Source organism: Nocardia asteroides, assembly GCF_021183625.1.
In the GTDB taxonomy this organism is placed as follows: domain Bacteria; phylum Actinomycetota; class Actinomycetes; order Mycobacteriales; family Mycobacteriaceae; genus Nocardia; species Nocardia asteroides_A.
On record NZ_CP089214.1, the window covers coordinates 3,104,681 to 3,220,023 of the forward strand.

Annotated in this window: 55 protein-coding genes (1 of these 55 cut by a window edge); 31 read left to right on the plus strand and 24 right to left on the minus strand. The window is 72.6% G+C overall.

Annotated features, from left to right (window positions below; genetic code table 11):
• Positions 1-116: 116 nt before the first annotated feature.
• Positions 117-1,469, plus strand: a complete 1,353-nt coding sequence (locus LTT61_RS15035; protein WP_233020578.1) for a cytochrome P450 — start codon at positions 117-119, stop codon at positions 1,467-1,469.
• A 62-nt stretch (positions 1,470-1,531) separates the two neighbouring features.
• Here the strand turns inward: LTT61_RS15035 and LTT61_RS15040 are convergent, their stop codons facing one another.
• From LTT61_RS15040 to LTT61_RS15075, 8 genes are read right to left on the minus strand one after another with little or no spacing between them, the layout of a single operon-like run.
• Positions 1,532-2,758, minus strand: coding sequence for a cytochrome P450 (locus LTT61_RS15040; RefSeq protein WP_233020579.1), 1,227 nt, complete (start codon positions 2,756-2,758; stop codon positions 1,532-1,534).
• A 26-nt stretch (positions 2,759-2,784) separates the two neighbouring features.
• Entirely contained in the window at positions 2,785-3,870 is a 1,086-nt protein-coding gene (locus LTT61_RS15045) for a dihydrodipicolinate reductase (protein WP_233020580.1), read from the minus strand.
• Positions 3,867-5,609, minus strand: a complete 1,743-nt coding sequence (locus LTT61_RS15050; RefSeq protein WP_233020581.1) for an acyl-CoA synthetase — start codon at positions 5,607-5,609, stop codon at positions 3,867-3,869. Before LTT61_RS15050 ends, LTT61_RS15045 begins: the two co-directional genes overlap by 4 nt.
• Positions 5,610-5,640: 31 nt before the next feature.
• Positions 5,641-6,888 (minus strand): hypothetical protein, encoded by a 1,248-nt coding sequence (locus LTT61_RS15055; RefSeq protein WP_233020582.1) that lies wholly within the window; start codon positions 6,886-6,888, stop codon positions 5,641-5,643.
• Between the two features lie 4 nt (positions 6,889-6,892).
• Positions 6,893-7,444, minus strand: coding sequence for a nuclear transport factor 2 family protein (locus LTT61_RS15060; protein ID WP_233020583.1), 552 nt, complete (start codon positions 7,442-7,444; stop codon positions 6,893-6,895).
• A complete protein-coding gene (locus LTT61_RS15065; protein ID WP_233020584.1) occupies positions 7,441-7,641 on the minus strand; it encodes a ferredoxin in 201 nt (66 codons plus the stop codon). Before LTT61_RS15065 ends, LTT61_RS15060 begins: the two co-directional genes overlap by 4 nt.
• On the minus strand, positions 7,638-8,438 hold the full coding sequence (locus LTT61_RS15070) for an SDR family oxidoreductase (protein ID WP_233020585.1): 801 nt from the start codon (positions 8,436-8,438) through the stop codon (positions 7,638-7,640). Before LTT61_RS15070 ends, LTT61_RS15065 begins: the two co-directional genes overlap by 4 nt.
• Positions 8,438-9,646 carry a cytochrome P450 gene (locus tag LTT61_RS15075; RefSeq protein WP_233020586.1) on the minus strand — a complete coding sequence of 403 codons (1,209 nt, stop codon included), beginning with the start codon at positions 9,644-9,646 and terminating at the stop codon, positions 8,438-8,440. The genes LTT61_RS15070 and LTT61_RS15075 overlap by 1 nt, the downstream gene beginning before the upstream one ends.
• A 280-nt stretch (positions 9,647-9,926) precedes the next feature.
• Between LTT61_RS15075 and LTT61_RS15080 the strand changes: the two genes are divergently transcribed.
• The 13 genes from LTT61_RS15080 (at position 9,927) to LTT61_RS15140 (ending at position 22,789) form a co-directional block, all read left to right on the plus strand.
• Complete coding sequence (locus LTT61_RS15080) at positions 9,927-11,393, plus strand: aldehyde dehydrogenase (protein ID WP_233020587.1); 1,467 nt, start codon at positions 9,927-9,929, stop codon at positions 11,391-11,393.
• A 32-nt stretch (positions 11,394-11,425) separates the two neighbouring features.
• The gene (locus LTT61_RS15085) at positions 11,426-12,178 is read left to right on the plus strand and encodes an SDR family oxidoreductase (RefSeq protein ID WP_233020588.1); all 753 of its coding nucleotides are present in this window, start codon (positions 11,426-11,428) and stop codon (positions 12,176-12,178) included.
• On the plus strand, positions 12,175-13,062 hold the full coding sequence (locus tag LTT61_RS15090) for an NAD(P)-dependent oxidoreductase (RefSeq protein ID WP_233020589.1): 888 nt from the start codon (positions 12,175-12,177) through the stop codon (positions 13,060-13,062). The genes LTT61_RS15085 and LTT61_RS15090 overlap by 4 nt, the downstream gene beginning before the upstream one ends.
• Positions 13,063-13,087: 25 nt before the next feature.
• Entirely contained in the window at positions 13,088-13,414 is a 327-nt protein-coding gene (locus LTT61_RS15095; RefSeq protein WP_233021024.1) for a carboxymuconolactone decarboxylase family protein, read from the plus strand.
• Positions 13,411-14,880, plus strand: a complete 1,470-nt coding sequence (locus LTT61_RS15100; RefSeq protein WP_233020590.1) for an FAD-dependent oxidoreductase — start codon at positions 13,411-13,413, stop codon at positions 14,878-14,880. The genes LTT61_RS15095 and LTT61_RS15100 overlap by 4 nt, the downstream gene beginning before the upstream one ends.
• A gap of 83 nt (positions 14,881-14,963) precedes the next feature.
• Positions 14,964-15,830, plus strand: a complete 867-nt coding sequence (locus LTT61_RS15105) for an LLM class F420-dependent oxidoreductase (protein WP_233020591.1) — start codon at positions 14,964-14,966, stop codon at positions 15,828-15,830.
• A complete protein-coding gene (locus tag LTT61_RS15110) occupies positions 15,830-17,095 on the plus strand; it encodes a glycosyltransferase family 4 protein (protein WP_233020592.1) in 1,266 nt (421 codons plus the stop codon). Before LTT61_RS15105 ends, LTT61_RS15110 begins: the two co-directional genes overlap by 1 nt.
• The gene (locus LTT61_RS15115; protein ID WP_233020593.1) at positions 17,082-17,813 is read left to right on the plus strand and encodes a class I SAM-dependent methyltransferase; all 732 of its coding nucleotides are present in this window, start codon (positions 17,082-17,084) and stop codon (positions 17,811-17,813) included. Before LTT61_RS15110 ends, LTT61_RS15115 begins: the two co-directional genes overlap by 14 nt.
• On the plus strand, positions 17,800-18,831 hold the full coding sequence (locus LTT61_RS15120) for a prenyltransferase (protein ID WP_233020594.1): 1,032 nt from the start codon (positions 17,800-17,802) through the stop codon (positions 18,829-18,831). The genes LTT61_RS15115 and LTT61_RS15120 overlap by 14 nt, the downstream gene beginning before the upstream one ends.
• Positions 18,832-18,970: 139 nt before the next feature.
• Positions 18,971-19,282, plus strand: a complete 312-nt coding sequence (locus tag LTT61_RS15125) for a WXG100 family type VII secretion target (RefSeq protein ID WP_233020595.1) — start codon at positions 18,971-18,973, stop codon at positions 19,280-19,282.
• A gap of 11 nt (positions 19,283-19,293) precedes the next feature.
• Entirely contained in the window at positions 19,294-20,940 is a 1,647-nt protein-coding gene (locus tag LTT61_RS15130; RefSeq protein WP_233020596.1) for a hypothetical protein, read from the plus strand.
• A 68-nt stretch (positions 20,941-21,008) separates the two neighbouring features.
• Positions 21,009-21,428 carry a hypothetical protein gene (locus LTT61_RS15135; RefSeq protein WP_233020597.1) on the plus strand — a complete coding sequence of 140 codons (420 nt, stop codon included), beginning with the start codon at positions 21,009-21,011 and terminating at the stop codon, positions 21,426-21,428.
• A 203-nt stretch (positions 21,429-21,631) separates the two neighbouring features.
• Positions 21,632-22,789: an FAD-dependent monooxygenase gene (locus LTT61_RS15140; protein ID WP_233020598.1), complete on the plus strand. Its 1,158-nt coding sequence runs from the start codon at positions 21,632-21,634 to the stop codon at positions 22,787-22,789.
• 126 nt (positions 22,790-22,915) lie between these two features.
• Here the strand turns inward: LTT61_RS15140 and LTT61_RS15145 are convergent, their stop codons facing one another.
• Entirely contained in the window at positions 22,916-24,571 is a 1,656-nt protein-coding gene (locus LTT61_RS15145; RefSeq protein WP_233020599.1) for an RNA-binding domain-containing protein, read from the minus strand.
• A gap of 54 nt (positions 24,572-24,625) precedes the next feature.
• Positions 24,626-25,285, minus strand: a complete 660-nt coding sequence (locus LTT61_RS15150; RefSeq protein ID WP_233020600.1) for a class I SAM-dependent methyltransferase — start codon at positions 25,283-25,285, stop codon at positions 24,626-24,628.
• Between the two features lie 87 nt (positions 25,286-25,372).
• Here LTT61_RS15150 and LTT61_RS15155 point away from each other — a divergent pair, with 87 nt between their 5' ends.
• The 6 genes from LTT61_RS15155 to LTT61_RS15180 all read left to right on the plus strand — a co-directional run bounded on the left by LTT61_RS15155 (position 25,373) and on the right by LTT61_RS15180 (position 28,683).
• Positions 25,373-25,951, plus strand: coding sequence for a TetR/AcrR family transcriptional regulator (locus LTT61_RS15155; protein WP_233020601.1), 579 nt, complete (start codon positions 25,373-25,375; stop codon positions 25,949-25,951).
• Positions 25,952-25,962: 11 nt separating this feature from the next.
• Positions 25,963-26,433 (plus strand): nitroreductase family deazaflavin-dependent oxidoreductase, encoded by a 471-nt coding sequence (locus LTT61_RS15160; protein ID WP_233020602.1) that lies wholly within the window; start codon positions 25,963-25,965, stop codon positions 26,431-26,433.
• Between the two features lie 60 nt (positions 26,434-26,493).
• Positions 26,494-27,474 carry an isopenicillin N synthase family dioxygenase gene (locus LTT61_RS15165; protein ID WP_233020603.1) on the plus strand — a complete coding sequence of 327 codons (981 nt, stop codon included), beginning with the start codon at positions 26,494-26,496 and terminating at the stop codon, positions 27,472-27,474.
• Positions 27,475-27,543: 69 nt separating this feature from the next.
• Positions 27,544-27,780, plus strand: a complete 237-nt coding sequence (locus tag LTT61_RS15170; RefSeq protein ID WP_233020604.1) for a hypothetical protein — start codon at positions 27,544-27,546, stop codon at positions 27,778-27,780.
• A 1-nt stretch (position 27,781) separates the two neighbouring features.
• Complete coding sequence (locus LTT61_RS15175; protein WP_233020605.1) at positions 27,782-28,120, plus strand: type II toxin-antitoxin system HicB family antitoxin; 339 nt, start codon at positions 27,782-27,784, stop codon at positions 28,118-28,120.
• A 56-nt stretch (positions 28,121-28,176) separates the two neighbouring features.
• Positions 28,177-28,683 (plus strand): MSMEG_6728 family protein, encoded by a 507-nt coding sequence (locus tag LTT61_RS15180; protein WP_233020606.1) that lies wholly within the window; start codon positions 28,177-28,179, stop codon positions 28,681-28,683.
• 141 nt (positions 28,684-28,824) lie between these two features.
• On the opposite strand, the gene LTT61_RS15185 is transcribed toward LTT61_RS15180, so the two are convergent.
• From LTT61_RS15185 to LTT61_RS15210, 6 genes are all read right to left on the minus strand, one after another.
• Positions 28,825-65,874 carry a non-ribosomal peptide synthase/polyketide synthase gene (locus LTT61_RS15185; protein WP_233020607.1) on the minus strand — a complete coding sequence of 12,350 codons (37,050 nt, stop codon included), beginning with the start codon at positions 65,872-65,874 and terminating at the stop codon, positions 28,825-28,827.
• A 382-nt stretch (positions 65,875-66,256) separates the two neighbouring features.
• Complete coding sequence (gene cobM / locus LTT61_RS15190; protein ID WP_233020608.1) at positions 66,257-67,003, minus strand: precorrin-4 C(11)-methyltransferase; 747 nt, start codon at positions 67,001-67,003, stop codon at positions 66,257-66,259.
• Positions 67,004-67,028: 25 nt separating this feature from the next.
• A complete protein-coding gene (locus tag LTT61_RS15195; RefSeq protein ID WP_233020609.1) occupies positions 67,029-67,193 on the minus strand; it encodes a hypothetical protein in 165 nt (54 codons plus the stop codon).
• On the minus strand, positions 67,190-68,020 hold the full coding sequence (locus LTT61_RS15200; protein WP_233020610.1) for a hypothetical protein: 831 nt from the start codon (positions 68,018-68,020) through the stop codon (positions 67,190-67,192). Before LTT61_RS15200 ends, LTT61_RS15195 begins: the two co-directional genes overlap by 4 nt.
• A 27-nt stretch (positions 68,021-68,047) precedes the next feature.
• Positions 68,048-68,473, minus strand: a complete 426-nt coding sequence (locus tag LTT61_RS15205; RefSeq protein ID WP_233020611.1) for a PPOX class F420-dependent oxidoreductase — start codon at positions 68,471-68,473, stop codon at positions 68,048-68,050.
• Positions 68,474-68,482: 9 nt separating this feature from the next.
• On the minus strand, positions 68,483-69,403 hold the full coding sequence (locus tag LTT61_RS15210) for a LysR family transcriptional regulator (protein ID WP_233020612.1): 921 nt from the start codon (positions 69,401-69,403) through the stop codon (positions 68,483-68,485).
• Between the two features lie 133 nt (positions 69,404-69,536).
• Here LTT61_RS15210 and LTT61_RS15215 point away from each other — a divergent pair, with 133 nt between their 5' ends.
• Together LTT61_RS15215 and LTT61_RS15220 are read left to right on the plus strand one after the other, a co-directional pair.
• A complete protein-coding gene (locus tag LTT61_RS15215; protein ID WP_233020613.1) occupies positions 69,537-70,919 on the plus strand; it encodes an MFS transporter in 1,383 nt (460 codons plus the stop codon).
• Between the two features lie 32 nt (positions 70,920-70,951).
• The gene (locus LTT61_RS15220; protein ID WP_233021025.1) at positions 70,952-71,698 is read left to right on the plus strand and encodes a 3-hydroxybutyrate dehydrogenase; all 747 of its coding nucleotides are present in this window, start codon (positions 70,952-70,954) and stop codon (positions 71,696-71,698) included.
• Positions 71,699-71,787: 89 nt separating this feature from the next.
• On the opposite strand, the gene LTT61_RS15225 is transcribed toward LTT61_RS15220, so the two are convergent.
• On the minus strand, positions 71,788-72,384 hold the full coding sequence (locus LTT61_RS15225) for a TetR/AcrR family transcriptional regulator (protein ID WP_233020614.1): 597 nt from the start codon (positions 72,382-72,384) through the stop codon (positions 71,788-71,790).
• An 85-nt stretch (positions 72,385-72,469) separates the two neighbouring features.
• On the opposite strand from LTT61_RS15225, the gene LTT61_RS15230 reads away from it, so the two are divergent.
• The 7 genes from LTT61_RS15230 (at position 72,470) to LTT61_RS15260 (ending at position 82,058) form a co-directional block, all read left to right on the plus strand.
• Complete coding sequence (locus tag LTT61_RS15230; protein ID WP_233020615.1) at positions 72,470-74,077, plus strand: carboxyl transferase domain-containing protein; 1,608 nt, start codon at positions 72,470-72,472, stop codon at positions 74,075-74,077.
• Between the two features lie 5 nt (positions 74,078-74,082).
• A complete protein-coding gene (locus tag LTT61_RS15235; protein ID WP_233020616.1) occupies positions 74,083-76,332 on the plus strand; it encodes an acetyl/propionyl/methylcrotonyl-CoA carboxylase subunit alpha in 2,250 nt (749 codons plus the stop codon).
• Positions 76,329-77,507 (plus strand): acyl-CoA dehydrogenase family protein, encoded by a 1,179-nt coding sequence (locus LTT61_RS15240; protein ID WP_233020617.1) that lies wholly within the window; start codon positions 76,329-76,331, stop codon positions 77,505-77,507. The genes LTT61_RS15235 and LTT61_RS15240 overlap by 4 nt, the downstream gene beginning before the upstream one ends.
• On the plus strand, positions 77,504-77,989 hold the full coding sequence (locus LTT61_RS15245) for a MaoC family dehydratase (RefSeq protein WP_233020618.1): 486 nt from the start codon (positions 77,504-77,506) through the stop codon (positions 77,987-77,989). The genes LTT61_RS15240 and LTT61_RS15245 overlap by 4 nt, the downstream gene beginning before the upstream one ends.
• A complete protein-coding gene (locus LTT61_RS15250; RefSeq protein ID WP_233020619.1) occupies positions 77,986-78,801 on the plus strand; it encodes an HpcH/HpaI aldolase/citrate lyase family protein in 816 nt (271 codons plus the stop codon). The genes LTT61_RS15245 and LTT61_RS15250 overlap by 4 nt, the downstream gene beginning before the upstream one ends.
• Positions 78,802-78,811: 10 nt before the next feature.
• Positions 78,812-80,758, plus strand: a complete 1,947-nt coding sequence (locus LTT61_RS15255; RefSeq protein ID WP_233020620.1) for an acetoacetate--CoA ligase — start codon at positions 78,812-78,814, stop codon at positions 80,756-80,758.
• A gap of 67 nt (positions 80,759-80,825) precedes the next feature.
• The gene (locus LTT61_RS15260) at positions 80,826-82,058 is read left to right on the plus strand and encodes a TetR/AcrR family transcriptional regulator (protein WP_233020621.1); all 1,233 of its coding nucleotides are present in this window, start codon (positions 80,826-80,828) and stop codon (positions 82,056-82,058) included.
• A gap of 1 nt (position 82,059) precedes the next feature.
• Here the strand turns inward: LTT61_RS15260 and LTT61_RS15265 are convergent, their stop codons facing one another.
• Positions 82,060-82,452: a YybH family protein gene (locus LTT61_RS15265; RefSeq protein WP_233020622.1), complete on the minus strand. Its 393-nt coding sequence runs from the start codon at positions 82,450-82,452 to the stop codon at positions 82,060-82,062.
• Between the two features lie 124 nt (positions 82,453-82,576).
• Between LTT61_RS15265 and LTT61_RS15270 the strand changes: the two genes are divergently transcribed.
• Positions 82,577-83,449: an aldo/keto reductase gene (locus LTT61_RS15270; RefSeq protein WP_233020623.1), complete on the plus strand. Its 873-nt coding sequence runs from the start codon at positions 82,577-82,579 to the stop codon at positions 83,447-83,449.
• 91 nt (positions 83,450-83,540) lie between these two features.
• Here LTT61_RS15270 and LTT61_RS15275 read toward each other — a convergent pair whose 3' ends face one another.
• Entirely contained in the window at positions 83,541-83,738 is a 198-nt protein-coding gene (locus tag LTT61_RS15275; protein WP_233020624.1) for a hypothetical protein, read from the minus strand.
• A gap of 251 nt (positions 83,739-83,989) precedes the next feature.
• Here LTT61_RS15275 and LTT61_RS15280 point away from each other — a divergent pair, with 251 nt between their 5' ends.
• The gene (locus LTT61_RS15280) at positions 83,990-85,273 is read left to right on the plus strand and encodes a helix-turn-helix domain-containing protein (protein WP_233020625.1); all 1,284 of its coding nucleotides are present in this window, start codon (positions 83,990-83,992) and stop codon (positions 85,271-85,273) included.
• 87 nt (positions 85,274-85,360) lie between these two features.
• On the opposite strand, the gene LTT61_RS15285 is transcribed toward LTT61_RS15280, so the two are convergent.
• The 5 genes from LTT61_RS15285 to LTT61_RS15305 all read right to left on the minus strand — a co-directional run.
• Positions 85,361-86,353 carry a YncE family protein gene (locus tag LTT61_RS15285; protein WP_233020626.1) on the minus strand — a complete coding sequence of 331 codons (993 nt, stop codon included), beginning with the start codon at positions 86,351-86,353 and terminating at the stop codon, positions 85,361-85,363.
• Positions 86,354-86,429: 76 nt separating this feature from the next.
• Entirely contained in the window at positions 86,430-86,834 is a 405-nt protein-coding gene (locus tag LTT61_RS15290; protein ID WP_233020627.1) for a hypothetical protein, read from the minus strand.
• Positions 86,835-87,464: 630 nt separating this feature from the next.
• On the minus strand, positions 87,465-87,677 hold the full coding sequence (locus LTT61_RS15295) for an MbtH family protein (protein ID WP_233020628.1): 213 nt from the start codon (positions 87,675-87,677) through the stop codon (positions 87,465-87,467).
• A 41-nt stretch (positions 87,678-87,718) separates the two neighbouring features.
• Positions 87,719-113,176 carry a non-ribosomal peptide synthase/polyketide synthase gene (locus tag LTT61_RS15300; RefSeq protein WP_233020629.1) on the minus strand — a complete coding sequence of 8,486 codons (25,458 nt, stop codon included), beginning with the start codon at positions 113,174-113,176 and terminating at the stop codon, positions 87,719-87,721.
• Positions 113,173-115,343, minus strand: partial view of a non-ribosomal peptide synthase/polyketide synthase gene (locus LTT61_RS15305; RefSeq protein ID WP_233020630.1) — the 3' portion only. 15,619 nt of this gene lie beyond the right edge of the window; the window shows 2,171 of its 17,790 coding nt (coding positions 15,620-17,790); its start codon lies off the right edge, out of view; the stop codon is at positions 113,173-113,175. Before LTT61_RS15305 ends, LTT61_RS15300 begins: the two co-directional genes overlap by 4 nt.

The following is a 115,343-nucleotide window of genomic DNA, read 5'->3' on the forward strand; positions in this document are numbered from 1 at the left end:
ACGGTTCACCTCTCGCCGGACGAGCGCTTTCTTCCTTGCTTGGCCAGGTCGGTCGTAGTACTGTCCAGACAGGTGTCCATCATATGTCTGGACAGCAACCTGGGGAAGGATTTCCGATGAGTCCGGTGAAACCGCGACGGGTCTCCGGTGGCGAGCACGAGCACGGCCATCTCGAGGAGTTCCGCACCGACCCGATCGCCCTGATGAAGCGCATCCGCTCCGAGTGCGGCGACGTCGGCTCGTTCCGGCTGGCGGACAAGAAGGTGCTGCTGCTCACCGGCGCGGAGGCCAACGAGTTCTTCTTCCGCGCCGCCGACGAGGACCTGGACCAGGCCGCGGCCTACCCGTTCATGAAGCCGATCTTCGGCGAGGGCGTGGTCTTCGACGCCAGCCCGGAGCGGCGCAAGGAGATGCTGCACAACTCCGCGCTGCGCGCCGACCAGATGCGCGGCCACGCCGCGACCATCGAGCGCGAGGTCGAGCGGATGCTGGCGAGCTGGGGCGACGAGGGCGAGATCGACCTGCTCGAGTTCTTCGCCGAGCTGACCATCTACACCTCGTCGGCCTGTCTGATCGGCACCAAGTTCCGCGAGGAGCTGGATATCCGGTTCGCCAAGCTCTACCACGAGCTGGAGCGCGGCACCGACGCGCTGGCCTACGTCGACCCGTACCTGCCGATCGAGAGCTTCCGCATCCGCGACGAGTCGCGCGCCGCGCTGGTCGACCTGGTGCAGGGGATCATGGATCAGCGGCGGGCGAACCCGGCGGCGGGCAAGGAGGACCGGGACCTGCTCGACGTGCTGATCTCGGTCCCGGATGACGACGGCACCCCGCGCTTCGACGCCGGCGTGATCACCGGCATCTTCATCTCGATGATGTTCGCCGGGCACCACACCACCTCGGGGACAGCGGCCTGGTCGGTGATCGAGCTGCTCCGGCACCCGGAGGTGCTCTCCGGCGTGGTGAAGGAGCTGGACGAGCTGTATGCCGACGGGTCGGCGGTGAGCTTCAACGCGCTGCGCCAGATCCCGAACCTGGAGGCGGTGCTCAAGGAGACGCTGCGGCTGCACCCGCCGCTGATCATCCTGATGCGGGTCGCGCGCGACGCCTTCGAGGTCTGCGGCACCGAGATCACCGCGGGCGACCTGGTGGCGGCCTCCCCGGCCATCTCGAACCGGCTGCCGGAGGACTTCCCGAACCCGGACTCCTTCGACCCCGGCCGCTACATCGACCCGAACCAGGAGGACCTGGTCAATCGCTGGACCTGGATCCCGTTCGGCGCGGGCAGGCACCGCTGCGTGGGAGCGGCGTTCGCGCTCATGCAGCTCAAGGCGATCTTCTCGGTACTGCTGCGGGACTGGGAGTTCGAGATGACGCAGCCCTCGGAGAGCTACCGCAACGACCACAGCAAGATGGTGGTGCAGCTGGCCCAGCCGTGCCGGGTGCGCTACCGGCGCAGGCAGCGCTGAGAACAGGCGGGGCCCGCCGCGCGCGTGACGCGTGGCGGGCCCCGTCTCGTTCCGGTTCGAGTTCACTCGAAGGCGACCTGCCAGCTCTTGATGCCGTTGATCCAGCCGTTGCGCAGCCGCACCGGCTCGCTCACCTCGCGCACGTGCGGCATGACGTCCGCGATCGCATTGAACATCAGATCGATCTCCAGCCGGGCCAGATTGGCGCCGACGCAATAGTGCGTTCCGGTGCCGCCGAAGCCGACGTGCGGATTGGGGTCGCGGCCCACGTCGAAGGTGAACGGCTCGTCGAAGCCGTCCTCGTCGAAGTTGGCCGAGCCGTAGAAGAGCCCGATCCGCTCCCCCTCCTTGATCTGCTGGCCGCCGAGCTCCAGGTCCTGGGTGGCGGTGCGCTGGAAGACGGTGACCGGGGTGGCCCAGCGGACGATCTCGTCCGGCGCGGTCTTGGGCCGCTCGGCCTTGTACCGCTCCCACTGCTCCGGGTGGTCGACGAAAGCCTTCATGCCGTGCGTGATGGCGTTGCGGGTGGTCTCGTTGCCCGCGACGGCGAGCAGGATGACGAAGAAGCCGAATTCGTCCGAGGCCAGCCCCTCGCCGTCGATATCGGCCTGAATCAGCTCGGAGACGATGTCCTGCGCCGGGCTGGCGCGGCGCTGCTCGGCCATGTTCCAGGCGTAGCCGAGGATCTCGGCGGAGGCGACGGTCGGGTCGCCGTACTCCGGGTCGTCGTAGTTGAGCATGGCGTTGGACCAGTCGAAGACCTTCCTGCGGTCCTCCTGCGGCACGCCGAGCAGCTCGGCGATGGCCTGTAGCGGCAGCTCCACCGCGACCTGCTCGACGAAGTCGCCGCCGCCGCTCTTCTTGGCGGCGTGCACGATCCGATCGGCGCGCTCGGCCAGCGCCGCGCGCAGGCTCTCCACCGCGCGCGGGGTGAAGCCCTTGGAGATGATCCGGCGGATCTTGGAGTGCTTGGGCGGGTCCATGTTCACCAGCAGCGCGCTGGTCAGCTCCATCTGGTCGATGGTGATGTCGCCGGGGAGCCGGATGATCGAGCCCTTGCGCTGCGAGGAGTACAGCTCGGGGTGGCGCGAGATCTCCTTGATGTCGGCCAGCTTGCTGACCACCCAGTAGCCGCCGTCGAAGAAGCCGCCCGAGTTCTCGTCGGCCTGCGGGTTCCACCACACCGGCGCGGTGCGCCGCAGCATCGCGAACTCCTCGACCGGGCGGCGGCTCTCCCACAGCGCGGGATCGGTGAAGTCGAAGCCGGTGGGCAACGAGGGTGCGGACATCTCTACCTCCTGGGGATACGTGGAGCTCACCGGGCCGGGGATCGGTCGCTCCGGTGGGCGCGATGCAAATGTGGGGCGGCGCGGCCCGCCGTGAGCGGCAGGTCGAGGTACGTGCGCACGCCGGGGTCGGCGGCGACGACGTACGGGATGCTGTTCACGCAGTGCGCGGCGGTCGCGACGATGCCGGGGTGCCGTTCGACCGGGGCACCGGCGCCGTGCGAGTGCATGCCCGCGATCGTGGTGAAGGAGCCGGGGTCGCCTGCGATCTCGATCTCGTAGCGCTCGCCCGCGGCGCCGAACTCCCACGGCGGGTCGAGTGCGGCCTCGCCCATGAACCAGTTCACCGCGGCGGTGATCACCGGCTCGTCGGCGACGGTGCCCTGCCAGCGCAGGCGTTGCGCGGCGACCTGTCCGGGCTCGAGCACCCCGATCGGGGACTCGATGGGCGCGGTCGCCACCGCGGCCTCGTGCGTGACCCGCAGCTCGGGGTCGAGGTCGAAGCCGAGCGCGTCGGCGATCAGCCGGACCGACTGGCGGTAGCCGGAGCCCAGCGCGTCGGCGGTGCCGGACGCGATCGCCTCCTCCGGCGTGCCGCCGAACTTCATCCAGTACCTGACCACGTCGGGGGCGGCGTAGGTGCGGATGTCGGAGAACTCCTCCGCGCGCACCGAGGTCACCGAGCCGGAGAGCGCGGTGAGCGCGAGCGGGATCTTCTCGGTGATGCCGCCGGGGTGGATGCCGGTGCCGTGCAGGGTGACGCCGTGCTCTCGGCAGAGCGCGTCGTAGCGGTCGCGCTGCTTCGCGTCGGGGTAGAACCAGCCGAGCGGGGTGACCACGTTCTTGCCCGCGGCGAGGATGCCGCGCAGCGTCTTGCCGTCGGCCATGAGCGGGCTGTAGAGGACGCAGTCGGCGTCGGTGGCGAGGAGGGCCTCGGCGTCGGTGGTCGCGGTGACGCCGATGGGGTCGCGGCCGACCAGGGTGCCGAGGTCGGTGCCGTCCTTCTCCGCGCTGTGCACCCAGGCGCCGGCGAGTTCCAGGTCGGGGTGGTCGAGGATGGTCTCGATCGCGGCCCGGCCGACGCCGCCGGTCGCCCACTGGATCACCCGAATCACGGGCGGGCCCCGCCGTCCGCCGGGTCCGCCTGCGCTTGCGCGGCCACCGAGCTGTCCGGCCCGGTCACCGACCGCGGGGCGCCGACCTCGGCGAGCCGGGCGTCGCTCGAAACGGTCGCTGCCCCGGACTCCGGCACCCGGTGATCCGGCTCCCGCTCGGCGACGTGGTCGCGGGCCCACCCGTAGTCCGGCTTGCCGCTCGGCGCCCGGACCACGCGCTCCGCGATCCACAGCGAGCGCGGGATCTTGTACCCGGCCAGGTGCTGCCTGGTGTGCGCGCAGAACTCGGTGAAGTCGAGTTCGGCGCCGTCGGTGAGCGCGACCACCGCGGCGACCGTGTTCCCCCAGCGCTCGTGCGGCACCGCGACCACGGTGGCGTCGAAGACCGCGGGGTGCGCCTTGACCACGCTCTCCACCTCTTCGGCGAAGACCTTCTCGCCGCCGGTGTTGATCACCATGTTGCCGCGGCCGATCAGCGTGATCGAGCCGTCCTGCTCGCGCCGCGCCCGGTCGTCGGTGATCACGATGCGCTCACCGGCGACGGTCTTGAAGAGCTTGTCCGATTTCACCGGGTCCTTGTAGTAGCCGAGCGGCACCTGGCCGGTCTTGGCCAGCCAGCCCTCCGCGCCGGGCGGCACCGGAGCGCCGTCGTCGTCCACGATCACCGCGCCGCGCCCGGTGTTCACCCGCGGCCCGCGCGCCGGGTCGTCGTCGCGCTGCGCGAAGCCGATGCCGCCGAAGCCGGTCTCCGAGGAGCCGATGGAGTCCGAGATGACTGCGCCGGGGAAGAGCTCGAGCAGCGCGTTCTTGGTGGATTGGGAGAGCAGCGCCGCGCCGGAGGCGATGGCGATCACCGAGGAGACGTCGACCGGGTGCTGCCGGTAGGCGTCGATCAGCGGCCGCGCCATGGCATCACCGGTGATCACGATGACATTGGGCTGCTCGCGCTCGACCTGCCGCCAGACCCGCTCCGGGTCGAAGCGGCGCTCGAAGATCACCGCGTGCCCGCACCACAGCGCCAGGAAGGTCGGCATCATGGCGGCGGCGTGGATGAGCGGCGGCAGGATGTAGTAGATCGCCTGGCCGCCCGCCGCGCCGGTGCGGGACTGCTGGTACTCGTCGGTGACGTACTCGTTGGTGTAGAAGTCGATGCCGCCGCCGAGCACCCGCCACATGTCCTCCTGGCGCCACATGACGCCCTTGGGCAGGCCGGTGGTGCCGCCGGTGTACATCATGAACAGGTCGTCACCGCTGCGGTCGGCGAACGGCCGCCAGGGCGCGCCCGCCTTCATGACCGTCTCGTAGCGCAACGCGTCGATGCCGAACTCCCAGCTCGCCACATCGTCGTCGACGCAGATCACGTGCCGCAGCCCCGGCACCGCCTCCCGCGCCGCGCGCACCTGCTCGCCGTAACAGGCGTGGTAGAGCAGCACCTCCAGGTCGGCGTTGTCGTAGAGGTAGGTCAGCTCGGCCGGGCCGTACCGGAAGTTGACGTTGATCGGGACCGCGGAGAGCTTGAAGCAGGCGATCAGCACCTCCATGGTCTCGATGCTGTTGTGCATCTGGAAGCCGACGTGGGTGCCGGTGCCGACCCCGAGCGTGGCCAGGTAGTGCGCCAGCTGGTTCGCCCTGGTGTCCAGGTCGCGGAAGCGGAGCCTGCGGTCACCGAGGATCAGCGCGGTGCGCTCCGGCATCGCGTCGACGGCGTGTTCGAAGAGGTCGGCGAAGTTGTTGGCCATGTCGCATCCGTCTCGTACTGGTTTCCGGAGCTCACACCACGGTGAGCGGAAGGGGGATCCCCCGGTCGGTGAAGGTCCAGTCGGCGCCGGTGCTGAACCGGGTCACCGCCACCTCGGGCGCCTCTTTGTGCGGCTCGTCGGTCAGCTCGACCTCGACACTCCAGCCGTCCGCCGCGCTCTCGGCGCGGCAGCTGAACCGCGGGTTCACCCCGCGGACCAGCGCGTCCAGCGGGCCGAGGTGCTCGGGGTCGAGCAGGGCGGGCCAGGCGCCGTCGGCCTGCGCGCCGGACTCGGCCGGGAACCACATGGCCAGCCCACCCGCCCGCTGCCGGATCTCGATCCCGGTGTAGGACACCGGGTTCAGCACCGGGTGCGCGCGCAGTACGGTGGCCAGCCCGGCGTAGTCGTGACCGGCCCCGAGCGCCGCGCGCAGCCGCTCGGAGGCGACGCCCGCGATCCCGGCCAGCGCCTTGCGGGCGATCTCGGAGGCCGCCGCAAGGTCGGTGCGCTCGTTGATCGCCACCAGGAAGCCGAGCGTCAGCAGGTGCTGCTGCAGGCAGACCTCGTCGGCGATCCGGACCAGCGCGGAGCGGGAGAAGTCCGGGAACCGGACGTCGCTGAGCAGCGGGCCGGAGTAATCGGCCGCGCCCTCGTCGGCCGGGTCGATCGGGGCCAGCTCCAGCCCGGCGGCGACGGTCTCCGCGACCAGCGCCGCGTTGCGCGGCACCGGGGGCGGCTCGTGCGCCGGATCGATGACGACGGTCCAGGCGCACATGGGTTTCCGGTCCGCGGGCTTGCGCGGCGGGCGGTGGATCGGCCGCACCTGGGCGTGCGGGTTGGTGGCGAGCGCGGTGGCGTCGAAGGTGGGGTCCTCGATGTCGTGGCACATGGAGACGACGTACTTGTCCCCCATCGGCTCGACGTCGATCAGCGCGCCGCAGTGGTCGAGCCAGAACTCGCCGTGGTCGCGGTCGGTGACCTCGAACCGGAAGTCCATGAACTGCGGCGGCGCGCCGATGTCGAGCTGCAGCCCCTTGAAGATGGTGACCACGTCGTCGCCGGTGTAGCGCAGCGCGCGCTGCATGCGCCGGGTGTAGACCGGGCTGGCGAGCTGCCACTCCTCGATCGCCACCTCGGTCATCCCCTCGCGGCCGAAGGCGCCGATCACGTGCGCCATGCCGGAGCGGTCGATGAGCTGGCCGCAGAGCAGCAGCTCGGGCACGATCGCCGCGAGCTGTGCGCGGGTGAATTCCTGGAATCCGCTGACGGGCTGAGTCATCGGACTACCAGATCGGAACCGGCGACGTGCCGATCTTGTACCAGCCGGGCAGCGGCTCCTTGGCGGTGGAGCGCTCGATCCGCTTCAGCATCCCCGGCGAGAGCGCGTTCGCGGTGATCATCTCGAGGAACAGCGCGGAGACATTGCCGAAGTCGAAGAAGTCGCGCTGCCAGGACCACTGGAAGTCACCGCCGTACTTGAACCAGCTGCCGCCGATCCCGTCCACGGTGTACTTGCCGCCGTCCGGGCGGGTGGCGTCGGCCACCTGCTTCCACAGCCCGATCACGTTGCCGGAGCGCTCGTCCACCACGAAGTCCTGGTAGGGGTAGGTCCACCCCTCCAACCCCTCCATCTCCTGGCCGAGCGCCAGCTCCCGGATCTCCTCCCGGCCGACCGCCATGAACTCCTGCTTGGGGCCGTAGTTCCAGCCGTAGGTGGCGTCCGTGGTGTAGAGCTCGGCGAGCGGGCGCCAGTCGCCCTTCTCCTCGGCGCGCTCGTTCTCCGCGATCCAGCGGGCGATCATCTCGTCCAGCTCGGCGCGATCGAATCCGGTCATAGCTCTTCGCCTTTCACAAAAAGGGCCTGGGTCGGGCAGTAGCGGACGGCATTGCGCACGTCCTCGAAGTGTTCGGGGGCGGGTTCGGCGTCGAGGATCTCGACCTGGCCGCGCTTGGGCACGGTGAAGACGTCGGGCGCCTCGGCCGCGCAGACGGCGTGGCCCTGGCACAGATCCAGGTCGACCTGGACTCTCATGGCCGCGCATCTCCGTCTGTGCGGGGCTTCAGCGGGGCTTCGGGCTGCACCTCGACCAGCACCATGTGCGCGCCGCGCGGCACCGAGACCACGGTCGCGACGGCGTCGGCCAGGTGTTCCGGCTTGAGCATGTACGGGTGCCTGGCGAAGCCCCAGGCCATCCAGCTCTCCAGCAGCGGTCCGACCGACTCGGGCGAGGCGTTCATGCCCATTCCGGTGACGGTCGGGCCCGGACGCACCAGCGAGGCGCGGATGCCGGTGCCCTCCAGCTCCATCCGCAACTGGTGGCCGAAGGCCTCCAGCCCGGTCTTGGCGGCGTTGTAGGCGCCGTTGTGCGGGCGCGGGATGTCGGCGCAGTCCGAGGAGATCAGCACCAGGTCGCCGCGCTGCCGCTCCAGCATGCCGGGCAGCACCGTGTGCACCAGCCGGTGCGCGCCGACCAGGTGCACCTGCACCTGGGCCAGGAACCGGTCCGGCGCCATGTCCTGGATCCGGCCGAACTCGATATCGCCGGCGCCGGAGACCAGGATCTCGGCCGGGCCGTGCTCGCGCTCCGCGGTGGCGACGAACTCCTCCACCGAGTCCTGGTCGGTGACGTCGAGCCGGATCGCGGTGGCGGTGCCGCCGTCGGCCCTGATCTTCTCGGCCAGCTCCTGGCACTGCGCCACCCGGCGGGCGCCGAGCGCCACCGGGTGCCCGAGCCCGGCCAGCCGCACCGCGGTGGCCGCGCCGATGCCGGACGAGGCACCAGCGACCAGCACCGGCCTGCGCTCGGGATGGGGTTCGAAACGGGGCATCAGCGCACCTCCACCGAGATCGGGAGCTTGGCGAAACCGCGGACGTTGGTCGAGTGCACGCGCTCGATCCCGTCCTCGTGAACGTGGTACTCACGCACCCGCTTGGCGAATTCGGCCAGCGCGACGTTGGCCTCCAGCCGCGCCAGGTGCGCGCCGAGGCAGAAGTGCACGCCCGCGCCGAAGCTGGCGAGCGCGGTGGAGTCGGTGCGGTCGATCCGGTAGCTATCGGCGTCGTCGAACGCCTCGGAGTCCCGGTTCGCCGAGCCGATCAGCAGCAGCACCTTGGAGCCCTGCGGAATCGTGCCGCCGTGGTACTCCAGGTCGGCGGTGGCGGTGCGGGCCACGATCTGGCTGGAGGTGTCGTAGCGCAGCGTCTCCTCGACCCAGTCGCTGACGTGCTCCTGGTCGCCTGCGACCTTCGCGTACTCGGCCGGGTTGTGGCCGCCCCAGTAGAGCGCGTTGCCGAGCAGCTTGGTGGTGGTCTCGTTGCCCGCGACCACCATGAGGAACATGAAGCCGATGATCTCGTCGTCGGTCAGCACGTCGCCGTCGATCTCGGCGTCGAGCAGCGCCGAGGTCAGGTCGTCGGTGGGGTTCTTCCTGCGGGCGGCCACCATGTCGGCGTAGTAGCCGACCAGGCCGAGCGAGGCGTCGATGGCCTCCGGCGGGACGTCGAGGACGCCGTCCGCGCGGTGCACGACCAGGTCGGCCTGTCTGCGGATCTCCGCGCGGTCGCTGACCGGGACGCCCATCAGCTCGCTGATCACGTCCATCGGCAGCTTGCCCGCGACCTCGTCGATCCAGTCGAAGCGGCCGCTCGCCAGCGCGGGCTCCAGGTACTCGAGGGTGAGCTCCCGGATCCGGTCCTCCATCTCGGCCACCCGCTTGGGGGTGAAGCCCTTGTAGACCAGCCTGCGCATGCGCATGTGCCGCGGGTCGTCCATGGCGAGGAAGGACATGGTGCGGTGCGCGTGCGGGCCCCAGGCGGCGGGGTCGAGCGAGACGCCGTTGGCACTGGAGAGCTTGGTGCTGTCCCGGAACCCGGCGGTGACGTCGGCGTACCGGCTCAGCGCCCAGAACCCGATCTCCGGGTTGTGGTAGAGCGGCGCCTCGGCGCGCAGCCGCCGGTAGGTCGGGTACGGGTCTTCGTGGAAGCCGTAGTCGTACGGATCGAACGCCAGGGGTTCAAGGGCGGTGGAACCGGTCATCGCGAGCACCCCGATTTCGATAACGAGTTCTCTGCGCCGCGCGGCGGTACCGCGTGCCGGGCAGACAGACAGCTGGACATGTGTCTGGACGGTACCACCGACACCTGTGGAGGACAATGGAATCTGCGCGGACATCCGTGCACACCTCCGAGGATGCGACACTCGCGGCGGCGCTGCGGCGGAATCGCCACGACCAGGTGAATGAGAACGTGTTCTTGCGCCATCACGGCTGATCGGAATATATTCCGAACACTTGTCCAGACACTTGGGAGAGATCGCGATGAGCCTGCTGCCAACGGACAGCTCACGGTTGTTGATCGACGGAAAGCTCGTCAGCGGCGGCGGTGGCGAGTTCGACACCGTCAACCCGGCGACCGAGGAGGTGCTCGGCGCGGCCGCCGACGCGAACGGTGCCGACATGGACGCGGCCATCGGCGCCGCGCGCACCGCCTTCGACAGCACCACCTGGTCCCGCGACCACGCCTTCCGCGCCCGCTGCGTCGCACAGCTGCGGGACGCGCTGAAGGCCGACGTGGAGCGGCTGCGCGCCGTCACCGTCGCCGAGGCGGGCGCACCGGTCATGCTGACCTCGGGCCCGCAGCTGGAGGCTCCGATCGACGACCTGACCTTCGCGGCCGAGTTGGCCGCGAACTACACCTGGGAGACCGACCACGGCGAGGCCGCCCCGATGGGGATGCGCAGCCACCGCACGGTGCGCCGCGAGGCGATCGGGGTGGTCGGCGCGATCACGCCGTGGAACTTCCCGCACCAGATCAACTTCGCCAAGCTCGGCCCCGCGCTCGCCGCGGGCAACACGGTGGTGCTCAAGCCGGCGCCGGACACCCCGTGGTGCGCCGCCGAGGTCGGCCGGATCATCGCCGAGCAGACCGATATCCCGCCGGGCGTCGTCAATATCGTGACCTCGTCCGACCACGGCCTCGGCACACAGCTGACCACCGATCCGCGGGTGGACATGGTGACCTTCACCGGGTCGACGGCCACCGGCAAGTCGGTCATGACCGCGGCCGCGGGCACGCTCAAGAAGACCTTCCTCGAGCTCGGCGGCAAGTCCGCCAGCATCGTCCTGGACGACGCCGACCTGGGCGGCGCCGTCGGCATGACCGCCTTCGCGGTGGCCATCCACGCCGGTCAGGGCTGCGCGCTCTACACCAGGCTGGTGGTGCCGCGGGCCAAGTACGCCGAGGCGGTCGAGATCGCCGCCGGCACGCTCGGCGGGATCAGGGCGGGCGACCCGACCGACTCGCGCACCGTCTGCGGCCCGCTCATCTCCGAGCGGCAGCGCGCCCGGGTGGAGCGCTACCTCGAGATCGCGAAGGCCGAGGGCGGCCGGATCGTGGTCGGCGGCAAGCGCCCGGAGTACCAGGAACGCGGCTGGTTCCTCGAGCCGACGCTGATCGCCGACGTGGACAACAGCCACACCGTCGCCCGCGAGGAGATCTTCGGCCCGGTGCTCGTCGTCATCCCGCACGACGGCGACGACGACGCGATCGCCATCGCCAACGACTCCCCCTACGGCCTCTCCGGGCAGATCTGGGGCTCCGACCCCGGGCGCATCCGCCGGGTCACCGACGCCGTGCGCAGCGGCACGCTCTCGGTGAACGGCGGCGTCTGGTACTCGGGCGACGTGCCGTTCGGCGGCTACAAGCAGTCCGGCATCGGCCGCGAGATGGGCGTGCTCGGGTTCGAGGAGTACCTGGAAGCCAAGCTCGTCGCGACCGGGCTCTGAACCCCTTTTTCCGAAAAAGAATGGAGCAGAACGTGTCCCGTTTCGCAGGACGATCCGCCATCGTCACCGGTGCCGCACAGGGCATCGGCGCCGCCTACGCGCAGGCGCTGGCCGCCGAGGGCGCCAAGGTGGTCGTCGCCGACCGCAATGCCGAGGCCGGGAAGGCCGTCGCGGAGAAGATCGTCGCCGACGGCGGCACCGCCGTCTTCGGCGAGGTCGACGTGGCCGACCCGGACTCCGCCGCCGCGCTGGCCGCCTTCACGCTGGAGCAGTTCGGCGCCATCAACCACCTGGTGAACAATGCCGCCATCTACGGCGACATGAAGCTCGACCTGCTGCTCACCGTGCCGTGGGACTACTACAAGAAGTTCATGAGCGTGAACATGGACGGCGCGCTGAACGTCACCCGCGCGGTCTGGGAGCACATGGCCAAGGCGGGCGGCGGCTCGATCGTCAACCAGTCCTCCACCGCGGCCTGGCTGTACTCCGGCTTCTACGGCCTGGCCAAGGTCGGGGTGAACGGCCTGACCCAGCAGCTCGCCACCGAGCTGGGCGGCTCGAACATCAGGATCAACGCCATCGCGCCCGGCCCGATCGACACCGAGGCCACCAAGAACGTCACCCCGGGCAACATGGTCAGGGACATGGTGAACCGGCTCCCGCTCAAGCGCATGGGCACCCCCGACGATCTCGTCGGCGCCTGCCTGTTCCTGCTCTCCGACGACGCGAACTGGGTGACCGGCCAGATCGTCAACGTCGACGGCGGACAGATCATCCGCTCATGAGCGAGCGGGTCGCCTTCATCGGGCTCGGCAACATGGGCGCGCCCATGGCGAAGCGGCTGCTCGCCTGGCCGGGCGGGCTCACGGTCTGCGACGTGCGCGCCGAGGCGCTCGAGCCGTTCACGGCGAAGGGCGCGGTCGCGGCGGCCACGCCTGCCGAGGCCGCCGACGGGGCGCGGGTCGTCTCGATCACCGTGCTGGACGACGCCCAGGTGCGCGAGGTGGTCGCGGGCGAGAACGGGGTGCTGCGCACCGCCGCGCCCGGCACCGTGATCGCGGTGCACTCCACCATCGCCGACCGGACCGCCGAGGAGCTGGCCGAGCAGTGCGCCGCGCAGGGGGTCGACCTGGTCGACGCCCCGGTGAGCGGCGGCGCGGGCGGGGCGAAGGACGGGCGGCTCGCGGTCATGGTCGGCGGCAGCGACGCCGCCTTCGCGGCGGTCGAGGAGCCGTTCGGGCTCTTCTCCGACCTCGTGGTGCACGCGGGGCCGGTCGGCGCTGGGACCAGGATGAAGCTGGCCCGCAACCTGCTGCACTTCGTCGCCTTCACCGCCGCGACCGAGGGGCAGCGGCTGGCCGAGGCGGCGGGGCTGGACATCACCGCGCTCGGCAAGGTGGTGCGGCACTCGGACGCCGTGACCGGCGGGGCGGGGTCGATCATGCTGCGCGACACCACCGCGCCGATCCCCGACGGCGACTTCTGGCTGCCGATCCTCACCCACGTGCGCGGGCTCGGCGAGAAGGATCTGAGCCTGGCGCTGGAGCTCGGCGCGCGGCTTGACGTGCCGCTGCCGCTGGCCAGGCAGGCGCTGCGCGATTTCGGTATCGGGCTCGGCGTCGGGCGCGGCCCCCTCGCCGAAAAAGCTGAGGAGAACCCCAGTGAATGAACGCAGGGAGAAGGGCCTCGCCAAGATGAGCGAGGTGTACGGCTGGGAGTTCAAGGACGGCCCGGGCGACCACTTCGCCGCGACCGCCGACCACCTCTTCGCCGACATCTGGTCCCGCGAGGCGCTGAGCATCCGGGATCGCAGGCTGCTGCTGATCGGGCTGCTCACCGCGCAGAACCTCTTCGACGTGGCCGAGATCCAGATCGGCGCGGCGCTCGGCAACGGCGAGTTCACCCCGGAGCAGCTGCGCGACGCGGCGCTCTTCCTGTGTCATTACGCGGGCTGGCCGCTCGGCACCAAGCTGGATTCCGTGGTCGGCAAGGTCATCGCCCAGCAGGAGAAGAAGAAGTGAGCGATCAGGAAACCCCGCTGCGGCCGGTCGCGGCCGAGTCGATCACCGAGTGGCACGAGACCGCGGACGTGGTGATCGCCGGGTACGGCATCGCAGGCGTCTGCGCCGCCATCGAGGCGGCGCGGGCGGGCGCGAACGTGCTCATCCTGGAGCGCACCAGCGGCTGGGGCGGCGCCGCCTCGCTGGCGGGCGGCTGGGTGTACCTGGGTGGCGGGACCCCGCTGCAGCAGGCGCTCGGCTTCGAGGACTCGCCGGAGAACATGGAGAAGTTCCTGCTCGCGGCGGTCGGGCCGGGGGCGGACAGGGCGAAGATCGGCGACTACAGCCGGGGCAGCGTCGAGCACTACAACTGGCTGGTCGGCAACGGGGTGCCCTTCAAGGAGGAATTCTGGGGCGAGCCCGGCTGGGAGGCGCCGCACGACGAGGGCCTCGGCTACACCGGCGGCGAGAACGCCGCACCCTTCAACACGATCGCCACCCCGGCGCCGCGCGGGCACGTGCCGCAGATGTCGAACAAGCGCACCGGCTCCAAGGGCGGCGGCTACATGCTGATGAAGCCGCTGGCCGAGACGGCTGAGGCGCTCGGCGTCCGGGTCGAGTACGACATCCGGCTGGCCCGGCTGATCACCGACGGCGAGCGGGTGGTCGGGGTGCTGGCCAAGCGGTACGGCAAGGACGTCGCGGTCCGCGCGGAACGCGGGGTCGTGCTGGCCACCGGCAGCTTCGCCTACGCCGAGCAGATGATCGCCGACCACGCGCCGCAGCTGATCGGCCGCCCCGCCGCGGCCATCGAGGAGCACGACGGCATCGGCATCAAGGTGGCCGTCGCGCTCGGCGCCGCCACCTCGCACCTGGACGCCACCGAGGTCGCGTTCATGGCCGACCCGCAGCTGATGGCGCGCGGCATCATGGTGAACGGCCGAGGCCAGCGCTACGTCCCGGAGGACACCTACCCGGGCCGGATCGGGCAGATGACGCTGTTCCACCAGGAGAACCAGGCCTACCTGGTGATCGACGAGCGGGCGCACGAGGAGGCGCTGGCCACCGAGACCTCGACGCCGTTCTTCCGGGTGCCGCCCACCTGGGCCGCGGAGACCGTGGCCGAGCTGGAGAGCGACATGGGGCTCCCGGAGCAGGCGTTGCAGAGCACGGTCGAGGTCTACAACCGCTACGCCGCCGAAGGCACCGACCCGCTGTTCGGCAAGAAGGAGCAGTGGCTGCGGCCGCTCACCGGCGCGGTGGCCGCCTTCGACATGCGCAACTTCACCGCGGGCTTCACCCTCGGCGGGCTGCGCACCGATCTCGATGCCAGGGTGCTGCATGTTTCCGGGGAGCCGATCCCCGGCCTCTACGCCGCCGGACGCTGCACTTCAGGCATCTGTACCGGCGGTTATGTCAGCGGCGCATCACTCGGAGACGGTAGCTTCTACGGTCGGAGGGCCGGTCTCGCCGCGGCGAAGAACTGACGCCGAATCGGCAAGATTCCCGGCGGCGCACTACCGTGCAAGATCAAGCCGCCTGATCACCTGAGCGAAAGACGAGGCAGGCAATGCGTTTCGGCATCGTGCTGTTCACCAGTGACCGCGGTATCACCCCCGCGGCGGCGGCCAAGGCCGCCGAGGAGACCGGCTTCCACTCCTTCTACGTGCCCGAGCACACCCACATCCCGGTGAAGCGCGAGGCCGCCCATCCGCAGACCGGCGACGCGTCGCTGCCGGACGACCGCTACATGCGCACCCTCGACCCGTGGGTCGCGCTCGGCACCGCCGCCGCGGTGACCTCGCGGATAGAGCTGGCGACCGCGGTCGCGCTGCCGGTCGAGCACGACCCGATCACCCTGGCCAAGACCATCGCCACGCTGGACCACCTCTCCGGTGGCCGGGTGGTGCTCGGCGCCGGCTTCGGCTGGAACACCGACGAGCTGAGCGACCACGGCGTCCCGCCGGGCAAGCGGCGCACGGTGCTGCGCGAGTACCTGGAGGCCATGCGCGCGCTGTGGACCCAGGAGGAGGCGTCCTACCAGGGCGACTACGTCAGCTTCGGCCCCAGCTGGGCCTACCCCAAGCCGGCCCGCGACGTGCCGGTGCTGATCGGCGCGGCGGGAACCGAGAAGACCTTCGGCTGGATCGCCAAGTCCGCCGACGGCTGGATCACCACCCCCGGCGAGACCGACGTGACCGACCGGCTGGCGCTGCTGCACCGGATCTGGGACGAGGCGGGCCGGGAAGGCAGACCGCGGGTCGTCGCGCTGGACTTCAAGCCGGACGCCGACCGGCTCACCGACTGGGCCGCCGCGGGCGTCACCGACGTGCTCTACGGGCTGCCGGACAAACCGGAGCCCGAGGTCAGGGCCTACCTGGAACGGCTGGCCGGCAAGCTCGCCGCACTGCCCGCCGCCGTCGAAGCGGGGCGCTGATGCGGGTCGCCCTGCTCTCCTACCGCAGCAAGACGCACTGCGGCGGGCAGGGCGTCTACGTCCGGCTGCTCAGCTCCGGGCTGGTCGAGCTGGGCCACGAGGTCGAGGTCTTCTCCGGGCAGCCGTACCCGGAGGAGCTCGACCCGCGGGTCCGGCTGACCGAGGTGCCGAGCCTCGATCTCTACTGCGACGAGAATCCGTTCCGCACCCCGCACCCGCGGGAGATCAGGGACCGGCTCGACGTGCTCGAGGTCGCCACCATGTGGACCGCGGGCTTCCCCGAGCCGCGCACCTTCAGCCTGCGCGCGGCCCGGCTGCTGCGCGAGCGGCTCGCCGACTTCGACGTGGTGCACGACAACCAGTGCCTCGGCACCGGGCTGCTCGACATCGCGAAGCACCTGCCGGTGGTCGCCACCGTGCACCACCCGATCACCAGGGACCGCGCGGTCGACCTGGCCGCCGCGAAGTGGTGGCGCAAGCCGCTCGTGCACCGCTGGTACGGCTTCCTCGGCATGCAGCAGCGGGTGGCGCGGCAACTTCCCGAGCTGGTCACCGTCTCCTCCACCTCGGCGACCGACATCGCCACCGACTTCGGCGTCGACCCGGCGCAGCTGCACGTGGTGCCGCTCGGCGTCGACACCGAGCTCTTCGCCCCGCGCCCCGCGCCGCGGGTACCCGGCCGGATCGTCGCGGTGGCGAGCGCGGACAAGCCGCTCAAGGGCGTCGCGCACCTGCTGCGCGCCTGCGCCAGGATGCGCTCGCTGCGCTCGATCGAGCTGCACCTGGTGGCCAAGCTGGAGCCGAACGGCCCGACCGAGAAGATGATCGCCGAGCTCGGCCTCAGCGACATCGTGACGGTGCGCTCCGGCGTCACCGACCTGGAGCTGGCCGAGCTGCTCGCCTCCGCCGAGGTCGCCTGCATCCCGTCGCTGTACGAGGGGTTCTCGCTGCCCGCCGTCGAGGCCATGGCCAGCGGGACCCCGCTGGTGGTGAGCCGGGCGGGCGCGCTGCCCGAGGTGGTCGGCGAGCCCGGCGTCTGCGCCGAGCTGACCACCCCCGGCGACCACGCCGCGCTGGCGACCGTAATCGGCGGGCTGCTCGACGACCCCGCCCGCCGGGCCCGCATGCAGCTCGCCTGCCGGGAGCGCGCGGTCTCGGTGTTCAGCTGGGAGTCGGTGGCTGCACAGACCGTTGAGGTGTACCGGCGCGCGATCGAGCGGCACGCCGGTTCGGAGCAGGAGGAGGGCGCGCGTGCTGACCGTTGATTTCGACCGGATCGGTGTCGGACCGGGGGTGCGGGTCATCGACGTCGGCTGCGGCGCGGGCAGGCACTCGTTCGAGGCCTACCGCCGCGGCGCCGAGGTGATCGCCTTCGACCAGGACGCCCCCGAACTCGACAAGGTCGAGACCATGTTCGGCGCCATGGCCGCCGCGGGCGAGGCGCCCCCCGGCGCCTCGGCCAAGACCGTCCAGGGCGACGCCCTGGCGCTCCCCTACGGCGACGACACCTTCGACGTGGTGCTCGCCTCGGAGATCCTGGAGCACGTCCCCGCCGACGAGGCCGCCATCGCGGAGCTGGTGCGGGTACTGCGCCCCGGCGGGCAGCTGGTGGTCACCGTGCCGCGCTGGCTGCCGGAGCGGATCTGCTGGGCGCTGTCGGACGAGTACCACGCCAACGAGGGCGGCCACGTCCGCATCTACAAGGCCGGTGAGCTGCGCGAGAAGGTGGCGAAGCTCGGCATGCGGTTCGTCCGCGACACCCACGTGCACGCGCTGCACTCGCCGTACTGGTGGATCAAGTGCGCGGTCGGGGTGCGCAACGACGAGCACCCGCTGGCCCGCGCCTACCACCGGTTGCTGGTGTGGGACATGATGAAGGCCCCCCGCGTCACCCGCACCGCCGAGCGGCTGCTCGACCCGCTGATCGGCAAGAGCGTGGCCCTGTACTTCGTCAAGCCGGCGGTGCAGCGTGCCGCCCTCTGAACTCCCCTCCGTCGCGGGGGTGTTCAGCAGGCGGCAGTGCCTGAAGACCGCGGAGTCGATCGCGACCGCGCAGGAGTCCACGGGCGCCATCCCGTGGTTCACCGGCGGGCACACCGACCCGTGGGACCACGTGGAGTCGGCCATGGCGCTGTCCGTGGCCGGGCTCTACGACGAGGCGGTGGTCGCCTACCGCTGGTCGGCGTCGACGCAGAACGCCGACGGCTCCTGGCCGCGGCAGTTCCGCTCCGGGGTCGTGGAATCCACGGATATCGACGTCAATTTCTGTGCCTACCTTGCGGTCGGCGTCTGGCACCACCTGCTGCGCAGCGGCGACCTCGCGTTCGCCCGCGAACTGTGGCCGAGCGTGCGCGCCGGGCTCGATTTCGTGGTCGCGCTGCAGCTGCCGCGCGGGGTGATCCCGTGGACCCTCGGCACGGACGAGGCGCTGGTCACCGGCAATTCGAGCATGTACCAGAGCCTCGGCTGCGGGCTCGCGCTCGCCGAGCGGCTCGGCGACCCGCAGCCCCTCTGGGCCGCGGCGCGGCACCGGCTCGGTGTCGCTTTGCGCGACGATCCCGGCGCCTGCACGCCAAAGGATCGCTACTCCATGGATTGGTACTACCCGATCCTCGGCGGTGCCCTGCGCGGGCCGGGGGCGCACGCGCGCATCGACGCCTCGTGGTCGCGGTTCGTGGTGGGCAATATCGGGATTCGCTGCGTCGACGATCGGCCGTGGGTCACCGGCGCGGAGACCTGTGAGCTCGTCCTCGCGCTGGACGCCATGGGCGAGCACTCACGCGCCCGGACGCTGTTCGCCGCCATGCAGCACCTGCGGGAATTGGACGGGTCGTACTGGACCGGGCTGGTGTTCGCCGACGGGAAGCGGTGGCCAGAGGAGCGCACCACCTGGACCGGGGCCGCGGTTGTCCTGGCGGCCGACGCTTTGTCCCGCGCTACCCCCGCCAACGGCGTCTTCCGCGACCTGCTCCCCGACGCGGTCCCCGTCACCTCCGGCTAGCGCGAGCGCCGCCCAGAACCACGTCACCCACCGGCTGCGGTGAGCTGCCCTCCTCCCTCAGCGGGTAGATTTGTTTCGAGCACGGGCGGGCAGGGGGCGGCACGATGGCATCGGAGCGTTCTTTTCCAGGCGGACAGCGGTGACCGCCGGGAACACGCCGTTCTCCGTGGACCTCGACGAGGTGGAACAGGTCGTCTCGAGGCTGACCGGGCTCGCCGGATTCCTCGCCGATCACATCGACCAGATCGACGCGAAGGTATCGACGCTATTGGGCGGTGCAGCATGGGAGGGCGCCGCCGCACAGGCCTACGGGACAACACAGCAGCAGTGGTCGGCCGGCGCCCGCCAGTTCGTCGATGGCGTCCGCGGGATGAGCACAGCGGCCCGGGCCGCGCACGATTCCTACACCGAAGCCGGCACCGTCAATACCCGGCTGTTCCGCGGCAGGTAGGGGGTTCGACATTGTCGCCGATCACCGTCGACCCCGCTGTCTACTACGCTGCCGCGCAGGCGATTCGTAGCGAGTACGCGGGGGTGCTCGACTCGGTCCACAACTCGCTGAACCCGGGACTCGCGACCAGCGCGGGAATGGCCGGAAACTATCCGGCCGCCGCTCCGTGGGTGAGCAGATACTCCTCGGTCGCCGCCGATCTGGAAGGCGTGCTCGTCGCTTACGGCAACGCGGTTCAGACCATGGGCGACATGCTCGAGCTCGCCGGCTACACCTGGGCGAAGGCCGAACACGACGCGAACCCGGCCACGAACAAGGGCGGCGGGCCGGTGTCGCCACCACCCCGAGTCGGCCAGACCTGGGACGACAGGAATATCGACATTCCCGACCCCATGCCCGCGCCGTACACCACCTCCGATCGCGGCCTGCGGTCCAACTCGGACACCTTCCGGGATACGTTCGCCGCCGCCCTCCGGCACGGCAATGCGCAGGTACCGACCGGGGACACCGACGCACTCGACGCGGCGAGCACCGCGTGGCGCAGCTTCGGCGACCATGACACGTGGCGCGCAGGCCCCGCCCGCATCCAGGCGATAGCCGCCTCCTTCGACACGGCCGAAGCGCCGGAAAAGGCAGACATCCTCGCCATGCTCGGCATTCTCGCCGCAGCGCCCACCACCGTCACCGAAGTCGCCGCGGGGTTCGCCACGACCACCGCGGCGCATGCCGCCGCGCTCGCAGACCTACGATCGCGACTGGTGGCGAATGCGGCCGGAGCTTTCCCGGGCAGCACCGTCACAGCGGCAGGCTCGAACACCGCGGTCACCATCTCCTTCGCGGAAGCACCGGAGGGCGCGGCCCTGGTGGACGGGGCCGCGGCGCTCGCGACCGCGATCACGGGCCATACGCTCTACAGTCTGCTCGCCGCCGCCGAGTTCGCCGCCGCCGAGAATCTTTCGCAACTGAAGGCGAGGCTGGAGGAAATCATGTCCTCACCCGTCGATGAACTCGTCAACCGAGCCACCTGGAAATCTCCCGCGCCCAAATGCGAGCTCAACCCCGACGGCCTGCGTGACTACCACGGGGCCAACGACATCGTGCGCGGATGGATCGATGACGCGGTCCGCTACGGCAACGAAGCCGGAGTCGACCCCAAGCAGGTACTCGCCGTCATCTTCAATGAAGGCGGGGACCGGGCAGATACCCAGCTCGAGCAGATCGGGAGCGGATTCTGGGATGCGACCAGAGATATCCTCAATCCGTTCCGCGAGGCCACCAGTCCCACCGGTATGGGCATGTCACTCGGCTTGACCAATATCAAAGAGAAGACCTACCAGGAACTTCAGGAGCAATTCCCGGATCAATTCGGACACATTCCCTGGGAGCGCGTTCAGTACGATGATTCGTTTGCGATCATGGCAGCCACCTTTACCATGGCAAGAATAAAGGACCAATATGGCCCGACACTCCCCGACGAAATCAGGGAACGGTACAGCAGCAATGATTTCATGGCGGCGGGGTACAATTCGGAAGGCGCCATGGACGACTACTACAGACGGAAGGACCTGGGACCGCAGGTCAAGCAGTATGTCGCTATGAACGACGCTTCGTATGCCAGAGCTTCCGAAATAATAGACGGAGCATACACATGCCGATAGCTCGCCGAGCACAGAAGGCTTCGAAGTACCTGTTGATTGCGCTTCTGGTAGCCGTAGGAATCTCGCCGGTGATCTTCGTCGGCGTAATCGCATGGGGACGAATTCGCGCCGAAGTCGATCCGCCGGCAGAAATGCGACATGCCACGTCCACCGAGGTGGATGGCTTCGAGGAAGTCTCTCTCAGCAGTGCGAATATCGATCGCCTGATGGTCACCAAGACCTTCATCGGCCCTGTGGTCGACAGGCCACAGGATGGAATCAACTCGCCAGGTGCGGCGTTCACGCCGATGGACAGGGCGAACGCTTCGTACGGCACGATATTTCTCGTACACGGATCCTATCGAGATGGTTGCTTCGTAGGCGTCCACCAGATCGGCGACGGGCGAGCGCTGAGGGGCGTCGAGGGGTTGTCGGATACCCAACGCGGCGAGGTGGCCCGGGGCGAAAAGATAGTCTTGGAAATGAAGTTCGCGTGCGGGCAAGGGTGATTTCCCGTTCGACGTAACACGGTCTCGGAAATGCGGAGGCTCACGTCAACCATGTTCCGGCACCTGGCGAGGACCTGCTGGCCGTTCGCCGAACAGTCGTAATCAGGTACCTCGTGCGGTAGTGGCCTTCACGCCTACCGATGATTTCCGCGCGGGTGTGCCGTCCTACCTTCGACTAGCCGGAGAGCGCAGGAGGAACGGACATGCCGAACAGGGTTCTGATCGCGGGAGCGAGTATCGCGGGGCCCGCGCTGGCGCACTGGCTGAAACGGTGGGGCGCGGAGGTCACCGTGGTCGAGCGGGCGCCCGAGCTACGGCCCGGCGGCCAGGCTGTCGACGCGCGCGGAGTGACGAAGGAGGTCATCCGGCGGATGGGGCTGGACGCGGCGGTGCGCGCGGCCCGGACCAAGACCGCGGGTGCGCACACCGTCGACGCGGACGGGAACGTGCTGGAGACCTTCAGCGCGGAGGACGACGGCGGCGATGGGTACATCGCGGACATCGAGATCCTGCGGGGGGACTTCTCCCGCGTGCTCTACGACGCCACCCGCGCCGACGTCGAGTACCGCTTCGGCGACCGCATCGCCGAACTCACCCAGGACGCCGACGGGGTCGAGGTGACCTTCGCGAGCGGTGACCGGCGGCGCTTCGAGCTGGTGATCGGCGCGGACGGGCTGCACTCGTCGCTGCGCGCCCTGGTCTTCGGCCCGCACGAGCGGTTCGTCCACCACCTCGGGCACATGCTCGCCTTCTACAGCGTGCCCAACGAGTTCGGCCTGGACCGCTGGCTCCTCGACCACCAGGAGCCGGGCCGCTCGGCCGGGCTCCGGCCCATCCGGGACGCCGAGCAGGCCATGGCGATCTTCACCTTCGCGGCGTCCGGCGTGGCGGTCGACCACCGCGACATCTCCGCGCAGAAGGCGCTGTTGCGGGAGCGGATGGCCGGGCTCGGCTGGGAAACCGAGCGCATCCTCGCGCACCTCGACGACACGCCGGACTTCTACCTGGACCAGGTCGCCCAGGTGAAGATGGAGCACTGGTCCAGCGGCCGGGTCGCGCTGCTCGGGGACGCGGCGTTCAGCTCGTCCCCGCTCTCCGGACAGGGCACCGGACTGGCCCTGGTCGGCGCATACCTGCTCGCCGGGGAGCTGGCCGCGGCCGGCTGGGACCCGGAAGCCGGCTTCCCGGCCTACGAGCGGCGGATGCGCCCGTTCGTCGAGGCGAACCAGGAGATGGGCCGGCTGCACGCCCGGAGCAAGGACATCCCGCCCCCGCCGGAGCCGGAGTGGGACTTCGAGCTCATCAACCGTGCGATCAACGGCATCGAGCTGCCTGACTACGCACCGGTCAGAGCGCGATAAGTACCATGCGCTGCAGCGCCTTTCTGCGCTGGATCGACTGCAGAAAGAAGCAGAAACAAGTTCACCCGCCCTGCTCCCCACATAGGGCCCTGACCAGTGCTGATGTACGAGCGTTCCTTTCTGCATTCAAGTAACGAGTCGCCACCGGGAATCCCGCCGAGAACCGGCGTTCTCGATGCGCCCCGCTCGTCGCAGCCGGGTCAGCAGCGTGCTCACCTTCCGGTACTTCTCCTCCGGATCGAGCGCGTCGCTGAACTTGCCGAGGAGAAATGCGTCGATCTCGGTCCTGGTGGCCTCCCCGAACTGCGCCAGATACTCGGTGAGCAGCCTTTCGTAGTGTTCGTTGTCCAAAGCCCGGGTTCGGATGTAGTCGGCTTTGGCGTCGGTCGCTGTGGCTACGGCCGCACTCACGTGCAGGTGCGGTCGGCGCCCTTCGATCAGCTTCTGCTTTCGGAGGCGTTTGGCCGCTTCGTCAGGAATCGGCAGATTCTTCTGCACACGATCGAGAGCCAGAATGTCGTCCAGACGCAGATCGGTACGAACCATGAGCAGTCGTGAGTATCCCTCGTCGATGACCGCCCCGGGGATCGACAATTTCACCTCACCGGGGTCGGCCAGGTCATAGTCCGGCAAGGGCAGAAAGCGGCGGACCTGATCCTGCACCATGCGGTGGATGCCGTAGCCCATCTGATCTATGAGGTTCAGCTGGGTCATCGCCTCTACCAGAAAAGGGTTGCGGTAGCTGCGAGGCATCCTGCCGTGCAGGACGTACTCGTCGGGTGCGCCGTCGAAAAACTCTCCGACGCTGATGAATTCGAGCCGATCGACGCGTTCGACGACAATGATCCGAGAGTTTCGGCGGTAGTCCTGGTGAGCGATGCAGTTGTAGAAGGCTTCGAGAATACTGCGCTCGTCATACTTGCTGATCTCGCGGTAGATCAACTCGTCCGGGGGAAGCAATCTGATCTGCACATTCCGAATCCGCTTGGACAGAGCCGTCGCGGTGAGCAAGAAAGGCAGATGAAAATGCTCGTATGCCTGCTCCGGACCAACGAGACTCCAGGTGAGTTGCGCGGGATGGGGGCTCAGCAGATGGCGAGCACGATCAGCGCCGAGGAGGAGCAGGCATGCACGGGTGATACGGCCGTTCCGAGTCAACTTTGCGCGGTCCAGGAAGGTCGTGTCATCCCACGATTCGACCTCACGCGCCGGGATGCGAGCATCCCGCCGTTCCGCGAATCCCTGTCGAGCGCGGGCGAGGGCTACCGGATCGAGATCGCCGAGCGTTGCCTCCGGGACAACACCAGCAGTCCAGTCCGTCTCGGCCGACTGTGCGCGGATCGCATCGAGCTTGGTGTCGGAGAGAGGTTCGAGGCTCTCGCCGGCTCGTGCCCAGCAGTGCCCCTTCCAAGGAATCGGGATGCTGCGGGGCGCTGCCGGGATCTCGAGCAGGACCACCATGCGGCCGTCGCGATCGAGCTGATGTATCTGCCGCAAGCTGAGGCGGTGCCCGGTCGACTGCTGAATCTCCCGCTTCAATGCCTGCTGCTGCCCCAGGGAGGACAAGTGGCGCGTGCCGACGATCTGACCGTCGTCGGCGACTCCGAACACCAACCATCCCGCATCGACGCCACGCAGATTCGCTTCATTGCTCAGCGCAGAGACGTACTTGCCGGTCTTGTTCGTGTCGAACTGATCGCGAGCGGTCTTGAATTCGACAACTTCGCTCTCACGTCCGGCGATGAGCCGATCGAGTAGGTCCGCGAGCTCATCGGGCGCCATGAGGACCAGAGCTTAGCCGTGACCCCGGAAATCCCCATGGGGCACGAACCCATCTCACCCGGTCGGCGCCACCCGCTGCAGGACCCGCAGCGAGCCGGTGTGCCCGATCTCGCGGAACTCTCCGCTCTCCAGCGCCCGGCAGTAGATCTCGTACGGCGGGCGCCCGCCGTCGGCCGGGTCGGGGAAGACGTCGTGGATCGCCAGCACCCCGCCATCGGCGACCCACGGCGCCCAGCCGTCGTAGTCGCGGTGCGCCGCCTCGCTGGAGTGCCCGCCGTCGATGAAGAGGAAGGCGATGGGGGTGCGCCAGGTGGCGGCGACGGTGGGCGAATCGCCGACGATCGCGAGCACGCGGTCGGTGAGCCCGGCCTTGACCACGGCCCGGCGGAAAGTCGGCAACGTGTCGAAACGGCCGGTCTCGGGATCGACCAGGGAGCTGTCGTGGTATTCCCAGCCGGGCTGGTGCTCTTCCGAACCCTGGTGGTGATCGATGGTGTACAGCACCGCGTCGATTTCCCGGGCGGCGGCACCGAGCAGAATTGCGGATTTCCCGCAATAGGTTCCGATCTCCACCATCACGGCACCCGCGGCGAATTGTTTCGCGGCGTCGAAGAGCGCGCGCCCCTCGTGTTCCGGAAGAAAGCCGGGAACCTTCTCCGCGAAAGCGAACAACTCCTCGGTCGTTGCTACTCCCAGGGTGTTGACCGGTGCCATTGTGACCTGTCTCTCCACTCGTTGACCTGCGGTGACGCCACTCGGGCGAGTTGATCCCACCCGGTGTTCAGAGTATCATCCAGACACATGTCCGATGGCGATTCCAAGATCCTCGAAGCGACCCGCAGGCGCCTCACCGGGAAGCAAGCCGAAACGGTCGAGAAGCTCACGACATCGGCCATGACGGTACTCGCGCGCGAGGGTTTCGCCGGGATGACCATCCGTATGGTAGCGGCAGGCGCGGGGGTCGGGACGGCCACCGCCTACACCTATTTCTCCTCCAAGGAGCACCTGGTCGCCGAGATATTCTGGCGCCGCCTGCGCAGTTCGCCCTCGCCGGTGAGCGACGACGCCGACCCCGTGGTGCGGGTGCTCGCCGAACTCCGCAATATCGCCCTGCTGGTCGCGGACGAGCCGGAATTCTCCGGCGCGGTCACCAGCGCGCTGCTCGGGCGCGACCCGGACGTGCAGCACCTGCGGCTCCGCATCGGCGTCGAGATCCGCAACCGGCTCACCGGCGCGCTCGCCCCGAACGCGGACACCGGGATCGTGGAATCGCTGGAGCTGCTCTATGCCGGTGCCCTGGTGCGCGCCGGAATGGGGTACGAATCGTATTCCGAGATCGCCGAGCGCATCGAGCGCTCCGCCAAGCTCATCCTGCGCTGAAAAGGACGTCCATGGACAAGCCCCGCCTGCTCGACTCCGCCCTGGTCGGGACGATCATGAAGTACGGATCGCGGGCCAATACCTGGATCTACCGCCGCACCAACGGCAAGGTCGGCGGCAGCTGGCGGGTCGGGGCCGGCTTCCGCAAGCCGGTGCCGACGCTGCTGCTCGAGCACACCGGGCGGAAGTCGGGCAAGACGTTCACCGCGCCGCTGCTCTACATCACCGACGGCGCCGACATCGTGGTGGTCGGGTCGCAGGGCGGGAAGGCGGACCACCCGCAGTGGTACCTGAACCTGCTCGCGCACCCGCAGGCGCACGTGCAGATCGGCGGTGAGCACAGGGCCGTCGTCGCGCGCGAGGCCGACGATGCCGAGCGGGAGCGGCTGTGGCCGCGGCTGGTCGAGGCGTATGCGGATTTCGACACGTACCAGTCCTGGACGCAGCGGCGGATTCCGGTCGTGCTGCTCAGCCCGGCCTGATTTGGCTCGAGCCGAGCCGAGGGGTTGGCCGGGGGCGCGGGCAGGCGGCACGGTGGAGTGATGCTGCCCGTGCTGGATCTCGCCGCCGACCCGGCCACGCTGCGCCCCGCCCTGCGCGAGGCCGCGCATTCGGCGGGGTTCTTCTACCTGGTCGGGCACGGGGTGCCGGAGGCCGAGATCAGCGGGATCCTCGCGCTTGCCCGCGAGTTCTTCGCGCTGCCCGCTGCGGCGAAGGCCGAGATCAGCCAGTTGGAGAGCCCGCAGTTCCGCGGGTATTCGCGGCTCGGAGGTGAGCTCACCAACGGCTCCGTGGACTGGCGGGAGCAGGTCGATATCGGCCCCGAGCGGCCGGTGATTCCCGGCGTCGACGGGTACCTGCGGTTGCAGGGGCCGAACCTGTGGCCGTCCGCGCTGCCCGCCTTCCGGCCCGCGTTCGAGCGGTGGGATGCGCTGCTCTCCGCGGTCGGGCTGCGGTTGCTGCGGCACTGGTCGGTGTCGCTCGGCGCCGCCGCATCGCACTTCGACGCCGCGTTCGCCCGCGATCCGGCTACCCTGATCAAGGTGGTGCGCTACCCGGGCAGCGCGGAAAATCCGCAGGGTGTCGGGGCGCACAAGGACTCCGGCGTCCTGACGCTCCTGCTGGTCGAGCCCGGTTCGCGCGGTTTGCAGGTCGAGGGCGAGGACGGGAGCTGGATCGACGCCGACCCGCTCCCCGGCGCCTTCATCGTCAATATCGGCGAACTGCTCGAAGTCGCCACCGGCGGATACCTGCGCGCCACCCGCCACCGCGCGCTCGCCCCCGCCCCCGGCACCGACCGCATCTCCATCCCGTACTTCCTGAACCCGGTGCTCGACGCGCGGATTCCGGTGATCACGCTGCCACCTGAACTCGCCGCGCGCTCCCGCGGGGTGGAGGCCGATCCGGCGAATCCGATCTTCGATACGTATGGGGCGAACGCTTGGAAGTCGCGGACACGTGCGCATCCTGATGTTGCGCTGCGGCATCACGGGATCAGGCCCCCTGGGCCCGGAAGCAAATAGGTTTCCATCTACCAGTATCGCCGGTGATACTATCGACGCATTGCCAAGGCCGAGAAGGTTCTCGCGAGAATGCGTGAATCACCCACCAACATCAGCTATTCGGAGCTCTATCTCGTGTGCTGCGCGTACTTCGGGGCGCCGCGGCGGAAGGGAACCAGTCATGCGGTGTTCCGGATGCCGTGGCCGGGCGATCCGCGCGTCGATATCCAGCGGGGCCCGGATGGTGGCGCCAAGGTCTACCAGGTGAAACAAGCTGTCGCGGCGATCGACCAACTGCTGCGGCTGGGATCGGAAGACGGTGACTGACATGGCTGACCTGCCCGACCACACCCACTACGCCTACCGCGTGCTGTGGTCCGCCGACGACGCTGAGTTCGTCGGCCTGTGCGCGGAGCTGCCCTCGCTCTCATGGCTCGCCGCCACTCAGGAGGAGGCGCTCGCCGGCATCCGCGACCTGGTGCTGGACACCGTGGCGGACCTCGCTTCGAACGGTGAACCGGTGCCGCACCCGCTGGCGGAGCGGAAGTACAGCGGGAAGTTCATGGTCCGCGTCTCGGCCGAACTGCACGCGCGGCTGGTGCGCGAAGCGGCCGAGATGAACGTCTCGCTCAATCAGCTGGCGGGCCAGCGGCTCGCGGCGAGCTGACTCACCGTCGTTGTCATGGCGCGAGTGAGCGTGCGGAGAACGGGTAGGTGCTGGTGGTGCAGACCTTTCTGCCCTACGCCGACTTCACCGCGACCGCCCGCGTGCTGGATCTGAAGCGGCTGGGGAAGCAGCGGGTGGAGGGGATTCAGGTGGTGCGGGCGCTGACGGTGCCCGGCTACGGGTGGCGGCATCATCCGGCGGCGGCGATGTGGGCGGGGTACGAGGAGGCGCTGGTCCGGTACGGGCTGGAGGTGTGCGCGGCGTGGGTGGAGCTGGGGCACGCGGACAGTTGTGCGGCGACGATGGTGCGAGATCTGGCGGCGGGGACCGGGATTGCTGTGCCGCGGACGCAGGGGGAGCTGGCGGTGGCGGGCGAGTTGCCGCCGTGGCTCGGGGATGCGGCGTTTCATCGGAGTCATCAGGCGGCGCTGGTGCACAAGGATCCGGAGTTCTACCGGGTGCACTTTCCAGAGGTGCCGGAGGACCTGCCCTACGTGTGGCCGGGGTCGGATCGGCCGCGCAGGGTGCCGGTGAGCGCATCCGCGGCCGACGCGAAGGCTTAGTCGCTGTGTGGCGGCCCCGCCCGAGGCCGCCGGGGGGCACACGCCGCTGCCGCGCGCGAGAGCGAAGAGAGATCCGGGCCGCGATCCGCGATCCGGGCGTGCGGGCCCTGCGGCCCCGTGCGAGACGGGGCCGCAGGCGGATCACTCCACCGTGACGATCGTGACCCCGTCGCCCGCGGCGGACGTATCCGCCCCCGGCGCGACGAACCAGTGCGACACCTCACCGTCGGCGAGATCGTCCCCGACCGCGCCGGTGGGCAGCACCGAGAGGGCACCCGCCGTGGCGGCGGCGAGGAACTCGACGACCGCGACCAGCCCGCCGGTGGCGGTGGTGTAGGTCGTCGACTCGTAGTCGACGCCGTGCTCGTCGCGCGCCCGGAGCGCGAGATCGAGCGCCGCCACCTGGCTGAAGACCGTGCCGTCGGCGAGGACGAACGCCGGGCTCTCCTCGCCGAGCGGGCGGACCCGGTCGGCGTAGGAGACCGGGTGCGCGGGCGCATCGGCGACGGCCGAGCGGACCGCGTCGTCGGCCGGGTCGATCCACTCGAGATCGCCTGCTCCGGAGCCGATTCCGTAGCGCGCGCCGGAGGTGGCGTCGAGCAGCGCGGCGGCTCCCGCCTTCTGCACCGCCCAGATCGCGACGATCGAGCCGACCGAGCGCGGTAGCGCGACGGCGACCACGTCGTCCGGGCCGATCCCGCGGCCGATCAGCACCCGGGCCAGCTGCGAGGAGCGGCGGTCGAGCACGTGGTACGGCAGCTCGTCCTCGCCGGCGAGCAGCGCGGGCGCCTCCGGATCGGCCTCGACCACCTCGCCGAGCACCTTCGACACGGTCCGCGCGCCGACCCGGTTCACCGGCTCGGGCGCGGCGGCCGCGACCCCGGATTCGGTGAGCAGCCTGCTGCGCTCCTCGGCGTCCAGGATGTCGATGTCGCCGACGAGGCCGTCCGGGTCGCCGAGCAGCCCCTCCAGCACCCGCATGAGCCGCGCGGCGAGGGTGCGCACCTCGTCGTCGGTGAAGCGGCTGGTGAGGTACTCGAAGACGAACTCGATGGTCGACTCGGCGGTGACCTGCAGCGTCATCGGGTAGTGCGTGTTGCTGAGCACGCCGACGCCGTTCACCGACATGCCGTCGATGGAGCTGGCGGCGGCGATCGCCTCCCGGTCGATCGGGTACGACTCGAAGACAAGCAGGGTGTCGAAGAGCGAGCCGGCGCCCGCGCTCCGCTGGATCTCGGCGAGCCCGACGTAGTGGTGGTCGAGCAGGTCGGCCTGCTCGCGCTGCAACCGCACCAGCTGGTCGGCGATCGGGCCGTGGTCGTCGATCCGCACCCGCACCGGCAGCGTGTTGATGAAGAGCCCGACCATGGACTCGACGCCTGGCAGCTCGGCGGGGCGGCCGGAGACGGTGGCGCCGAACACCACGTCGGTGCGGCCGGTGAGCCGCCCGAGCAGGATCCCCCACGCCGCCTGGACCAGCGTGTTCACCGTGACGCCGAGGTCGGCGCAGTGCTTGGTGAGCCTGCGGGCCCGCTCCTGGTCGATCGAGGTGATCAGCTTGCCGGTCTCGTACCGCTCGGGGCCGCGGGCGGCCGAGGCCAGCTCGGTCGGCTCGGCGGCGCCGTCCAGCGCCTCCGCCCAGGTGCGCAGCGAGGCGTTCAGGTCGCGCTCGCCGAGCCAGCCGAGGAAGTCCCGGTACGGGGTCACGGCGGGCAGCTGGGAGCGGTTGCCGTGCACCGCGTAGAGCACGAGCAGGTCCTGCATGAGCAGCGGCATGGACCAGCCGTCGATCAGCACGTGGTGCGTGGTGATCGAGAGGTGGTACTGCTCGGCGGCGGTGCGGTACAGGGTGAACCGGACCAGCGGCGGGGCCGCCATGTCGAACCGGGTGGCCTGGTCGGCCGCGAGCAGTTCACGCAGCGCGGCGGCGGGATCGTCGCGGTCGGTCAGGTCGACCTCGCGCCACGGTACCTCGGCGCGCTCCGGCACCACCTGGACGGCCTGGCCGTCGGAGTCGGTGACGAAGCCGGCCCGCAGGTTCGGGTAGCGGTCCAGGATGCCCTTGGCCGCGGTGTGCAGCCGGTCCGCGTCCACCGTGCCGAGCAGGTCGACCGTGGCCTGCATGACGTAGATGTCGGTGCCCGTTGTGGTCATCAGGGCGTGGAAGAGCAGCCCGGACTGCAGCGGGGTGAGCGGCCAGACCTCGGCGAGGCCGGGGTAGCCGCGCTCCCACTCCTCCAGGTCGCCCTGGCGCACCCGGACCAGCGGCATGTCGGACGGGGTGAAGCCGCCCGCGCCAGGGGTCGCCGCGTGCTCGGCGAGGCCGGTGAGCGCGGCCGTCCAGAACTCGGCCAGCTCGGCCAGCCGCTCGGCCGGGCCGGTGAAGTCGGTGACCAGCTCGCCACCGGCGGTGACGGAGGCCAGAACCTCGACCCCGGCGGCGGCCGGAACCTCGCCCGCGGCGGTGGCGACGGCCCGCGAGCCGCTGCCCGAGGTGCCTGCGGTCGGCGCCCCGACACCCGCGGAGACCGCCGCGGGCAGCAGATATTCGTCGAAGCCCTCGACCGGGGCACCCGCGAAGCGGAAGGTGATTCCGCCCGGCTCCCCGGCCGCGAAGAGCGACGGATAACCGCGCTCCGGCACCGCGAGCACCTGCTCCTTGACGAGCTTGAGCGCCGCACCCGCGCCGATCCCGGCCGCACCGAGGTCGAGCCGCAGCGGATGCGTGACGGTGAAGTCACCGACCGTGCGGGTGAGCTCGGCACCGCGCTCGGCCGCGACCGGGCGCAGGTCGTTCACGTACCGCACGGTGGCGGCGGCGTTCCCGGTCCAGCGCGCGGTGGCCAGCGCCAGCGCGGTGAGCAGCGCGTCGGTGGCGACCCCGTGGTAGAGGCCGGGGACCACGCGCAGCACCGCGTCGCTCTCGGCCGCGGGGAGCACGGTCCGCACGTGCCGCACGGGTGCGTCCGCCGCGCCGAAGGCGTCCACCTCGGCCGGTTCCGCGACGGTCTCCCGATCCTGCGCGACCTCGTGCAGCCAGCGGCGCAGCGAGGTGCCCGCCGCGGGCAGCTCGACGGTCTCGCCCGCGGTGGCCTGCGCCAGCGCCCGGCCCAGGTCGCCGGTGATGATCCGCCAGGAGGCGGGGTCGACCGCGAGCCGGTGCGCGACCAGCAGCAGCACATCCGCGCCGCCGTCGACCGCGAACCGCACCGCGCGGAACACCTTCCCCGCGGCCGGGTCGAGCGCCGCCGCCTCGGTCGCCAGTGCGCGGGCCAGCGCGGCGTCCAGCTCGGCCGCCGCGTTCGACGACGCGTCGGCCACGGCGGAATCCGGCTCGGTCGCGGTGACCCACTCGTTCCGCAGCACATCGGCGACGGCGACCGCGCCACGTTCGCGCAGCTCCAGCACCGCCTCGGTGCGCCGCAGCCGCAGCGCCTCGTGCCGGTCGAGCACGGCCGCGAGCGCCGCCCGCAGCTCCTGCTCGCCGGTGCCGGTCGGCAGCCGCAGCGCGACCGCGTCGGCGCCGTCCAGGTCGAGCAGCGCCTGCGGCAGCGCGACCTCGCCGACACCGCCGCCGGAGAGCTCGGCCAGCCGCTGCCGCCCGGTCACCGCTCCGGCGACCGCGGCAAGCCCGGCCACGCTGCGCTGGTCGAAGACGTCGCGCACGGAGAAGACCGCGCCGAGCGTCTTGGCCCTGGAGACCAGCTGGATGGAGAGGATGCTGTTGCCGCCGAGCGCGAAGAAGTCGTCGTCGGCGCCGATCTGCTCGGCCCCGAGGACGTCGGCGAAGACCCGCGCCACCAGCTTCTCGGCCGGGGTGGATGGCGCGCGGAAGACGGCCTTCTCGAACTCCGGATCGGGCAGCGCGTTGCGGTCCAGCTTGCCGTTGGCGTTCAGCGGCAGCGCCGCCAGCTCGACGAAGGCGCTCGGCACCATGTACGAGGGCAGCTCGCCGGCGAGCGCGTGCGCCAGCGCGCGCTTGTCGAGCTCGGCGGCGGGCACCACGTAGGCCACCAGCCGGTCGCCGAGCCCGGGATCGGTCCTGGCCAGCACCGCGGCGGCGGCGATCCCGGGCTGCCTGAGCAGCGCGGCCTCGATCTCGCCGAGCTCGATGCGGAAGCCGCGGATCTTCACCTGGAAGTCGGTGCGGCCCCGGTACTCCAGTTCGCCGCCGGCGTTCCAGGCCACCAGGTCGCCGGTGCGGTACATCCGCGCGCCCGGCTCGAAGGGGCTGGCCACGAAGCGGTCGGCGGTCAGCTCAGGCCGCGCGAAGTAGCCGCGGGCCAGCTGCGCACCGGCCAGGTAGAGCTCGCCGGAGACCCCGACCGGAACCGGCCGCAGCCGCGCATCCAGCACGTAGACCCGGGAGTTCCACTCCGGCACGCCGATCGGCACCGAGACGACGTCGCCCGCCGTGACCTCGTGCGCGGTGATCGACACCGCGGCCTCGGTGGGGCCGTACAGGTTGAACAGCCCGGCGGCGTTGCCGCGCCGGAACTTCTGCGCGGTCGCCGCGGGCAGCGCCTCGCCGATGGCGAGCACCCGGCGCAGCGAGCCGGGCAGCGTGCCGTCGCCCTCGGTGAGCAGCGCGTCCAGCATGGATGGCACCACGTGCAGCGTGGTCACCCCGGTCTCGGCCATGAGCGTGCGCAGGTAGGCCGGGTCGCGGTGGCCGTCGGCGGCGGCGATCACCAGCGTGCCGCCTGCGGCCGCGGCGGACCAGAACTCCCAGACCGAGAGGTCGAAGGTGGCCGCGGTCTTGAGCAGCACCGCGTCGTCGGCGCCGAGGCCGTACTCGGCGGTCTTCCACTGCAGCTGGTTGGCGATGGCGACGTGCGGCACCGCGACGCCCTTGGGCTGGCCGGTGGAGCCGGAGGTGAAGATGACGTACGCGGTGTTCGCGGGGGTGAGCACCGCGCGGCGCTCGGCCGGGCGCACCGGTGCGCCGTCCAGCCCGGCCAGATCCAGCTCGTCCAGCACGACCACCTCGGCCGCGGTGGTCGCGAAGGCGTCCCCGGCCGTGGTGAGCACGCAGGTCGGGGCGGCGGTGCCGAGGATGTACTCGACCCGCTCGGCGGGCTGGTCCGGGTCGACCGGCACGTAGGCCGCGCCCGCCACGGCGACCGCGTACATGGCGATCACCAGGTCGGCGGAGCGCCGGATGGCGAGCGCCACCCGATCCTCCGGGCCGACCCCGCGCTCGATCAGGTAGCGGGCGAGGCGGTTCACCCGGACGCCGAGCGCGGCGTAGCTCAGCTCACCGTCGGGGCTGATCAGGGCGGTGTTCTCGGGCTGCGCCGCGACGGTCGCGTCGAGCAGCGAGACCAGCGTGGCCCCGGTGTCGACCGGGTGCGCGGTGGCGTTCCAGGTGTCGAGGATGCGCTCGCTCTCGTCGGCGGCGAGCAGCTCGATCGCGCCGACGGCGACGGCCGGGTCGGCGACGACCGCGTCCAGCACCCGGAGGAACCGGTCGGCGAAGCCCTGCACCGTTGCCTCGTCGAAGAGGTCGGTGGCGTAGCCGAATTCGGTGACGATCTCGGCGGGGGTGCCGTCCTCGGCGTACCGGTCGTAGAGCGTGACGTGCAGGTCGGTCTTGGCCAGCTGGGAGTCGAAGTCGACCGCGCTCACCGTCAGCCCGGGCAGGGTGATGGTGGTCTCGGCCAGGTTCTGGAACGACAGCCCGATCTGGAAGAGCGGGTTGCGGGCGGTGGAGCGCTCCGGGTTGAGCACCTCGACCAGCCGCTCGAACGGGACGTCGGCGTTGGCGAAGGCCTCGAGGTCGCGCTCGCGTACCTCGGCGAGCAGGTCGGTGAAGCCCGCGTCCGGCCGCACCCTGGTGCGGAAGACGAGGGTGTTGACGAACATGCCGATCAGGTCGTCGAGTTCGCGCTCGCCGCGACCGGCGATCGGGGTGCCGACCGCGATGTCGTCGGTGCCGGAGAGCCGGGCGAGCAGCACCGCGAGCGCGGCGTGCACGACCATGAACAGCGACGACTGGTTGGCGCGCGCCAGCTCGGCCAGCGCCTGGTGCCGCTCGGGGGCGATCTCGAAGCGGATCGCCTTGCCGTGGAAGGACTGCGCGGGCGGCCGCGGGCGGTCGGCGGGCAGCTCGAGCTGGTCGGGGAGCCCGTCCAGCGCGGCCTTCCAGTAGGCGACCTGGCGGGCCGCGGGCGACTCCGGGTCGTCCTCGGCGCCGAGCACCTCGCGCTGCCACAGCGCGTAGTCGGCGTACTGCACCGGGAGCGGGGTCCAGGACGGCGCCTCGCCGCCGACCCGCGCGATGTAAGCGGCCATGAGGTCGCGGGCCAGCGGGCCCATCGACGCGCCGTCCGCGGCCACGTGGTGCACCACGAAGGCGACGACGTGCTCCGGCACGCCGGAGGCCGCCGCGCCGGCGGCGAGTTCGGCGCCGACGAGGTCCGCGGAGCGGTTGCCGTCGGCGACGGCGCCGTGATCGGCGGTAGTGCCGGTTCCGGTGATCCGGAAGAGCGCCACCTTCAGCGGCACCTCGACGGTGACGTCGAAGGTGGTCATGGCGAACCGGATCACCGTCGGCACCAGCTCCGCCTCGGTGACGTCGGTGATCGCCAGCGTCGGCGCGGTGCGCCCGGCGGGCAGGATCACCTGCCGCGGCCCGTCGTCGGCGCTCGGGTACGTGGTGCGCAGCACCTCGTGCCTGGCGAAGACGTCGCCGATGGCCTGCTCCAGCGCGCGCACGTCGAGCGCGCCGGAGAGCCGTACCGCGAGCGGGATGTTGTCCACGGCCGAGGTGGTGGTGTCGAACTGGTTCAGGAACCAGTACCTGGCCTGCGCCGGGGAGAGCGGGATCTGCTCCGGCCGCTCCCCCGCCACCAGCACCGGGCGGGTCCGGCCGGAGCCGGCCGCGCGCTCGACCCTGGTCGCGAGCGCGGACACCGTGGACGCCTCGAACAGGTCGCGCACCGCGAGCTGGGTGTCGAGCGCCGCGCCGATCCGCGCGGTCACCTGGGTGGCGAGCAGCGAGTTGCCGCCGAGCTCGAAGAAGTCGTCGTCCACGCCGACCCGGCCGACGCCGAGCACGTCGGCGAAGGTGTTGGCGACGATCTCCTCGATCGGGGTGGACGGCGCCCGGAACACCTTGGCCTCGAAGACCGGCGCGGGCAGCGCCCTACGGTCCAGCTTGCCGGACGGATTCAGCGGGAAGGCGTCGAGCAACACGAACGCGTTCGGCACCATGTAGCCGGGCAGCTCGCCGCCGAGTTCGGCGCGCACCGCCTCGATGTCGACGGTCGCGCCCGCGGCGGGGATCACGTAGGCGACCAGCTGGTCGCCGAGGCGGTCGTCCGAGCGGACCAGGACCACCGACTGCGCGATGCTCGGCAGCGCGGTGAGCGCCGACTCGATCTCGCCCAGCTCGATCCGCAGCCCGCGCAGCTTCACCTGGAAGTCGGTGCGGCCCAGGTACTCCAGCTCACCGTTGGCCCGCCAGGTGACCAGGTCGCCGGTGCGGTACATGCGCGCGCCCGGCTCGCCGTACGGGCTCGCCACGAAGCGGTCCGCGGTCAGCTCCGGCCGCGCGACGTAGCCGCGCGCCAGCTGGGTGCCGGCCAGGTACAGCTCACCCGGGACCCCGGCCGGAACCGGCCGCAGCCGCGAATCCAGCACGTAGACCTGGGTGTTGAAGACCGGCGCGCCGATCGGCACGGTGACCGTGTCGGCTTCGGTGACCTCGTGGAAGGTCACGTCGACCGCGGCCTCGGTGGGGCCGTACAGGTTGTGCAGCCGAGCGCCGGTCAGCTCGACGAGCCGCTGCGCGGTCGCCGCGGGCAGCGCCTCGCCGGAGGCGAAGACCGCGCGCAGCGAGGTGCACTCGTCGGCCCGCTCCTCGGCCACGAAGACCGACATCATCGACGGAACGAAGTGCGCGACCGTGACCCGCTGCTCGGTGATGATCCGCACCAGGTAGCCGGGGTCGCGGTGGCCGTCCGGCCGCGCGACCACCAGCCGGGCGCCGAGCTGCAGCGGCCAGAAGAACTCCCACACCGAGACGTCGAAGGTGGCCGGGGTCTTCTGCAGCACGGTGTCGGTCTCGTCCAGCCCGTACTCGGCCTGCATCCAGACCAGCCGGTTGACGATCGCGGCGTGCGTGACCGCGACGCCCTTGGGGCGGCCGGTGGAGCCGGAGGTGAAGATGACGTACGCGGTGTTCGACGGCCGCAGCGGCGCCCGCCGCTCCGCGTCGGCGATCGGCGCGCCGGAGAGCTCGGCGAGGTCGAGGCCGTCGATCGCGACGGTCCGGTAACCGGCGGCCGCGAAGCCGTCCCGCTCGGTGGTGAGCACCGCGACCGGGCGCGCGGTCTCCAGCACGTAGGCGACGCGCTCGGCCGGGTGGTCCGGGTCGAGCGGCACGTAGGCGCCGCCCGCCGCGCTCACCGCGTACATGCCGATCACCAGCTCGAAGGAGCGGCGCATGCCGAGCGCGACGAGCGTGTCCGGCCCGACCCCGAGGTCGATGAGGTGCCTGGCCAGCCGGTGCACCCGGTCGGCGAACTCGGCGTAGCTCAGCGTCTCGCCCTCGAAGGTGAGCGCGGGGGCGTCCGGGGTCAGGGCGGCCCGCGCCTCGAACAGCGAGACCAGGGTGGCGGCGGCGTCGACCGGGTGCGCGGTGGCGTTCCAGGTCTCCAGCACCCGGGTGCGCTCGGCGGCGTCGAGCAGCTCGATCTCGCCGACCGGGGTGGCCGGCGCGGCGACGGCCGCGGTCAGCAGCCGGACCAGCCGCAGCGCGAAGCCGTTGACGGTGGCCGGGTCGAAGAGATCGGTGGCGTAGGCGAATTCGGCCGCCATGCCCTCGTGCTCGCCGGCGCTGGTCAGGTTGAGGTGCAGGTCGAACTTGGCGGTCACCACGTCCAGCGGCACCCCGGCGACCTCGAGCCCTGGCAGCGCGAAGGAGGCGTCGCCGGTGTTCTGGAAGGAGAGCATGACCTGGAACAGCGGGTGCCGCGCCTGCGAGCGGGCCGGGTTCAGGATCTCCACCAGCCGCTCGAAGGGCAGGTCGGCGTGGCCGAAGGCGGCCAGGTCGGTCTCCCTGGTCCTGGTCAGCAGCTCGGCGAAGGGCTCGGCCGGGTCGACCGCGCTGCGCAGGACGAGGGTGTTCACGAACATGCCGATGGCGTCGTCCAGCGCGGCCTCGCCGCGGCCGGCGACCGCGGTGCCGACGGCGATGTCGTCGCTGTTCGAGAGCCGGGCCAGCAGCGCGGCCAGCGCGGCGTGCACCACCATGAAGAGGCTGGCGCCGTGCGCGCGGGCCATCGAGTTCAGCCCGTGCACCAGGTCGGCGTCGAGCCAGAAGGCGTGCACGCCACCGCGGTTGGAGGCCACCGCGGGGCGGGAGCGGTCGGCGGGCAGGTCGAGCTGGTCCGGCAGCCCGGCCAGGTTCGCCGACCAGTACCGCACCTGCTGGGCGATGAGCGAGTCCGGCTCGTCCTCGGAGCCGAGCGTCTCGCGCTGCCAGAGCGCGTAGTCGGCGTACTGCACCGGCAGCGGCGCCCAGCCGGGCGCCTCGCCACGCGAGCGCGCGGCGTAGGCGATCATCACGTCCTTGGCCAGCGGCTGCACCGACCAGCCGTCGCCGGAGATGTGGTGCACCACGAAGACGAGCACGTGGTTCTCCGGCTGCGAGCCGTCCATCGAGCCGGCGATGCGCAGCAGCGCGGCGCGCACCGGCACCGCGGTGGTGACGTCGAAGCCGGTCAGCACCAGTTCGCTGATCCGCTCCTCGAGCTCGGTCTCGGTGACGCTGATCGGGGTGAGGTCGATGCCGACCTGGCTCGCGGGCAGCACCACCTGCACGCCGTGGCCGTCCGCGGTCTCCGGGTAGACCGTGCGCAGCACCTCGTGCCGCTCGATCACGTCGGCGACCGCGCGGCGCAGCGCGTCGGCGTCGAGCGTGCCGGTGAGCCGGACCGCCATCGGGATGTTGTTCACCGCGGTGGCGCTGTCGAAGCGGTTCAGGAACCACATGCGCTGCTGGGCCAGCGAGAGCGGGATCGTCGCCGGACGCGCGCCCGCCACCAGCTCCCGGCCGCGGCCGCTGCCGGCACCGGTCTCGACCCTGGCCGCGAGCGCGGCGACGGTCGGCGCCTCGAAGAGCGTGCGCACCTGGACCCTGGTGTTGAGCGCGGCGCCGAGCCGGGCCACCACCTGGGTCGCGATCAGCGAGTTGCCACCGAGGTCGAAGAAGTCGTCGTCCTGGCCGATCGGCCGGTCGCCGTCGACCTCGATGCCGAGCACGCGGGCGAAGGTGTCGGCCACCAGCTCCTGCACCGGCGTCGCGGGCGCACGGAAGACCACTGCTTCGAATTCGGGCTCCGGCAGCGCGCGCCGGTCCAGCTTGCCGTTCGGGTTCAGCGGCAGCTCGTCCAGCACCACCAGCGCCGCCGGGACCATGTACGAGGGCAGCTGCGCCGCGACGTGCTCGCGCAGCGCCGCGACGCCGACCGGGGCGGAGCCGGGCACGACGTAGCCGACCAGGCGGTCGCCGAGCCGGTCGTCGGAGCGCACCACCGCGACGGCCTGCGCCACCGCCGGGTGCCCGGCCAGCGCGGTCTCGATCTCGCCGAGCTCGATCCGCAGGCCGCGCAGCTTCACCTGGAAGTCGGTGCGGCCCAGGTACTCCAGCTCGCCGCGGTCGCTCCAGACCACGAGGTCGCCGGTGCGGTACATGCGGGCGCCGCGCGGGCCGAACGGGTCGGCCACGAAGCGGTCGGCGGTCAGATCCGGCCGCGCGACGTAGCCGCGGGCCAGCTGCGCGCCTGCCAGGTACAGCTCGCCCGGCACCCCGGCGGGCACCGGCCGCAGCCGCGAATCCAGCACGTAGAGCTGGGTGTTGAAGACCGGGGCGCCGATCGGCACGGTGACCGTATCGGCCTCGGTGACCTCGTGGTAGCTGACGTCGACCGCGGCCTCGGTCGGTCCGTACAGGTTGTGCAGCCAGGCGCCGGTGGCGCTCAGCAGCCGCTGCGCCACCCCGGCGGGCAGCGCCTCGCCGGAGGCGAAGACATTGCGCAGCCCGGTGTAGGCGGCCGGGTCGGCCTCGTCCACGAAGACGGCGAGCATGGACGGCACGAAGTGCACCGTCGTCACCTGCTCGGCGGCGATGACCTCGGCCAGGTACTGCGGGTCGCGGTGCCCGTCCGGCTTCGCGACCACCAGCCGCGCGCCGGTCTGTAGCGGCCAGAAGAACTCCCACACCGACACGTCGAAGGTGGCGGGCGTCTTCTGCAGCACCACGTCGAAGCGGTCCAGCCCGTACTCCTCCTGCATCCACACCAGGCGGTTCACGATCGCGGCATGCGAGACCGCGACGCCCTTCGGACGGCCGGTGGAGCCGGAGGTGAAGATGACGTAGGCGGTGTTCGCCGGGCGCAGCCCGGTATCGGTGAGCGGCTCCGGCGCGTAGGCGGAGAGGTCGAGCGCGTCGATGGCGACGGCGTCGCCCGCGGCGAACCCGTCGCCGGTGGTGGTCAGCGTGAGCACCGGCCGCGCCGTCTCCAGCACGTGGCCGATCCGCTCGGCGGGCTGGTCCGGGTCGAGCGGCACGTAGCCGCCGCCCGCGGCGAGCACCGCGTACATGCCGATCACCAGGTCGAGCGAGCGGCGCATGCCGAGCGCGACCAGGGTGTCCGGGCCGACGCCCGCGCCGGCCAGGTACCCGGCCAACCGGTGCACCCGCGCGGCGAACTCGGCGTAGCTCAGCGTCTCGCCATCGAAGGTGAGCGCGGGAGCGTCCGGAGTGGCCGCCGCCTGCTCGGTGAACATCGAGACCAGCGTGGCGTCCGGGTCGACCCGGTACTCGGTGTTGTTCCAGGTGCGCAGCACCTGCTCGGTCTCGCGGGCGTCGATCAGCGGCAGATCGCCGACCGGGCGCTCCGGCTCGGCGGTGAGCGCCTTCAGCAGCCGGGTGAAGCGGCGGCCGAACGCGGCGATCGTGCGCCGGTCGAAGAGGTCGGTGGCGTAGATCAGCTCGGCGGTGATGCCGGAGAGCGGCGCGGCCTTCTCGGTGAGCACCAGCTGCAGGTCGAACTTGGCGACGTCGAGCGCCATGTCCACGCCACTGACGGTGAGCCCGGGCAGCTCCAGGCTGTTCTGCCCGACGTTCTGGAACGAGAGCATGACCTGGAAGAGCGGGTGCCGCGCCTGCGAGCGGGCCGGGTCGATAATCTCGACCAGCCGCTCGAAGGGCAGGTCGGCGTGGCCGAAGGCGGCGATATCGGTGCTGCGCACCTTCGCGAGCAGCTCGGTGAAGGAGGCGGCAGCGTTCACCGGCGTGCGCAGCACGAGGGTGTTGACGAACATGCCGATCAGGTCGTCGAGCGCGCGCTCGCCGCGGCCCGCGATCGGCGTGCCGATGGCGATGTCCTCCTCGCGGGCCAGCCGCGCGAGCAGCACGGCCAGCGCGGCGTGCGTGACCATGAAGAGCGTCGCGCCGCGGCCGCGGGCCAGCTCGGCCAGCCTGCCGTGGGTCTCGGCGTCGATCTCGAAGGCGTGCGTGGCGCCGCGGCCGCTCGCCACCGCGGGGCGCGGGCGGTCGGCGGGCAGGTCGAGCTGCTCGGGGAGGCCGCGCAGCGCCTCGGTCCAGTACCCGATCTGCGCGGCGATCACCGATTCCGGGTCGTCCTCGCGACCGAGCACCGCGCGCTGCCAGAGCGCGAAGTCGGCGTACTGCACGTCCAGCGGGCGCCAGGCGGGCTCGCCGCCGTCGACCCTGGCGCCGTAGGCGGTCATCACGTCGCGGGTGAGCGGGCCCATGGAGAAGCCGTCGGCGGAGATGTGGTGCACCACCAGCGCGAGCACGTGCTCGGTGGGGCTGACCTCGAAGAGCCTGGCCCGGAACGGCACCTCGACGGTGACGTCGAAGGCGGTGCGGACGAACTCGGCGATCCGGCGCGGCAGCTCGGCCTCGGTGACCTCGGCGGGCGAGAGGTCGGGGATGACCTGCCCGGTCGGGACCACCTTCTGGAAGCCGGTGCCGTCGAGTTCCGGGTAGTAGCTGCGCAGCGACTCGTGCCTGGCCAGCACGTCGGCCACGGCGATCTGCAGCGCCTGCCGGTCGAGCAGCCCGGAGAGCCGGACCGCGGCCGGGATGTTATCGACCGAGGACGCCGGGTCGAAGCGGTTCAGGAACCACATGCGCTGCTGCGCCAGCGAGAGCGGCACCCGCTCCGGCCGCGGCTGCGGCACCAGCGCGGCGCGCGAACCCGCGCCCGCCCTGCTCTCGGCGCGGGCGGCCAGCGCGGCCACCGTGGAGGCCTCGAAGAGCTCGCGGACCCCGAGGTCGGTGTCGAGCGCGGCGGCCAGCCTGGCCGCCACCTGGGTGGCGCTCAGCGAGTTGCCGCCGAGCGCGAAGAAGTCGTCGTCCAGCCCGACCCGGGCAACGCCGAGCACGTCGGCGAAGACGTCGGCGACGATCTCCTCGACCGGCGTGGTCGGGGCGCGGAAGACCGCGGCCTCGAAGACCGGTGCGGGCAGCGCCCGGCGATCCAGCTTGCCGGAGGGGTTCAGCGGGAACTCGTCCAGCGCGATGAACAGCGCCGGGACCATGTAGGCGGGCAGCCGCCTGCCGAGCTCCTCGCGCACCGCCTCGGCATCGATCCGCTGCTCGGCGGCCGGGATCACGTAGGCCACCAGCTGGTCGCCGGTGTGCTGGTCGCCGCGGACGACGACGACCGCCTGCGCGATCTCCTCCAGCCCGGCCAGCGCCTGCTCGATCTCGCCGAGCTCGATCCGCAGGCCGCGCAGCTTCACCTGGAAGTCGGTGCGGCCCAGGTACTCCAGCTCGCCGTCCGGGGTCCAGGCGACCAGGTCGCCGGTGCGGTACATGCGGGCGCCGTCGGTCCCGAGCGGGTTCGCCACGAAGCGGTCGGCGGTCAGATCCGGCCGCGCGACGTAGCCGCGGGCCAGCTGGTCGCCGGCCAGGTACAGCTCACCCGCGACGCCGACCGGGACCGGCCGCAGCCGGGAATCCAGCACGTAGACCTGGGTGTTGAAGACCGGGGCGCCGATCGGCACGGTGACCGTGTCGGCGTCGACGACCTCGTGGTACGTGACGTCGACCGCGGCCTCGGTCGGGCCGTAGAGGTTGTGCAGCGCCGCGCCGGTGAGCTCGCGCAGCCGGTGCGCCGGCTTCGGGCCGAGCGCCTCGCCGGAGGCGAAGACCAGCCGCAGCGAGGTGCTGGCCGCCGCGGCGGCGTCGGCCACGAAGACGGCGAGCATGGACGGCACGAAGTGCGTGACGGTGACCCGCTGGGCCTCGATGATCTCGGCCAGGTACTGCGGGTCGCGGTGACCGTCCGGGCGCGCGACCACCAGCCGGGCGCCGATCTGCAGCGGCCAGAAGAACTCCCACACCGAGACGTCGAAGGTGGCGGGGGTCTTCTGCAGCACGGTGTCGTCCGCGGTGAGGCCGTACTCGGCCTGCATCCAGACCAGGCGGTTCACGATCGCGGCGTGCGAGACCGCGACGCCCTTGGGGCGGCCGGTGGAGCCGGAGGTGAAGATGACGTACGCGGTGTTGCCCGGGCGCAGCGGGGCGCGGCGGTCGATGTCGCCGAGCGGGGTGTCGTCAAGGCCGTCCAGGTCGAGCAGGTCGATCCGCACCTGGGCGGTGTCGATCTCCAGGTCGTCGCCGGAGGTCAGCACGCAGACCGGGTCGGCGGTGGAAAGGATGTACTCGGTGCGCTCGGCCGGGTGGTCCGGGTCGAGCGGCACGTAGGCGCCGCCCGCGACGGTGACGGCGTACATGCCGACCACCAGGTCCAGCGAACGCCGCATGCCGAGCGCCACGAAGGACTCCGGGCCGACGCCGCGCTCGACCAGCCAGCGGGCCAGCCGGAAGACCCGGCCCGCGAACTCGTCGTAGGACAGGGCTGTCCCCTCGAACTCCAGCGCGGGCGCGTCCGGGGTGGCCGCGAGCTGCGCCTGGAAGAGCGCGGGCAGCGTGTGCGCGAGCTCCACGCCGTACTGGGCGGCCAGCGCGGTGGAGACGTCGAAGGCGGTGTCGTTCCAGCCGGTGGTCACCTCGGTGCGCTCGGCGGCGTCGAGCAGCGCGATGTCGCCGACGGCCGAATCCGGCTCGGCGGTCATGGTCTCCAGCACCCGCACCAGGCGGTCGGCGATCCGGCGCACGGTGCCCTCGTCGAAGAGGTCGCGCAGGTAGCCGGCCCGGATCCGGAGCTTCGCGTCGAGCTGGGCGATCAGGGTGAGCGGGTAGTGCGTGGCGTCGGTGGCCGCCAGCCCGGTGACCGCCATGCCGTCGATGTCGGCGGCCTGGGCCTGGATGCCCTCGGCGTCGACCGGGTAGGACTCGAACACCACCAGGGTGTCGAAGAGCCCGCTCATCCCGGCCGCGGCCTGGATGTCGGCGAGCCCGACGTAGTGGTGGTCGAGCAGGTCGGCCTGCTCGCCCTGGGTCCTGGCGAGCAGCGCGCGCACCGGCTCGGCCGGGTCGAAGCGCACCCGCACCGGAACGGTGTTGATGAACAGCCCGACCATCGACTCCACGCCGGTGAGCTGCGCGGGGCGGCCGGAGACGGTGGTGCCGAAGAGCACGTCCTCGCGGCCGGTCATCCGGCCGACCAGCACCGCCCACGCCACCTGCAGCACGGTGTTCGGGGTGACGCCGAGCGTGGCCGCCAGCCCGGTGAGCCGCGCGGTGGCAGCCTCGTCCAGCTCGAAGAGGTACTCGCCGGAGAGCGCGGTGATCTCGCGCCCGGCGTCCGGCTTGGCCAGCAGCGTCGGCTCGGCGACGCCGCGCAAGGCCTCCGCCCAGACCGCCACCGAGGCGGCGTGGTCCTGCCTGCCGACCCACTCCAGGAAGTGCTTGTACGAGCGCACCGCGGGCAGCACGCCCTGATCGGCGTGGACCGCGTAGAGCATCAGCAGGTCACGCATGAGCAGCGGCATGGACCAGCCGTCGAGCAGGATGTGGTGGTTCGAGACCACGAACTGCCAGCGGTCCGCGGCCACCTTGATCAGGGTGAAGCGGATCAGCGGCGGAGCGGTGAGATCGAAGCGGCGGGCGCGGTCCTCGGCGATGAGGTCCTCAACGGATCCGCCTGCCGAGTCGGACCGGGCGGCTCCTCCGCCGGAACGATCGTGCTCGGCCCACGGAACGCGGACGCTGTTCAGCACCACCTGCACCGGGTTGCCGTCGGCGTCGGTGACGTAGGCGGTGCGCAGGGTGTCGTAGCGGTCGAGCAGTGCCTGCGCGGCGGCGCGCAGCCGGGTGCCGTCCACCCGCCCGGTCAGGGTGAGCGTGATCTGCGAGGTGTAGACATCCACCGACCCGGCGGCGAGCCGGGCGTGGAAGAGCAGCCCGGCCTGTAGCGCGGAGAGCGGCCAGACGTCGGCGAGCGCGGGGAAGCGCTGCTCCCAGTTCTCGATGTCGGCCTGGGTGCTGCGCACCAGCCCGAAGTCGGCCGGGGTGTGCCCGCCCGCCTCGGCCGACTGCGCGTGCCGCGCGACGGCCTCCAGCGCGGTGACCCACAGCTCGGCGAACTCACGCACCTCGGCGGCGTCGAGCAGGGTGCTCGGGTAGCCGATGGTGGTGAGCAGGGTGTCGCCGGTGACGATGGCGTTCAGGTCGAGCGGCGCCATGGCGGGCATGTCGGCGTCGTAGCTCGCGGCCAGCGCGCCGAGTTCGGGCGCGGGGATCCAGCCGAAGCCGCGCAGCGCCTCGGGCACGTCGGTGTCCGAGACCCGGCCCAGGTAGTTGAAGCTGACCTGGCCGGGCAGCTGCTCGGGCAGGTCGGCGGCGGTGCTGCGGTTCAGGTAGCGCAGCATGCCGTAACCGATGCCCTTGTCCGGCACCGTGAGCAGCCGCTCCTTGACCGCCTTGAGCGCCCGGCCGAGCGCGGGGCCGCCGGTGAGCGCGGCGTCCACGTCGATCCCGGCCAGGTCGAAGCGGACCGGGAAGATGGCGGTGAACCAGCCGACCGTGCGGGAGAGGTCGGCGCCGGGCACGATCTCCTCCTCGCGGCCGTGGCCCTCCAGCCGGAGCAGCAGCGAGTCGGCGCGCTCGGCGGTGCGGCGCGCCCGCCACTTGGCGGTGGCCAGCGCGAGCGCGGTGAGCAGGCCGTCGTTCACGCCGCCGTGGAAGAGCGCCGGAACGGTGGTGAGCAGCGTCTTCGTGACCTCGGGCGAGACCCGGACCTGGATCTTCTCCAGCACGCCGGAGACGTCGACCGCGGGGTCCATCGGCCGGTCGGTGACCAGCGGGTCGGGGCCGCCGACGACGCCGCGCCAGAACTCCAGCTCGGCGATCCGCTCGGGGCTGTTCGCCTGCTGCTCCAGCGCGTGCGCCCAGGAGCGCAGGGAGGTGGCCGGGGCGACGAGCTCCGGGGTGCCGCCGGAGGAGAGCTGCCCCCAGGCGGTGACCAGGTCCGGCACCAGGATGCGCCAGGTGACGCCGTCCACCACCAGGTGGTGCGCGACCACGACGAGCCTGCCGCCGCGGCTCGCCTCGGACGGCTCCAGCCAGACGAAGCGGAGCACGATGCCCGCGGCCGGGTCGAGCCGGTCCAGCGCGCCGTCGACCGCCGCCTCGGCGATCGCCAGCAGCTCCGAATCGCTCGCGGTCGCGTCGAATTCGACGCGGTCGATGAGCGCGTCGATATCGACCGAGCCGGGGGCGGTGGTCTCCAGCACCCAGTCCGCGCCCTCGGGGCGCAGCCGGGCGCGCAGCATGTCGTGCCGGTCGACGACGGCGCCGACGGTGGCGGCGATGCCTGCCCGGTCGATGCCGACCGGCAGCTCCAGCGCCAGCATCTGGTGGAACCGGCCGAAGCCGCCGGTGCGCTCGGCCATGAACCGCACCACCGGGGTGAGCGGCATCCGGCCGACGCCGCCGCCGGGCAGCTCGTCCAGCGCGGGCTGCCTGGTGGTCTCGGCGTCCGCGGTCTCCGCGACCGAGGCCAGCCCGGCCACGGTGCGCTGCTCGAAGACGTGCCTGGGGCTGAACACCACGCCGCGCGCCTTGGCCCGCGACACCAGCTGGATCGAGACGATGGAGTCGCCGCCGAGCGCGAAGAAGGAGTCGTCGACGCCGACCCGCTCGACGCCGAGCACCTCGGCGAAGACCTCGGCGATGGTGTGCTCGATCGGCGTGCGTGGGGCCCGGAACGCGACCTCGGTCGCGAAGACCGGCTCCGGCAGCGCCTTGCGGTCCAGCTTGCCGACCGGGGTGAGCGGGATGTGGTCCAGCACCATGATCGAGGACGGCACCATGTACGCCGGGAGGCTCTCCTCCACGTGCGCGGTCAGCTCCGCCACGTCAAGCGGATGTCGATGCGCGGCTGTGTCCAACGAGTGCCGCTGCGCGGCGACGACGTACGCCACCAGCGTGGTCGCGCCGTTCTCGGCCTTGTGCCCGACGGTGACCGCGAAGTCGACGGTCGGGTGCGCGGCAAGGGCGGCGTCGATCTCGCCCAGCTCGATGCGGAAGCCGCGCACCTTGACCTGGAAGTCGGAGCGGCCCACGTACTCGACCTCGCCGGTGCGGGTCCAGCGCACCACGTCGCCGGTGCGGTACATGCGCGCGCCGTCGACGTAGGGGTTGGCGACGAAGCGCTCGGCGGTCAGCCCGGGGCGGGCGTGGTAGCCGCGCGCCAGCTGGATGCCGGACAGGTACAGCTCACCCGCGACACCCACCGGAACCGGCCGCAGCCGGGAGTCCAGGATCAGCGACTGCATGCCCCTGGTCGGCCCGCCGATGGTCACCGTCTCGCCGGGCACCAGCGCGTCGCTGATGTTGGTCATGATCGTGGTCTCGGTGGGGCCGTAGCCGTTGTGGAAGGCGCGAACCGTGCCGTCCGCCAGCGGGACCGCCCACTTCGCGACCAGCTCCGGCGGGCACGCCTCGCCACCGGCGACCAGCACGCGCAGGGTGTCCAGCCCGCTCGGGTCGAAGGTGGCCAGCGCGGCCGGGGTGATGAAGGCATGGGTCACCCGTTGCGACCGGATGAGTTCGGAGAGCTCGTCGCCGCCGTAGACCCCGGGCGGGACCACGACCAGCGCGCCGCCGCGGGCCAGCGCCAGCAGCAGCTCCAGGATGGAGGCGTCGAAGGACGGCGAGGCGAAGTGCAGTGCCCGCGAATCGGCGTCGAGCGCGTAGCGCTCGGCCTGCTCCTCGCCGAAGTTGGCGAGGCCGGAGTGCGTGACGACCACGCCCTTCGGCACGCCGGTCGAACCGGAGGTGTAGATGACGTAGGCCGGGTGCTCCGGGCGCAGCGGCCGCAGCCGCTCGGCGTCGGTGATCGGCGCGCCGTCCCAGTCGGTGAGCTCCAGCTCCTCGAGCACCAGCCAGCGCGCGGACTCCGGCAGCCCCGCGCGGACCTCGCGCACGGTCAGCCCGAGCGGCGATCCGGAGTCGGTGACCATGTGCGCGATGCGATCGGCCGGGTAGTTCGGGTCGACCGGGACGAAGGCGGCGCCGGTCTTGGCCACCGCCCAGGCCGCGAGCACCGAGTCCGCGGAGCGCGGGATGCCGACGGCGACCAGGTCCTCGGTGCCGACTCCGGCCGCGATGAGCAGCCTGGCCAGCCGGTTGGAGCGCTCGTCCAGCTCGGCGTAGGTGAGCGTCTCGCCGCGGAACACCACCGCGGGCGCCTCCGGCGCGCCGATGCCGAAGAGCTCGGGCAGCGGGCGCGGCGCGACGGCGGGGGCTCCGGTGCGCGACACCAGCTCCGCGCGCTCGCCCGCGTCGAGCACGTCGATCCCGCCGACCGCGATCGACGGGTCGGCGGCGACCGCGGTGAGCACCCGCAGCCAACGCCGGACGAAGGCGGCCGCGGTGGCCTCGTCGAACAGCTCGGTGGCGTAGGTGAGGCCGAGCGCGAGCCCGCCCGCGCTGTTCTGCGCGAGGGTGAACTGGAGGTCGAAGCGGGCGATCTCCTCGTCCAGGTCGAGCGCGGAGACCGAGAGCCCGGGCAGCTCCAGCGTGCCGCGGTCCAGGTTCTGGAAGGCCAGCATGACCTGGAAGAGCGGGTTGCGGGCCTGCGAGCGCTCCGGCGCGAGCAGCTCGACGAGCCGCTCGAACGGGACGTCGGCGTTGCCGAAGGCGTCCAGGTCGGTGCGGCGCACCTTGCCGACCAGCTCGGCGAAGGAATCGCCCGGCTCGATCCCGGTGCGCAGCACGAGGGTGTTGACGAACATGCCGACCAGGTCGTCGAGCGCCTGCTCGCCGCGGCCCGCGATCGGGGTGCCGATGGCGACGTCGTCGGTGCCGGAGAGCCGGGCGAGCAGCACGGCGAGCGCGCTGTGCACGACCATGAAGAGCGAGGCGCCCTGGGCGCGGGCGATCTCCTCAAGCCCGGCGACCAGCTCGGCCGGGATCTCGTCGTGCAGGGTGGCGCCGCGGAAACTCGCGACGGCCGGGCGCGGGCGGTCCGCGGGCAGGGTGATCTCGTCCGGCACGTCGGCCAGCGCGCGCTGCCAGTACGAGACCTGGCGCGCCATCAGGGAATCCGCGTCATCTTCGGTACCGAGCACCTCGCGCTGCCAGAGCGCGAAGTCCGCGTACTGCACCGCGAGCGGCGCCCAGCCGGGATCGCTGCCCTGGGTGCGCGCGGTGTAGGCCACCATGACGTCCCTGGTCAGCGGGCCGACCGAGAAGCCGTCGGCGGCGATGTGGTGCACGACGACCACCAGCACGTGCTGGTCGGCCGCGACCCGGTAGAGCCGGGTCCGCAGCGGAACCTGCTCGGCCACGTCGAATCCGGTGCCGACGAAGGCCGTGACGGCCTCGACCAGCGCACCCGCATCGACCGCGACCGGGGCGAGGTCGAGCGCGACCTCCTCGACCGGGACGATCACCTGGGTCGGGGTGCCGCCGTGCTCCGGGTAGCGGGTGCGCAGCGATTCGTGCCTGCGCACCACGTCGGCGACGGCGAGCCGCAGCGCCTCCACGTCGAGCGCGCCGTTCAGCCGGATGGCGATCGGCAGGTTGTACGCCGCAGAGGCGGTGTCGTACTTGTTCAGGAACCACATGCGCTGCTGCGCGAAGGAGAGCGGGACCAGGGCGTCGCCGCGCGGGCGGGCGGTGAGCGGCGCCCGCTCCGGGCCGCCGGTGTGCGACTCCACCCTGGCGGCGAGCGCCTCGACGGTGGCGGCCTCGAACAGGGTGCGCACCGGCACCGTCGTCCCGAGCGCGGCGCCGATCCTGGCCGCGACCCTGGTGGCGATGAGCGAGTTGCCGCCGAGGGAGAAGAAGTCGTCGTCGACGCCGACCCGGTCCAGGTCGAGCACCTCGGCGAAGACCGCGGCGATCGCCTCCTGCACCGGGGTCACCGGCGCGCGGAAGGCGCGGGCCTGCGCCGCGGGGGCGGGCAGCGCGCGGCGGTCGAGCTTGCCGTTCACGGTGAGCGGGATCCACTCCAGCCGGACCAGCGCGGACGGCACCATGTACGCGGGCAGCCGCTCGGCGGCGCCGGTGCGCACGGCGTCCAGCTCCGGGGTCGCCCCCGGCTCGGCCACGACGTAGGCGACGATCCGCTGGTCGCCCGGCTGGTCCTCGCGGACCACGACGGCCGCCTGCGCGACGCCGTCCTGCGCCAGCACCGCGGACTCGATCTCGCCGAGCTCGATGCGGAAGCCGCGGACCTTGACCTGGTCGTCGGCGCGGCCGAGGTACTCCAGCTCGCCGCTGCGATTCCAGCGCGCGAGGTCGCCGGAGCGGTACAGCCTGGTCCCGTCCGGGCCGGCCACGAAGCGGGCCGCGGAGAGCTCGGGGCGGCCCAGGTAGCCGCGGGCCAGCTGCTTTCCGGCCACGTACATCTCGCCGGAGACCCCGACCGGGACCGGGCGCAGCCGCTCGTCGAGCACGTGGATGCTCAGCCCGGGGATGGCCCGGCCGACGACCGAGCCCGATGCCGTGGCGATGGTGGCCGCGTCCAGCGGGCGGTAGGAGACGTGCACCGTGGTCTCGGTGATGCCGTACATGTTCACCAGCACCGGCGCGGTGTCGCCGTGCCTGGCGACCCAGTCGCCGAGCCTGCGCAGCTCCAGCGCCTCGCCGCCGAAGACGACCGCGCGCAGCGCGAGCGGCGCCGCGGCGGGATCGGCGATCCGGTCCGCCTCGGCCAGCTGGTAGAAGGCCGACGGGGTCTGGTTCAGCACGGTGACCCGCTCGTCCCTGAGCAGCTCGAGGAACTGCTCGGGCGAGCGCGAGGTGTAGTAGTCGACGACCACGAGCCTGCCGCCGAAGGCCAGCGGGCCCCACAGCTCCCAGACCGAGAAATCGAAGGCGAAGGAGTGGAACAGGGTCCACACGTCGTGCGGGCCGAAGCCGAAGTCGGCGTCGGTGTTCGCCAGCAGCCGGACCACGTTGCCGTGCTGTACCGGGACGCCCTTGGGGCGGCCGGTGGAGCCGGAGGTGTAGATGACGTAGGCGATGTTGCCCGCGGTCAGCGGGGCGATCCGGTCGGCGTCGGTGACCGGGCCGTCGTCGGCGTCCTCGATATCGCCCGCCTCGACGGCGTAGCCGTCCAGGACAACGCGCGGCAGCCCGGCGGGGAGCCGCACCTGCACGGTGGAGTCGACGATCACGCTGGTCGGCTCGGCATCCTCCAGCACGTAGGCGATGCGATCGGCGGGATAGGTCGGGTCGACCGGCACGTAGCCCGCGCCCGCCTTGACCACGGCGAGCAGCGCGACCACCAGGTCGAGCGAGCGCGGCAGGATCACCGCGACCAGCTGCTCCGGCCCGGCGCCCTCCTCGATCAGCCGGCGGGCGAGGACGTTCGCCCGCCGGTCCAGGTCGCCGTAGGTGAGGGTGTCGGCGCCGAACTTCACCGCGGTGCGCGGGCCGTGCTCGGCCACGATGCCGTCGAAGAGGTCGGCCAGGGTGGCGTCCCGGTCGGCGAAGCGGCCGGCGTAGGAGTCGGTTCCGGCGCGCACCCAGCGCTCCGAGAGGTCGAGCCGCTCGCGCTCGCCGAGCAGGTCGATATCGCCGACGATCACGTCCGGGTCGTCCGCGACGGTGCGCAGGATCCGGGTCAGCCGCTCGGCGAAGGACGCGACGGTGGCCGGGTCGAAGAGTTCGGTGGCGTAGTTCCAGCTCAGCGCCAGCGAGCCGTCGGCGGCCTCGCCGACGGTGAGCTGCACGTCGAACTTGGCGGTGCCCGCGTCGAAGTCGACGGCGCTCAGCTCGAGGCCGGGCAGCGCGACGGTGCCCATCTCGGCGGCCGAGGCCGCCTCGAAGGTCAGCGCCACCTGGAAGAGCGGGTGGTGCGCCTGCGAGCGGGCCGGGCTGAGCACGTCGACCAGCCGCTCGAAGGGGACGTCGGCGTGCGCGAAGGCGGCCAGGTCGGTGCGGCGCACCTGCTCCAGCAACTCGCCGAAGCGGGTGCCTGGCAGTACCTCGGTGCGGAGCACGAGGGTGTTGACGAACATGCCGACGACGTCGTCCAGCGCCCGCTCGCCGCGCCCGGCGATCGGGGTGCCGATGGCGATGTCGGTGCCGGTGGAGAGCCGCGCCGCCCAGGTCGCGAGCGCCGCGTGCACGACCATGAAGAGCGTGGCGCCGCGGGCCCGCGCCACCTCGGTCAGGCGGCGGTGCAGCTCCGGGTCGAGCGCGAAGCTGTGCAGCCCACCGGCGTTCGAGGCGATCTCCGGCCTGGTGCGGTCGGCGGGCAGCTCGATCTGGTCGGGCAGGTCGCGCAGCTGCTCCGTCCAGTAGCCGATCTGCTTGGCCGCCACCGACTCCGGGTCGGCCTCGCTGCCGAGCACCTCGCGCTGCCAGAGCGCGTAGTCGGCGTACTGCACCTCCAGCGGGGCCCAGGTGGGGGCCTCGCCGCGGGTGCGCTCGGTGTAGGCGACCACCACGTCGCGCAGCAGCGGGCGCAGCGAGAAGCCGTCACCGGAGATGTGGTGCACGACCAGCACCAGCACGTGGTTGCGCTCGTTCAGCGCGAGCAGGCTCGCCCGGAACGGCACCTCGGCGGTGACGTCGAAGTGCGTGCTCGCCAGCTCGACGATGCGCGCGGGCAGCGCGCCCGGCCGCACCGGCTCCGCGACGAGGGAGACCGGAACCTCCTCGGCGGGCAGCACGCGCTGGAAGCCGTCGCCGTCCACCTCGGGGTAGACGGTGCGCAGCGTCTCGTGCCTGGCGACCAGGTCGGCCAGCGCGGCGTTCAGCGCGGCGACGTCGAGCGTGCCGGAGAGCCGGACCGCGATCGGGATGTTGTTCACCGCGGTGGCGCTGTCGAAGCGGTTCAGGAACCACATGCGCTGCTGCGCCGGGGAGAGCGGCACCAGCTCGGGCCGCTCGCGCGCCGCCAGCGGCGCCCTTCGCTTCCCGTCGGTGGCCGACGCCGCGCCTTCTACGGCCGCGGCCAGCGCCGCCACCGTGGACGCCTCGAAGAGCGCGCGCACCGGGACCCTGGTGTCGAGCGCCTCGCCGAGCCTGGCCGCCACCTGGGTGGCGACCAGCGAGTTGCCGCCGAGCTGGAAGAAGTCGTCGTCCAGCCCGACCCGGTCGGCGCCGAGCACCTCGGCGAAGACGCTCGCCACGATCTCCTGCACCGGCGTCGCCGGCGCGCGGAAGACCCTTGCCTCGAAGACCGGCGCGGGCAGCGCCTTGCGGTCCAGCTTGCCGGAGGGGTTCAGCGGGAAGGCGTCGAGCACCACGTAGGCGGCCGGGACCATGTAGGCCGGGAGCCGGTGGGTCAGCTCGGCCTTCACGGCCTCGGCGTCGATCACCCGGTCCGGGTTCGCCACCAGGTAGGCGACCAGCTGGTCGCCGGTGTGCTCGTCGGAGCGGACGACAACGACGGCCTGGGAGACCGCGTCCTGCGCGGTGAGCGCGCCCTCGATCTCGCCGAGCTCGATGCGCAGGCCGCGCAGCTTCACCTGGAAGTCGGTGCGGCCCAGGTACTCCAGCTCGCCGTCGGGGGTCCACACCACGAGGTCGCCGGTGCGGTACATGCGGCGCCCGGCGTCGAAGGGGTTGGCCACGAAGCGGTCGCAGGTCAGGTCGGGGCGGCCGACGTAGCCGTAGGCCAGCTGCGCGCCCGCCAGGTGCAGCTCGCCCGGGACCCCGGGCGGCACCGGCCGCAGCCGCGAGTCCAGCACGTAGACCTGGGTGTTGAAGACCGGCGCGCCGATCGGCACGGTCTGCGTGTCGGCGTCGGTGACCTCGTGGAAGGTCACCTCGACCGCGGCCTCGGTCGGGCCGTAGAGGTTGTGCAGCCTGGCGCCGGTGAGCCTGCGCAGCTTCTGCGCGGCCCCGGCGGGCAGCGCCTCACCGGAGGCGAAGGCGTTGCGGATGACGGTGCACTCCGCGGCCCGCTCCTCGTTCACGAAGAGCGAGAGCATCGACGGCACGAAGTGCACCGTGGTGATCTGCTCCTCGGTGATCAGCCGGGCCAGGTACACCGGGTCCCGGTGCCCGTCCGGCCGCGCCACCACCAGCCGCGCGCCGACCTGCAGCGGCCAGAAGAACTCCCAGACCGACACGTCGAAGGTGGCCGGGGTCTTCTGCAGGACCACGTCGTCGGCGGCGAGGCCGTACTGCGCGTGCGCCCAGACCAGCCGGTTCACGATCGCGGCGTGCGAGACCGCGACGCCCTTCGGGCGGCCGGTGGAGCCGGAGGTGAAGATGACGTAGGCGGTGTTGCCCGGCCGCAGCGGCCGGTGCCGGTCGGCGTCGGTGAGCGGGGCGTCGGAGAAGCCGGAGAGGTCCAGCTCGTCGATCCGGACCTGCCTGGCCAGCGCGCTGTCCAGGTCGGCGCCGGAGGTGAGCACGCAGACCGGGCGGGCGGTGTCCAGGATGTGGTCGATCCGCTCGGCCGGGTGATCCGGGTCGAGCGGCACGTAGGCGCCGCCCGCCGCGCCGATGGCGTACATGCCGATCACCAGGTCGAGCGAGCGGCGCATGCCGAGCGCCACGTACGACTCCGGGCCGACGCCGTGCTGCTTCAGCCAGCGCGCCAGCCGGTGCACCCGGCTCGCGAACTCGGCATAGGTCAGACTCGTCCCCTCGAAGGTGAGCGCGTAGGCGTCCGGGGTGCGGGCGGCCTGCGCCTCGAACATGGAGACGAGCGTCGCCGCCGCGGCGTCGCCGACCGGCGAGGTGAGCGCGGCGTCCACCGCGAACTCGGTGTCGTTCCAGCGGCGCAGCACGGTCTGCCGCTCGGCGTCGTCGAGCAGGTCGATGTCGCCGACGGCGATGCCCGGGTTCGCGGCGATGCCGCGCAGCACCCGGACGAACCGGCGGGCGAAGGAGTCGGCGAAGCCGGAGTCGAAGAGGTCGAGCGCGAAGACCAGCTCGGCGTCCATCGCACCCGCGCCGCCGCCGCGGATCCCGGCCGGGCCGATGTGCGTGCCGACCGGGGTCTCACCGAGGGTGAGCTGTAGGTCGAACTTGGCCGTCGGGGCGTCCAGCTCCAGCTCGGCGACGCGCAGCCCGGGCAGCTCCAGCGAGGTGCGGCCCATGTTCTGGAACGAGAGCATCACCTGGAAGAGCGGGTGCCGCGCCTGCGAGCGGGCCGGGTTCAGCACCTCGACCAGCCGCTCGAAGGGCAGGTCGGCGTGCGCGAAGGCCTGCAGGTCGCGCTCGCGCACCTGGCTCAGCAGCTCGGTGAACGGGGTGGCGGTGTCGACCGCGGTGCGCAGCACGAGGGTGTTGACGAACATGCCGACCAGGTCGTCCAGCGCGGCCTCGCCGCGCCCGGCGACCGGGATGCCGACGGCGATGTCGTCCGACCCGCTGAGCCGGGAGAGCAGCGACGCGAAGGCGCTGTGCACCACCATGAACAGCGTGGTGCCGTTGGCGTGCGCCAGCTGGTTGAGTTCCTCGATCAGCTCGCCGGGCACGGTGAAGCGGTGCGTGCCCGCGCGGTAGGAGGCGACCGGCGGGCGCTGCGCGGTGCCGAGCCGCAGCTCCTCGGGCAGCCCCGCGAGCGCGGTCTTCCAGTACTCCAGCTGCGCGGCGACCAGCGAGCCCTTGTCGTCCTCGGTGCCGAGCGTCTCGCGCTGCCAGAGCGCGTAGTCGACGTACTGCACCGGCAGCGGCGCCCAGCCCGGCGCCGATTCGGCGCACCGCGCCATGTAGGCGGCCATCAGGTCGCGGACCAGCGGGCGCATCGAGACGCCGTCGGCGGCGATGTGGTGCACCACGACGGCGAGCACGTAGTCCTGCGTGGTGTCGCGCCAGCGGCTGTGGTCGATCCGCGGCTCCACCTGGAACACCCGGAGCCGGACCGGCGGTTGGTTCGTGACGTCGAAGCCGGTCAGCACGAATTCGTGCAGGGCGGGGGCGATCTCGGCCTCGTCCAGCGGGACGACATCGAGCGGCGGGATGGCCCGCGCGGTGGGCAGCACGTCCTGGTAGGCGATGCCGTCGTGCGACGGGTACACGGTGCGCAGCGCCTCGTGCCGCTGGATCACGTCGGCGACGGCGGCGCGCAGCGCCTCGATGTCGAGCGAGCCGTGCAGCCGCACCGCGGCCGGGATGTTGTAGGCGGCGGAGTCGGATTCGAAGCGGCTGAGGAACCACATCCGCTGCTGGGCCAGCGAGAGCGGCGGGAACTCCGGCCGCGGCCGCGGCGTCAGCACCGGGCGGCCGCCCGCCCCCGCTGTGGTCTCCATGCGGGCCGCGAGCGCGGCGACGGTCGGCGCCTCGAAGAGCATCCGCACCGGAACCCTGGTGTCGAGCGCGGCGCCGAGCCTGGCCACCACCTGGGTGGCGACCAGCGAGTTGCCGCCCAGCTCGAAGAAGTCGTCGTCCAGGCCGACCGCGCGCTCGGCGGTGTCCACCCCGAGCACCTCGGCGAAGACCCCGGCGACGATCTCCTCGATCGGCGTCGCGGGCGCGCGGAAGGCGCGGGCCTCGAAGACCGGGACCGGCAGCGCGCGCCGGTCCAGCTTGCCGTTCGGGCTCAGCGGCATCGCGTCGAGCACGACGAAGGCGGCGGGCACCATGTACGAGGGAAGCACCGCGCCGAGGTGGGCGCGCAGCTCGTCCAGGTCGACGGTGGCGCCCGCGGCGGGCACCACGTACCCGACCAGCTGGTCGCCGGTCCGGCCGTCGGAGCGGACCAGCGCGACCGCCTGCGCGACCGCCTCGTGCCCGGTCAGCGCGGTCTCGATCTCGCCGAGCTCGATGCGCAGGCCGCGCAGCTTCACCTGGAAGTCGGTGCGGCCCAGGTAGCCGATGGCGCCGGAGCCGTCCCTGGTGACCAGGTCGCCGGTGCGGTACATGCGGGCGCCCGGCCCGCCGTACGGGTTCGCCACGAAGCGGTCGGCGGTCAGGTCCGCGCGGCCGAAGTAGCCGCGGGCCAGCTGGGCGCCCGCGAGATAGAGCTCACCCGCGATACCGGGGGCGACGGGGTGCAGCCTGGCGTCGAGCACGTACGCCTCGGCGTTCCACACCGGGAGCCCGATCGGCACCGCGCCCGCGATCTCGGCGGGCACCGCGTGGTGCGTGGCGTGCACCGCGAACTCGGTGGGGCCGTAGAGGTTGTGCAGCTCCGCGGCCGAGACCCGGCGCAGCGCCTGCACCGCGTCGGCGGTGAACGCCTCGCCCGCGATCAGCAGCGCGCGCAGCGAATCCAGCGCGCCGGAGCCGATTCCGGCGGCCTCCACGGTGCTCGCGAAGACGCTCAGCATGGAGGGGACGAAGGAGGTCATGGTGACCCGCTCGGCCGCGATGACCTCGGCCAGGTAGGCCGGGTCGCGGTGGCCGTCCGGGCTCGCGACGACCATCCGGCCGCCGACGCTCAGCGGACCGAACAGCTCCCACACCGACACATCGAAAGTGGCCGGGGTCTTGAACAACACCACGTCGTCCGGGCCGATCCCGTACTCCGCGGTGATCCAGCGAACCTGGTTCACCACCGCGGCATGCGGCACCGCCACACCCTTCGGGCGACCGGTCGAGCCGGAGGTGAAGATGACGTAGGCCGGATTCTGCGGGCGCAGCGGCGCATTCCGGTCGGCATCGGTGAGCGGGGTGTCGGCGTAGCCGTCGAGCGCGAGGTCGTCCAGGACGAGCACCGGCGCGCCGTCCGCGGTGAAACCGGTGTCGGCACTGGTCAGCACGGCCGCAGGCCGCGCGGTCTCCAGCACGTGGGCGATCCGCTCGGCGGGCTGGTCCAGGTCGAGCGGGACGTAGCCGCCGCCCGCCTCCTGCACCGCGTACGCGGCGACCACCAGGTCGACCGAGCGGCGCAGCGCCAGCCCGATCAGCCGCTCCGGGCCCGCGCCCGCGGCGACCAGGTGCCTGGCCAGCCGGTGCACCCGCGCGCCGAACTCGGCGTAGGTCAGGGTGGTTCCGGTGGCCGGGTCGACGAGGGCGACGGCGTCCGGGGTGCGCCGCTCCTGCGCGGCGAAGGCGGAGACCAGCGTCTCCGCCGGGTCGAGCGGGTACGAGGTGTCGTTCCAGCCGCGCAGCGCGAGCTCGGTCTCGGCGGCGTCCAGCAGCGGGATGTCACCGACCGGGAGCTCAGGGGCGGCGAGCACCGCGGCGAGCACCCGGTCCAGCCGGTGCGCGAAGGCGGCGACCGTCGCCTCGTCGAAGAGATCGGTGGCGTAGGAGAACTCGGCCGACATGCCCGCGGCCTCGCCGCTCTCGTCCTGGGTCTCCTGCAGGGTCAGCTGCAGGTCGAACTTGGCCAGGTTGGCGTCGTAGTCGACGCCGTTCACCGAGAGCCCCGGCAGCTCGAGGCTGGCCTGCTTGGTGTTCTGGAAGGCCAGCATGACCTGGAAGAGCGGGTGCCGCGCCTGCGAGCGGGCCGGGTTCAGGATCTCGACCAGCCGCTCGAAGGGCAGGTCGGCGTGTGCGAAGGCGTGCAGGTCGGTATTCCTGGACTGCGCGAGCAGCTCGGTGAAGGGCAGCGCCGGGTCCACCTCGGTGCGCAGCACGAGGGTGTTGACGAACATGCCGATGAGGTCGTCGAGCGCGGCCTCGCCGCGGCCGGCCACCGGGGTGCCGATGGTGATGTCCTCGGTGCCGGAGAGCCGGGCCAGCAGCACCGCGAGCGCGCTGTGCATGACCATGAACAGCGAGGCGTTGTGTTTGCGGCCCAGGTCGGCCAGGGCGCGCTGGGTCTTGCCGGAGATGACGAAGGCGTAGCTGCCGCCGCGGTAACTGGCGACGGCCGGGCGCGGCCGGTCCGAGGGGAGCACCAGCTCGTCCGGCAGGTCGGCGAGCGCGCGCGCCCAGTACTCGATCTGGGTGGAGATCAGCGACTGCCGATCCTCCTCGGAGCCGAGCACCTCGCGCTGCCAGAGCGCGTAGTCCGCGTACTGCACCGGCAGCTCGGCCCAGGCGGGCGCCTCCCAGGTGGTGCGCGCCGCGTAGGCGAGCATGACGTCGCGCGCCAGCGGCACCATGGACCAGCCGTCGGCGGAGATGTGGTGCACCACCATGCCGAGCACGTACTCGGTCTCGCTGATCTCGAAGAGCCGCGCGTGCAGCGGCACCTCGCTGGTGACGTCGAAGGAGACCGAGGCCAGGTCGACCAGGTGCTCCAGCAGCGTCTCCTCGGTCACCCGGTAGGGGGTGAGGTCGGGGACGATCTGCGCCGCCTCCAGCACCACCTGCACCGGGCCGTGCTTGGTCTCCGGGAAGACCGTGCGCAGCGATTCGTGCCGGTCGATGACGTCGATCACGGCCACCTGCATGGCGGCGACGTCGAGCTCGCCGGAGAGCCGGATGGCGACCGGGATGTTGTAGGCGACGTTCGAGCCGTCGAAGCGGTTCAGGAACCACATGCGCTGCTGCGCCAGCGAGAGCGGGACCTCGCTGGGCCGCTCGCGCGGGACGAGCGCCTTGCGCGCGCCGTCGCCCGCCTGCGACTCCACCCGCGCCGCCAGCGCGGAGACGGTGGACGCCTCGAAGAGCGTGCGCACCGGGACCCTGGTGTCCAGCGCGATGCCGAGCCGGGAGGCGACCTGGGTGGCGATCAGCGAGTTGCCGCCGAGGTCGAAGAAGTCGTCGTCGACGCCGACCCGGGTGAGCCCGAGCACGTCGCCGAAGATCTGCGCGACGATCTCCTCGATCGGGGTGGTCGGGGCGCGGAATTCGCGCACCTCGAAGACCGGGGCGGGCAGCGCGCGGCGATCCAGCTTGCCGGAGGCGTTCAGCGGGAACTCGTCGAGCACCATCAGCACCGACGGCACCATGTACGAGGGCAGCCTGCGCCGCAGCGCCTCCCTGACCTCGTCGGTGTCGAGTTCGCCCGCCCCGACCAGGTAGGCGACCAGCTGGTCGCCCGCGCCGGTGTCGCTCACCAGCACCGCCGCCTGGCGGATCGCGGGCTGCGCGAGCAGCGCCGCCTCGATCTCGCCGAGCTCGATGCGCTGGCCGCGGAACTTGACCTGGAAGTCGGTGCGGCCGATGTACTCCAGGACGCCCGCGGAGTTCCAGCGCACCAGGTCGCCGGTGCGGTAGAGCCGGGCGCCCGCCGGGCCGAAGGGGTCGGCGACGAACCGCTCGGCGGTCAGGTCGGCGCGGCCCTGGTAGCCGCGCGCGGCCTGCGCGCCGCCGAGGTACAGCTCGCCTGCGACGCCGATCGGGGCCGGGCGCAGCGCGCTGTCCAGCACGTAGGCGCGGGCGTTCCAGACCGGGCGGCCGATCGGCACCGCCGCGCCCTCGGTGCCGTCGACCGTCCACGCGGTGGCGTTCACGGTGAACTCGGTCGGGCCGTACAGGTTCACGACCGTGGCCGGGCTGAGCTTGCGGAACGCCGCGACGGCCGAGCCGGAGAGCGCCTCGCCGCCGACGTAGACCGCGCGCAGCGACGCGCACTCCGCCGCGGGGACGGTGGCGGCGAACATCGAGAGCAGCGAGGGAACGAACGAGGCGACGGTGACCTGGTGCCGCCAGATCACCTCGGACTGGTACAGCGGGTCGCGGTGCCCGTCCGGGACCGCGATCACCATCTGCGCGCCGACCATGAGCGTGGCGAAGAGCTCCCACACCGAGGCGTCGAAGGTGAACGGCGTCTTGTGCAGCACCACGTCGGCGTCGCTCAGGCCGCTCTCGGCGATCTTCCACGCCATCTGGTTGACCAGGGCCGCGTGGCTCACCGCGACGCCCTTGGGGCGCCCGGTGGAGCCGGAGGTGTACAGCACGTAGGCCGTGTTCGCCGGGCGCACCGCGCCGAGCCGCTCGGCGGGGTCGAGCGGCTCGTCGGAGTAGCCGTCCAGCTCGACGGTGTCGACCTCGACGACCGGGCAGTCCGCTGCCGAGATGCCGTCGGCCGCGGTGGTCAGCAGCACCGCGGGGCGGGCGCTGGCCAGCACGTACTCGATGCGCTCGGCCGGGTGGTCCGGGTCGAGCGGCACGTAGGCGCCGCCTGCCGTCACCGCGGCGTAGACCGCGACCAGCATGTCGACCGAGCGCCTGATCCCGACCGCGACCAGCGTCTCCGGCCCGACGCCGAGCTCGATCAGCTTGCGCGCCAGCCGGTTCACCCGGGCGGCGAACTCCGCGTAGGTCAGCTCCAGCGCCGCGCCGGAGCCGGGCTCGAAGACCAGGGCGGTGGCGTCCGGGGCGCGGCGCACCGCCGCCTCGAACTGCTCCAGCACGGTGTCGGCCCGCGGCACCTCGTGCTCGGTGCCGGTCAGCTCGACGAGCAGTGCCTGCCGCTCGGCGGGGGCGAGGATCTCGATGTCCCGGATCGGGGTGCTCGCGGAGGCGGTGACGGCGCGCAGCACGCGCAGGAAGCGGCGGTTGAACTCGGCGATGGTCGCCGCGTCGAACAGGTCGGTGGCGTAGGAGAGCGTTCCGGTGATGCCCGCGGGCACCCCGGCGGCGGTTCGCTGCTCGGTCAGCGTCCAGAGCAGGTCGAACTTGGCGATCGGAAGTTCCAGCTCGTCGGCGCTGACCGAGAGGCCGGGCAGCTCCACCGTGCCGTGCGACAGCTCCTGGAAGGAGAGCATCACCTGGAAGAGCGGGTGCCGCGCCTGCGAGCGGGCCGGGTTCAGCACCTCGACCAGCCGCTCGAAGGGCACGTCGGCGTGCGCGAAGGCGGCGAGGTCGGCCTCGCGCGCCTCGGCGAGCAGCTCGGTGAAGGCGTGCGCGGGGTTCACCCGCGAGCGCAGCACGAGGGTGTTGACGAACATGCCGATCAGGTCGTCCAGCGCCTGCTCGCCGCGGCCGGCGATCGGGGTGCCGACGGCGATGTCGGCGGTGCCGGAGAGCCGGGCCAGCAGCACCGCGAGCGAGGCGTGCACCACCATGAACAGGGTGCTGCCCTCGGCCCGTGCCAGCGCGGTCAGCCCGGCGTGCAGCTCGGCGTCGATCTCGAAGCCGAGCTGCGCGCCGGAGAAGCTCTGGGTCTGCGGCCGCGGCCGGTCGGCGGGCAGGTCGAGCTGGTCGGGCAGCCCGGCCAGCGCCTCCCGCCAGTAGCCGATCTGGCGCGCCATCAGCGACCCGGCGTCGTCCTCGGTGCCGAGCAGCTCGCGCTGCCACAGCGTGTAGTCGCGGTACTGCACCGGCAGCGGCGCCCAGTTCGGCTCCTGCCCCGCGGAGCGCGCCAGGTAGGCGGCGGCCACGTCGCGGGAGAGCGGGCCGAAGGAGAAGCCGTCGGCGGCGATGTGGTGCACCACGAAGGCGACGGCGTAGTCGCCGGTGCCGTTGTGTGAACCGGAGACGTGGAAGACCCGCACCCGGATCGGCAGCTCGTGCGAGACGTCGAAGCCGACCGAGGCGAAGCGCGCCAGCTCGCCGTGCAGCTCGCCCGCCTCGATGGTCTGCACCTCGATGCCGAGGTCGACCTCATCGGCGGGCAGCACCCGCTGGTAGCCGCCGTCGGCGTCCGGGAAGAGCGTGCGCAGCGACTCCTGCCTGGCCACCACGTCGGCCAGCGCGGTGCGCAGCGCGGCGACGTCGACGTGGCCGCGCAGCCGCACCACGAACGGCAGGTTGTAGGTGGGCGCCGCCGGGTCGAACTGGTTGATGAACCACATCCGCTGCTGGGCCAGCGAGAGCGGCGCCCGGTCCGGGTGCTGCCGCGCGGTCAGCGCGGGGCGGGCGACCTCGGCCGGGGTGGTGTGCTCGGCGCGGGCCGCGATCCCGGCCACGGTCGGCGTCTCGAAGAGCGCGCGCACCCCGAGCCGGATCCCGAAGGCGGCGCTGATCCGCGCCACCACCTGGGTGGCGACCAGCGAGTTGCCGCCCAGCTCGAAGAAGTTGTCGTCCGCGCCGACCCGCTCCTGGCTGAGCACGTCGGCGAAGATGCCTGCCACGATCTCCTCGGCCGCCGTGCGCGGGGCGCGGAAACCGGCGGCGTCGGCGGTGAACACCGGCTCCGGCAGCCCCCTGCGGTCCAGCTTGCCGCTGGTGTTCAGCGGGAAGGCGTCCAGCACGACGAGCGCGGCGGGCACCATGTAGCTCGGCAGCCGCTCGGCGGCGGTCCTGGTCGCCACCGCGGGGTCGACGGTGGCGCCGGGGGCGGGCACCACGTAGGCCACCAGCTGCTGGCCGGTGGCGGTGTCCATCACCAGGACGGCGGCCTGGCTGATCGCCGGGTTGGCCAGCAGCACCGTCTCGATCTCGCCGAGCTCGATGCGCTGGCCGCGGAACTTGACCTGGAAGTCGGTGCGCCCGATGTACTCCAGCACGCCGTCGCCGTTCCAGCGCACCAGGTCGCCGGTGCGGTACATGCGCTCGCCCGGCGCGGCGTAGGGGTTGGCGACGAAGCGGTCCGAGGTCAGGTCGGGGCGGCCGCGGTAGCCGCGGGCGAGCTGGCGCCCGCCCAGGTACAGCTCGCCGGGGGCGCCGATCGCGGCCGGCCGCAGCCGCCCGTCCAGGACATAGACCTGGACGTTCCACTCGGGGATGCCGATCGGGACGGTGACCGTGTCGGCGGCGGTGGCCTCCCAGTAGGTCACCGAGACCGCGGCCTCGGTGGGGCCGTAGAGGTTGTGCAGCCCGGCCGAGGAGATCGCGCGCAGCCCGGCCGCGGTCTCCGGGGGCAGCGCCTCGCCGATCACGAACACCGCGCGCAGGGTCGCGATCTGTGCGGCGGTGGCGTGCGCGACGAAGACGGTGAGCATCGACGGGACGAAGTCGGTGACGGTGACCTTGTGCCTGGCGATGGTCTCCGCGACGTAGAGCGGGTCGCGGTGCCCGTCGGGGGCGGCGATGACCAGCTCGCCACCCGACAGCAGCGGCAGGAAGTAGCCCCACAGCGAGACGTCGAAGGTGGTGGCGGTCTTCTGCAGGTAGACGTCCTGCTCGGTGAGCCGGTACTCGTCCAGCATCCACAGCTGCTGGTTGACGATCGCGTGGTGGGTGACCGCGACGCCCTTGGGGCGGCCGGTGGAGCCGGAGGTGTAGATGACGTAGGCGGTGTTCTCGGGCACCAGCGGCGCCCACCGGTCGTCGTCGGTCAGCGGCCCGGCGGGGTAGGTGGAGACGTCGAGGGTGTCCAGCTCGACCCGCACCACCCCGTCGGGGAGCTCGAGCCCGTCGGTGGAGAGCGTGAGGACCGAGACCGGGTTCGCGCTCTCCAGGATGTAGGCGGTCCGGTCGGCCGGGTGGTCCGGGTCGATCGGCACGTACGCGCCGCCCGCCCGCAGCACCGCGTGCATGCCGATGACCAGCTCCAGCGAACGCCGCATGCCGAGCGCGACCAGCGACTCCGGCCCGACGCCCTGGTCGACCAGGTAGCGGGCGAGCTGATTCACCCTGGCGCCGAACTCGGCGTAGGACAGAGCTGTCCCCTCGAAGTGCAGCGCCGTTCGCTCCGGGGTGCGCGCGATCTGCTCGTCCAGCAGCGCGACCAGCGTCGTGACCGGCACATCCTGCTCGGCGTCGTTCCACTCGACCAGCGTCCGCTCCCGCTCGGCGGCGGTGATCGCGGGCAGGCTCCAGACCTTCGTCCCGGCGTCCGCGGCCAGGAAGCGCTGGAAGAACTCCAGGAACCGGCCGTGGTGGGTGCGGCCCTCGTCGGCGCTGTAGAGGTTGGGGTTGGTCTCGAAGTCGATGTGCGTGTGGCTGCCGGTCGTCGACTGGTAGAAGTTGACGCCCAGGTCCTCGATGCTGCCGGTGGAGAGCACGTTCAACCGGCCGGTCATCTCGCCGAGCACGATCTCGCTGTGGAACAGCATGATGTTGACCCACGGACCGAAGAACTCCGTGGTCACCACGCCGTCACCGGCCGCGTCGCGGCGGATGTCCTCGTGCCGGTAGCGCTGGTGCCGGAGCGCGCCGGAGACCTCGACCTGGACCCGCTTGAGCAGGTCGGCCACCGTGCTGTCGTACCCGACGGCGAGCCGCAGCGGCACGATGTTCGAGGTCACGCCGCCCGCGCGGCGCATGGCGGCGGTGGTCCGGGCCGTCACCGGGAGGCTGAGGATGACGTCCTCGGCGCCGGTGAGCTGGGCCAGGTAGGCGCCGAAGGCGGCGATGAGCAGCCCGGCCGGGGTGTTGTCGTGCTTGGCGACGGCGGCGGCGAGCAGCTCGTCCTGCTCGTCGGTCAGCGCGGCGCTCGCCACGTTGTTCAGCGCCGACGGCGGGGCGGAGCGGCCGGTGAGGCTGGTCCCCTCCTCCAGGCCGGCGACCCGCGCGGCCCAGTACTCGCGGTCCGAGTCGAAGCGGGAGCTGTCCCGGTAGGCGATCTCGGCGTCGTACAGGGTGCGCAGCGGGGTGGCCTTGGCGGCGGCGGGCTCCTCGCCGCGCGTCTCGGCGGTGTAGAGCTCGGCGATCCTGGCCACGTAGTTGGTGGCGGCGAGGCCGTCCAGCGCGATGTGGTGGATCCGGGTGTACCAGTACCAGCGGTGCTCGCCGAGCCGCAGCGCGGCGGTCTTGATCAGCCGGTCCGCGACGATGTCCAGCGGGCGCGAGTACTCGGCGCGCATCCACTCGGCGGCGGCGGCCGCCGGATCGTCGGCGCCGCGCAGGTCGACGTACTCCTGCTCGGACGAGAGCGAGGGGTCGACGCCCTGCAGCGGCTCGCCGTCGCGCTCGATGATCCGGAGGTAGCCGGAGCCGGTCTCCAGCGAGGCGCTGATGCTGGCCTTCAGCAGCAGCTCGGGGTCGAGGTCGCCGTGCAGATCGACGTACTGCGCGATCGTGACGGGAACCTGCGGGTCGACGTGCTGCGCGTACCAAATGCCCAGCTGAGCAGGCGAAAGCGGGAAGTACTCGACGGCATCTCCCCGAGCGTCACCAGTTTCGTCGTTTCCGCCGAAATCCAGCCGGTCCAACCGTAACCTCGCTTCCGGAACACCGCGTGAGCGCTCCCCGATGACACCCGAAGAGGCGCCCACCCGTCACCGCGGGGCGCCTTCCTTCTCCGGATCCAGTTTCATCTCAATCAGGCAATAATCTTCGTAGGCAATATCTGTCTGCCCCGGTACGCCCGTTACACGGGCGCGAACGCCTCCACCGCATCGACCTCGCTGCTGACCACCGATCCAATCTACCGTCGCCGCGGGGGCCCGACCAACCAATACCCGAACACCGCAGATAGCAATCACCTATCCGCCCCGGCCCAGCGGGTGCACGGCGTTCTGCGGGCCGCAACGGCAGGTCGCGGCTGTTATCCGGCTCACAGCCGAATCGATAGCCGATCGGATGCCGATCGGCTCACAGCCGGGTGCGGGCCGGGTCGTAGAGGTGTGACTGCACGCACTCGACCGCCGGTGCCAGCGCCCGGCCGACCAGGATCACCGCCGCCTGCCGCAGCCCGGCCTCCTCGACCCGAGTGGCGATATCGGTCAGGGTGCCGCGCAGGATCAGCTGGTCCGGCTGGCTGGCCCGGTAGACCACCGCGGCCGGGCAGTCCGGGCCGTACTCCGTCGCCAGCTCGGCCGCCAGCTCCCGCGTTCTGGTGATCGCGAGGTGCAGTGCGAGCGTCGCCCCGGTCGCGGCGAAGCTCTGGAGCCGTTCCTTCTCCGGCATCGCCGTCGAGCGCGCCTGGGCGCGGGTGAGCACCACCGACTGCGCGAGCTCCGGCACGGTCAGCTCGGCGCCGAGCGCCGCCGCGGCCGCCGCGTAGGCCGGGACGCCGGGGGTCACGTCCCACGGGATCCCCAGCCGGTCCAGCCTGCGCGCCTGCTCGGTCAGCGCGGAGTACACCGACGGGTCGCCCGAGCACAGCCGCGCCACATCACTGCCCCTGCCGTGCGCCGCGCTCATCGTCGCCACGATCGCGTCCAGATCCAGGCGCTGCGTGTCCACCAGCTCGGCGTCCGGCGCGCAGTGCGCGAGCACCGCCGGGTCCAGGTACGTGCCCGGGTACAGGCAGACCGGGCTGCTGCGCAGCAGCTCCACCGCCCGCACCGTCAGCAGATCCGCCGCCCCCGGGCCCGCGCCGATGAAGTGGACTGTCATGCGGGGCAGTGTAGAGAGCAGCCCCTCAGCTCGAACGCTTCCGGGGTTCGGGCGCCTGGCGGCCGGTGCTGATCCGCGGGCGCGCCGCCATCTTCTTGGTCTGGCCACCGGACCGGAAGATCGAGCCCTCGTCCTTCTTCGACGAGCCTTGCTGACCTTTGTCGTCGCTCGAACGGAAGTGAATGGTCATACCGGCTCTCCCTGGTTGAGCTCGGGCGGGAAGTAGTGCTTCCTGCTGATCCAGCGGAACCCTTCGTGATTGTTGATCGACGCGATCTCGACCGGCCCACCCACTGTATCGGCTCCCAGCTTGAAGCGGGCGTAGCCGGCGGAGGTCTCCACCATGAACCGGGCGAGAGCTATGGCATCAGGTAGCGGCATGCCCGGAGTAACCGGATCCACGTGCTGCCGGCGCAGGATCCGCTCGATCTCGGCATGATTCTCCGGGTCCGACTGGCTCTTCAGCGCCAGCTCGAGCCGGCTGTCGTAGCCGTTGAAGAGCCGTTCGACCGCCGCGGGCTTGGCGTAGGCGCGGTGTCCGTAGTCGTCCTCCGCGAGCACTCGCTGCGGTACCGGTCGCAGTGTTCCGCCCTCGAAGCGCAGCAGGAACGCCTCGGCCTGATCGCAACCGGGCGAGAAGCCGGCCACCAGGTAACCGAGTTCGGCGGGCCATCTGGACAGCCCGGCGTCGACGGCCGCCGCCTCGAACATCTCGGCGGCCCGCTCGGCGACGGCCTGGACCGTGTAGGTGACAGCATCGAGTCGCCAGTCCGCGTAGTGCGGGTCCCTGCCCATGAGGCGGGTCCGGAGACTCTTGGAGAGGGTGCCGATACTCGCAGGCCCGACGACACCGAGCCCCCAGGTCATCGCCCCGACCGGCAGCTTCCGGTGCAGATGGAAGATCTTGTCGGCATTGTTGTAGACCTGCCGGTCACCACTCGCCGTCAACACCGTGGTCGCCGAATCGGTGGCAAGGACCAATCCGTCGTACACCTTCACCCACACTGCGACCGTCACGAACGCCAACGGTACCGGCGCGAAAGACTATGCGGTGGCGTCGAAGTGGGCGATGATCTTGGTGGGGTGCACCCGGACGACCAGCTCTCCGGGAACCCCGTTCCGCTTCCCGAACTCCTCGGCCCGCTCGGCCCCCATGTAGCGTCCGCCGATCTCGGTGGCGGTGCGGAGCAGCTCGGCGGGGTCGTCGGAGAGGGTGACGGTGCCCTGGATCTGGACCGAGGCGTAGGGGGGCTGCTCGAGGTCGACGCAGAGGGCGATGCGGGGGTCGCGGGTGAAAGCCTTGCCCTTGGCGGTAGTGCGGCCGGTGTTGAAGACGACGTCGTCGCCGTCGACGATGAACCAGATGGGCGAGACCACGGGGCGGCCGTCGGCGGCGACGAAGGCGACCTTGCCGGTGCGGGTGCCGTGCGCGAGGAAGTCGCGGACCTGGGGATCGCTGAGTGAGGTCATGCGGCCAGCCTAGGAACGGTCGCCGAGATTTCCCAGCAACTCGTCGCGGCTGTGTTCCACCCGGGCGCGGATGGCGGCGACCACCGCGGCGACCTCCGGCCTGCGCAGCGTCTCGTGCCGCGCGACCAGCCAGTACGAGAGCCGCACCACGACCTCGGCGGCGAGCACCCGCTCCAGGTCGGGGTGGCGGTCGGCCATGAAGCAGGGCAGCAGCCCGAGCCCGGCACCCGCCCGCGTCGCCTCGACGTGCACGAAGACATTGGTCGAGCTCACCGATTCGCGCATGGAGGGGACGACGGCGGGCGCCAGGTCGAGGTCGTCCACCTGCAGCATGGAGTCGATGAAGTAGACGAGCGGGTAGCGCGCGAGGTCGTCGACGGTGCCGGGGCGGCCGAACTCGGCCAGGTACCCGCGCGAGCCGTAGAGCCGCAGGCAGTACTCGCCGAGTCGCAGCGCCTCGGCCCGGTGCACCTGCGGCTGCCCGACCACCACCTCGAGGTCGAGCCCGGAGCGCTGCACCGAGGCGCGGCGGGTCGCGGTGACCAGCTCCACCGAGATGCCCGGGTGCCTGCGCCGCACCTCGGCGACGGCGGGGGCGGCGAGGTAGCCGCTGAACCCGTCGGTCGATGAGATCCGGACGACGCCCTCCAGCACCCGGTCCGCGCCGCCGCGGTTCAGCGTGCGCACCGCCGCGTCCACCGCCTCGGCGGCGCCGAGCGCCGCCCGGCCCAGGTCGGTGAGTTCCCAGCCACCGGCGACCCGGTTCAGCACCCGGCCGCCGAGGTCGTGCTCCAGCGCGGCGATCCGGCGCGAGACGGTGGTGTGGTTGAGCCCGAGTTCCTCGGCGGCGGAGACGAAGCGGCCGCTGCGGCCGACGGCGAGCAGCACCAGCAGATCGTCGGCGCTCGGCCGCCCCCGAGCCGGATTCATGTCTGCATTCTCGCAGATGCGAGCTGCGGTTCTGGGCATTGCGGTGCACGGTTTCGCGCACGAATACTCAGGAAACACTCAGTGTGTGCCCGGTCACAATGCGAGCCGAACCGGGGTGAACGAAGGAGTTTCGATGAGCGTAGGCAGCGCGGCCGGCGATCCCGGCTACGCACCGAGCAACCTCCGCCGGGTGGTGGCCGCCTCGATGGCGGGCACCGTCGTCGAGTGGTACGAGTTCTTCCTCTACGGCACCGCCGCGACGCTGGTGTTCAGCAAGGTGTTCTTCCCGGCGGGCACCAGCGAGCTGGACGCCATCCTGGCCGCCTTCGTCACCTACGCGGTCGGCTTCGTGGCGCGCCCGCTCGGCGGCATCGTGTTCGGCCACTTCGGCGACAAGTACGGCCGCAAGAAGCTGCTGCAGTTCAGCCTGGTCCTGGTCGGCGCGGCCACCTTCCTGATGGGCTGCCTGCCGACCTTCGGCCAGATCGGGTACTGGGCACCGGCGCTGCTGGTGCTGCTCCGCTTCCTGCAGGGCTTCGCGGTCGGCGGCGAGTGGGGTGGCGCGGTGCTGCTGGTCGCCGAGCACAGCCCGAACCGGGAGCGCGGCTTCTGGGCCAGCTGGCCGCAGGCGGGCGTGCCCGCGGGCAACCTGCTGGCGACCGTGGTGCTGCTCACCCTGACCAGCACGCTCTCCGACGCCGCCTTCCTCTCCTGGGGCTGGCGCGTGGCGTTCTGGCTCTCCGCGGTGGTGGTGCTGGTCGGGTACTACATCCGCACCAAGGTCACCGACGCGCCGATCTTCCTGGAGGCGCAGCAGGAGGCCGAGGAGCTGAAGAGCACCTCGTTCAGCGCGGTCGAGGTGCTCAAGCGGTACCCGCGCGGCGTCTTCACCGCGATGGGGCTGCGGTTCGGCGAGAACATCATGTACTACCTGGTGGTCACCTTCACGATCACCTACCTCAAGGTGCAGGTCGGCATGGACACCTCCGACATCCTGTGGTGGCTGCTGATCGCGCACGCCGTGCACTTCGCGGTGATCCCGCTGGTCGGGCGGGCCAGCGACCGGGTCGGCAGGCGGCCGGTGTACCTGGCGGGCGCGATCCTGGGCGGGACGTGGGGCTTCTTCGCCTTCCCGATGATGAACAGCGCGCACCACGTCGTGGTGCTGCTCGCCATCGTGATCGGGCTGGTGTTCCACGCGCTCATGTACGCGGCGCAGCCCGCGATCATGGCGGAGATGTTCCCGACCCGGATGCGCTACTCCGGCGTCTCGCTCGGCTACCAGGTGACCTCGATCGTCGCCGGCTCGCTGGCGCCGATCATCGCGGTCCGGCTGCTCGACACCTTCGACTCCTCGGTGCCGATCGCCGTGTACCTGGCCGTGGCCTGCGCCATCACCGCCGTCGCGGTGCTGGTGGCGCGCGAGACCAAGGGCGCCGACCTGGCGCAGATCGACGCCGCCGACGCCGCGCAGCTGGCGGGCGAGGCGAAGGCCGCGGCGGTGGCCGCCCGATGAGCGGCGGTCCGGCGGTTCGGACCGGCGCGGCGATGACCGGGCTCGCGGGGAAGACCGCGCTGGTCACCGGCGGGGCGAGCGGGATCGGGGCAGCCTGCGCGCGGGCGCTCGCCGAGCGCGGCGCGCGGGTGACGGTGGCGGACCGGGACGAGACCGGGGCGAAGGAGGTGGCCGCCGAGATCGGCGGCACCGCCTGGGCGGTCGACCTGCTCGACGTCACCGCGCTGGAGACGCTGGAGCTGGAGACCGACATCCTGGTCAACAACGCCGGGGTGCAGCACGTCGCGGCCATCCCGGACTTCCCGCCGGAGCGCTTCCGGCAAATCATGACGCTCATGGTGGAGGCGCCGTTCCTGCTGGTCAGGGCGGCCCTGCCGCACATGTACCGCAGCAGGGGCGGGCGGATCGTGAACATCTCGTCGGTGCACGGGCTGCGCGCCTCGGCGTACAAGTCGGCCTATGTGACCGCCAAGCACGCGCTGGAGGGGCTCTCGAAGGTCACGGCGCTGGAGGGCGGGCCGCACGGGGTCACCAGCAACTGCGTGAACCCGGGGTACGTGCGGACACCGCTGGTGGACAGGCAGATCGCGGACCAGGCGGCGGCGCACGGGATTCCGGAGCAGGAGGTGCTGGAGAAGGTGCTGCTCACCGAGAGCGCGATCAAGCGGCTGGTGGAGCCGGAGGAGGTCGCCGCGCTGGTCTGCTGGCTCGCCGCCGCCGACGCCGGGATGGTGACCGGGGCGTCGTACACCATGGACGGCGGCTGGAGCGCGAGGTAGGTCCGGCCGCGGTGCGCGGTCGAGCGCAGCCGCGGCCGAGCGCGGTAAGGGCTATCCGGTCGAGCGCCGCCGCGGCGGCGGCCGACGGCTCACCCGCCGAGCGCGGTGAGCGCCATCCGGCGCAGCACCGGGCGGGCGCGGGCGGCGGTGGCCCGGCTCGCGCTGTGCGGGGTGGAGTTCAGGAGCCCGAAGGCGGCGTGCGCCTGCACCCTGGCGTTCTCCTCGCCGAGGCCGGGGCGCAGCGCGCACAGCACGCCGACCCAGACCTCGACGTAGCGCCGCTGGGCACGCCGGATCTCCCGGCGCGGCCCGGGCGGGACGGCGTCCAGGTCGCGGTCCTGGATCCGGATGAGCTCCGGCTCGCCCAGCGCGAAGTCGAGGTGGAAGTCGACCAGCGCGGCCAGCGCGGCGCCCGGCTCGGCGCCACCGCCCGCCACCGCGCGGCCACCGGCGAGCAGCCGCTCGGAGACCTCGGTGAGCAGCTCGATCAGCAGCGCCTCCTTGGAGGCGAAGTGCCGGTACACCGCGGGCCCGCTGATCCCGACCGCGGCGCCGAGATCGTCCAGCCGGACCCCGGCGAAGCCACGATCCGCGATCAGCCGCCCCCCGGCCCGCAGCAGATCGCTGCGCCGCTGCTGCTTGAGCTGCTCGCGCCGGGTCGGCACCGCGGGCTCGACGGTCACCACGCACCTCCTGTGGACAAAGTCGGTTAATCCAGATTAACCTGAAAAACAGTTAACAGCGATTAACCGACACGAAACGGGATGCAGCATGACCGGCACATCGGAGCTCGGGCTCGACAACCGGGCGGCGCACGGCGCGCTCGTCGGCGAGCTGCGCGAGCGGCTGGCCGCGGCGGCAAGGGGCGGCCCGGAGAAGGCGCGCCGGCGCCACCTCGACCGGGGCAAGCTGCTCCCCCGCGACCGGGTGGACCGGCTGCTCGACCCGGGCAGCCCGTTCCTGGAGATCGCGGCGCTCGCCGCCGACGGCATGTACGGCGGCGACTGCCCGGCCGCCGGGGTGATCGCGGGGATCGGCCGGGTGTCGGGGCGGGAGTGCGTGATCGTCGCCAACGACGCGACGGTCAAGGGCGGCACCTACTACCCGATGACGGTGAAGAAGCACCTGCGGGCACAGGAGATCGCGCTGCAGAACCAGCTGCCCTGCGTCTACCTGGTCGACTCCGGCGGCGCGCACCTGCCGCACCAGGACGAGGTCTTCCCGGACCGCGAGCACTTCGGCCGGATCTTCTACAACCAGGCCACGATGAGCGCGGCGGGCATCCCGCAGATCGCCGCGGTGCTCGGCTCCTGCACCGCGGGCGGCGCGTACGTGCCCGCCATGAGCGACGAGGCGGTGATCGTCCGCAACCAGGGCACGATCTTCCTGGGCGGGCCGCCGCTGGTGAAGGCGGCCACCGGCGAGGTTGTCACGGCCGAGGAGCTGGGCGGCGGCGAGCTGCACAGCAGGGTCTCCGGCGTCACCGACCACCTGGCCGAGGACGACGAGGACGCGCTGCGCATCGTGCGCCGGATCGTCGGCACGCTCGGCCCGGCGGCCGAAGCACCGTGGCAGATCACGCGATCGGTGGCCCCGGCGGCGCCGGAGGACGAGCTCTACGACGTGGTTCCGGTGGAGCTGCGCACCCCCTACGACGTGCGCGAGGTGATCCACCGCCTGGTCGACGCCGAGCCGGAGGCGCCGGAGCGAAGCAGTTTCGGCGAGTTCAAGGCCGAGTACGGCAAGACCCTGGTCACCGGCTTCGCACGGCTGCACGGCCACCCGGTGGGAATCGTGGCGAACAACGGCGTGCTCTTCGGCGAGTCCGCCATGAAGGGCGCGCACTTCATCGAGCTCTGCGACAAGCGCAAGATCCCGCTGCTCTTCCTGCAGAACATCACCGGCTTCATGGTCGGCCGCGACTACGAGGCGGGCGGCATCGCCAAGCACGGCGCCAAGATGGTCACCGCGGTCGCCTGCGCGCGGGTCCCCAAGCTGACCGTGGTGATCGGCGGCTCCTACGGCGCGGGCAACTACTCCATGTGCGGGCGGGCGTACTCGCCGCGCTTCCTCTGGATGTGGCCGAACGCGCGGATCTCGGTGATGGGCGGCGAGCAGGCCGCCTCGGTGCTGGCCACGGTGCGCGGCGACCAGCTCGACGGCTCGGGCCTGCCCTGGTCCGAGGCGGACCGGGAGGCGTTCAAGGCGCCCATCCGGGAGCAGTACGAAACCCAGGGCAACCCCTACTACTCGACGGCCCGGCTCTGGGACGACGGGGTGATCGACCCGGCCGACACCCGCACGGTGCTCGGCCTGGCGCTCGCGGCCTGCGCGCAGGCACCCCTCGCCCCGGTCTCCTACGGCGTCTTCCGGATGTGACGGCCATGACCTCCCTCTTCGACACCTCCGCCGGCCCGGCCTTCGACACGGTCCTGGTCGCCAACCGGGGCGAGATCGCGGTCCGGGTGATCCGCACGCTGCGCGCGCTCGGGCTGCGCTCGGTGGCGGTGTACAGCGACGCCGACGCGGACGCGGCGCACGTGCACGCGGCCGATGTCGCGGTCCGGCTCGGACCCGCACCCGCCCGGGAGAGCTACCTGGCCGTCGACCTGGTGGTCGCGGCGGCGGTGCGTACCGGCGCCGGTGCGGTGCATCCCGGGTACGGCTTCCTCTCCGAGAACGCGGCCTTCGCGGCGGCGCTGGACGCGGCGGGGATCGTGTTCCTCGGGCCGCCCGCGCGGGCCATCGAGGTGATGGGCGACAAGATCACCGCAAAGAAGACGGTGACGGGGTTCGGCGTCCCGGTGATTCCCGGTATCGCCGAGCCGGGGCTCACCGACGCGCAGCTGCTCGCGGCGGCGCCGGAGATCGGGTTCCCGGTGCTGGTCAAGCCGTCCGCCGGGGGCGGCGGGAAGGGGATGCGGCGGGTCGCGGACCCGGCCGAGCTGCCCGCGGCGCTGGTCAGCGCGCGGCGCGAGGCCGCGGCGGCGTTCGGCGACGACACGCTGTTCCTGGAGCGGTTCGTCACCAATCCCAGGCACATCGAGGTGCAGGTGCTCGCCGACGCGCACGGCGCCGTGCTGCACCTGGGCGAGCGGGAGTGCTCGCTGCAGCGCAGGCACCAGAAGGTGATCGAGGAGGCGCCGTCGCCGCTGCTCGACGCGGCGACCAGGGAGCGGATCGGCGCCGCCGCCTGCGCCACCGCGCGCAGCGTCGACTACCGGGGCGTCGGCACGGTGGAGTTCATCGTCTCGGCGGACCGGCCGGACGAGTTCTTCTTCATGGAGATGAACACCCGGCTGCAGGTGGAGCACCCGGTGACCGAGATGGTGACCGGGGTGGATCTGGTGGAGTGCCAGGTCCGGGTCGCCGCCGGGCAGCCGCTGGTGGTCGCGCAGGGCGATATCGCGCTCACCGGGCACGCCGTTGAGGCGCGGGTGTACGCCGAGGATCCGGGGCGGGACTTCCTGCCGACCGGCGGGACGGTGCTCGCCGTCGCCGAGCCCGCCGGGGTGCGGGTGGACTCCGGGCTGCGCGCCGGGACGGTGGTCGGGAGCGACTACGACCCGATGCTGGCGAAGGTGATCGCCTACGCCGACGATCGGGGTGCGGCGCTGGCCGGGCTGGATCGGGCGCTCGGCGCGACCGTGGTACTCGGCCTGGGGACCAATGTGGAGTTCCTGCGGTTCCTGCTCGCCGATCCGGATGTGGTCGCCGGGAACCTGGACACCGGGCTGCTCGACCGGCGGGTCGGGGATTTCGCGCCCGCGCAGGTCAGCGACGACGAGGTGGTGGCCGCCGCGGTCGCGGATTGGCTGGCCATGCAGCCGGGGCCGGGGGCCGGGCCGTGGGCGCAGCCGTCCGGGTGGCGGTTGGGCGCTCCCGCGCCGGTCGTGACGCGGCTCGCCGCCGACGGGGTCACCCGCGAGGTGCGGATCACCGGGACGCCCGATGCGGCCCGCGTGCGCGTGGACGACGGCCCCGAGCTGACGCTCACCGCGTCGGCGCTCCCGGTAACCGGCGCGGCCGGACACCGCGCGGCGGTCACGGTAACGGGCGCGGCTCTCCACCGCGCGGCGCTCCCGGTAACGGGCGCGGCCGGCCACCGCAGGACGCCCCCGGTAACCGGCGCGGCCGGACACCGCGCGGCGCGCGCCGGCGGCACGGCACCGGGCGGTGGCGCGGAGTACGCCGGCGGGCCGCGGTGGACCGGCGACGCGGCAGCTGTCGCCGGTGTACCGGGGGTCACCACCCTCACCCTGACCCTCGACGGCGTCCGCCACGAGTACCTGGTCGCCGCCGCCGGCGGCCGGTACTGGCTGGCAGGCCCCGCGGGCACCCGGACCCTCCGCCGCGCCGAGAGCACCGCCCTGCGCGGGGCGGGCGCGCACGAGGGCGACGCCGAGATCCGCAGCCCCATGCCGGGTTCGGTGATCGCGATCGGCGCCGAGGCCGGTACCACCGTGGCCGCGGGCGACCCGGTGGTCGTGGTGGAGGCCATGAAGATGGAGCACACGCTCACGGCGCCGGTCGCAGGCACCGTCGAGCTCCTGGTGACGCCGGGCACCCAGGTCCGGCTGGACCAGGTGCTCGCCCGCATCACCGCGTCGACGATCGAAGGACTACCCGCATGACCGACTTCCTCGCCACCGGCTCGCTACCGGAGGACTACCGCGACCTGGCCATGACCGTGCGCGAATTCGCCCGCGCCGTCGTCGCCCCGGTCTCCGCCGAGCACGACGCCGCGCGCAGCTTCCCGTACGAGGTGGTGGCGGGGATGGCCGAGATGGGGCTGTTCGGGCTGCCCTTCCCGGAGGAGTACGGCGGCATGGGCGGCGACTACTTCGCGCTCTGCCTGGCCCTGGAGGAGCTGGCCAAGGTCGACCAGAGCGTCGCCGTCACGCTGGAGGCCGGGGTCTCGCTCGGCGCCATGCCGATCTACCGGTTCGGCACCGAGGAGCAGAAGCAGCAGTGGCTGCCGCAGCTCACGAGCGGCCGCGCGCTCGCCGCCTTCGGGCTCACCGAGCCCGGCGCGGGCAGCGACGCGGGCGGGACGAAGACCACCGCCACCGTCGACTCCGGCGAGTGGGTGATCAACGGAAGCAAGCAGTTCATCACCAACTCCGGCACCGATATCACCCGGCTGGTCACCGTCACCGCCGTTACCGGCACAACACCAGCCACCGGGAGCACCGGCGGCAAGAAGGAGATCTCGACCATCCTGGTCCCGGCCGACACCCCCGGCTTCGTCGCCGGGCCCGCCTACGACAAGGTCGGCTGGAACGCATCGGACACGCACCCGCTGAGCTTCACCGACGTCCGCGTTCCCGAGGAGAACCTGCTCGGCGAACGCGGCCGCGGCTACGCCAACTTCCTGCGCATCCTGGACGAGGGGCGGATCGCCATCGCCGCGCTCGCCGTCGGCGCGGCCCAGGGCTGTGTGGACGAGAGCGTCCGGTACGCGGGCGAGCGGGATGCCTTCGGCAAGCCGATCGGGCGCAACCAGGCCATCGCCTTCAAGATCGCCAGGATGGAGGCGCGGGCGCACACCGCGCGCACCGCTTACTACGACGCCGCCGCGCTCATGCTCTCGGGCAAGCCGTTCAAGAAGCAGGCGTCGATCGCGAAGATGGTGGCGGGCGAGGCCGCCATGGACAATGCCAGGGACGCCACGCAGATCTTCGGCGGCTACGGTTTCATGAACGAATACACCGTCGCTCGGCACTACCGGGACAGCAAGATCCTGGAGGTCGGCGAGGGGACGACGGAGGTTCAGTTGCTGTTGATCGCCAGGGAGCTGGGGCTGTGAGCGCGCCGCGGCGGATCACCCAGCGCGGGCTCTGGTTCGAGGAGTTCGAGATCGGCGTGATCTACGAGCACCGGCCGGGGCGCACCGTCACCGAGGCGGACAACGTGCTGTTCACCACGCTCACCATGAACACCCAGGCGCTGCACCTCGACGCCGCCTTCGCCGACGCGCAGCCGCCGTTCAACCAGCGGCTGGTGAACTCGATGTTCACCCTCTCCACGCTGATCGGGCTCTCCATCGCGCAGCTGACCCAGGGCACCCTGGTCGGCAATCTCGGTTTCTCCGAGATCGCCTTCCCGAAGCCGGTCTTCCACGGCGACACGCTCTACGCCGAGACCGTGGTCACCGAGAAGCGGCTCTCGAAGAGCAGGCCGGGCGAGGGCATCGTGACCCTCGCGCACACCGGCTACAACCAGCACGGCGACGTGGTCGTCACGGCCGTGCGGAAGACCCTCGTTCGCACCAAGGAGACAGCGGCATGACCGACGTGACCGGCCCGGGGTGGCTCTTCTGCCCGGCCGACCGCCCGGACCGCTACGCCAAGGCGGCCGCCGCCGCCGACGTGGTGATCATCGACCTGGAGGACGCGGTCGCCGCCGCCGACAAGGAGTCGGCGCGGGAAGCCCTGCTGAGCACCCGGCTCGACCCGGCGACCACCGTGATCCGGATCAACGGCGCCGACACCGAGCACTACGCGGCCGATCTCGGTGCGGTGCACCGCACCGACTACCGCTCCGTCATGCTGCCGAAGGCCGAGTCGCCGGAGCAGCTGCGCGCACTCGACGGCTTCGACGTGATCGCGCTGATCGAATCACCGCGCGGCGCGCTGGCCGCCGAGCGGATCATGGTCGAGCCGAACGCCGTCGGGATCATGTGGGGCGCCGAGGATCTGGTTGCCGCGCTGGGCGGGCAGTCCACCCGGCGCCCGGACGGGAGCTACCGCGACCTGCCGAGGCACCTGCGCTCCAGCACGCTGCTCGCGGGCAAGGCGGCGGGCAAGTTCGCGCTCGACGGGGTCTACCTGAACATCCCCGACCTGGACGGGCTGCGCGAGGAGGCGCTGGACGCGGTCGCCGTCGGCTTCGACGCCAAGGTCGCCATCCACCCGAGCCAGATCCCGGTGATCCGCGGCGCCTACGCGCCGTCGCCGGAGGATCTGGACTGGGCGCGCCGGGTCCTGGCCGAGGTGCCGAACCATCGCGGCGTCTTCCAGTTCGAGGGCCGGATGGTGGACGGGCCGGTGCTCCGGCACGCCGAGCAGATCGTGCGCCGTGGCGGCGCCGCGAGCGACTGAGGAGACAGCAGTGGAACCACAGTGGGTGCCCACCGAGCGCGATATCGCCGCCGCGCGGATCACCGATTTCGCCCGGTTCGCCGGGGCGCGGGCCGGGCGCGAGTTCGACGGCTACCCGGCGCTCTGGCAGTGGTCGGTGGACGACCTGCCCGGCTTCTGGCACACGCTGTGGGATTACTTCCGGCTCGGCGAGATCGGCGGCGAGGTGCTGGCGAGCCGGGAGATGCCCGGCGCGCGGTGGTTTCCCGGCACCAGGATCAACTACGTCGACCAGGTGGTCCGCGCGCTGAACCCGGAGCGCCCGGCGATCGTGCAGATCACCGAGGAGCACGCGCCGCGCGAGGTCTCCTGGGCCGAGCTGATCGACGACACCGCCGCCTTCGCGCGCACCCTGCGCGGGCTCGGCGTCGGCCCCGGCGACCGGGTGGCCGGGTACCTGCCGAACATTCCCGAGGCCATCGTGGCCTTCCTCGCCACCGCGAGCATCGGCGCGGTGTGGAGCGCGTGCGGCCAGGACTACTCGCCCAAGGCCGCGCTGGACCGGCTCGGGCAGCTGGAGCCGGTGGTGCTGGTGGCCGCCGACGGCTACGCCTACGGCGGGAAGACCCACGACAAGCGCGCGGATCTGGCCGCGGTGCGGGCCGGGCTGCCGACGCTGCGCGGCACCGTCGTCGTGCCCCGGCTTGGGCTGCCGGTCGATGACGTCACCGCGTGGGCCGACGCCGTCGCGATCACGGAGGCACAGCCGCCGGTGATCACCACCGAGCCGGTCGGCTTCGACCACCCGCTCTGGATCGTCTTCTCCTCCGGCACGACCGGGCTGCCGAAGGGCATCGTGCACGGCCACGGCGGGGTGCTGCTCGAGCACCTGAAAGCCGTCGCGCTGCACGCCGACATCGGCCCCGACGACACCTTCTTCTGGTACACCAGCCCGAGCTGGATGATGTGGAACTTCCAGGTGGCCGGGTTGCTCACCGGCGCCACCGTGGTCACCTACGACGGCAGCCCGACGCACCCGGACCCGGGCGCGCTCTGGCGGATCGCCGCCGAGACCGGGAGCACCGTGCTCGGCACCAGCCCCGGCTACGTGCTCGCCTGCATCAAGGACGGGCTGGTGCCGCGCACCGCGTTCGACCTCTCCGCGCTGCGCACGGTCGGCATCACCGGCTCCTCGCTGCCGCCCGCCTCCTCGGAGTGGATCGGCGCGAACGCCGGTGAACACGTGCAGGTCTCGTCGATCAGCGGCGGCACCGACGTGGTGAGCGCCTTCGCGGGCGGCACCCGCACGGTGCCGGTGTGGCCGGGCGAGCTCTCCGCGCCGTACCTCGGGGTCGCGCTCGACGCCTTCGACCCGGACGGCAAATCGGTGCGCGACGAGGTCGGCGAACTGGTGGTGACCGCGCCGATGCCGTCCATGCCGGTGCGGTTCTGGAACGACCCGGACGGCCACCGCTACCACGACGCCTACTTCGACACCTTCCCCGGCGTCTGGCGGCACGGCGACTGGATCACCCGCACCGGGCACGGCAGCGTGGTGGTGCACGGCCGCTCGGACTCCACGCTGAACCGGCACGGCATCCGGATGGGCAGCGCCGACATCTACCAGTCGGTGGAGCGGCTGCCGGAGATCACCGAGGCGCTGGTGATCGGCGTCGAGCAACCGGACGGCGGCTACTGGATGCCGCTCTTCGTCACCCTGGCCCCCGGCGCCGATCTCACCGACGAGCTGCGCGCCCGGATCGCGAGCACCATCCGCACCGAGGTCTCGCCGCGGCACGTGCCGGACGAGGTGATCCTCGCGCCCGGCATCCCGCACACCCGCACCGGCAAGAAGCTCGAGGTGCCGATCAAGAAGCTTTTCCAGGGGGCCGAGGCGGGACGGGTGGTCGAGCGCAGCGCGGTCGACGACCCGGAGCTGCTCGACTGGTACGCCGGGCAGCGGCCGTCCGCGAAGTGAGCCGCGAGCGGCGGATCCGGTCGGCACATCGGCGGGCAACCGGGGGCCGTACCGATACCATGTCGGCATGAGTGTCGACAATCGCCGCAGCACGCGCAAGGCGGTCACCGGCGACCCGGCACCTCGGGAGATCCGGCGGCGGCCGAAGAACCGGCGCGCCCAGATCGCGGCGACCTCGGCGGCCGCCTTCGGCTCGCTCGGCTACCACGGCGTCAGCATGGAGGACATCGCCACCGCGCTCGGCATCAGCTCCGCCGCGCTGTACCGGCACTACCCCAGCAAATACGCGCTCTTCCAGGAGGAGCTGCTGCGGGTCGGCGGCGCCATGACCGCGGCGGTGCGGCTGCCCGACGACCTCGCCGACGCGCCCCCGCGCACCCGGCTGGAGCACGTGCTCGAGGCGCTGATCAGCACCACCATCGAGAACCGCCCCACCGTCACCCTGGTGCGCTGGGAGGGCCGCTACCTGGAGCCGGACGATCTGGCGCTGTTGAACGCGCAGCAGCTGACGGTGCTGCGCGCGCTCGGCACCCAGGTGGCCGCGCTGCGCCCCGAGCTCTCCGAGACCGATGTCCGGGTGCTCTGCATCGCCATCCTGAGCGCCGTCACCAGCATCGCCGACCACCACGCCGCGCTGCCGGTGAAGACCATCCAGCGGCTGCTGAGCAGCGCGGCCATCGCGCTCGCCGCGGTCGAGCTTCCGCCCGCGGTCGCCACCGAGCTGCCCGCACCGGCCGAGATCCCGGCCTCGTTCAAGCACGAGCTGCTGCTGCGCAAGGCGGTCGAGCTCTTCCACGCCCGCGGCTACCCGAACGTCAGCGTCGAGGAGATCGCGACCGCGGCCGGGCTCTCCGCCGCTTCCGCGGTCTACCGCTTCTACCGGGGCAAGAGCGACCTGCTCGCCGCCGCCTTCCGGCGCGCGGCGGACCGGGTCTCCGGCGCCGTCGGCCCCGCGGTCGCGGCGAGCACCGACAGCGCGGACGCCTTGGATACGCTGATCAGGCAGTACGTGGCCGGCTCCTTCGCCGAGCGCGCGCTGACCTTCGTCTACTACACCGAGTTCCAGCACGTGCCTGCCGATGAGCGCACGGTGCTGCGCAATATCCAGCGGCTCAGCGTCGAGGAGTGGGCCCGGCTGGTGCGCGACGTGCGCCCCGAGCTCAGCTCCGCCGAGACCCGCTTCCTGGTACACGCCGCCTTCGCCCAGGTGGTGGATCTCGGCCGGGCCTTCGACACCGACCCGGCCGGCTCGCCGGAGCGGGTCTGCCTGCTCATGCGGGCCATTCTCTTCGGGGGCTGACTCAGCCCTCCAGCGGGTACGAGTGGTGCTCGTGCGCGATCAGCCAGCGGCCGCCCTCGTGCCGTAGCCCGAGCGTGATGCGCAGGCGGCGGTCCGGGTGCGCGCGCAGCTCGTCCGGGGTGGCGCAGTACAGCAGGGCGTGCGCGAAGGCGACCTCGGCGCCTGCGGTGACCTGGAGCTCGACGATCTCGAAGCGGGCGCCGCTCGCGATGAACTCGAAGAACGGCGGCCAGGACGCGCGGTACTCGGCGGTGCCGCGGACGCCGTTCTGCGGCGGCGGGACGTCGAACATGACGATGTCGTCGGTGTGGTTCGCCAGGGTGGCCGCGAGATCGCGGGCCTGGATGCCCGCCACCCAGTTCTCGATCACGGTGCGGATTTCGTTCTCGGACATGGTTCTCCCTTCCTCCCCGGTTCCGACGTGGCGGGCCGCCCGGATTCATCGGCGCGGGACCGGGAACATCCGGGCCGCTCCCCCGGTTGCGACCCGAGGGGTACCGACGACGAGAGGATCTGTGATGAGCACCGATGTGGAGTCCCGACCGGCCGATGCGTCCGGCACCTTCGCGCTCGGCGGCGACCTGCCGGTCAACCGGCTCGGGTACGGCGCCATGCAGCTGACCGGCGAGGGCGTCTGGGGTGACCCGCGCGACCCGGCGGAGGCGGTGCGGGTGCTGCGCCGCGCCGTCGAGCTCGGCGTGAACTTCATCGACACCGCCGACTCGTACGGCCCGTTCGTCAGCGAGCGGCTGATCCGCGAGGCGCTGCACCCGTACGCCGACGACCTGGTGATCGCCACCAAGGGCGGGCTCACCCGCTCCGGGCCCGGCGACTGGCGGCCGGTCGGCCGCCCCGAGTACCTGCGCCAGCAGACCGAGCTGAGCCTGCGCCACCTCGGCGTCGACCGGATCGACCTCTACCAGCTGCACCGGATCGACCCGAAGGTGCCGCTCGCCGACCAGCTCGGCGAGCTGGCGCTGCTCCGCGAGGAGGGCAAGATCCGGCACATCGGCGTATCCCAGGTGAACGTCGCGCAGCTGCGCGAGGCGCGCGAGATCGCGCCGATCGTCTCCGTGCAGAACCTGTACAACCTGGCGAACCGGGCCGACGAGGAGGTGCTGGAGTACGCCGAGGCGGAGAACATCGCCTTCATCCCGTGGTTCCCGATCGCCACCGGCGAGCTGGCCAGGCCGGGCGGGCCGCTGGACGCGATCTCCGCCGAGCACGGGGCGACGCCCGCCCAGCTGGCGCTGGCCTGGCTGCTGCGGCGCTCGCCGGTGGTGCTGCCGATTCCGGGCACCTCGACGGTGGCGCACGTGGAGGAGAACATCGCGGCGGCGGGGATCACGCTCTCCGACAGCGAGTTCGAGACGCTCAGCAACGCCGCGTAGGGGCGGCGACGCCGTGCCCGCGCTCGGCGCCGGCAGCCGGCGCGGGCCGTAACCCGGCGCCGCCCCTCATGCGGCGCCGGGTTCGTGCCGCTCAGGCTCGGGCGGTGTCCCGGTAGGCGCCGTAGGTGAAGGCCGCGGCGGCCAGGAACTGCCTGCACCCGGCGCCGTGCCCGGCGTGCACCGCCAGCACGAAACGGGCCCGCGCGGCGTCGAGCGGCGGCGGCTCGGCGGCGCAGTCGCGGCTCTGCATCAACCACAGTTCGCGGGTATCCGGCGCGAGTACGTCCATGGTCCACCTCCGGTGTTGCTCGATGTGTGCACCCGGCGCCGTGGTGGCGCGGGAGGAGCCGGGGGCGGCTGGATCGGACCGCGCGCGGGCTCCGGTCGAAAAGGGCGTCCACCGAAAGGGTTCGGGCACAACCCCCGGCACCGGGTGCGCTTTCCAGGGTGCACGCGGTGAGTACGCGCAAACCAGTCCCGAATACGGTAATTGCGAGTACTTTTCGCTTGTAACGACCGGTTGCGGACGAGGCGGCACCTATGCTCGAAGTCGACTGGAAGGGTGAACACGTCAAGGCGCTGCGCGCGGCAATGCGGCGCAGCCGTTACGAGTTCGCCCGTCTGGTGGGAGTGACACCACGCACCGTGGGGTTGTGGGAGAACGGCCGCACCACGCGGATGCACGATGCGAGCAGGCGCTTGCTGGACAGGGTGCTGGCCGAGGCGGACGCCGAGGCGAGGGCCCGGTTCACGCAGGCAATCGCCGAACCGGAACCCAAGCTCGAAAGCGGGCTCGACAAGGAAGTCGAGGACGACGTGAGAAGGCGTGAACTACTGACCTATGCCGGTGTCGGAATCGCCGGCCAGGCCGCGGCGCTCGTCGCCGCGGAACCCGAACGCATGCTCGCGGCGCTGGACGCGGGCTCGATCAGCGAGCGCAGGCTGGTGGTGCTCGAGGAGACCGCCACCCACCTCGGCACCCGCGCGGTGCAGGTACCGCCGCGCGAGCTGCTGCCGGGTGCGCTGGAGCAGTTCCGCATCGTGCGCGGCTGTCTCGCCGAGCGGCAGACCACAGCGGCGCAGGCCAGGCTGGTGCGCACCGCGGGGCGGCTGGCGACCGTCGTCGGCGAGATCCTCTTCAACGACGGCCATTTCGGCCAGGCCAAGATGTGGTACACCACCGCCGCGCACGCCGCGCAGGACATCGGTGACCGCTACACCGAGGACATCGCCCTGGCCGGCGCGGGCTACCTGCCCACCTACAGCGACCGTCCGCGCGACGTGCTCTCGCTGCTCGCGCCTCGGCTCGCGCAGAACCCGGACCGCGGGCCCGCCACCGCCTGGCTCTGGAGCCTGGCCGCGCGGGCGCACGCCGAACTCGGCGAAGCCGCCGATTTCGCGCGCTGCATCGACCGGGCCGCAGCCGCGCTCGCGGTGGCGAAGCCGGAGGAGATGCCGCTCGGCATCTTCTCCTTCCGGCCGGAGAAGCTCGCCTTCTACCGGGCCATCGGCTCGGCCCGGCTCGGCCTGGTCGACCAGACCGAGCAGGCCGCCGCCGAGGCGCTCGCCGCCTACGACCCCTCCGAGACCATGGAGCCCGCGCTGGTGCGCTTCGAGCACGCCACCGCGCTGCTCGCCGGGGGCGAGGTGGACGAGGCCTGTGCCGTCGCCACCGCCGCCATCACCGGGCACAACACCTACGTCGGCCTCACCGTCGCCAAACGCGCCCGCCGCTTCGACTCCACCCTCGGCACCCGCCGAGGTGGGGCCGTCACCGAATGGCGGGATCGCATGACCACCGCCACCGGCGACCGGCGGGCGTGAGCGTTCGCCCTCGTCATGCGGATCGCAGGGGCCTGATCGCAGCGAGCACATCGGCCAACCGCTCGCCGGTGGGTTCGGGCGCGTCGATCAGAATTCGACTACGGTCACGGATTCGGCCGCCTGGCTGTAGACGTACACCGTTCGCCGATCCGGCGTGCTGACGACCCCGAACGATTCGGTGTTCACCGGGATTCGGGAACGAACCACACCGCTCGCCGGGTCGATCACCATCAGGGAGTTGTCGTCGAAATCCGTGACCAGCAACGTCTCATCCGGTCCGGGTGCCATCCGACCGTCCTCCCAGCCGATGGCGATATCGGTGACGCTGTTGCTGTCGAGCGCGATGACGGACAACACGTCGTCGGACACGGCATAGCCGGTGCCGTCTCGTGAGTCGACGGCAATCGTCACCGAACTGCTTCTGGAGGAAAGACTGGGGGTGGGATCGATGGCAAGGGTTTGCGTGGACATCACCACTGCCGTCATCCACCCTGCGATGAGGGCGACGTGCGTTTCCGGATCGATCTCGATCTCGTAAGCGGCGAAGGGCAGTTCGACGGTGTCGATGAGGCGTCTCGTCGCGGTGTCGAAAACCGACACCCAGGCGCGGAGTTCGGGAATCTGTGTCTGGTCGTCGGGTCGGTGCACGACGAAGGCACGATTCGCCGAGGTGTCGACCGCGACAGCAAGAGCCGGATGCAAGACCTCGACCGACCCGATCCGCTGCTTGCTCCGGGTGTCGAGGAGCTCGACCACACGGTCGGCCGGATCGTTGGCACGCGCGTTGTGCGTGACCCAGGCGGTGTGGTGCGTCGAATCGAAGGCGATGTCGTCGGCACCGGGGATGGCGACGCGGCCGTTGACAGTGGCCTTCGAATCGAGGGCGACGATCACGTCCTGCGCCAGGAGGTAGATTTCGCCGGTCGATTCATCGAGTCCGGCACCGATCGGATGAATGTCGAGCGCCACCTCCGACGTCGAAGCCACCGGGGCAACGGCGCCTGCCGCAGCCGGTGCGGGAAGCGCCCGTCCGGGAATTTCGCTGGTGCACGCGGGCACGGTCGCCATCGCAGCGGCCACCACCATCATTATCGATCCGATGAAACGCAAATCGCCACGTCCTTTGTCGATCGGAGAGGTGTCCGCGGGGCGGCGCTCAACGGGCGACGATTTTCGCGTCGTCCCTGTCGCATTCACCGGCGATCTGCTCGATCTGCGCGGCGGTCGCTGTCGGCGTGACACAGATCCAGCCGTCGAACTCCGCGGCCCAGGTGTTCCCGGTATGGGACACCGTGGAGTCGTTGAGATAGCGATCGAAGACCGCCCGGGCTTCGGCACAGGTGAGTCGCCCGGTAGCAACGGTGACGGTGACCCGGTTGCCGGTTTGCGGATAGGTCAGGCTGCCGCAGTTCGAATCCACGGCGGCTACCGCGTTCGTGGTCCGTACGACGGTCAGAGTCGAGGTCGTACCTGGGAAATCACCCGCTCCGGACGCGCATCCCGCGACAGCACCGATCGCTGTCATCAGCAGCGCTGCCCGTTGCACCACAGCACGACGCATGACTGACCCCTCCTGATGTCGTGATCGCTGACGAGAACCGGCCGAACCCATTCTCGGGACAATGCTCCGCGGAGGAAATCAGCCGTTCGCCCGACATAACGACGCATCGCGCAGCGCTACTGTGCCGAAGAATCTGCTGCCGAGCCGCCGAACTGGCCACCGATGCCGCCCGGGTGGGCGCCGAGCCCGGGTGGAGTCCGGATCCATCCTGGGGTCCCCCCGACGGCTGGTCGCTGTGGGTGGACGACGGGCCGGCATCCAGTCCAAGCGGTATCCCTCATCCCTCCGCGCGGACCAGGACTGTCGTCCTCGGGCTGGCCGCCGCCGTGATCCTGAGCATCGCCGGGTTCGTCCCGGTGTTCGCGCTGAGGTCGGATCCGGCCTCACCGGAAGAAGAAATCGCGAGTGCATCGGCGGAGTTCGGCCAGCAGTGGCAATCTCCGGAACCACGGCGTCGGTAACCGTCCAAGTCAAGGCCGCCAGAGACGACGAGGGGGACCGCTCACGGTCCGGTACGTGCACGAGGACGGAGCCTGGAGGCACTGCGAGCCCATCTGAGCGACGCACACGGCGGGGTCGGGGCGCGCGGGCGGAAGGGGATGTGGCCCGCGCGCCCCGCATTCGGGTGGATCAGGGGGCGTTCATGGCGGTGATGAGGGAGTTGGGGCGCATGTCGAGCCAGTGGGTTTCGACGTAGTGCAGGCATTCGCGGCGGGCGGCGGCGCCGTGCGCGACGGTCCAGCCGCCGGGGACGGCGGCGAAGACGGGCCAGAGGGAGTGCTCGCCCTCGTCGTTGATCAGGACGTAGAACTGGGCATCGTCGTCATCGAACGGGTTGTTCATCGGGTACGAACTTTCTGCCGGAGGAACGGGGTGTCGGGGGTCTACGGGTGCCGCGTCCAGAGGTCGGCCAGGACGTGGCCGATGCGGGAGAGCGCCGGTTCGGTGGTCATGTGCCAGTGCGTGGCGGGGACCGCGTGGTTGTGCACGGTGCCGTCGACGGCGCCCGCCCAGCCCGAGGCGCCGGTGGCGCCGGTGGGGTCGTCGAGTGCGGCGGTGAAGTAGACGAGGTCGCCCTTGTAGGGGCGGGGGCGGTAGCCGGCGACCAGGTCGAGGGAGCGGACGCCCGCGTCGAGGACGCGGTGCAGGCGGTCGGCGCCGAAGGAGGCGAAGGGTTCGGGGAGGTCGCCGAGGCGGGTGGCGAGGTCACCGAGGGTGACCGGAGCCGGGTCGCCGGGGGTTACCCGGGCCGGATCACCGGGGGTTGCCCGGGCCGGGGTCACCGGCGCGGAACCGGCCGGTTCGCTTGCGACCTCCGAGCCACCGGAAGCGGCGACCGAGCTGAGGGACAGGCTCGCGGCCTGCGAGCCACCGAGCAGACCGCCCAGCAGATCACCGACGACGACCGAACCGTCCCGCTCGGCGGGCACCTCGAGCGAGCTGTCCATCATGCCGAGCAGGGCGACCTGCTGACCGCGATCCTGCAGCGCCACCGCGACGGCGTGCGCGAGCACCCCGCCGAGCGACCAGCCGAGCAGGTGGTACGGCCCCTCCGGCTGCACGGCGCGAATCTCCTCGACGCAGCGCGCCGCCCACTCGGCGATCGAACCGGGCAGCTCCGGCTCGCCGGCGAGCACCGGCGACTGCAGGCCGTAGAGCGGCCGCTCCCGGTCGACGTGCGCGGCCAGCCCGGCGAACGACCAGGCGATGCCGCCCGCGGGGGCGAAGCAGAAGAGCGGCTCCGCGCTGCCGCCCGCGCGCAGCGGGAGCAGCACCTCGTAGGCGACCTCGCGGTCGACCCGCCCGCGCCCGGCCCGGTGCGCGGCGATCCGCTCGGCCAGCCCGCCCGGGGTGGGGGCGGCGAAGAGCCAGACCACGGAGACGGTCTCGCCGAGCTCGGCCTCGAGCCGCCCGGCCAGGGTGGTGGCGAGCAGCGAGTTGCCGCCGCGCTCGAAGAAGTTGTCGGTGGTGCCGATCCGCTCGGCGCCGAGCACGTCGGCGAAGGCGGCGCAGACGGTCTGCTCCAGCTCCGTCGCGGGCGCCGCGAATTCGGCGGCGGCGAGTTCGGGGGCGGGGAGCGCGGCCCGGTCCAGCTTGCCGTTGGCGGTGAGCGGCAGGCGGTCGAGCGGAATCAGCACCGCGGGGACCATGTAGCCGGGCAGCCGCTCGGCCAGCGCGGCGCGCAGCGCGGCCGGGTCGGCTGTGTCGGCCGTGGCAGCCGCGTAGTACCCGGCGAGCAGGGTGTGCTCGCCGGAGCCGTGCGCGAGCACCGCCGCCGCGCGCACCCCTGGCTGCGCCAGCAGCGCGTGCTCGATGTCGGCGAGCTCGATCCGGTAGCCGCGCACCTTGACCTGGAAGTCGCGGCGCTCCACGTACTCCAGCTGCCCGTCGGCGTTCCAGCGCACCAGGTCGCCGGTGCGGTAGAGCCGCTCCCCCGGCCCGCCGAACGGGTCGGCGACGAACCGCTCGGCGGTGAGTTCGGGGCGGGCGTGGTAACCGCGGGCCAGCTGCGCACCGGCCAGGTACAGCTCGCCGGTGACGCCGATCGGGACCGGGTGCAGCCGGTCGTCGAGGACGTGCACCCGCGACCCCGCCTCCGGCGTGCCGATCGGGGTGACCGGGCCGGGCAGCCCGGAGTCGGTGCGGTAGCGGGTGATCGAGACCGCGGCCTCGGTGGGGCCGTAGAGGTTGTCGATCCGGGCCGCGGTCAGCGCGGCGACCCTGCGCACGGTGCCCGCGGACAGCGCCTCGCCGATCACCAGCAGGCGGCGCAGGGTCGCGGGCAGCGGTGCGGCGCCGGTGGTCTCGGCGAGCATGGCGAGCAGCGACGGGACCAGGGTCACGGTGGTGACGCCGGTGCGCTCGATCAGGTCGAGCAGGCCGCGCGGGTCGCGCTGGACGTCGCGCGGGGCGAGGACCAGGCGGGCGCCGGTGCGCGGGGCCAGCCAGAACTCCCAGACCGAGAGGTCGAAGGCGGCGGAGGTGGTGAGCAGGGCGGCGTCCTCGGCGCCGAGGCGGTATTCGGACTGCATCCATTCGAGCTGGTGCGCGACGGCGGCGTGCGAGACCGCCACGCCCTTCGGCGTTCCGGTGGAGCCGGAGGTGAAGATGACGTACGCCGGGTGCTCCGGGCGCAGCGGGGCGGTGCGCTCGTCGTCGCGCAGGGCTGCGCTGGACAGCGCGAACGCCGGCGCTTCGGCAGACGCCGGTAGAGCGCCCGCGCGAGTGGCGCGGTCGATGCCCGCGCGGCCGACCGGGGCCGTGCCCGAACGTGCGGCGCCGGCGTCGGCGACGGCCACGTTCAGCACCTCCCGGTCGCCAGGGAGGGGGTGCGGCCAGGCGGCTGAGGTCAGCACGAGCCGCGGGGCGGCGGCCGCGAGGACGGCGGCGGTCCGCTCGGCGGGGTGCCCCGGGTCCAGCGGGACGTAGGCGGCTCCCGCCGTGATCACGGCGTACATCGCGACCACCAGGTCGACCCCGCGCGGAAGCGCGAGCGCCACCAGCGATTCCGGGCCGAGCCCGCGGCCGGCGAGCAGCCGGGCCAGCCGGTTCACCCGAGCGGCGAACTCGGCGTAGGTGACGGTGCCGGCCCCGTCGACCAGCGCGATCGCCGCAGGCGTCCGGCGCACCTGCTCCTCGAAGCCGGTGACCAGGGTGGCCGGGCCCGGCAGCGAGCGATCCGGCCGGTTCCAGGTGTGCAGCAGCCGCTCGCGCTCGGCGGCGTCGAGCAGCGGGATGTCGCCGACGGGGAGCCGCGGCTCCGCGCAGACGGCGGCGAGCAGCCGGTGCAGCCGGCCGGCGAACCCGGCGACCGTGGATTCGTCGAAGAGCGCGGTCGCGTAGGTGAGCGAGGCCGCGAGCCCGGCGGGCGTCCCGTCCGGGTGGTAGCGGTCGGTGATCACCAGGTGCAGGTCGAACTGCGACACCTCGGAGGCGATGTCGAGCGCGCCGACCCGCAGCCCGGCCAGCTCCAGCTCGGCCTCGGCCTGGTTGTGGAAGGAGAAGCCGACCTGGAAGAGCGGGTGCCGCGCGGTGGAGCGCTCCGGGTTGAGCACCTCCACCAGCCGCTCGAACGGCACGTCGGCGTGCGCGAAGGCGGCGACGTCGGCGTCGCGCACCCGGGTGAGCAGATCGAGGAACGGGTCGGCGGCGCGCACCTCGGCCCGCAGGACCAGGGTGTTCACGAACATGCCGACCACGTCGTCGAGCTCGGCGGCGCCGCGCCCGGCGACCGGGGTGCCGACGGCGATGTCGGCGGTGCCGGAGAGCCGGGCCAGCAGGGTGGCCCAGGCGGCGTGCAGCACCATGAACAGTGTGGCCCCGCGCTGCCTGCCGAGCTCGGCGAGGCGGCCGTGCAGCCCGGCGTCGACGGAGAAGTCGAGGTGCCTGCCCCTGGTGGAGACCACCGGGGGGCGCGGGCGGTCGGCGGGGAGGGTGAGCTGGGCGGGCAGCGCGGCCAGTGCCTCCCGCCAGAAGGTGAGCTGGCGGGTGACCAGCGAGCCGGGATCGTCCTCGGCGCCGAGGGTTTCGCGCTGCCAGCGGCTGAAGTCGGCGTACTGCACCGGGAGCGGGGTCCACGCCGGTGCGGCGCCGGAGCGGCGGGCCGCGTAGGCGAGCACGAGGTCGCGGGCGAGCGGGGCCAGCGACGAGCCGTCGGCGGCGATGTGGTGCACGACGACGACGAGCACGTGCTCCCGGTCGCCGTCGACGGCGAAGAGCCGGGCGCGCACGGGGACGGCGGCGGTGACGTCGAACCCGGCGCCGATGAAGTCGCCCGCGGCGGCGAGCAGGTCGTCGGCGGTGACCGGGATCGGGGTCAGCACCGGCCGCCCGGCATCGGCGGTGGGCAGGACCACCTGCACCGGCCCGGATTCGGTGTTCGGGTACACCGTGCGCAGCGTCTCGTGCCGCTCGATCACATCGGCGACGGCGGCGTCGAGCGCGGCGATGTCGAGGTCGCCGCCGAGCCGCACCGCGAGCGGGATGTTGTAGGCGGTGGACTCCGGATCGAGCCGGTTCAGCAGCCACATGCGCTGCTGGGCCAGCGAGAGCGGGATCGGGCCGGTCTGCTCCCGCCGGACCAGCGCGGGCGCGGAAGCACCCGCGGCGGCGCCGAGTTCGGCGGCGAGCGTGGCGACCGTCGGGTGCTCGAAGACCAGGCGCACCCCCACCTGGGTGCCGAGCCGGGCGGCGAGCCGCGCGGCCAGCTGGGTGGCGGTGAGCGAGTTGCCGCCGAGCGCGAAGAAGTCGTCGTCCAGCCCGGCTCGCTCCAGGTCGAGCAGCTCGGCGAAGACCTCGGCCACGGCGTGTTCGGCGGCGGTGCGCGGGGCGCGGAACTCGGTGCCGCGGAATTCCGGCGCGGGCAGCGCCTTCCGGTCCAGCTTGCCGACCGGGGTGAGCGGCAGCGCGTCGAGCACGGTGATCGAGGCGGGCACCATGTACCCCGCCAGCGAGCGCCCGGCGTGCGCGGTGAGCTCGGCGATGTCGACGGTGTGGCCGGGCGCGGGCACCACGTAGGCGACCAGCGCGGTGTTCCCGGACGGGTCCGGGTGCCCGAGCGTGACGGCGGTGCCGACCGACCCGTGCGCGGCGAGCACCGCGTCGATCTCGCCCAGCTCGATGCGCAGCCCGCGCACCTTCACCTGCTGGTCGGCGCGGGCCGCGTAGCGCAGCCCGCCGGTCGCGGTCCAGGCCACCAGGTCGCCGGTGCGGTAGAGCCTGCCGCCCGCGGGGCCGTAGGGGTCGGCGGTGAAGCGGTCGGCGGAGAGCCCCGGCCGCCGGTGGTAGCCGCGCGCGAGCCCGGGGCCGCGCAGGTACAGCTCGCCGACCACGCCGACCGGGACCGGCCGCAGCCTGGCGTCGAGGACCAGCGCGGACATGCCGTCGATCGGCGCGCCCATGTCGAACGGCTCGCCCGCGCGCAGCGGGGCGCTGATGCTGGTGATGATGGTGGTCTCGGTGGGGCCGTAGGTGTTGTGCAGCGCGCGGCCCGGCGCCCAGCGGTCGACCAGGTCGCGGCCGTACGCCTCGCCGCCGACGGTGAGTTGCGCGAGCCCGGGCAGCTGCTCCGGGTCGAGGGTGCGCAGCACCGCGGGGGTCAGGAAGGCGTGCGTGACCCCCGCGCGCCGGATGAGCGCGGTGAGCTCGGCCCCGCCGTACACCCCGGCGGGCGCGATCACCAGCCTGGCGCCCGCGGCCAGCGCCAGCAGCAGCTCCAGCATGGAGGCGTCGAAGCTCGGCGAGGCGACGTGCAGCACGCGGGATTTCGCGGTCGTCCCGTAGGCGGCGAGCTGGGCCGCCGCCACCCCGGCGAGCCCGCCGTGCGTGGCGACCACGCCCTTCGGGACGCCGGTCGAGCCGGAGGTGTAGATGATCCAGGCCGGGTGCTCGGGGCGGATCGGGCGGAGCGGCCGCACCGCGCCGGGCGGCAGGTTGCGCAGCCTGGCGGCGGTGTCGGCGGCGTCGACCGCGATCCACTCGACGTCGCCGGGCAGCTCGGCGCGGACCGCGCCGACGGTGAGGCCGAGCCGCGCACCGGAGTCGGTGAGCATGTGGCTGATCCGCTCGGCCGGGTAGGTGGGGTCGACCGGGACGAAGGTGGCGCCGGTGCGGGCCACCGCCCAGAGCGCGAGCAGCGACTCCGCGGAGCGCGGCACCGCGACGGCCACCGTGTCCTCGGCGCCGACGCCGTGCTCGACGAGCAGCCGGGCCAGCCGGGTGGAGCGCTCGTCCAGCGCCCGGTAGTGCAGCTCGCGCACGCCGTCGACCAGCGCGGTGGCGTCCGGGTTCAGCGCGACGGCCGCGGCCATGAGCTCGGGCAGCGTGCGCGGCGGCACGGTGCGGGTGGGGGCGGCGAGCAGTGGGGCGCGCTCGGCCGGGGCGAGCAGCTCGGCGTCGCCCGCCGGGCGGGCCGGGTCGGCGGTGAGCGCGCCGAGCAGCCTGCCGAAGCGGCGCAGCAGCCCGGCGGCGGTGCCCTCGTCGAAGAGGTCGGTGGCGTAGTCGAGCTCGACGCTCAGGTGGCCGTCGGCGTCGGGGTCGCCGGCCACGGTGAACTGCAGGTCGAACCGGGCCACCGCCTCGGTGAACTCCACCGGGCTCGGATCCAGCCCGGGCACCGCGGTCGCGGCGCCTGCCGGGGAGCCGTCGGCCAGGTAGCTCAGCGCGATGGTGAAGAGCGGGTGCCTGGCCGGCGACGGCGCGGTGCCGAGCTCGTCCACGACCCGTTCGAAGGGGACGCCTGCGTGGCCGAAGGCGGCCAGGTCGGCGCCGCGCACGGTATCGAGCAGTTCGGCGAAGGGCGCGGCGGTGTCGATCTCGGTGCGCAGCACGAGGGTGTTCACGAACATGCCGACCAGGTCGTCCAGCGCGGCCGCGCCGCGCCCGGCGACCGGGGTGCCAACCACCACGTCGGCGGTGCCGGAGAGCCGGGCGAGCAGCACCGCGAGCGCGGCGTGCACGACCATGAACGGCGTCGCCCGGTGTTCGGCGGCCAGCGCCCGCACCCGGTCGGCCACCTCGGCGCCGATCCGGGCGCGCACGGTGCCGCCGCGGTGGCTCGCCACCGCGGGGCGCGGGCGGTCGGTGGGCAGCGCGGGGTCCGGCAGGTCGCGCAGGGTCTCCCGCCAGAAGGCCAGCTCGGTCTCGGCGCCCGCCTCGACGGCGGCGGCCTGCCAGAGCGCGTAGTCCGCGTACTGGGCGGTGAGCGGCGGCCAGGCCGGGGCGGTGCCGAGCACCCTGGCCAGGTAGGCGGCCATGAGGTCGCGCAGCAGCGGGGTCATGGAGTAGCCGTCGGCGGCGACGTGGTGCAGCACCGCGACCAGCACCTGGCTGGTCGGGTCCTCGCGCAGCAGCACCGCGCGCACCGGCACCTCGGCGGTGACGTCGAAGCCGCCGGCCAGCACCGCGCCGATCCGCTCGGCGAGCGGGGCGCCGTCCGGGTCGCGCACCTCCAGCCGCAGCGGCGGCGGGTCGGCGGGCAGGATCACCTGGTGGCCGGTGCCGTCCGGCCCGGCCGGGTAGACGGTGCGCAGCACCTCGTGCCTGGCGACCACATCGGCGAAGGCGGCGGTCAGCGCGGCGGTGTCGAGGCCGCCGTGCAGCCGGACGGCGACCGGGATGTTGTGCACGACGGAGTCCGGGTCGAGCCGGTTCGCCAGCCACATGCCGCGCTGCACCGGGGCCAGCGGCAGCCGCTCGGGGCGGGCACCGGCCAGCAGCGGGACCACGTCGCCCGGCACCGATTCCGCGGTGATCCGCGCGGCGAGCGCCGCCACGCCGGACGCCTCGAAGAGCAGCCGCACCGGCACCCGCCGGTCGAGCGCAGCGCCGAGCCGGGCGATCAGCCTGGTCGCGCTGAGCGAGTTGCCGCCGAGCGCGAAGAAGTCGTCGTCCAGGCCGATCGGGGTGGCGCCGAGCACCGCCTCGAAGGCCGCCGCGACCTGCCGCTGCGCCGGGGTCACCGGCGGGCGGTAGGCGGTGCGGGCGAACTCGGGGGCGGGCAGCGCGGCGCGGTCCAGCTTGCCGGAGGCGTTGAGCGGGAAGGCCGCCAGCACCACGAGCACGCCGGGGACCATGTACGCGGGCAGCGCGGCGGCCGCGGCGGCGAGCACCGCGGCCTCGTCGAGCGCGGCGCCGGGCGCGGGGGTCAGGTAGCCGGCCAGGTGCTCGCCGACGACGAGCACCGCGGCCTGCGCGACGCCGGGCACCGCGGCCAGCACCGCCTCGATCTCGCCGAGCTCGATCCGCTGGCCGCGGAACTTGACCTGGAAGTCGGTGCGGCCCAGGTAGATCAGCTCGGGGGCGTGGCCGGAGGTGTCCCAGCGCACCAGGTCGCCGGTGCGGTACATGCGCTGGCCGGGCCCGGCGAACGGGTCGGCGACGAAGCGGTCCGCGGTGAGGTCGGGGCGGGCCTGGTAGCCGCGGGCCAGCTGGATGCCGGCGAGGTAGAGCTCACCCGCGACGCCGGGCAGCGCGGGCCGAAGCCGGCTGTCCAGCACGTAGACGCGGCTGTTCCACTCCGGGATGCCGATCGGCAGCACGCCGCGGCCGGTCTCGCCGGTGACGTCGCGGTGCGTGATGCTGACCGCGGCCTCGGTGGGGCCGTACAGGTTGTGCAGCGCCGCCGGGCTCACCGCGCCGAAGGCCCTGACCGTCTCGGCCGGCAGCGCCTCGCCGATCACGAACACCTGCCGCAGCGTGGCCAGCGCGTCGGCGCGGCCGGCCGCAGCCACGTGCGCGGCGAAGACGCTGAGCATGGAGGGAACGAAATCGGTTGCGGTGACGCCGTATCCGGCGATCACCTCGGTGAGGTAGCCGGGGTCGCGGTGGCCGTCCGGGGCGGCGAGCACGACGGTGGCGCCGACCCGCAGGGGCAGGAAGTAGCCCCACAGCGAGACGTCGAAGGTGGTCGCGGTCTTCTGCAGATACACCTCGCCCGGCGCCAGCCGATACCGGGACAGCATCCAGTTGGCCTGGTTGACGATCGCGGCGTGCGAGACGCTGACGCCCTTGGGCTTGCCGGTGGAGCCGGAGGTGAAGATGACGTACGCCGGGTGTGCCGGGCGCAGCGGCAGCGGCCGCTCGTCCGCGCCGATCGGATCGTCCCGGTAGCCGTCCAGCCGCAGCTCGTCCAGCCGGACCAGGGCGCCGTCGCAGGCGATCTCGGTTCCGGCGGCAGCCAGCACCACCGCGGGGCGCGCGGTCTCCAGGATGTGCGCGATCCGCCGCTCCGGGTGGTCCGGGTCGATCGGCACGTAGGCGCCGCCCGCCTCCAGCACCGCGTACATGGCGACCACGAGGTCGATCGAGCGGCGCAGCGCGAGCGCGACCAGCGCCTCCGGCCCGACGCCGAGCTCGATCAGGTGCCTGGCCAGCTGGTTCACCCGGCGGGATAGATCGCCGTAGGTGATGCTGGTGACGGCGCCGCCGTCGTCCGGGACGAAGACCAGCGCCGGGTGGAACGGGGTGGCGGCGGCCTGCGCGGAGAACTCGTCCAGCAGCAGCTCGGAGCCGAACGAGACGTGCGCGGAGTCGTTCCACTCGGTGAGCACCCGGTGCCGCTCGCCCGGCTCGAAGAGCTCGATGTCGCCGACCGGCAGGTCGGGGCTCGCGGTGACCGCGGCCAGCAGCCGGAGCAGCCGCTCGCCGAAGCCGCGCACCGTCGGCTCGTCGAAGAGGTCGGCGGCGTAGGTCAGCAGCAGCGCGTCGGCGGTGACGGTGAGCTGCAGGTCGAAGCGGGTGCCGACCTCGCTGACGCGGTGCTCGGCCAGGGTCAGCCCGGCCGGCTCGACCGCGACCGGCTCCAGGTTCTGGAAGAAGAGCGCGACCTGGAAGAGCGGGTGCCGCGCCTGCGAGCGCGGCGGGTCGAGCACCTCGACCAGCCGCTCGAAGGGGACGTCGGCGTGTGCGAAGGCGTCCAGGTCGGTCTCCCTGACCCGGCGCAGCACGGCGCCGAACGGCGCGGCGGGCTGCACCTCGGTGCGCAGCACGAGGGTGTTCACGAACATGCCGATGACGTCGTCGAGCTCGGCGGCGCCGCGACCGGCGACCGGGGTGCCGACGGCGATGTCGGCGGTGCCGGAGAGCCGGGCGAGCAGGGTCGCGAGCGCGGCGTGCAGCACCATGAACGGGGTGGCGTCGTGCGCGGTGGCGAGTGCGGCGATCGACGTGACCAGCGCGGGGGCGAGCGGGAGCGTCGTCTCCCCCGCCCGGTGCGAGGCGACGGCCGGGCGCGGGCGGTCGGTGGGCAGGTCGAGCTGGGCGGGGGCGCCGCGCAGGGCGGTGCGCCAGTACGCCAGCTGGGCGGCGGCGGTCGAGCCGGGGTCGTCCTCGGCGCCGAGCAGTTCGCGCTGCCAGAGCGCGTAGTCCGCGTACTGCACCGGGAGCGGGGTCCAGGCGGGGGCGGTGTCCCCGGCTCTGGCGGCGTAGGCGGTGGCGAGGTCGCGGGCGAGCGGGCCGAGCGAGAAGCCGTCGGCGGCGATGTGGTGCACGACCAGGGCGAGCACGTGCGCGGCCGGGCCCTGCCTGAGCAGCGCGGCCCGCACCGGGACCTCGGCGGTGACGTCGAACGGGGTGCCGACCAGGTCGGCGACCGCGCGGGCCGGATCCGGTTCGTCGGTGACCGTGAGCGCGGGCGACCGGTCCGCGGGCAGAATTCGCTGCCAGCCGGTGCCGTCCAGGTCGGGGTAGAGCGTGCGCAGGGTCTCGTGCCTGGCGACCACGTCGGCCAGCGCGGCGGTGAGCGCGGCGACGTCCAGCGGGCCGGTGAGGCGGATGACGGCGGGGATGTTGTTCACCGTCTCGGCCGGGTCGAAGCGGTTCAGGAACCACATGCGCTGCTGGGCCGGGGAGAGCGGAACCAGCTCGGTGCGCGGGCGGCGGGTGAGCGCCGGGCGGCCGCCGGTGCCGGCGAGGCGTTCCGCGCGGGCGGCCAGTGCGGCGACGGTCGGGGCCTCGAAGACCAACCGGACCGGGAGTTCGGCGGCGAGCTCGGTACCGAGCCTGGCGACCAGGCGGGTGGCGAGCAGGGAGTTGCCGCCGAGGGCGAAGAAGTCGTCATCGGCGCCGATGTCGCTCGTGCCGAGCAGCTCGCCGAGCAGCCGGGCGACCAGGCGTTCGGTCTCGGATTCCGGGGCACGGAAGGTGGTGGTCTCGAACTCCGGGGCCGGGAGGGCGCTGCGGTCGAGCTTGCCGGAGGGGTTCAGCGGGAGGGTTTCCAGCGGCACGAAGGCGGTGGGGATCATGTACGCGGGCAGTACCTCCGCCAGCGCGTGGCGGGCGGTGTCGGCGTCGAAGGTCGCCGTCTCCGGGACGACGTAGGCGACGAGCTGGTCGCCGCGGTGCGGGTCGGCGTGGACCGCGGTGACCGCGCGGCGGATGCCGGGGAGCGCGGCGAGCGCGGTGTCGATCTCGCCCAGCTCGATGCGCAGCCCGCGCAGCTTGACCTGGAAATCGGTGCGGCCCAGGTACTCCAGCTCACCGTCGGCGCGCCTGCGGACCAGGTCGCCGGTGCGGTACATGCGCTCGCCCGCCGGGCCGAAGGGCGCGGCGACGAAGCGGTCCGCGGTGAGGTCGGGGCGCGCCAGGTAGCCCTGGGCGAGCTGGGCGCCCGCCAGGTACAGCTCGCCGGGCACGCCGACCGGCACCGGCCGCAGCCTGCCGTCCAGCACGTAGAGGCGGGTGTTGAAGACCGGTGCGCCGATCGGCACCGACTCGGCGTCGGCATCGGCGACCGTGTGGTGCGTGACGTCGACCGCGGCCTCGGTGGGGCCGTACAGGTTGTGCACCGCGGCGCCGGTCAGCGCCCGCGCCCGCTGCGCGACGGCGGCGGGCAGCGCCTCGCCGGAGGCAAAGAGGTGCCGCAGCCGGGCGGGCTCCGCGGCGCGCGGCTCCTCCAGGTACACCGCGAGCACCGACGGCACGAAGTGCACCGCGGTGACGCCCGCGTCGGCGATCAGCGCCGCCAGCTGCGCCGGATCCCGGTGCCCGTCCGGCCCGGCCAGCACCAGCGCGGCGCCGACCTGCAGCGGCCAGAAGAACTCCCACACCGACACGTCGAAGGTGGCCGGGGTCTTCTGCAGGACCACGTCGTCGGCGCCGAGCCGGTACCGCTCCTGCATCCAGACCAGCCGGTTCACGATGGCCGCGTGCGCGACCACCACCCCCTTGGGGCGGCCGGTCGAGCCGGAGGTGAAGAGCACGTAGGCGGCGTGCCCCGGCTGCGGGACGCCGAGCAGATCCACCTGGGTGAGCGGGGTAGCGGCGAAGCCGGCGAGCTCCAGCCGGTCGATCCGCACCTGCCGCACCCCGCCGGACTCCGGGTCGAAGCCGGAGGTCAGCATGAGCAGCGGGCGCGCGGTGGCGAGCACGTACTCGACCCGCTCGGCCGGGTGGTCCGGGTCGACCGGCAGGTAGGCGCCGCCCGCGGCGAGCACCGCGTACATGCCCACCACCTGGTCGGCGCAGCGGCGCATGCCGAGCGCGACGATGGAGTCGGGGCCGACGCCCTGGCCGGTGAGCCAGCGGGCCAGGCGGTGCACCCGGGCGGCGAACTCGGCGTAGCTGAGGGTGGTGTCGCCCGCGCGCAGGGCGGTGGCGTCCGGGGTGCGGGCAACCTGGCGCTCGAAGAGCGTGGTCAGGGTCTCGCCGGGGGCGCCGGGGTGCTCGGTGGCGTTCCAGGCGGTGAGCACCTCGTTCCGCTCGGCGGGGTCGAGCAGGTCGATGGCGCCGAGGCGCGCCCGCGGTTCGGCTACGGCGTGCTCGAGCACCCGGACGAAGCGGGTGGCGAGCGCGGTGACCGTGGCCGGGTCGAAGAGGTCGGTGGCGTAGCGGAAGAGCCCGCGCAGCGCGGTGCCGTTCTCCGTGCCGTGCTCGGCGAGCTCCAGCGCCAGGTCGAACTGGGCGGTGTCGTTGGCCAGCGGGTAGGCGGTGACCTCGAGGCCGGGGAGCCGGAGCACGGTGTCGTCGCGGTGCTCGAAGGTGAGCAGCGTCTGCACGATCGGGGCGTGCGCGCGGGAGCGCACCGGGTCCAGCTCCTCCACCAGCCGCTCGAACGGCAGGTCGGCGTGGCCGAAGGCGCGGACGTCGTGCTCGCGCACGGTGCGCAGCAGCTCGGTGAAGGTGGCGTCGGGGCGCACCGGGGTGCGCAGGACCAGGGTGTTCACGAACATGCCGACGAGGTCGTCCAGCGCCGGTTCGCCGCGGCCTGCCACCGGGGTGCCGAGCGCGATGTCGGTGCTGCCGGCGAGCAGGCCGAGCAGGGTGGCGTAGGCGGCGTGCAGCACCATGAAGGTGGAGACGCCGTTGGCCCTGGCCAGGTCGGTGAGCGCGCTGGTGAGCGCGGGGCCGATCGCGAACTCGGCGGCGGCGCCGCGGCCGGAGGCGACGGCGGGGCGGGGGCGGTCGGCCGGGAATTCCAGCAGCGGGGGGAGGCCGTCGAGTTCGGTGCGCCAGAAGCGGATCTGGTCGGCGAGGACGGAGTCCGGGTCGGCGGCGGAGCCGAGCGTCTCGTGCTGCCACAGGGTGAAGTCGGCGTACTGCACCGGGAGCGGGGTCCAGTTCGGTGCGACGCCGGTCGCGCGGGCGGTGTAGGCGGTCATGAGGTCCCGGGCCAGCGGCGCGGTGGAGACGCCGTCGGCGGCGATGTGGTGGACGACGACGGTGAGGACGTGGTCGTCGGGGGTCAGGCGGTAGAGGGCGGCGCGCAGCGGGAGGTCGGTGCGCAGGTCGAAGCCGGCGCCGGTGAGCGCGAGAATGGTTGCCTGGAGCGCGGTCTCGGTGCTGTCGGTGACCGGGAGCGCGAGCGCCGGGTAGTCGGCGAGGATGCGCTGGTACGGGCCTGCTCCGTCGTCGGGGAAGGCGGTGCGCAGCGCCTCGTGCCGGTCGACCACGTCGCGCAGGGCGTCGCGCAGCGCGGCCGCGTCGAGCGCGCCGCGCAGCCGGATGGTGATCGGGATGTGGTAGACCGCCGACTCCGGGTCGAGCCGGTTGAGCAGCCACATCCGGGTCTGCGCCAGCGAGAGCGGCACCCGCTCCGGCCGCGGCCGCGCGGTGAGCGCGGGCCGGACGGTCCCGGTGGTCACCCTGGCGGCGAGCAGCGCCGGGGTCGGGGCCGCGAAGACCTCCCGCACCGTGAGCGCGCCGCCGAGCGCGGCATTCGCCCGCGCCACCAGCCGCATGGCGAGCAGCGAGTTCCCGCCGCGGGCGAAGAAGTCGTCGTCGGCACCGATCGGCACCTCCGTGCCGAGGAGCTCGGCGACCAGCACGGCGAGCACCGACTCGGCACCCTCGCGCGGGGCCCGGAACTGCACCGCGGCATCGGTCACCTCGAACGGCGGCAGCGCCGCGCGATCCAGCTTGCCGACGGTGGTGCGCGGCATGTCGTCCAGCACCCGCAGCCGCGCCGGGACCATGGCGGCGGGCAGCCGGTCGCGCACCGCGGCGAGCACCGCCTCCGCGCGCAGCCCGGCCCCGCTGACGTAGCCGACCAGCACGTCCTGCCCGGCGGCGTCCCGCGCCACCAGCACCGCGGCATTGGCCACGCCTGGCACCGCGGCCAGCGCGCTCTCGATCTCGCCGAGCTCGATCCGCTGCCCGCGCAGCTTGAGCTGGAAGTCGTTGCGGCCCAGGTACACCAGGTCGCCCTCGCGGTTCCAGCGCACCAGGTCGCCGGTGCGGTACATGACCTCGCCCCGCGCGCCGAAGGGATCCGCCACGAAACGCTCGGCGGTGAGCCCGGAGCGGCCGTGGTAGCCGCGCGCCAGCTGCGCACCGGCCAGGTACAGCTCGCCGGTCACCCCGGCGGGCACCGGCCGCAGCCTGGTGTCCAGCACGTAGGCGCGGGTGTTCCAGCAGGGCCTGCCGATGGCGACATCGCGCCCCGACTCCGCGTCGGCGGCGGTGAACTCGTGGTAGACCGCCGAGATCGCGGCCTCGGTGGGGCCGTAGGCATTGTGCAGCGCACCGCCGACCACACCCCGCAGGGCGACGAGCAGGTCCGGCGTCAGCGCCTCGCCGCCGCAGTGCAGGTGCCGGAAGGAGGCGAGCGCGTCGCCCATCCCCTCGGCGAGCAGCGCGGCGAGCACCGAGGGCACGTACTCGGCGATGGTGATCCGGTGCGTGCGCAGCAGGTCCGCGAAGTAGGCAAGGTCCAGGTGGCCACCGGGTTTCGCGATCACCAGCGGGGCGCCGACCGCGACCGGGAGGAAGACCTCCCAGACCGAGACGTCGAAGGTCAGCGGGGCGCGCTGCAGGATGCGGTCGGCGGCGGTGACGCCGTAGCGGAACTCCAGCCAGCGCAGCTGGTTGACGATGGCACGGTGGCTCACCGTCACGCCCTTCGGCCGGCCGGTGGAGCCGGAGGTGAAGAGGATGTAGGCGGTGTTCTCCGGGCGCAGCGGCCGCAGCCGCTCGGCGTCGTGCCAGGGGCCGGAGTCGGGGTGCGCCGCTTCGAGTTCGGCGATGTCGAGGACCGGGGCATCCAGCGGGGGCAGCCCGGAGCCGGTCGGGGCGAGGACGAGCAGCGGTTCGGCATCGGCGAGCAGGCGGTTCAGCCGCTCGGCCGGGTGCTCCGGGTCCAGCGGCAGGTAGGCGCCGCCCGCCCTGACCACCGCGTACAGCGCGACCAGCAGGTCGAGCCCGCGGTGCGCCGCGACGCCGACGACCGTCTCCGGGCCGACGCCGCGGGCGATCAGGGCGCGGGCCAGCCCGCGCACCCGTGTCTCCAGCTCGGCGTAGGTGAGCGCGGTGCCATCGAAGAGCGCGGCGGTACCGTGCGGTTCGGCGGCGGCGCGGGCGGGAAGCAGGTCGTCCAGGGTCTGCGGGGGCAGCGCCTGCGCGGTGGCGTTGCGCTGGACCAGCAGCAGGTCGCGCTCGGCGGCGGAGAGCAGCTCGACGGCCTCGACCGGCGTGCCGGTGTCGCGGACCAGGGCGCGCAGCACCCGCTCGAAGGCGGCGACGAAGCCCTGCGCGGTCTCCGGGTCGAAGAGCTCGGCGGCGTAGTGCAGGTAGATATCGATGCCCGCCGGCTCGCCGTCCTCGGTGCGCTCGGTGAGCGTCCAGTCCTGGTCCACCTGGATGGGGGCGGGGCCGACCTCGAGCGCGGCGATGGCGAGGCGGTGCAGCCGGAACTCCGGCTTGGCGTGGTTCTGCAGCGTGAGCGCCACCTGGTAGAGCGGGGCGTGCGCCTGCGAGCGCACCGGGCTCAGCACCTCGACCAGCTGCTCGAACGGGACGGCGGCGTGGTCGAAGGCGGCCAGGTCGGTGCCGCGCACGGCGGTGAGCAGCTCGGCGAGCGACTGCTCCGGGCGCACCTCGGTGCGCAGCACGAGGGTGTTGACGAACATGCCGACCAGCTCGTCGAGCGCGGCGTCGCCGCGGCCTGCCACCGGGGCGCCGATCACCACGTCCGCGGTGCCGGAGAACCGGGCGAGCAGCACCGCGAGCGCGGTGTGCAGCACCATGAACGGGGTCGCGCGGTGCGCGGCGGCGGTCTCCCGCACGGCCAGGTGCAGCGCGGCGTCGATGGTGGCGGTGACGGCGCCGCCACGGTTGCCGGCGACGGCGGGGCGGGCGCGGTCGGTGGGCAGCGGGAGCAGCTCCGGCGCCCCGGCGAGCTGCCTGGACCAGTAGCCGAGCTGGCGGCCGAGCACCGAGCCCGGGTCGTCGGCGGCGCCGAGCACGTCGCGCTGCCAGAGCGCCACATCGGCGTACTGCACCTCCAGTGGGCGCCAGTTCGGGGCGGCGCCCGCCCGGCGGGCCACGTAGGCGGCGGTGAGGTCGCGGGTCAGCGGGGCGAAGGACCAGCCGTCGGCGGCGATGTGGTGCACCACGAAGAGCAGCACGTGCTCCTGGCGGCCGGGCGGGACGTCGGCGGCCGGGTCGTCGGTGACGCGGAGCAGCCTGGCGCGCAGCGGCACCTCGGCGGTGACGTCGAAGCCGGTGCCCGCCACCGCGGCGACCAGGGCGGGGAGCTCGGCGGGGCGCACGGTGCGCACCACCAGGTCGACCAGCTCGGTGCCCGCGGGGAGGACCAGCTGGGTGGCGGCGCCGTCGTGCTCGGGGTAGACGGTGCGCAGGGTCTCGTGCCTGGCGAGCACGTCGTCGACGGCGGCGCGCAGGGCGTCCACGTCGAGCGCGCCGGTGAGCCGGAGCGCGAACGGGATGTTGTAGCCGCCGCTGCCGCCGTCGAAGCGGTTCAGGAACCACATGCGCTGCTGGGCGATGGAGAGCGGGACGGCGCCGTCGCGCGGGCGGGCGGTGATCGGGGGGAGGGCGTCGGCGGTCTGCTGCTGTTCGCGCAGGGCCGGTTCGATCAGGGTGGCGAGGTCGCGGACGGCGGGGGCGTCGAAGATGGCGCGGACCGGGACCGTCGCGCCGGTCTCGGCGCTGAGCCTGGCGGCGAGCTGGGTGGCGATCAGGGAGTTGCCGCCCAGGGTGAAGAAGTCGTCGTCGCGGCCGATCCGGTCGGTCGCCAGCAGTGCCGCGAAGACCGCGGCGACCAGCTGTTCCGCCTCGCCGGTTGGCGCGCGGAAGGTGGTGGCCGGTTGCTCCGGCGTCGGGAGCGCGGTGCGGTCCAGCTTGCCGGAAGCGGTGCGCGGAAACTCCGGGAGCACCACGTAGGTGGTCGGGACCATGTACGCCGGAAGCGTGCGGGTCAGCGCCTCCCGCACCCGGTGCGTGTCGATGGTGGTGGCGGGGCCGGTGCCCGCGCGCGGGAATTCGGCCGGGTCGGCCGGGTCGGCCGGGTCGGCCGGGTCGGCTACCAGGTAGGCAACCAGCACCGGGCCGGTGCCGGGGTCGCGGACGAGAACCGCCGCCTGGGCGATGCCGGGGAGCGCGAGGAGCGCGGTCTCGATCTCGCCGAGCTCGATGCGCAGCCCGCGCACCTTGACCTGGAAGTCGGTGCGGCCGAGGAACTCCAGCTCCCCGTCGGCGCGGCGGAGCACCAGGTCACCGCTGCGGTAGAGCCTGCTGCCCGGCGCGCCGAACGGGTCGGCGACGAAGCGATCCGCCGTGAGCCCGGCCCGGCCGAGGTAGCCGCGGGCCAGCTGGGCACCTGCCAGGTACAGCTCGCCGGGGGTGCCGACGGGAACCGGGTGCAGCCGCGCGTCGAGGACGTAGGCGGCGGTATTCCAGATCGGGTGCCCGATCGGCACGATGCCGGTGTCGGCGTCGTGCACCTCGTGCACGGAGAGCTCGACCGCGGTCTCGGTCGGCCCGTACATGTTGTGCACCCGGACCCCGAGCGCCCGCATCCGCTGCGCCGACGCCGCGGGCAGCGCCTCGCCGGAGCAGAGCACGTGCCGCAGCGCGGGCACCTGCCTCGGCTCGGCAAGGAAGACCGCGAGCATGGACGGCACGAAGTGCGCCACCGTGACGCCCTCGCGGCGCATGAGCTCGGCCAGGTAGGCCGGGTCCTGGTGCCCGTCCGGCCGGGCCAGCACCAGCCGCGCCCCCACCTGCAGCGGCCAGAAGAACTCCGGCACCGAGACGTCGAAGGTCACCGGGGTCTTCTGCAGGACCACGTCGCCGCGGTCGAGCGGCAGGTGCGCGCCCTGCATCCAGCGCAGCCGGTTCGCGACGGCGCCGTGCGTCATGGCGACGCCCTTGGGCCGCCCGGTGGAGCCGGAGGTGAAGAGCACGTACGCCAGGTGCTCCGGGCGCAGCGCCGCGCGCCGCTCGGCGTCGGTGATCGGCCCGGCCGGGTAGCCGCCGAGGTCGATGCGGTCGATGCGCAGCCGGGGCACCGGGATCTCGCGCGGCAGCTCCGCGCCGGAGGTCAGCGCGAGCAGCGGGACGGCGGTGCCGACGATGTGCGCGGTGCGCTCGACCGGGTGGTCCGGGTCCAGCGGCAGGTAGGCGCCGCCCGCGAGGATCACCGCGTACATGCCGGTGACCAGGTCGATCGAGCGGCGCATGCCGAGCGCGACCAGCGTGTCCGGCCCGACCCCGCGCCCGATCAGCAACCGGGCCAGCCGCTGCGCCCGCTCGGCGAGCTCGGCGTAGCGCAGGTGGGTGTCGCCCGCGGTGAGCGCGACGGCGTCCGGGGTGCGGGCGACCTGCGCGGCGAAGAGCCCGGCCAGCGTGGCGGCGGGCAGCTCGCGGCCGGTGTCGTTCCAGTGCCGCAGCACCCGGTAGCGCTCGGTGGCGTCGAGCAGCGCGACATCCCCGACCGGGGCCTCCGGCACCGCGGTCACCGCCGCGAGCACCCGGAGCAGCCGGTCGGCGAAGGCGGCGACGGTCGCCTCGTCGTACAGCTCGGTGGCGTAGCGCAGGGTGCCGTCGAGCCCGCTGTCGGCGGTGCGCTCGGTGAGCACCAGGTGCAGGTCGACCTTGACGGCCGGGTCGTCGACCTCGACCGGGTGCACGGCGAGCCCCCGCACCCGCAGCGCCGGGTGGTCGGCGAAGGCCGGCTGCGGCTCGGCGTAGCTGAAGAGCACCTGGAACAGCGGCGGGGCGCCGCTGCTCCGGTCGACGGCGAGCGCGTCGACCACGTCCTCGAACGGCAGGTCGGCGGTGCCGAAGGCGGCGAGATCGGCGTCCCGTACCGTCCGCAGGAACGCGCCGAACCCGGCGTCCGGCTCGAACCGGGTGCGCAGCACGATGGTGTTCACGAACATGCCGACCAGCGGGTCGAGCGCGCGGTCGCCGCGCCCGCCGATCGGCGTCCCGACCAGCACATCGGTGCTGCCGCCCGCCCGGCCGAGTGTGAGCGCGAGCGCGGCGTGCAGCACCATGAACGGGGTGGCCCCGGCCCGCCTGGCCAGCGCGCGCACGGCGGCGCCGGTGGCGGCGTCGATCGAGAGCGGGACGGCCGCACCGCGATTGGTGGGTCGCGCGGGCCGCTTCCGGTCCGCGGGCAGGGTGGAGACGGCGGGCGCGCCTGCCAGCGCGGCGCGCCAGAAGGCGAGCTGGCGGTGCGCGAGCGAGCGCGCGTCGGCGGGGTCGCCGAGCACCTCGTGCTGCCACAGCGCGTAGTCGGCGTACTGCACCTCGAGCTCGCCGAACTCCGGCTCGGCGCCGTCGGCCCGCGCCCGGTAGGCGCGCACCAGGTCGGTGACGAGCGGCGGCATGGAGAGCGCGTCGGCGGCGATGTGGTGCACCGCGAGGACGAGCACGTAATCGTCGGGTTCGATGCCGAGCAGCACCACCCGCACCGGGAGCTCGGTGGCCACGTCGAAGACCGCGGCGACCACCGAGGTGACCGCCTCGGTGACCCCGTCGGCGGGGACCGGGACGGGGGCGAGGCCGAGCCCGATCTCGTCGGTCGGCACGACGAACTGGTGCGGGCCCGCGCCGTCGTCCGGGAAGATGGTGCGCAGCGATTCGTGCCGGATCAGCACGTCCAGCACGGCCCGGTCCAGCGCCTCGACCGCGAGCGCGCCGCGCAGCCGCAGCACGACGGGCAGGTTGTAGACGCTGTCCGCGCCGTCCTGCACCTCGATCCGGTTCAGGAACCAGAGCCGCCGCTGCGCCGGGGAGAGCGGAATCGTCGGCGGGCGTTCCCTGCGCGCCGGGCGCGCGGGGACGGTCTCGGCGCCGAGCAGCCGCTCCAGCGCCGCGGCGAGCCCGGCCACCTCGGCGGTCTCGAAGAGCAGCCGCACCGGCACCCTGACCGCGAGCGCCTCGCTGAGCCGCGCGGTGACCCGGGTGGCATCCAGGGAGCTGCCGCCGAGCGCGAAGAAGTCGTCGTCGAGCCCGGCGCGGTCGAGGCGGAGCACCTCGGCGAAGGTCTGCGCGACCAGGGTCTGGGTGCCGGTCTCCGGGGCGCGGAACTCGACCGTGGTGAACTCCGGTGCGGGCAGCGCCTTCCGGTCCAGCTTGCCGGAGGGGTTCAGCGGGAACTCCGCGAGCGCGGTGACCACGGACGGGACCATGTAGGCGGGCAGCGCGGCGCCGACCGCCTCGCGCACGGCCGGGCCGTCGACGTCGCCGGTCACGTACCCGGCCAGGTGCTGGCCGTCGAGCACAAGCACGACGGCCTGGGTCACCCCGGGCACCGCGAGCAGCGCCGTCTCGATCTCGCCGAGCTCGATGCGCTGGCCGCGGAACTTCACCTGGAAGTCGACGCGCCCGGCGTAGACCAGCACGCCGTCGGTGCGCCACGAGACCACGTCGCCGGTGCGGTACAGGCGGGTGCCGTCGCCGAAGGGGTTGGCCACGAAGCGGTCCGCGCTCAGCTCCGGGCGGCCGACGTACCCGCGGGCCAGCTGCGCCCCGCCCAGGTACAGCTCGCCGCGGACCCCGACCGGGACCGGCCGCAGCCGCGAGTCCAGCACGTAGACCTGGGAATTCCACTCCGGCGAGCCGATCGCGGTGTCCTCGGCGGTCGCCTCCTGCGCGGTGATCGAGACCGCGGCCTCGGTGGGGCCGTAGATGTTGTGCACCCGGGCCCAGGTCACCCTGGCGACCGTCTCCGGGGGCAGCGCCTCGCCGATCACGAAGACATCGCGCAGCGTCGCCATCTCGGCGGGGCGGGCGTGCTGGGCGAAGACCGCGAGCATGGACGGCACGAAGTCGGTCAGCGTCACGCCGTGGCCGCGCACCAGCTCGGCGATGTAGCGGGCATCGCGCTGCCCGCCCTCGGCGGCGAGCACGATCCGGCCGCCGGTGGCGAGCGGGACGAAGTAGCCCCAGATCGAGACGTCGAAGGTCGAGGCGGTCTTCTGCAGGTAGACGTCGTCGGCGGTGAAGCCGTACTCGGCCGCCATCCAGGCGATCTGGTTGGCGACCGCGCCGTGCGGTACCAGGACGCCCTTCGGCCGGCCGGTGGAGCCGGAGGTGAACATGACGTAGGCGGCGTTCTCCGGGCGCACGGGTGCCGCGGGCAGCGGGTCGGCGGAGAGCGCGGCCCAGCGCACCCGGTCCAGCAGCAGGACGCGGACGGCCGGGTCGACCGGGACGGCGAAATCGGTCGCGGCGACCAGCACCGCGGGGCGCGCGGTGTCCAGGATGTGGCCGATGCGCTCGGCGGGGTGCGCCGGGTCGACCGGGACGAAGGCGGCACCGGTGCGCAGCACCGCGAGCATGCCCGCCACCAGGTCGACGCCGCGCGGGATGGCGAGCACGACCAGCCGCTCCGGCCCGGCGCCGCGCTCGGCGAGCAGCCGGGCGAAGCGGTTCACCCGGTCGTCGAGCTGCCGGTAGGTGAGCGTGCCCGCCTCGTCGACCAGCGCGACGGCGTCCGGATTCGCGCGCACCCGCTCCGCGAACCCCCCGTGCAGCAGGTGGCCGGGCACCGGGTGCGCGGTCTCGTTCCACGCACCGGTCACCAGGGCCAACTCCGCCGGGGCGGTGACCGGGATGTCGCCGACCACGACGCCCGGATCGCCGGTGACGGCGTGCAGCACGCGGCGGAACTTCACCGCGAACTCCGCCACCGTCGCCTCGTCGAACAGGTCGGTGGCGTAGGTGAACTCGGCGCGGTAGCCGTGCTCCGCGTCGGAGAGCGTGAGCTGCAGGTCGAACTTGGCGAAGCCGGGGTCGAAGTCGACCAGCTCGGTCGCCAGGTCCGGCATGGCGGGCGAGATCGGGCCCAGGTTCTGCATGAACAGCGCGACCTGGAAGAGCGGGTGCCGCGCCTGCGAGCGGGCCGGGTTCAGCACCTCGACCAGCCGCTCGAAGGGGACGTCGGCGTGCGCGAAGGCACGCAGGTCGCGGTCCTTCGCGTGCGCCAGCAGCGCGGTGAAGGGCGCCGCCGGGTCGACCGCGGTGCGCAGGACGAGGGTGTTCACGAACATGCCGACCAGGTCGTCGAGCACCCGCTCGCCGCGGCCGGCCACCGGCGTTCCCACGGTGATGTCGGTGGTGCCGGAGAGCCGGGCGAGCAGGGTGGCCAGCGCCGCGTGCACGACCATGAACGGGGTCGCGCGGTTGGCCGCGGCCACCGCCTCGATCCCGGCCCGCAGCTCCGCGTCGACGGCGAACTCGTGGGTGGCGCCGCGGTAGGAGGCGACCGCGGGGCGCTTGCGGTCGGCGGGCAGCGTGAGCTCGGCGGGGACCTCGTCCAGCTCGGCGCGCCAGAAGCCGAGCTGGCGGGCGACGGCGGAGTCGGGGTCGGTCTCGTCGCCGAGCAGCCGCTGCTGCCACAGCGCGTAGTCGGCGTACTGCACCGCCAGCGGCGGGCGCTGCGGGGCGAGGCCGTTGCGCCGGTCCCGGTAGGCGCTCACCAGATCCCGCATGAGCGGGCCCATGGAGACGCCGTCCGCCGCGATGTGGTGCACCACGAGCACCAGGGTGTGGTCGCCGGGGCCGCTGCGCAGCAGCCGCACCCGGACCGGGATCTCCTCGGCCACGTCGAAGCCCTGCCCGGCCATCGCCGCGACCACCTCGACCAGGTCGTCGGCGTGCACCTCGGATGGGGTCAGGTCGAAGGCCGGGTGCACCGGGCGGACCACCTGCGCCGGCCCCGCCTCGGTCTGCGGGTAGACCGTGCGCAGCACCTCGTGCCTGGCCACCAGGTCGGTGATGGCGGCGGCCAGCGCGGGCACGTCCAGCCTGCCGCGCATGCGCAGCGCCACCGGGATGTTGTCGACGGCGGCGGTATCGATGTCGTCCGGGCCGGAGCGCTCGACGCCGAGCCGGTTCAGGAACCACATGCGCCGCTGCGCCGGGGAGAGCGGCACCCGGTGCGGGCGGGCGCCCGCGGTGAGCGCCGGGCGCGGGGTGCTCGGGGTGCCCGCGAGCGCGGCGAGCGCGGCCGGGGTCGGGCGCTCGAAGAAGTCGCGCATGTCGAGCGAGCGGCCCAGCTCCGCGCCGATCCTGGCGATGGCCCTGGTGGCGATGAGCGAATTGCCGCCGAGCGCGAAGAAGTCGTCGTCCGCGCCGACCTGGTCGCAGCCGAGCAGCTCGGCGAAGAGCTGCGCCACCGCGGCCTCGGCCTCGTTCTCCGGGGCGCGGTACGCGGTCTCGGTGCTGCCGAACTCGGGCTCGGGCAGGGCGCGGCGGTCCAGCTTGCCGTTGGCGTTCACCGGCATGGCGGCCAGCGCGATCAGCAGGCTCGGCACCATGTACTCGGGCAGCCGGTCGCGCGCGCCGGCCAGCACGGCGGCGGCGTCGAGCGCGCGGCCCTGGTGCGGCACCGCGTAGCCGACCAGGTGGTCGCCCGCGCCGTTCCGGTGCAGCAGCACGGCGGCCTGCGCGACGCCCTCGTGCGCCAGCAGCGCCGCCTCGACCTCGCCGAGCTCGATCCGCAGGCCGCGCAGCTTGACCTGGAAGTCGGTGCGGCCCAGGTACTCCAGCTCGGCCTGGGCGCCGGGCAGCGCGGGCAGCCTGCGCACCAGGTCGCCGGTGCGGTACATGCGCTCGCCCGCCGGGCCCTCCGGCGCGGCGACGAAGCGCTCCGCGGTGAGCACGGGGCGGCCGACGTAGCCGCGCGCCAGCTGCACGCCCGCCAGGTACAGCTCGCCGACCACGCCGTCCGGGACCGGGCGCAGGGCGTCGTCCAGGACGAGGAGTTCGGTGTCGTCGGCGGGGCCGCCGATCGGGACGCTCGCGGTGTCGTCCGCGGTCACCTCGTGCGCGGTGACGTCGACCGCGGCCTCGGTGGGGCCGTACAGGTTGTGCAGGGTGGCGCCGCTGATCTTCCGGAAGGCGGCGGCGGTCGAGGCGGGGAGCGCCTCGCCCGAGGCGAAGACCAGGCGCAGGGGTTCGGCGGCGTGCTCCACCTCCGGCTCGGCCACGAAGACGGCGAGCATCGACGGGACGAAGTGCGCGACGGTGACGGCGTTCTCGCGGATGCAGCGGGCGAGGTAGGCGGGGTCGCGGTGGCCGTCGGGGGCGGCGATCACCAGGCGGGCGCCGACCTGGAGGGGCCAGAAGAGCTCCCAGACGGAGACGTCGAAGGTGAAGGGGGTCTTCTGGATGACGGCGTCGTCGGGCTCCATGCGGTACACGCGCTGGCGCCAGCGGAGGTTCGCGAGGATCGCGCGGTGCGTGACGGCGACGCCCTTCGGGCGGCCCGTCGAGCCGGAGGTGAAGATCACGTAGGCGGTGTTGTCGCCGGTGGAGCGGTGCTCGCCGGTGCCGGTGCCGGTGCGCGGGGCGGAGCCTGCGTTCGCGGGGTGCGCGGCCGAGGTGCGGCCGCTGCTCCCCGGGGCGACCGCGGGGGCGGTGCGCTCCCATTCGTCGACGGCGAGCACCGGAACGGGGGTGTCCAGGTGCGGGCGGTCGGGGGTGGTGGTGAGGACGAGGAGGGGGCCGGCGGTCTCCAGGATGTGCGCGATGCGGTCGGCGGGGTGATCGGGGTCGATGGGGACGTAGGCGCCGCCCGCGCGCAGGATGGCGTACATGCCGACCAGCAGCTCGACCGAGCGCCGGGCGGCGAGCCCGACCAGCGTCTCCGGGCCCACCCCGAGTTCGACCAGGTGCCCGGCCAGCCGCCGCACCCTGGCATCGAACTCGGCGTAGGTCAGCACCTCGGCGCCGAACTCCACCGCGACCGTGTCCGGCGTCCGCTCGACCTGCGCGGCGAACTCGGTGACCAGCGTCTCCACCGGCGCGCAGGCGGAAGGCAGCGCCTGCTCCGCGACCAGCACGGCATCGTCCAGCAGCGCGGTGAGCACCGCGCCGAGCGCGCCGTCACCCTCCAACAGCTCGGGCAGCCTGCCCGAGACCACCACCGAGATGAGCGTGTCCGGGCCGAGCCCGTCGCCCATCACCGCACCGAGCTCGGCCAGCTCGCCGGCGAGTTCGGCGTAGCTCACCGTGCTCGCGCCGTGCCGCAGCGCGGGCCGCTCCGGCTGCGCCGCGGCCACCGCGTCGATCAGCCCGGGCAGGTCGTCGATGCCGTACCCGCGCTCCCCCGCCGTGCGCGCTGTGCTCGGGACCGAATCGACGTGGGTCATCGGCGAGTTCCTTCCGGATCGGAAACCTGGGCGGCGGCGTCGGCGAGCAGGGTTTGCAGTGCGGCGGGGAGGGCGGGGCCGAGCGCGGCCAGCAGGCCGGGGATCAGCCCGGCCAGGGCGACGTTCACCAGGGCCTCGGGTTTGGCGACGGCGCCCATGGCCTTGCCGACCGCGCTCAGCTTGGCGTGCAGCTGGGCGTAGCTGACGGTGTGCCCGTTGTGCGCGAAAGCGGTTGCCTCCGGCGCTGTCTCGGCGGCACGGGCGACCAGGGACGGCAGGTCGGCCAGGGTGTGCCCGGCAGGGCGTGGTGATTGATCCGCAGCGCGGGCGGCCAGGTCCTGATCCGCGGCGCGGGAGGCAGGGTGCGAGTCCCTGGCCGCGGGATTTGTGCCTGAGTCATGGTTCGCGACGTGGGCAGGCCGGGGTTCCGGGCGCGCGGCGTAGGTGGGGCGGGGGGTGCGTTCCGCGGCGGTGCGGATGTCGATGGCGCGGACGGTGGTGTCCGGGTCGCCGGCGACGGCCGCGCAGACCAGGGCGAAGCGCTCGGCCAGGGCGCGGACCGTGCGCTCCTCGAAAAGGTCCGTCGCGTAGCCGAAGCGCAGCTCCAGCCCGCCACCGGGCTGTTCGAGCACGGTGAGGTGCAGATCCGCCTTGGCGTCGCCGAGGTCGAGGTCGAGCGGCTCGACGGTGAGGCCGGGCAGCGGCACCGGGCCGGGCGGGTTGTCCTGCACGGTGAGCATGACCTGGAAGAGCGGGCCGTAGGAGGCCGAGCGGGTGCGCCCGAGCCCGTCGACCACCCGGTCGAACGGGATGTCGGCGTGCGCGAAGGCGGCCAGCTCGCGGCGGCGGACCGCGGTGAGCAGCTCCGCGACGGTGCCGCGCGGGTCCAGCTCGCTGCGCAGGACGACGGTGTTGACGAACATGCCGACCAGCTCGTCCAGTTCGGCCGTGCCCCGCCCCGCCACCGGGGTGCCGATGGTGAGGTCCGCGCTGCCGGTGAGCTTGCCGAGCAGCACCGCCAGCGCGGTGTGCAGCACCGTGAACAGGGTGCCGCGGTGCTCGGCGGCCGTGCGGCGCAGCTCCGCGGTGCGCTGCGGGTCGACGGTGGTGGTGACGGTCGCGCCCCGGCCGTCCCGGCGCGCCGGGCGGTGGCGGTCGGCGGGCAGTGCGAGTACCTCGGGGGCGCCTGCCAGTTCCGTGCTCCACCAGGCGAGCTGGTCGTCGGCGACGGTGTCGAGCAGGGTGTGCTGCCAGGCGGTGTAGTCGGCGAAGGTGACCACGGGGCCGGAGAGCTCCGGGTGCTCCCCCGCCGCGGCGGCGGTGTAGGCGCGGACCAGGTCGGTGGCGAGCGGGACCGCCGAGTAGCCGTCGGCGGCGATGTGGTGCAGCACCACCGCGAGGACCCAGTCCCGCTCGCCCGCGCGGAGCAGGGTGGCGCGGACCGGCGGGGCGGTCGTCACGTCGAAGCCTTCGCGGACGAACTCCGCGATGGCGGCCGCGTAGTCGGTGACCCTCCGGATGGGCAGCGGCGCGGCGGCGGGGGCGGGCAGGATCTCCTGGATCGGGCCGCCGGGGGTGTCCGGGTAGCGGGTGCGCAGCGGTTCGTGCCTGCGGACGACGGCGGCGAGGGCGGTGCTCAGCGCGGTGACGTCGAGGTCGCCGGTGAGGCGCAGCGCCAGCGGGATGTTGTAGGCGTCGGAGGTGGTGCTCAGCTGGTTCAGCACCCACATGCGGTGCTGGGCCGGGGCGAGCGGGACGGGGGCGGTGCTCCCGCGCGGTGTCAGGGGCGGGCGCGGGGTGCCGAACTCCGGGAGTTTCGCGGCGAGCGCGGCCACCGTCGGCGCCTCGAAGATCGCCGCCACCGGCACCTGGGCGCGCAGGGCCGCGCCGAGCCCGGCGGCGAGGCGGGTGGCGAGCAGGGAGGTGCCGCCCATGGCGAAGAAGTCGGTCTCCGCTGTGACGTCGGGGGCGCCGATGACCTCGGCGAAGGCACCGGCGACGAGCTGTTCGGCGATGCCGGACGGGGCGCGGCCGGTGGGTTCGGTGAACGACGGGTCCGGGAGGCGGGTGCGGTCGACCTTGCCGTTGCCGGTGAGCGGGAGGGCCGGGAGGACGACGATGGTCGCGGGGACCATGTAGGCCGGGAGCTCCGCGCGCAGGGCGGTGC

What these genes read in the sequence shown, in the direction of transcription:
- LTT61_RS15035 (WP_233020578.1), top strand. Translation starts at nt 117, where the DNA reads ATGAGTCCGGTGAAACCGCGACGGGTCTCCGGTGGCGAGCACGAGCAC.
- LTT61_RS15040 (WP_233020579.1), bottom strand. Translation starts at nt 2,758, where the DNA reads ATGTCCGCACCCTCGTTGCCCACCGGCTTCGACTTCACCGATCCCGCG.
- LTT61_RS15050 (WP_233020581.1), bottom strand. Translation starts at nt 5,609, where the DNA reads ATGGCCAACAACTTCGCCGACCTCTTCGAACACGCCGTCGACGCGATG.
- LTT61_RS15055 (WP_233020582.1), bottom strand. Translation starts at nt 6,888, where the DNA reads ATGACTCAGCCCGTCAGCGGATTCCAGGAATTCACCCGCGCACAGCTC.
- LTT61_RS15060 (WP_233020583.1), bottom strand. Translation starts at nt 7,444, where the DNA reads ATGACCGGATTCGATCGCGCCGAGCTGGACGAGATGATCGCCCGCTGG.
- LTT61_RS15065 (WP_233020584.1), bottom strand. Translation starts at nt 7,641, where the DNA reads ATGAGAGTCCAGGTCGACCTGGATCTGTGCCAGGGCCACGCCGTCTGC.
- LTT61_RS15070 (WP_233020585.1), bottom strand. Translation starts at nt 8,438, where the DNA reads ATGCCCCGTTTCGAACCCCATCCCGAGCGCAGGCCGGTGCTGGTCGCT.
- LTT61_RS15075 (WP_233020586.1), bottom strand. Translation starts at nt 9,646, where the DNA reads ATGACCGGTTCCACCGCCCTTGAACCCCTGGCGTTCGATCCGTACGAC.
- LTT61_RS15080 (WP_233020587.1), top strand. Translation starts at nt 9,927, where the DNA reads ATGAGCCTGCTGCCAACGGACAGCTCACGGTTGTTGATCGACGGAAAG.
- LTT61_RS15090 (WP_233020589.1), top strand. Translation starts at nt 12,175, where the DNA reads ATGAGCGAGCGGGTCGCCTTCATCGGGCTCGGCAACATGGGCGCGCCC.
- LTT61_RS15095 (WP_233021024.1), top strand. Translation starts at nt 13,088, where the DNA reads ATGAGCGAGGTGTACGGCTGGGAGTTCAAGGACGGCCCGGGCGACCAC.
- LTT61_RS15105 (WP_233020591.1), top strand. Translation starts at nt 14,964, where the DNA reads ATGCGTTTCGGCATCGTGCTGTTCACCAGTGACCGCGGTATCACCCCC.
- LTT61_RS15110 (WP_233020592.1), top strand. Translation starts at nt 15,830, where the DNA reads ATGCGGGTCGCCCTGCTCTCCTACCGCAGCAAGACGCACTGCGGCGGG.
- LTT61_RS15140 (WP_233020598.1), top strand. Translation starts at nt 21,632, where the DNA reads ATGCCGAACAGGGTTCTGATCGCGGGAGCGAGTATCGCGGGGCCCGCG.
- LTT61_RS15145 (WP_233020599.1), bottom strand. Translation starts at nt 24,571, where the DNA reads ATGGCGCCCGATGAGCTCGCGGACCTACTCGATCGGCTCATCGCCGGA.
- LTT61_RS15150 (WP_233020600.1), bottom strand. Translation starts at nt 25,285, where the DNA reads ATGGCACCGGTCAACACCCTGGGAGTAGCAACGACCGAGGAGTTGTTC.
- LTT61_RS15155 (WP_233020601.1), top strand. Translation starts at nt 25,373, where the DNA reads ATGTCCGATGGCGATTCCAAGATCCTCGAAGCGACCCGCAGGCGCCTC.
- LTT61_RS15160 (WP_233020602.1), top strand. Translation starts at nt 25,963, where the DNA reads ATGGACAAGCCCCGCCTGCTCGACTCCGCCCTGGTCGGGACGATCATG.
- LTT61_RS15165 (WP_233020603.1), top strand. Translation starts at nt 26,494, where the DNA reads ATGCTGCCCGTGCTGGATCTCGCCGCCGACCCGGCCACGCTGCGCCCC.
- LTT61_RS15170 (WP_233020604.1), top strand. Translation starts at nt 27,544, where the DNA reads ATGCGTGAATCACCCACCAACATCAGCTATTCGGAGCTCTATCTCGTG.
- LTT61_RS15175 (WP_233020605.1), top strand. Translation starts at nt 27,782, where the DNA reads ATGGCTGACCTGCCCGACCACACCCACTACGCCTACCGCGTGCTGTGG.
- cobM (WP_233020608.1), bottom strand. Translation starts at nt 67,003, where the DNA reads ATGACAGTCCACTTCATCGGCGCGGGCCCGGGGGCGGCGGATCTGCTG.
- LTT61_RS15195 (WP_233020609.1), bottom strand. Translation starts at nt 67,193, where the DNA reads ATGACCATTCACTTCCGTTCGAGCGACGACAAAGGTCAGCAAGGCTCG.
- LTT61_RS15205 (WP_233020611.1), bottom strand. Translation starts at nt 68,473, where the DNA reads ATGACCTCACTCAGCGATCCCCAGGTCCGCGACTTCCTCGCGCACGGC.
- LTT61_RS15210 (WP_233020612.1), bottom strand. Translation starts at nt 69,403, where the DNA reads ATGAATCCGGCTCGGGGGCGGCCGAGCGCCGACGATCTGCTGGTGCTG.
- LTT61_RS15215 (WP_233020613.1), top strand. Translation starts at nt 69,537, where the DNA reads ATGAGCGTAGGCAGCGCGGCCGGCGATCCCGGCTACGCACCGAGCAAC.
- LTT61_RS15220 (WP_233021025.1), top strand. Translation starts at nt 70,952, where the DNA reads ATGACCGGGCTCGCGGGGAAGACCGCGCTGGTCACCGGCGGGGCGAGC.
- LTT61_RS15230 (WP_233020615.1), top strand. Translation starts at nt 72,470, where the DNA reads ATGACCGGCACATCGGAGCTCGGGCTCGACAACCGGGCGGCGCACGGC.
- LTT61_RS15235 (WP_233020616.1), top strand. Translation starts at nt 74,083, where the DNA reads ATGACCTCCCTCTTCGACACCTCCGCCGGCCCGGCCTTCGACACGGTC.
- LTT61_RS15240 (WP_233020617.1), top strand. Translation starts at nt 76,329, where the DNA reads ATGACCGACTTCCTCGCCACCGGCTCGCTACCGGAGGACTACCGCGAC.
- LTT61_RS15250 (WP_233020619.1), top strand. Translation starts at nt 77,986, where the DNA reads ATGACCGACGTGACCGGCCCGGGGTGGCTCTTCTGCCCGGCCGACCGC.
- LTT61_RS15260 (WP_233020621.1), top strand. Translation starts at nt 80,826, where the DNA reads ATGAGTGTCGACAATCGCCGCAGCACGCGCAAGGCGGTCACCGGCGAC.
- LTT61_RS15265 (WP_233020622.1), bottom strand. Translation starts at nt 82,452, where the DNA reads ATGTCCGAGAACGAAATCCGCACCGTGATCGAGAACTGGGTGGCGGGC.
- LTT61_RS15270 (WP_233020623.1), top strand. Translation starts at nt 82,577, where the DNA reads ATGAGCACCGATGTGGAGTCCCGACCGGCCGATGCGTCCGGCACCTTC.
- LTT61_RS15275 (WP_233020624.1), bottom strand. Translation starts at nt 83,738, where the DNA reads ATGGACGTACTCGCGCCGGATACCCGCGAACTGTGGTTGATGCAGAGC.
- LTT61_RS15280 (WP_233020625.1), top strand. Translation starts at nt 83,990, where the DNA reads ATGCTCGAAGTCGACTGGAAGGGTGAACACGTCAAGGCGCTGCGCGCG.
- LTT61_RS15290 (WP_233020627.1), bottom strand. Translation starts at nt 86,834, where the DNA reads ATGCGTCGTGCTGTGGTGCAACGGGCAGCGCTGCTGATGACAGCGATC.
- LTT61_RS15295 (WP_233020628.1), bottom strand. Translation starts at nt 87,677, where the DNA reads ATGAACAACCCGTTCGATGACGACGATGCCCAGTTCTACGTCCTGATC.
- LTT61_RS15300 (WP_233020629.1), bottom strand. Translation starts at nt 113,176, where the DNA reads ATGACCCACGTCGATTCGGTCCCGAGCACAGCGCGCACGGCGGGGGAG.